Genomic DNA, 113,309 nt, shown 5'->3' on the forward strand with positions numbered 1-113,309 from the left:
AGTGCGGTACTTGGTCAACTGAGCCTGGGCGTCCAGGAAGTCGCAGCCGTGGTGGGTGTCGAGTTGCACGGTGTCGAGGTGCGGGGTCGTGCCGTGCACGTAGTTGATCGTCTGCCCGTTTCCGGGGAATCCGGAGCAGCTGTAGGGGATGATGCGGATGGTGATGTGGTCCTCTTCGTTCAGGTCGAGCAGGTGGCTGAGCTGAGCTCGGGCGATGTTCGGGCCGCCGTACTGGATGTGCAGGGCGGCTTCGTGGAGCAGCGCGGTGTACGGCGGGGGGTTGTCGCGGTGCAGGGCCGTCTGGCGCTTGATGCGGTGCGAGAGGCGGTGCTCGATCTCGTGGGGGCGGAAGGTGGGGACCGCCTCGCGCAGCATGGCGCGGGTGTGGTCCGGGGTCTGGAGCAGCGCCGGGATATGGATGGCCAGGGCGACCCTCAACGCCGTGGCGTGGTACTCCAGTTCGGCGAGGTCGATGAGGTCGGGCGGCAAGTGGTCGCGGTACTCGTCCCACCACCCTCGTACGCGCCGTCCTGTCATGGCGGCCAGGGCTCCCACGTGTGAGTCGTCCGGGCAGGTGTAGGTGAGGGCGATGGCGTGCACGCGGTCGGCGCTCACGGGGTATCGGCCGGCCTCGATCATGCTGAGCCGTGCCTGTTGCAGGCCCAGCCGCTGGGCCGCCTCGGTCGAGGTCAGCCCGGCGTGTTCGCGGAGTTTGCGCAGCTCGGTGCCGAGCCGTCGCTGACGCAGGGTGGGGCTGTTGGTGGGCGGCACTGCCCTTCCTCTCGCGTTCACCAGGGCTCGGGCCCTGTCCCTCACATGGGTGATTCTGGGATGGATTATCACTTACAAGGTAGCAGGGCTATCACTTTCTGCTCTACGTTCATAGCGTCAGCCGCTCAACCGCCCTGGCCTGTAAGCCGGAAGCACGACGCGCTGCCCTGCTCGCGGCACTGCCACTGCATGGCCGGACGGATTGAGAGAACCAAGTCCCTTAACTTCAGGAGGCGTTCATGGTCACCGTATCCCCGCCACAGCCCGAAGCGTCCGAGTTCTGGTCGTACGCCCTCCATCTCCCCTGCGATCCCCGCGCCGCACGTATCGCTCGTCGTACCCTTCGTGCGGTCCTTGCCGAGCATGGCATGGTCGAACTCGTCGAATCCGCCGAGCTCGTGGCCTCCGAACTGGTCGCCAACGCCTACCGCCACTCCAAGGGGCCCGCTGCCCTGCGGATGCGTGCGCTCGGCGGAGGACGGCTGCGCGTGAGCGTGTGGGACACCAATCCGCACATCCCGCCGCCCTTCGACGACGGCCAGCGCTGCCGACCGTTTCGACCGATGGTGGCACCGGGTGAGGCCGACAGCGGGCGCGGGCTGTTCCTCGTCTGCCACTACGCGCAGGCATGGGGCGGCTGGCCTCTCGGCAACGACCTCTTCGGGCGGGGCGGGAAGTTGTTGTGGTGCGAACTTGATGGGGATGCCGCCTCGCGTCCTTCCAGCGCGGCCTGACGTGTTTCCGGGGCCGCTTCGGTGGATCTATGCATAGTGCACAGCCGTCTCGCCCCTACTGGGCAGGCACCGTAGCGAAGCTGTTCGGCTGGATCTCCCGCGCGGAAGAGAGCGGAGTGCCTGGCGTTCCTTGCCGAGGAGCCGCCTCCTACCGGGGATGATCACTGGAAAAGCCCTCCTCGGCGGGTCCGCCGAGTATCTGTATGCCGAAGCGACGCCGTTGACCAGTCAGGGGGCAGGGGGCAGGGGGCAGGGGGCAGGGGGCGGGAAGCGGGCGCCCACCCGCCCCGAATAGAGTGAACCGGTGAACGGCGACTGGTTCATACGCGGCCGGGACGGCCGCCTCAGCGTCTATCTGCCGACGGACGACGCCGTCCTGTGCCGGGCGGAACGCGCCTTGGGCGGCTCCTGGGAGCCGCCGCGCCGACTGGGCGGCGAGCAGAGACTGCGCCCCGGCCCCGCGGTGGGCCAGGGCGCCGACCGCTACACCCATCTGGCGGCATGGCGCCCCACCAAACCCGGCGAGGCGGGCCTGGTCCACTCCACGCACTTCCGCCCGCACCTCGCCGCCCTCGACTGGACCCCGATCGGCCACCCCGGCAAGACGGGCGACCGCACCGGCCCGCCCGCCGTCGCGGTCGACGCCCGGGGCCGCGCCCATGTCTTCGTCCGCAACCAGGCCGGCGGCGTGAGCATGCGGATGCAGAAGGAGAAGGGCGGCTGGGACCCCTGGCGGGACCTCAAGGGAGGTGATGTACAAGGGGAGTTGGCGGCCGTGACGGGACAGTCCGGCCTGGTGGAGCTGTACGCGGCCACCCCGGCCGGCATCCTGCACTGGCGCCAGGAGAAACCGGCCGCCGTGCCCACCCTGGAGGAGGCGATGGACGCCTCGGTCCGCCCGGACACCCTGTACGCCCTGCCGACGTCCGCCACCGACACGACGCTCTTCCACACGGACGACTCGGGAGACCTCTGCGCCTGGCGCCCCGGCACCAAGCCCACCACCGTCCTCCCCTCCGCCGGCCCCAGCCGGGTCTCCGCCGTCCGCTGTGAACTCGACGGCCACGACTGCACGTTGCTCGCCCAGCGCTCGGCGAGCGGACGGGTGGCCTTCGCGGCGTATCCGACGGAGCAGGAGTCGGCGGGCGCGTGGTGGACCGAGTCGGGACCCCAACTCCCCGCGGATGCCTTGGTGTCGCTGACGGTGGACGAGGAGGACCGGGTGATGGCGGCGACGTTGTCCCCGTCGACGGGGCGACTGCTCATCAGCCGACGCAAGGACGAGCCGGGGCTTGCGCTGGAGGCCTGGCGGGAGGTCTGAGGGACGGCAGGTGTCAAGGTCTGAGGGACGGCGGCTGTTTCAGCGCCGGTCCAGGCAATCTCAGCCCGACCAAACGCCGGGTGCCCCGCACACCAGTCGGCGTACAGGGCACCCGGCGTCCACAGCGGAGCGCCTACGCCGGGACGCTCGCCACGCCCGGAGCCAGGAACTTCTTGCCGTTCACGCGCTCGGAGACGCCCTCGCGGTCCAGGTACGGCGTGATGCCGCCCAGGTGGAAGGGCCAGCCGGCGCCCGTGATCAGGCAGAGGTCGATGTCCTGGGCCTCGGCGACGACGCCCTCGTCGAGCATCAGGCCGATCTCCTCGGCGACCGCGTCCAGCACCCGCGCCCGTACCTGCTCCTCGGTCAGGACGGTGTCGCCCTGCTTGAGCAACGCTGCGACCTCCGGGTCGAGCTCGGGCTTGCCGCTGTCGTAGACGTAGAAGCCGCGCTTGCCGGCGTCGACGACCGCCTTGAGGTTCGAGGAGACCTTGAAGCGGTCCGGGAAGGCCCGGTTGAGGGTCTCCGAGACGTGCAGGCCGATCGCGGGGCCGACCAGCTCCAGCAGGACCAGCGGGGACATCGGCAGGCCCAGCGGCTCGACCGCCTTCTCGGCGACCTCGACCGGCGTGCCCTCGTCGATGACGTTCTGGACCTCGCCCATGAAGCGGGTCAGGATGCGGTTCACGACGAACGCCGGGGCGTCCTTCACCAGCACCGCGGTCTTCTTCAGCTTCTTGGCGACGGCGAACGCCGTGGCCAGCGAGGCGTCGTCGGTCTGCTCGCCGCGGACGATCTCCAGGAGCGGCAGTACGGCCACCGGGTTGAAGAAGTGGAAGCCGACGACCCGCTCGGGGTTCTTCAGCTTCGACGCCATCTCCGACACCGACAGCGAGGACGTGTTCGTCGCCAGGATCGCGTGCGCCGGGGCGACCGCCTCGACCTCCGCGAACACCTGCTGCTTGACGCCGATCTCCTCGAACACGGCCTCGATGATGAAGTCCGCGTCGGAGAAGCCCTCGGCCTTGTCCAGGACACCCGAGACCAGCGCCTTCAGACGGTTGGCCTTGTCCTGGTTGATACGGCCCTTGCCGAGCAGCTTGTCGATCTCGGCCTGGACGTAGCCCACACCCTTGTCGACGCGCTCCTGGTCGATGTCCGTGAGGACGACCGGCACCTCGAGGCGGCGCAGGAACAGCAGGGCGAGCTGGCTGGCCATCAGACCGGCGCCGACCACACCCACCTTGGTCACCGGACGCGCAAGGTTCTTGTCCGGGGCACCGGCCGGGCGCTTGCCCCGCTTCTGCACCAGGTTGAACGCGTAGATACCGGCGCGCAGCTCGCCACCCATGATCAGGTCGGCGAGGGCCACGTCCTCGGCGTCGTAACCCTGCTGCAGGTCGCCGTTCTTCGCGGCGGCGATGATGTCCAGGGCGCGGTACGCGGCCGGAGCGGCCCCGTGCACCTTGCTGTCCGCGATGAAGCGGCCCTTGGCGACGGCCTGGTCCCAGGCCTCACCGCGGTCGATCACGGGACGCTCGACCTCGACGTCGCCCTTGAGTACCTGGGCGGTCCAGAGCAGCGACTGCTCCAGGAAGTCCGCGCCCTCGAAGATGGCGTCGGCGATGCCCAGGTCGTAGACCTGCTGGCCCTTGAGCTGCTTGTTCTGGTTGAGGCTGTTCTCGATGATCACCGAGACGGCCTTGTCGGCGCCGATCAGGTTCGGCAGGATCGTGCAGCCGCCCCAGCCGGGCACGAGACCGAGGAAGACCTCGGGCAGCGAGAAGGCGGGGAGCGCCTTGGACACGGTCCGGTACCTGCAGTGCAGACCGACCTCGACGCCACCGCCCATGGCCGCGCCGTTGTAGTACGCGAAGGTCGGGACCGCGAGGGCCGACAGCCGCTTGAAGACCTCGTGGCCGCCCTTGCCGATGGCGAGCGCGTCGTCGTGGTTCTTCAGGAGCTCTACGCCCTTGAGGTCCGCGCCGACCGCGAAGATGAACGGCTTGCCGGTGATGCCGACGCCGACGATGTCGCCGGCCGCGGCCTCGGCCTCGACCTGGTCGATCGCGGTGTTCAGGTTCGCGAGCGACTGCGGGCCGAAGGTGGTGGGCTTGGTGTGGTCGAAGCCGTTGTCCAGCGTGATCAGGGCGAAGCGCCCCGCGCCGAACGGCAGGTCGAGGTGGCGTACGTGCGCCGACGTCACGACCTCGTCCGGGAACAGCTCGGCCGCGCCCTTCAGGAGTTCGGTGGTGCTCACTTGTTGCCTCCGGCGTCCTTGTGGTGCGGGTTCTCCCAGATGACCGTGGCGCCCATGCCGAAGCCGACGCACATGGTGGTGAGGCCGTAACGGACCTCCGGCTGCTCCTCGAACTGGCGGGCCAGCTGCGTCATGAGGCGGACGCCGGAGGAGGCCAGCGGGTGGCCGTACGCGATGGCGCCGCCGTACTGGTTGACGCGGGCGTCGTCGTCGGCGATGCCGTAGTGCTCCAGGAAGGCGAGCACCTGGACCGCGAAGGCCTCGTTGATCTCGAAGAGGTTGATGTCCTCGATCGACAGGCCCGCCTTGGCGAGCGCCTTCTCCGTCGCCGGGATCGGGCCGTAGCCCATGACCTCCGGCTCGACGCCCGCGAAGGCGTAGGAGACCAGGCGCATCTTCACCGGGAGGTTGTGCTCGCGGGCGAAGTCCTCGCTCGCGATGATCGACGCGGTGGCGCCGTCGTTCAGACCGGCCGCGTTACCGGCGGTGACCCGGCCGTGCACACGGAACGGCGTCTTCAGACCGGCCAGGTTCTCCAGCGTGGTCCCCGGGCGCATCGGCTCGTCGGCGGTGACCAGGCCCCAGCCGGTCTCGCCGACCTCCGAGTTGGTGTTGCGCACCGAGATCGGCACCAGGTCCTGCTGGATCTTGCCGTTGGCGTACGCCTTGGCGGCCTTCTCCTGCGAGCGCACCGCGTACTCGTCGGCGCGCTGCTTGGTGATCTGCGGGTAGCGGTCGTGCAGGTTCTCGGCGGTCATGCCCATGAACAGCGCGGACTCGTCGACCAGCTTCTCGCTGACGAACCGCGGGTTCGGGTCCACGCCCTCGCCCATGGGGTGGCGGCCCATGTGCTCGACACCGCCCGCGATGACGGCGTCGTAGGCACCGAAGGCGATGGAGCCGGCGGTGGTGGTGACGGCGGTCAGCGCACCGGCGCACATGCGGTCGATGGAGTAGCCCGGGACCGACTGGGGGAGACCGGCGAGGATGCCGGCCGTGCGGCCCAGCGTCAGGCCCTGGTCACCGATCTGTGTGGTCGCGGCGATGGCGACCTCGTCGATCTTCTTCGGGTCGAGACCGGGGTTGCGGCGCAGCAGCTCCCGGATCGCCTTCACGACGAGGTCGTCGGCACGGGTCTCGTGGTAGATGCCCTTCGGGCCCGCCTTGCCGAACGGGGTGCGGACGCCGTCGACGAAGACGACGTCCCTGACGGTACGAGGCACGATGGCTCTCCTCCAGGGTGCGGGATGGCACTACTGCTGCGATGCGCTGAGCGCGCGCTCAGGACCCATGCTACTTGTGGGTAACGTAGCTGCACAGTACCGGAGCCGGGAGCGGCGAAGGTCACATTGAGGACGGACACTCACCGAGGCGGCGCAGTGGACCCCCGAGGCGTCAGTACCGGCGTAGGCACAGGATGCGATCCCGGCCCGCCCCCCGCGATCACCCCGAACAACGTCCGAGCCACCTCGGCCCCGAACCCGTGCACGTCATGGCTCATCGCGGACAGCGTCGGATGCGTCAGCCGGCACAGCTGAGAGTCGTCCCACGCCAGCAGCGACACGTCCCTGGGCACGCTCAGCCCCATCTCCGCGGCCACCGACAGCCCGGCCACCGCCATGATGTCGTTGTCGTAGACGATCGCCGTCGGCCGGTCCGGCGGAGCGGCGGCCAGCAGTGACCTGGTCGCCCGGGCCCCCGCGTCCCCCGAGAAGTCGGTCGCGACCTGCCACGCCCCCGCCAGCCCCAGCGCCCGCGCCGCCGCGTCGAAGGCGGCCGTACGGATCGACGTGTGTCCCAGGGCCGCCGCACCGCCCACCCGGGCGATCCGCCGGTGCCCGAGGGCGGCCAGATACCGCACCGCCTCCGTCACGGCGGTGGTGTCGTCGGTCCACACGGACGTCAGCCCGCCCGTCAGCGACGGATGCGCCACCGCGACGACCGGCATCCCGAGCCGCTCCACGGGGGCCACCCGGGGGTCGTCCGCGCGGAAGTCGACCAGGATGGACCCGCCGATCTGCCGCCCCCGCCACCACGTCTCCTGCAGCCCGGCCTCCTCCTCGACGCTCCGTACGAGCCGCAGCAGCAGCGAGGAGGAGTGCTCGGTCAGGACGCTCTCCACGCCCGAGATGAACTCCATGTAGAACGGCTCGAGCCCGAGCAGCCGGGCCGGCCGGCAGATCGCCAGCCCCACGACGTCCACCCGGGACCCGGCCAGCGTCCGCGCGGTGAGGTTCGGCGCCCACCCGAGTTCCCGCGCCGCCTGGAAGATACGGTCCCTGGTCGCCTCCGACAGGCCCGGCTTGTGGTTGAAGGCGAGGGACACGGCACCCTTGGACACGCCGGCGAGCGCGGCGACGTCCTTGATGGTGACGCGAGAGGCGGGAGTTGCAGTCATCGGGTGGGCTCCACGCAGTACAGGGCCGTACGGGCACGCTCGGCGTCCGGAGTCTGCCAGCCGCGCACCCCGATGGTCACCTGCTCACCGGGCAGCAGCGTGACGAGCCCCCGGTCGGCCCGCGCGTCCGGATCCAGCCGGTCGGCCTGGAGCAGCAGATCCCGTACGAGGGTACGGGCCGTCACCGTGATCCCGCCCGGCACCAGCGCGACGTCGAACTCCGGCCGGGGATAAGGAACTTCACGGTCCTCCGCCGGGAAGTGCACCGCCCGCAGCCCGGCCCCCTCCACGTCCCCGACCAGGAACTCCTTCGGCCCGACGGGCGCCAGCTCCCTCGGCACCTCGACCAGCGCCACCGCCCGCCGCGCGGCCGCGAACCCCACGCTCGCCTCACCGGCCACCACCCCGTCGACCGACACCCGCCGCAGCCGAAGGACCCCCGTCCACTCCTCCGCGGCCTGGTTGACGGCGGCCAACACCAGCCCCGACGCCTGCACTTGAAGGGTCAGCAGCCGGTCCGCGTACAGCCTTCGCAGCTCGTGGTACAGCGGCTTCTCCCGCCCGTCCCCGTCGATCGCCGCCCAGGAGGTCACCGGCCAGCAGTCGTTGAGCTGCCATACGACCGTCCCGGCACACACCGGCCAGTGCGACCGCCAGTACTCGATCCCGGCGGCGACCGCCCGCGCCTGATTGACCTGCATGAGGTAGTGCCAGCGGTCGAAGTCCCCGTCGGGGAAGGCGAAATGCCGCTCCAGCCCCCGCCGCAGCTTCCCGTTCCCGTCGTCCGCCTTCTGGTGGTGCAGCATGCCGGGGGAGTCCGGCGCGAGCTGCTCACCCGGCAGCGCCCGCCGCAGCGTGGCGTACGCGGGCGGCGCCTGCCACCCGAACTCGGCCACGAATCGGGGCACATTCGCGCGGTACCCGGCGTAGTCCTCCCGGTTCCACACCTCCCACGAGTGATGCGTCCCGTGTGCGGGGTCGTTGGGATGCCGGTCCCACGACCCCGACCACGGACTCCCCGCCGTATACGGCCGCGTCGGGTCCAACTCGGCCACCACCCGCGGCAGTATGCCCAGGTAGTACCCCTCGCCCCAGGAATCCCCGGCCAGCCGCCGTTCCCAGCCCCAGTCCCGGAACCCCCACAGGTTCTCGTTGTTGCCGTTCCACAGCACGAGCGAGGGATGCGGCATCAGCCGTACGACGTTCTCCCGCGCCTCGGCCTCCACCTCGCCCCGCAGCGGCTGCTCCTCCGGATAGGCCGCGCACGCGAACGGGAAGTCCTGCCAGACCAGTAGCCCCAACTCGTCGCAGGCGTCGTAGAAGTCTGCGCTCTCATAGATCCCGCCGCCCCAGATCCGTACGAGGTCCACCCCCGCGTCGGCCGCCTGCCGCAGCCGCTCGCGGTACCGCTCCCGGGGCACCCGGGACGGGAACACATCGTCCGGGATCCAGTTGACGCCCCGCGCGAACAGCCGCTCGCCGTTGACGACGAGGGTGAAGCCAGTGCCGTGCGCGTCGGGGCGGCGGTCCAGCTCCACGGCCCGGAAGCCGATCCGCCGACGCCACACATCCAGCACGTCCTCGCCGTGCAGCAACGTCAACTCGACGTCGTACAACGGCTGTTCCCCGTACCCGCGCGGCCACCACAACCGCACGTCGGGCACTTCCAGCCGTACGACCCCGCTCGTTCCGTCGATCTCCGCACGCGCCCGCACCCCGCCGACGGTCGCCTCGACGGCGAGCGGCGCCTCGACCCGGCTGCGCTCGACGTCGACGGCCAACTCGACGACACCCAGCCCCTGTCCGACGGTCACCAGCGGACGCACCCGCGCGATCCGCGCCGTCGACCAGTGCTCCAGCCGCACCGGCCGCCAGATCCCGGCCGTCACCAGGGTCGGTCCCCAGTCCCAGCCGAAGGAGCAGGCCATCTTGCGGATGTACTGGAACGGTTCGGCGTAGGCGGCGGGCCGCTCGCCCACCTTGCCGCGCACGGCCTCGGCCTCGGCGTACGCGGACACGAACCGGACCGTGAGCCGCCCCTGAAGGCCTGTCACGTCGAAGCGATAGGAGCGGTGCATGTTCCGTGTCCGGCCCAGGAGTTGACCGTCCAGCAGGATCTCGGCGGCGGAGTCGAGCCCGTCGAAGACGAGGTCGGTCTGCTCGTGCGCGGACGCCGCCCGCAGGTCGGTCTCGTACGTCCACTCCCGCCGCCCCACCCAGGCCACCTCGGCCTCGTTCCGCCCGAGAAAGGGATCCGGGATGACCCCGGCCGCCAGCAGATCGGTGTGCACACAGCCCGGCACCGCGGCCGGGAGCGCCTCTCCTTCGTGCCGCAGGATCCATCCGTCGCTGAGCGGTGAGGCCTCCAGCATGCGCACTCCCTAAGCCGGTCGATCCCAGTGCTGCGAATTATTTCGGCATCGTTGGCGGAATAGGGACTTTACCGGTTAAGAAAGCGCTGTCAGAGTTCCGAACCAGCCAACCCGCTCGTCCCAGGGCCTGTCCGGCGGGCCAGGTCGGAGGAAATCGGCGGCGCCTCATCGGCGACCGACGACAACGCGGCAGATGTGCGTGCCAGACCCCGCGTCTCCGACAGGGCCCGCCGGGCAGGCCCTGAGTCCGTCCCATGAACGGAGCTGATGCACATGAACCGCCGTACAGTCCTGGCCATGGTCACCGGTGCCCTGCTGCTCTCGGCGTGCACCGGGACCGGAGGATCGTCCAAGGGAGCCGACGCCAAGGCGCCTGACGATCCGTCAAAGGTGACCGGAACCATCAAAGTCCTCACCGTGCGGACCGACCTCGTGCAGAACGGCACGATGAAGAAGTACGCCGCCGAGTTCAACAAGACCTACCCGAAGGTCAAGGTCGAGTTCGAGGCCCTCACCAACTACGAGGCCGAAGTCAAGATCCGTATGAACACGGAGAACTATGGCGACGTCCTGCTGATCCCCGCGGTGATCAAGAAGAACGACTACCCGAAGTTCTTCGCCTCGCTGGGCACCCAGGAGGAGCGCGGAAAGAAGTACCGCTTCACCGACTTCACCACGGTCGACGGCAAGGTCTACGGGCAGAGCCCGAACGGCGTGATGCCCGGCTTCGTCTACAACAAGCGGGTGTGGCGGGAGGCCGGGATCACCGACTGGCCCACCACCCCGGCCGAGTTCGTGACCGCCCTGAAGGCGATCAAGTCCAGGACCGACGCGACCCCTTACTACACCAACTTCGCCGCCCAGTGGCCGCTGACCTCGTGGACGTACGTCAACGGTTCGGTGCACTGCGACACCCGGGCGACCACCAAGCTCGCCGAGGGCGACCCGTGGGCCGAGGGTGCCGACCTGCGCGTCGGCGACCAGCTCCTCTACGACATGGTGCGCGAGGGCCTGGTCGAGAAGGACCCGACGACCACCAACTGGGAGGAGTCCAAGCCCCGGCTGGCGAAGGGCGAGCTCGCCACGCAGTGGCTCGGCACCTGGGCGATCGTCCAGTTCCAGGACGCCGCCAAACAGGCGGGGGTGAACCCCGACGACATCGGGTTCATGCCGTTCCCGACCGCCCAGGCGGACGGGAAGTTCTGCTCGACCGTCAGCCCCGACTACAACCAGGCCGTCAACGTCCACTCCCAGCACAAGGAGGCGGCCCGCGCCTGGATCGACTGGTTCACCGACAAGTCCACCTACGTCGAGGACAACCTGGCCATCTCCCCGCTCAAGGACGCCTCGCTGCCCGGCGTACTGAAGCCGTACGAGGACGCGGGCGTGAAGCTCATCGAGGTCGACGACGCCAAGGGCGCCGAGGTCAAGCTGATCGACGACCAGTCCGAGGTCGGCATCTACAAGCCCGAGTACCGCCAGGACCTGATCGACCTGGCCCGCGGCGCCACCGACGGCAGCCTGGACGGCTTCCTCGCCGGCCTGAGCAAGAAGTGGACCGAGGCACAGCAGACCGTGGGGTCCTGATGACGGACACCACCGAGAAGGCGGCGGCCTTCCGGGCCACCGCGGGGGCGGCACCCGCCGCCCCCGCACCGGCCCCACCCCGGGCCCGCGTCTTGCGGACCGTCACCCCCTGGCTCTTCCTGATCGCTCCGCTCGCCCTGCTGATCACCTTCACCTACGCGCCGATCGCCAACATGGTGGCGTACAGCTTCACCGACTGGGACGGCGTCAGCCCCGAACTGCACTACACGGGCGTGGTGAACTACGCGGAGATCTTCACCCGCGAGGATCTCTTCCAGGTGTTCTTCGTCAGCGGCTACTACCTCGCCGCCTCGGTCGTCCAGATCGTCGCCGCGCTCTACTTCGCGACGGTCCTCAGCTTCAACGTCCGCTTCCGGAACTTCTTCAAGGGCGTCCTGTTCTTCCCCTACCTGATCAACGGGGTCGCGATCGGCTTCGTCTTCCTCTACTTCTTCCAGGACGGCGGCACCCTCGACTCGCTGCTGAGCCTGTTAGGCCACCACACCGACCACGCCTGGCTGGGCACCTCCACCTCGGCGAACACCTCACTCGCCGGCGTCTCGGTCTGGCGTTACATGGGCCTGAACTTCGTCCTCTTCCTGGGCGCGATCCAGTCCATCCCCGGTGAGCTCTACGAGGCGGCGGAGCTGGACGGTGCCAACCGCTGGCACCAGTTCCGGCACATCATCGCGCCGAGCATCAAGCCGGTGATCAGCCTGACCGTGATCCTGTCCATCTCCGGATCGCTGTCGGTCTTCGAGATCCCGTACATCATGACCGGCGGGGCGACCGGCACCGAGACCTTCGTGATCCAGACGATCAAGCTGGCCTTCCAGTTCAACAAGACCGGCCTGGCCTCCGCGGCCGCCGTCGTCCTGCTCCTGATCATCCTGGCGGTGACCTGGCTCCAGCGGCGCCTCGTCCCCGACGACAAGGTGGACCTCGTATGAGCCGACGCATCGCCGCCCGCACCCTGGTCTACCTGTCCCTGATCACCGCGAGCGCGGTGGTCCTGCTCCCGCTGGGTGTCGTCTTCCTCACCTCCCTCAAGACCTCGAAGGAGATGGCGGACGACAGCGGAAAACTGACGCTCCCCGACAACCCGCTGAACTTCGACAACTACGTGACGGCCTTCCAGGACGGCCGCATGCTCTCGGCGTTCGGCAACACGGCCCTCATCCTGCTGTTCGCCATCGGCGGCACGGTCCTCATCGGCTCGATGACGGCGTACGCGATAGACCGGTTCAGCTTCCGCTTCAAGAAGCTCGTCGTGGCGCTCTTCCTGATCGCCGCCCTGGTCCCCGGCGTCACCACCCAGGTGGCGACCTTCCAGATCGTCAACAGCTTCGGCATGTTCGACAGCCTGTGGGCACCGATCGCGCTCTACATGGGCACGGACATCGTCTCGATCTACATTTTCCTGCAGTTCGTCCGCTCGATCCCGGTCTCCCTGGACGAATCGGCCCGCCTGGACGGCGCCAACGCCTTCACGATCTACCGCAAGATCATCTTCCCGCTCCTGAAACCGGCGATCGCGACGGTCGTCATCGTGAAGGGCATCACGACCTACAACGACTTCTACATCCCCTTCCTCTACATGCCGTCGGAAGATCTTGGCGTGATATCGACGTCCCTGTTCCGCTTCCGCGGCCCCTTCGCGGCCCACTGGGAAACGATCTCGGCAGGAGCGGTCCTGGTAATCCTGCCGACCTTGATCGTCTTCCTGTGCCTGCAGAGGTTCATCTACAACGGCTTCACGAAAGGTGCGACCAGATGAGGTGCCTCTAGGGGCGCGGGGCCGTATCAGTGTGCGGCTCCGCCGCGTGGGCGCGAGCAACCACGACGAGCCCGCAGCCGCCGTACGGCAGAACCCCCTACGGCGGCTAAGCGGACAATGCAGCCACCAGTACAGGAGTCACCTGCTCCACCTGCCACGGCCGAGCCCCATAACCAGCCAGCGCACCACCAACCGACTCGGCATCGACAACCTTCGGCGGCTCCCAGCAAACCCGCCGAACCGTATCCGGCGTGATCAGGTTCTCCTGCGGCATGTTCAACTGCTCGGCCAGCGCGGACACAGCCGCCCGCGCCGCGGACAACCGAGCCGCAGCGGCAGGATCCTTGTCGGCCCAAGCCCGCGGCGGCGGCGGACCGGTGATCGGCTGCCCCGGCGCCGGCAACTGCGCCTCCGCAAGCGCCTTGGCCCGGTCGACGGCGGCCTGCCACTGCTCCAACTGCCGCCGCCCCATCCGATGCCCGTACCCGTTCAACGCCGCGAGGGCATGCGCGTTGGCCGGCAACGAGAGCGCGGCCTCCACAATGGCCGCGTCACTCAGCACCTTGCCCGGCGACACATCCCGCCGCTGGGCGATCCGGTCCCGCGCCTGCCACAGCTCCCGCACGACGGCCAGCTGCCGACGCCGCCGCACCTTGTGCATGCCGGACGTACGCCGCCAGGGATCCTTACGCGGCTCGGCGGGCGGCGCCGCCGCGATCGCGTCGAACTCCTGCTGGGCCCACTCCAGCTTGCCCTGCCGGTCCAGCTCCTTCTCCAGCGCGTCACGCAGGTCGATCAGGAGCTCCACATCGAGCGCCGCGTACCGCAGCCACGGCTCGGGCAGCGGCCGGGTCGACCAGTCGACGGCGGAGTGTCCCTTCTCCAGGACGAAGCCCAGGACGCTCTCGACCATCGCGCCCAGGCCGACCCGCGGGAACCCGGCGAGCCGCCCGGCCAGCTCGGTGTCGAACAGGCGGGTGGGGATCATGCCTATTTCCCGCAGGCAGGGAAGATCCTGGGTGGCGGCGTGCAGCACCCACTCCACACCGGAGAGTGCCTCGCCGAGTCCCGACAGATCGGGACAGGCCACGGGGTCGATCAACGCGCTGCCCGCGCCCTCGCGGCGCAGCTGCACCAGATAGGCGCGCTGGCCGTAGCGATAGCCGGACGCGCGTTCGGCGTCGACGGCGACCGGGCCGGAGCCCGCGGCGAAGGCGGCGATGGCCTCGGCGAGCGCGGTCTCGTCCGCGATCACCGGCGGAATGCCCTCGCGTGGTTCGAGCAAAGGGATCGGCGCCTCCGTAACAGAAGATCCGCCGTCGTCCGGAGGGGCGCCTCCGGTGGTTCGCAGTGAACTGTCTGCTGCGGTTTCTTGGGCGTCGGTCACCTGTCAAGGGTATCTGTGTATGGACAGCACCCGTCGACGGAACGTTCCGTCGACGGGCGTCTGGGGGTCGTAAACCAGTCAGGTCGGTGAATGGTCCGGTTCACGACGGGTGGGAGGGGGGACGCGGGGGATCAGCGGCCGATCCGGTTCACGTCCGTGAATGATCTGGCTCTCGGTAGAGCTCGGTGAGCTCAGTGGATGATGCCGGTCCGGAGGGCGACGGCGACCATGCCGGCGCGGTCGCCCGTGCCGAGCTTGCGGGCGATGCGGGCGAGGTGGCTCTTGACGGTCAGTGCGGACAGGCCCATCGAGACGCCGATGGCCTTGTTCGACTGGCCCTCCGCCACCAGTCGCAGCACCTCGACCTCACGGCCGGACAGTTCGCGGTAGCCGCCCGGGTGGCTCGGAGCACCCGGGGGGCGGCGGTGCATACGGGCGGCGGCCGCGCCGATGGGAGCGGCACCCGGCCGGGTGGGGAGCCCGACGTTCGTACGGGTGCCGGTGACGACGTAGCCCTTCACGCCGCCTGCGAGCGCGTTGCGGACCGCGCCGATGTCGTCGGCGGCGGAGAGGGCGAGGCCGTTGGGCCAGCCCGCGGCGCGCGTCTCGGACAGGAGGGTGAGGCCGGAGCCGTCGGGGAGGTGGACGTCGGCGACACAGATGTCGCGGGGGTTGCCGATGCGGGGACGAGCCTCCGCGACGGACGAGGCCTCGATCACGTCGCGCACGCCGAGCGCCCACAGGTGGCGGGTGACGGTGGAACGGACGCGAGGATCGGCCACGACCACCATGGCGGTCGGCTTGTTCGGGCGGTAGGCGACCAGGCTTGCGGGCTGCTCGAGGAGAACGGACACCAGGCCTCCTGGGTGGGGGACGGGGCCGGCTTGTGGGGATGAAGCCGGGGGGAACCGTGCTTTCAAGGTCACAGTCGTCTTCGGCACCAAACCCGTCCGCCTTTAGAGAATGATCACGATCTGGTGAGTAACAATCCGTGCAATTCGGACACGCGATCGATCATCCGAAGATCGAACGGTTTCGGTCTGCTTCGATACGCGTCCGAAAGTGGCCGTATCGACAAAGTGACGGGCAGGAAGGGCAGGGGGAGCGGGGGAGGGGGCCAGGAGAGGGAGAGGTCAGCGTGGCTGCGGGCCGCGCCGCTGTGGCAGCGTCACCACGGACGCGTCACCGGGACCGGCCGGCGGCAGGCCCGCGACCTGGGCGAGCAGATCACACCAGGCGCCCAAGTGGGCGGCCGTGTCCGGGACGCCGCCCAGGCCCTCGCGGGGTGTCCAGGACGCGCGGATCTCGATCTGCGAGGCCGCCGGGCGCTCGGACAGCCCGCCGAAGTAGTGGGAGCTCGCGCGTGTGACGGTGCCGCTCGGCTCGCCGTACGTCAGTCCGCGCGCCTGCAGCGCGCCGGTCAGCCACGACCAGCACACCTCGGGCAGCAGCGGGTCGGCGGCCATCTCCGCCTCCAGCTCCGCGCGCACCAGCGTCACCAGCCGGAAGGTGCCCCGCCAGGCGTCGTGCCCGTCCGGTTCGTGCAGCAGCACCAGCCGGCCGTCGGCCAGGTCCTGGTCGCCGTCGACGACCGCGGCCTCCAGCGCGTACGCGAAGGGGGCGAGCCGCTGCGGTGCCCGCGTCGGCTCCACCTCGATCTGCGGCCTCAGCCGCGCGGCCCGCAGCGCTTCGACGGCGGTCCGGAAGGGCAGCGGAGCCGTCGTGCCCGCATGGTGCTCCCCCTCCTTCGCGTCATCCGTTCCGCCAGCGCCGTCCGACAGTTGTCCCTGAGCCGCAGCCATGCCGGAAGATTAAGGGGAACCGGGGCCCGGTGCTGGGCTAGACACCCGGACAACCGGCGCGGCCTGCGGGCGGTTGGGCCGCAGGTGCCCGACAGTGACCCCAACACCGGGCGCCTGGCACCTTGGACGCCGTGCGAGACTTGCCACCGTGAGTGCCAACCAGACGCAGCCGACGCCGCCGACAGCCACCTACGACTCCGCGTTCCTCAAGGCGTGCAGGCGCGAACCCGTGCCGCACACCCCGGTGTGGTTCATGCGGCAGGCCGGGCGCTCCCTGCCGGAGTACCGCAAGGTGCGCGAGGGCATCCCGATGCTCGAGTCCTGCATGCGCCCCGAGCTGGTCACCGAGATCACGCTGCAGCCGGTCCGCCGGCACAACGTGGACGCGGCGATCTACTTCAGCGACATCGTCGTCCCGCTCAAGGCCATCGGCATCGACCTCGACATCAAGCCCGGCGTCGGCCCGGTCGTCGAGCGCCCGATCCGCACCCGCGCCGACCTGGCCCAGCTGCGCGACCTCACACCCGAGGACGTCTCCTACGTCACCGAGGCCATCGGCCTGCTCACCCGCGAGCTCGGCTCCACCCCGCTCATCGGCTTCGCCGGCGCGCCTTTCACCCTCGCGAGCTATCTCGTCGAGGGCGGTCCGTCGCGCACGTACGAGAACGCCAAGGCGATGATGTACGGCGACCCGGAACTCTGGGCCGACCTGCTGGACCGCCTCGCCGAGATCACGGGCGCCTTCCTCAAAATCCAGATCGAGGCCGGTGCCTCCGCGGTCCAGCTCTTCGACTCCTGGGTCGGCGCCCTCGCCCCGGCCGACTACCGCCGCTCGGTGATGCCGGCCTCGGTGAAGGTCTTCGAGGCCGTCGCGGGGTACGGCGTCCCGCGCATCCACTTCGGCGTCGGCACCGGTGAGCTCCTGGGCCTGATGGGCGAGGCCGGCGCGGACGTCGTCGGCGTCGACTGGCGCGTCCCGCTCGACGAGGCCGCCCGCCGCGTCGGCCCCGGCAAGGCGCTGCAGGGCAACCTCGACCCGACGATCCTGTTCGCCACCACCGAAGCGGTCGAGGCCAAGACCCGCGAGGTCCTCGACGCGGCGACGGGCATCGAGGGCCACGTCTTCAACCTCGGCCACGGTGTCCTTCCGTCCACCGACCCGGACGCGCTGACCCGCCTGGTGGAGTACGTCCACACCCAGACCGCCCGCTGACGGTCCAGCACCCCAATAGCTCGACTACAAGCCGTCTTGGCGCTGCCGGTCGCGGCGCCGGCCGTCGTGGTCGGCGCGACCTCGCGGCACGCTGACGCCGCGCCCTGCGGCGCCGCTCCGGCGTCCGGTCCCCTGTCACCAACCGGGTCGCGCCCTCCTTCCGAACAGCAGGTTGCGCGGCTCCGGGGGCGGCGGGGTGTTGGCGCGCAGCGGCCAGGCGATCGCCATGCCGGCCAGGAAGCCGACGACGTGCGCCGCGTACGCCACGGTGCCCGCGTCGGCGACGCCCCCGCCGGACGAGTACGCCGCCTGCAGCACGAACCAGAAGCTCAGCACCAGCCAGGCCGGCAGCCGCAGCGGCAGGAAGATCAGGAACGGGACGAGAACCCACACCCTGGCCTTCGGATACAGCACCAGATAGGCGCCCAGCACCCCGGCGATCGCCCCGGACGCGCCGATCAGGGGATCGGCCGACTCGTCGTTGAGGAGAGCGTAGCCGTACGAGGCCGCGTAGCCGCAGACGAGGTAGAAGAGCAGGTACCGCACATGGCCCATGCGGTCCTCGATGTTGTTGCCGAAGATCAGCAGGAACAGCATGTTGCCCAGCAGGTGCAGCCAGCCGCCGTGCAGGAACATCGCGGTGAAGACGGACAGCGGCGGGGACTTGTCGTAGTCCGGCGGGCCGATCACACAGCCCGGGCCCTGCGGGCCGACGGCGACCTCGCCGGTCGGGACCGAGCGGGGCAGCTGACCGTGGATCAACTCCTGCGGCACCGCCGCGTACTGGTCCAGGAACGCCTGCAGATGGCACAGCTGCGCCAGGCTGCTCTCCCCGGCCACGGAACCGGCCAGACCGGGCGTGAACAGGAACACGAGGACGTTCGCGGCGATCAGGGCGTACGTCACCACGGGGGTGCGGCGCGCCGGGTTCACGTCATGGACGGGGATGACCACAAGGAATGTGTGCCCCCGACGCGCTCCGTGAATCGGTGAACACGGGTGTCCGCCCCTGCGTATGTCTTCTCAACCGCCCGTGGCACAGGGAAGGCGGGCCGCGGGGTCAACGTGAGGAACAGGCGATGAACGACCGAGTTACTCCTCCGATTCACGCTCTGCCCGACGGCGAGGCGGAGATCTCCCTGGTGGTGCGGCTGCCGTGGGAAGACGTGGCCCGGCTGGGTCAGGAGGCGGGGCGGCTTGCTTCGCAGATGCAGCGGCCGGTGACGTTCGATGAGGTCGTCAGTCAGCGGTTGCGGTCGGCGCGGCCGGCTGCGGCGCATGCGAAGCCGGCGGGCGAGCAGCCGGTTGCCTCCGGTGGTAGTGCGTCGGTGTCGTCGTTGCCGGCGAGGCCGCCGGCGGAGCAGGCGCGGCAGGCGATCGAGAGGATCAACGGGTCGGCGTAGGAGCACCGTAGGGGTGCGGGTGCATTGTCGGCTGCGGGTTCGTTGGGGCTGGTCGCGCCCACGCGGCGGTAGCCGCACATTGACACAGCCCCGCGTCCCTGAGGGCGTTGCCCGCGGCCCCGCTCAAGAAGGACTCTCGTTTACCGTTTTTGTTGCCTTGCGGGCCGCTACCAGTACCGGGTCCCAGACGGGTGAGAAAGGTGGCGCGTAACCCAGGTCCAGGGACGTAATCTGCTCCACCGTCATCCCGGCCGTCAATGCCACCGCTGCGATGTCCACTCGCTTGGCCGCCCCCTCCCGGCCCACGATCTGGACGCCCAAGAGGCGGCCGGTGCGGCGTTCCGCCAGGATCTTGACCGTCATCTTCGAGGCGTCGGGGTAGTAGCCCGCGCGGCTTGTGGACTCGATCGTGGTCGTCACGTACTGGAGGCCCGCCCTGCGGGCGTCCTTCTCGCGCAGACCTGTGCGGGCGATCTCCAGGTAGCAGACCTTGCTGACCGCCGTGCCGACCACGCCGGGGAACGTGGCGTAGCCGCCGCCCGCGTTGGTGCCGATGATCTGGCCGTGTTTGTTGGCGTGGGTGCCGAGGGCGATGTGGCGTTCCCGGCCGGAGACCAGGTCGAGGACCTCGACGCAGTCGCCGCCCGCCCAGATGTTGTCATGGCCGCGCACCCGCATCGCCAGGTCGGTGAGCAGGCCGCCGTGGTCGCCGAGGGGGAGGCCCGCCGCGGCGGCGAGGGTCGTCTCGGGGCGGACGCCGATGCCCAGGACGACCACGTCCGCCGGGTACTCGGCGGCCTCCGTGGCCACCGCGCGGACCCGGCCGTCGTCCCCGGTGAGGATCTTCGTCACCTCGGCGTCGTCGACCATCGTGATGCCCATGGCCTCCATGGCCTCGTGCACCAGGCGGCCCATGTCCGGGTCGAGCGTGGACATGGGCTCCTTGCCGCGGTTGACGACCGTCACCTCGTAGCCGCGGTTGATGAGCGCCTCCGCCATCTCGACGCCGATGTAGCCCGCGCCGACGACCACCGCGCGCCGCCCACGCGTGCGTGCCAGAGTGTCGAGGAGGGCCTGGCCGTCGTCGAGGGTCTGCACGCCATGGACTCCGGGGGCGTCGGCACCCGGCATGTCGGGGCGGATCGGGCGGGCGCCGGTGGCGATCACGAGTTTGTCGTACGACGTCCAGGACTCGGCGCCCGAATCGACGTCACGCGCGCGTACCCGCCCGCCGGCCACGTCGATCTCCGTGACCTCCGTGCGCATGCGCAGGTCGATGTCCCGCTCGCGGTGCTCCTCCGGTGTGCGGGCGATCAGCTGGTCGCGGTCGGGGACGTCACCGCCCACCCAGTACGGGATGCCGCACGCCGAGTAGGAGGTGAAGTGGCCGCGTTCGAACGCCACGATCTCCAGCTCGTCGGCGCTCTTCAGCCGCCTGGCCTGCGACGCCGCGGACATGCCCGCGGCGTCGCCGCCGATGACGACCAGCCGCTCTCTCGAACCCCTCGCACTGCTCATGCTCATGCGAACACGCTATGCGAGCGCGGCATTTCAGGGCGGGCCTCCCAGCCCTCCGGCCAGCTCTCCCGTCAGCCCTTTGATCAGTTCTCGCCGTTCTCGTCCGTGCGCTTCGGCTCCGGTGCCGGGCGCGCCGTCGGCAGCGGGCCCAGCGCCGTCATCGCGGACGCGGTCGCCGGGCGGCGCGGCAGCCGGTGCCGGAGGACCTTCAGCCACACCAGCACGATCAGGGCCGCCGCCGCGGCGAACGGCAGCACCGCGCCCAGGGCCACCGCCAGCCAGCGCAGCATCGTCAGGAACGCGCCCCAGCCGCCCGCGACCGCGTCCACGAACCCGGGGTCGTCGTCCTCGGCGGGCTCCTGCACCGGCGTTTCGGTGAGGGAAAGGGTGATGGTGGCCAGGGTGGTGCGGTCCTTCAGGGACGCCTGGCGGGCGAGCAGCGCCTCCAGTTCGGTCTGGCGGGCGCTCAGCTCGCCCTCCAGTGTCACCACGTCGCTGAGCTTGGTCGCCTGGTCCATCAGTTCGCGGACCCGGGCCACGCTGGCCCGCTGCGACTTGATGCGGCTCTCCACGTCGACGACCTGGTCGGTGACGTCCTGGGCCTTCGCGGTGCGTTCGAGCAGCTTGCCCGCGCCCTCCAGGTCGGCGAGGACCTCGGCGTACTTGTCGACGGGCACACGCAGGACCACCCTGGTCTCCTCGCCGCCCTCCTCGACCCGGGTGGTGGTCTCGTTGCCGACGTAGCCGCCCGCGTTCTCGGTGGTGGTGCGGGCCTCGTCGAGGGCCTTCGGTACGTCCTTGACCTGCACGGTCAGTGTGGCGGTGCGGATGATGTGGCTCGCGGTGAGCTTGGGCGCCGTGGTCGCCTTGTCGGCGCCGCCGCCCGGGGCGCCCTCCTTCGTGCCGCTGTTCGAGTCGGCGTCGGCCAGTGAGGCGGCGTCCTCCGCGCGGCTGCCGCCCGAGTCGTCGCCTGCGCCGCTGCAGCCGGTGAGGGCGAGGGCCGCGGCCAGCACGATGCCGGCCAGGGCCTGAACGGGTCGTACGGAACGTCGTGCGCGCATGTGGGAGTCCCCCCGAGGGTCGTCGTGTCGACTGACGCTCCTTCGACGCCCGGGCGGGCCCGGACGTTGGCGGGAAACGGTTCCGATGCGGTCACGGTCGGGACTCGGTGCGGGCACGCGGCGGCCGGGCGGGACCGGGGCCTTCCGCCGGGCAGCCCCAGGGCCGAACGGCCCTGTCGGGAGTGTCAGTGGGGTTTGAGAGAGTGGGATCATGCGCGAAGCGGACACACACACGGGACCTGGTCATGCCGTCGTCATCGGGGGTGGGATCGCCGGACTGGCGGCCGCCCACCGGCTCCTGGACCGCGGCAGACAGGTGACCGTGCTGGAGGCGTCGGACCGGCTCGGCGGCAAGCTGCTGCCCGGCGAGATCGCGGGCGCCCGCGTCGACTTCGGCGCCGAGTCGATGCTCGCCCGCCGCCCCGAGGCCGTCGCCCTGGCCCGCGAGGTCGGCCTGGCCGACCTACTCCAGCCGCCCGCCACCGCCACGGCGTCGATCTGGACCCGCGGCGCCCTGCGCCCCATGCCCAAGGGCCACGTCATGGGCGTCCCCGGTACCGCCGCCGCCCTGGCCGGCGTGCTGTCCGACGAGGGCCTCGCCCGCATCGAGCGCGACGCCGACCTGCCCCGCACGGAGGTCGGCGACGACGTGGCGGTCGGGGAGTACGTGGCGGCACGGCTCGGCCGCGAGGTCGTCGACCGCCTGGTCGAACCCCTGCTGGGCGGCGTGTACGCGGGCGACGCGTACCGCATCTCGATGCGCTCGGCGGTCCCGCAGCTCTACCAGGCCGCCAGGACCCACGACTCCCTCACGGAGGCGGTCCGCGAGATCCAGGCGAAGATGGCCGCCGACCAGCAGACCGGCCCGGTGTTCATGGGCATCGAGGGCGGAGTGGGCCAACTCCCGCTCGCCGTCGCGGAGTCGGTCCGTGCACGGGGCGGTGAGATCCTGACCGGGACGCCGGTGACGGAGCTGCGCAGGGTCGGTGGAGGCGTAGTGCCGGAGTCGGAAGACGCCGACGGGCCGCGTGCCTTCGGCCCCGAGGGTGCCGCATGGCGCGTCGTCGCGGGCGACCGGGTGCTGTACGCGGACGCGGTCGTCGTCGCGCTCCCCGCCCCGGCCGCCGCCGCCCTCCTGCGCGCCGAGGCCCCCGAAGCCGCCATCGAGCTCGACGCCGTCGAGTACGCCTCGATGGCCCTGGTCACCCTCGCCTACCGCCGCGCCGACACGGACCTCCCGGCGGGCAGCGGCTTCCTCGTGCCGCCGGTCGACGGGCGCACCATCAAGGCGTCGACGTTCGCCTCCCAGAAGTGGGGCTGGATCGCCGACGAGAACCCGGACGTCGTCGTGCTGCGCACGTCCGTCGGGCGGTACGGCGAGACCGAGATCCTCCGGCGCGAGGACACCGAGCTCGTGGACGTCTCCCGGCACGACCTGAAGGCGGCGACCGGCCTCGACGCCACGCCCCTCGAAACCCGCGTCACCCGCTGGACCGACGGCCTGCCCCAGTACCCCGTCGGCCACCACACGCGCGTGGCCCGCATCCGCGAGCACATCGGCAAGCTTCCGGGCCTCGCGGTGTGCGGCGCGCAGTACGACGGCGTGGGCGTCCCCGCGTGCATCGCAGGCGCCTACGCGGCGGTGGACGAGATCGACGGTGACCTGGAGACAAGAGGTGCAGCGCGAAGCGCTTCGGTTGAGGGTGGTGGTGGGCGACGGGCGGGCGTGCAGGAGCTCACCGCCAACCCGGTGCAGAGTCTGCACGGCGGAGCAGGAGAATAGGGACCATGAGTGACGACGCCCCCACCACCGAGCCCGGCAGGATCCCGAACAAGGGCAAGCTGGCCAAGGACCTCAACGAGGTCATCCGCTACACCCTCTGGTCCGTCTTCAAGCTGAAGGACGTCCTCCCCGAGGACCGCGCCGGTTACGCCGACGAGGTCCAGGACCTCTTCGACCAGCTCGCCGCCAAGGACGTCACCGTCCGCGGCACCTACGACGTGTCCGGCCTGCGTGCGGACGCCGACCTCATGATCTGGTGGCACGCCGAGACCAGCGACCAGCTGCAGGAGGCGTACAACCTCTTCCGCCGCACCAAGCTGGGCCGCGCCCTCACGCCGGTCTGGTCGAACATGGCGCTGCACCGCCCCGCCGAGTTCAACCGCTCGCACATCCCGGCGTTCCTCGCCGACGAGACGCCCCGCAACTATGTGAGCGTCTACCCCTTCGTGCGCTCCTACGACTGGTACCTCCTGCCCGACGAGGACCGCCGCCGCATGCTCGCCGATCACGGCAAGATGGCCCGCGGCTTCCCCGACGTACGCGCCAACACGGTCGCCTCGTTCTCGCTGGGCGACTACGAGTGGCTCCTCGCCTTCGAGGCCGACGAGCTCTACCGCATCGTCGACCTCATGCGCCACCTGCGCGCTTCCGAGGCCAGGATGCACGTCCGCGAGGAGGTCCCGTTCTTCACGGGCCGCCGCAAGTCGGTCACCGAACTGGTCGCCGGGTTGGCGTAGCGCCCCGATAGGGGCGCGGGGCTGTGTCAATGTGCGGCTACCGCCGCGTGGGCGCGACCAGCCGCAAACAACCCGCAGACGGCGTCACTGATCAGCCTGCGGGTTCGGCTCCGGATGCGGCGCACAGGCAGCGCGCCGCACCGGAAGCCGCCCCTCCAACAGATACGCGTCGAGATAACCGTTGACGCAGGCATTAGGCCCACCCGCGATCCCGTGCGTACCGGAGTCCCGTTCAGTCACCAGCACCGAGCCGGACAACCGCCGCTGCAACTCCACCGCCCCGTCATACGGCGTAGCCGCATCCCGCTCGGCGGCAAGGATCAACGTAGGCGGCAACTCACCAGCCCCAGTCCGCACATCAAGCACCTGCTGACGCGGCGCGAGCCAATACGCACAGGGCAGGTTCGTCCACACGTTGTCCCACGTCTCGAACGGCGCCACCCGCGCGAGCCGCGTGTTGTCCCGGTCCCACACCTTCCAGTCCGTCGGCCAGGACGCGTCGTTGCACTCGACGGCCGTGTAGACGGCGCTGGAGTTCTCCGCCTCGGCCGCCGCCTCCGTCACCGGCGCGGCCAGCCCGACCAGTGGCTTCGGGTCGCCCTTCAGATACGCCGACAGCGCCTCGGCGCGCGAGGGCCAGTAGTCGTCGTAGTACCCGGCCTGCAGAAACGTCCCCTGCAACTGCGCCGGCCCGACCTTCCCGCCGGCCGGCTCGGCGGACAGTTGCGCCGCCGCCTTCTCGTAGCTGCGCCGCACCTTCTCCGCCGTGTCGCCGAGGCCGTACACGTCGTCGTGCCGGGCGATCCAGTCCCGGAAGTCCGCCCAGCGGCCCTCGAACGCGGCGGACTGGGTGAGGTTGTTGCGGTACCAGATCTGCTCGGGGTCCGGGTTCACCGCCGAGTCGAACACCATCCGCCGTACGTGTGAGGGGAAGAGCGTCGCGTACAGCGCCCCGAAGTAGGTGCCGTACGAGGCGCCCATGAACGTCAGCTTCCTCTCGCCCAGTGCGGCCCGCAGGACGTCCAGGTCGCGGGCGTTGTTGAGGGAGTGGTAGTGCCGCAGCGCGCTGCCCGACCGTTTGGCGCAGCCCCGCGCGTACGCCTTCGCCTGGGCGATGCGCTCCTGCTTGTACGACTCCGAGGGGTGCGTCGGTGCCTGCGAGGGCCCCTTGAAGAAACGTTTGGGTTCCTGGCAGGACAGCGGCGCCGAGCGGCCCACCCCGCGCGGGGCATAGCCGACGAGGTCGTATGCCGCCGCGAGCCGCTTCCACTTGGGCATCAGGCCGATGAGCGGGAAGTACATGCCGGAGGCGCCCGGACCGCCGGGGTTGAAGACCAGGGCGCCCTGCCGGGGCACCCGGTGCTTGCTGTTGTTCGGGTCCTTGTGGGTGGCGCGGACGCGGCTGACGGTGAGCTTGATCTGCTTGCCGTTGGGATGTGCGTAGTCAAGGGGGACGGTGACCGTGCCGCACTGGAGGCTGCCCGGAGTGTCCTGCTCCTTGGAGCACCTGCCGAAGTCGATGCCCGCCGCCTCGGCGCGCGCGGTGGCCACCGCGGTGCCGTGCCGCTCGGCCACGCCCGGGGCGGCCCCGGCGCTGTCCGCCGGGGCGGCGGAGAGGGTGGTCAGGAGCAACGACCCGGCGGCCGAGTAGAGGGCGGGAGCTTTCATCGCGTATCCCTTCGGTGCACAGATGCAACAAAAGGGATGTTTCGTCTGCTTGTTGGGGAAGGCAAGCACCGGCCCGCCGGTGTCGCCCCCGATGCTCCCTTTGCGGCCCCGCCGGACCGGCACTAGGGGGTGTTTCGAAAGTCCTGTGCGGTGCCCGCGGTGTCCGGTGCGTGCTCTCGGCGTGCCGGGTACAAGCCCTCGTACTGGACGTACTTGGGCTTTTGGCCGGTGCGGCGAGTGGGGGCACCTCCCACGCCCTTAAGGCAGTGGGGGAGCGTGCCGGGCGCCGTGGGTGCTGTGCGGGACTTTCGAAACACCCCCTAGCCGCGCCGGTGCAGCTCCCGGTGCTCGAACGCCGCGCGCAGGTCGGGCTCGCCGATCGCGCGGACGCCGCGTACGGCGACGGAGGTGAGGTACGTACGGTCGTCACCGCCGCACGTGTGCCGAGCCAGCGCGCCCAGCAGGCGCTGCCCGGCCGGGGAGGCCCAGCGCGAGTACGGGTGCACCTCGATCCGGGCGATGGCCAGGCAGCTCAGGGTGAGCACGAAGGGGAGCGTGAACCAGAGGGCGACCAGGTGCCGCGGCAGGTCCGACGGAGTGGGCGCCAGCAGGGCGGTCGCGCCCAGGCCGAGGACGGCGCCCGCGGCGAACCGCACCTGCCGGATCGCGGCCGCGACGCCGGTGCGGGCCCCCTCGGGCACGGCGAGCCCGGCGTTCACCAGCCGGTCGGCGATGCCGCCCACCGCGTCCCCGGCGGCCGCCGCGTCCCGCACCGGCTCGATTCGGGACTGGCCCTCCGGGCCGATGGCCCCGATGACCGACCGCTCCATGTCGTCCCGGCCGCGCGGGTCGACGACGGTCGCCCAGCCGGTGTGCGCGAGCAGCAGCCGATGCTGCCGCGCCATGGAGACGAGGGTCAGATCAGCGACCCGCCGGGGGCCGCCGGACAGGAACGCCGCCTCGTACAACGTCAGATCGTGTCCCCGGCCCACGTCGCGCGCGTCGACGGCGGCCGCGCGTACGGCGGCCAGGCACAGCCGCGTACACGCCGTGCCGGCGGCGACCCAGGCCAGCAGCAGGAGAAGGACCCAGAACATGCCGCGTTTCTATGCCAAAGGCTCTGCCCGGCGCCATGCCTCGCTCACAATCGGCACGGAGCGTTGCCTGTATGTGACGTTCCGTTTGGGTGTCAGGACACCTCGGGCTGGGCCGGAGGCGGCAGCGAGTAGGTCGGGGACGGTGTGGGCGTCATCGGGGCCGCCGGGGCCGGGTCGGTGGTGGGGCCGGGCGGGGCCGGGGGTGTGGTGATCGGGGGAGTGCTGTCCTCGACCATGTCCTGGACCATCGCGTCGTAGTCGACGTAGCCGGTGGCCTCCAGGACCTTGATGTGGTCCAGCACGGTGGTGTTGGCGTCCTCGGCGAGTTCCCGCACGAGCGAGTTGCGGGTATTGGCCCGGACCTGGGCGACGACCGAGAACACCTTGCCGTGCGCCAGCCGCAGGATGTTCGCGAACTGCCGGTCGTACTCCACGCTCTGGGCCGAGTCGAGGGTGTCCAGCCATCCCCGCTGTTGCTCGGTGGGCTCGTTGGGCAGCTCGAGGCTGAGCTTGGCCGCGACGTCCCGGACCCGCTCGTCCAGGAAGGCGTGCCCCTCGATGAGGTGCTCGCCCGCCGTGCGTACGGCCGGGGTCGTGCCCTTCTGCTGCGCCTGCTGCCCGGCGGGCAGTTCCCACAGCCCGGCCAGCCGGACCTTGGTGAGGAAGTCGCGGTCGAGGGCGGACAGCGGCCCGTACTCGGTCGACACGGTCTGGGCGTTGAGCACGTCCAGACCGGTTCCGGAGCGGTCGGCGTACGACCAGATCGGGAAGACCATCGCCAGCAGCGTCGCCGTCAGGCCCGTGATGATGAGCCCGGTGCCGCTGAAGATGCCTCGGCCGTTGATGGGGGGTCGCGGTCGCATGGTGCCTCCTGTTGCGGCACCGCACGTTAGTGCGCTTCGGGGTCGGGCTGACATATTACCGCCGGGTCTACGCCAACTGTCGTACGGGGACGAATGGTTGGAACGTGGGCGGTTACGGGCGAAGAGGGGAGGGGTGATGAGTGACGCAGGGTGACAAAAGGGGGCGTATAGCGCGCTGTCGCTGCCCTCCACCGCACGGGTGTTAACCCCGGCACACTCGGGCGTGGACGGGGTGGGGACGTTTGCTTAGTGAGGGCGCGGGTGGTGGCGTAGGCGGGGTGCGTTCACCGGCGCAGCAGTACCCGGCGTGTGGCCCGGGCCAGCCGCACACCCGCCCGCTGCGAGCGCGGCGCGGGCCCCGACCGCTCCAGCCACCACTCCCGCAACTCCCGCCGGGCGTCCGCGTCTTCGGGCCGCCCGCCGGCCAGCAGATACTCGGCGAAGTCCAGCGCGTCGCGTCGATAACCGCCGGTCATCGGGTTCCGCTGGGCGTACGCCAGGAAGGCGGCCCGATACCCCTGCCCAAGAATCCCCGGCAACTCGGGCGCGACCTTGGCCACGACATCCGCCCGCTTCCCGGCAAGCGCCCGCGCCTGCACGCCAAGCCGCACCCGATCGAACCCCTCGGGCACGGGCGTCCCGGCGACGAGGGCGGACAGGAGGGCGGCTTGGGAGAGGGCCAGGCGCTGGCGGGCGGGGCCGGTGGACGAGGTGGAGGCGGTGGGCTCGGGGGTGCTGCGTGAGGGGGCGGCCGATGTGGGGGTGGTGGTCGTGGGGGTGGTGGCCGTGGGGGTGCTGGGTGTGGGGTTGCCGGGTGTGGGGGCGACCGGCTCGGGATCGCTGGGCGCGGGAGCGGTGGCCGTGGCGTTGCTGGGTGTGGGGGTGGTGGCCCCGGGGGCGACGGGCGCGGGAGCGGTGGCTGTGGGGTTGCCGGGCGTGGGGGCGACCGGCTCGGGATCGCTGGGCGCGGGAGCGGTGGCCGTGGCGTTGCCTGGAGTGGGTTCAGTGGACGGGAGGTTGCTGCGCGTGGCCCCGGCGGGCGTGGGGGTGACGGGCTTGGGGTTGCTGGGTGTGGGTGCGGTGGCCGTGGGGGTGACGGGCGCGGGAGCGGTGTGCGTGGAATCGCCGGGCGCGTCGTCGCGGGATGTGGGGTCACCAGGTGCGTGGTCGGGGGAGAGCGGGGCGCTGGGCCTGGGGCCCTGCGACTCGTCGGTGGTGGTCGTCTGCCAGGCCGCGCGGGTCGGAGCCTGTGGGCCCATTTCCGTCGCGTCCCGCATCGCGTCCTGCTCCACCTCGCCCTGAGCGGCGTCCCTTTCCGCGGAGTCCGGTGCTGCGTCCGTCTCCGTGGAGCCCCGTGCTGCGTCCCGCTCCGGCACGTCCTGCATCGAGGAGCCTCCAGCCGCACTCCGCCCCGCAACGCCCTGAGCCGCCCCCTTCTCCAGCGCCTCCCGGATCGCCCCCAACTCCCGCACCAGCTCCCCCTGTTCCGGAAAGTTCTCGTCGCGCTCCAGGAGGACCCCCGGCGGTGACACCCGGGACGCGAGGTCGGCCAGGATGGTGAGGACAGGCTCGGGGACCGGGTGGGCGTGGCTGTCGTGCCAGACGCCGGCTCGTTCGAAGCCGCCCGCGACGTGGACGTAGGCGATGGCCTCCAGCGGGAGTTCGGCGAGTGCCTTGGCCGGGTCCTCGGCGCGGTTGACGTGGTTGGTGTGCAGGTTCGCCACGTCGATGAGGAGCCGTACGCCGGTCCGGTCGGCCAGCTCGTACAGGAACTGGCCCTCGGTCATCTCCTCGCCCGGCCAGGAGATGAGCGCGGCGATGTTCTCCACGGCGAGCGGTACCGGCAGCGTGTCCTGGGCGATGCGTACGTTCTCGCACAGCACGTCGAGGGCGTCCCGGGTGCGCGGCACGGGCAGCAGATGCCCCGCCTCCAGCAGCGGGGACGCGGTCAGCGGACCGCCCGCCCGGACGAACGCGATGTGCTCGGTGACCAGCGGCGCCCCCAGCGCCGTCACCCGCTCGGCGAGCGCGGCCAGCCGCCCGGCGTCGGGCCGCTCCGCGCCCCCGAGGCCCAGTGACACGCCGTGCGGAATCACCGTGACGCCGCGCTCGCGCAGCCGTACCAGGGATTCGGGGAGGTGTCCGGGGCAGACGTTCTCGGCGACGGTCTCGACCCAGTCGATGCCCGGCATCCGCTCCACGGCGTCCGCGATCTCCGGCCGCCACCCGATCCCCGTGCCCAGTCGCTCCATCGTCGTCCCCTCCCCGGCCATTCCGTGCCCGATGTGACGGGGGTATGGCCCCGGCGCCCCGGTCCGAACCGCGCCGAGGACACCTTCAGAGCAACATTTGAGGTTGGGACCCGCGTCCTGGGCAGCCCGGCCGGCGTCAGGAGATACGCGCGGAACGCCGGGACCGTTCAGTACTCCAGCTCGGGGCGCAGGCGCAGCGGCCCGCCCACCGTGTGGAGGTACCGCAGCACCTGGGCGTAGGAGTCGAAGAGCCCGGTCTCGTGGTACGCGATGCCGTGCCGGGCGCAGAACGAGCGCACGATCTCCTGGGCATGGCGCAGGCCGGGCCGCGGCATGGACGGGAACAGGTGGTGCTCGATCTGGTAGTTCAGCCCGCCGAGCGCGAAGTCGGTGAACCGGCCGCCGCGGATGTTGCGCGACGTCAGTACCTGCCGACGCAGGAAGTCGATCTTGTCGTCCTTGGCGAACATGGCCATGCCCTTGTGGTTCGGAGCGAACGAGCAGCCCATGTACAGCCCGAAGAGCCCCTGGTGCACGGCGAGGAAGACCACGGCCTGGAGGGGGGTCAGGACCAGGAACAGGGCGGCGACATAGCCGACGAGATGCGCGGTCAGCAGTCCCGCCCCGGCCAGCCTGGCCGCCCGTGAGCCCGCGGTGCCGTCGCGCTCGAGTTGCGCCCGTACGCCGGCCACGTGCAGGGCGAGTCCCTCCAGGAGCAGCATCGGGAAGAACAGCCACGCCTGGTGGCGGGCCAGCCATGCGTACGCTCCGCTGCGGACGCGGGCCTGGTCCTCCGTGAACGCGATCGCGCCGTCGGCGATGTCGGGGTCACGGTCGACGTGGTTGGGGTGGGAGTGGTGCCGGTTGTGCTTGTTGATCCACCAGCCGTAGCTGAGGCCGATCAGCAGGTCGGCGTGCACCCGGCCGAGGAGGTTGTTGACCCGCTTGGAGGCGGCGATCTGCTGGTGTCCGGCATCGTGCCCGATGAACCCGATCTGGGTGAACATCACCGCCAGGAAGGCCGCGGTCAGCAGCTGCCACCATGACTCCCCGATCAGGGCGAACGCGGTCCAGCCGCCGGCCAGCAGCAGGAGGTTCGCCCCGACCTTGACGGAGTAGTAGCCCGGGCGCCGCTTCAGCAGCCCGCTCTCCTTCACCTCGCGGGACAGCGCGGCGTAGTCGCTGCCCCGGCGGGTGGGCGAGGGTTCGGTCATGCCGACGTGGCCCACCGGGCCGGTGCTCAGGGCGCTGATGTCAGTTGTCAAAGGGGATGTCTCCTCCGAGACGGCGAGTAGTGCGGGAAACACGCGCTCACGTGATCCCGGGCTGCTGGTCGCCAGCCGTCGAAGAAAACCCCCCGATACGACGAAGCGCCCGCTGTCAGAACTCCGCGGGCGCTCACACGTTCGCAAACTTCAACTACAACCACTTGCCTCAACGTCCGAAGCGCCGGCAAGGTTCCCAGCCGGCCGAGGCACTTTTCAATGCCAGGTGAGCGGCCTACGCGCGGGCTGCGACAAGGCACTGACCCGCTCGTATCCCTCGACCGCGACCGTCAGTCCGGGCGCGATCTCCGTGAACCCGGCGTCCCGGACCAACGGCAGCCCGCTCGTGATCAGCTCGCTCCAGCGGGCCGGGTCCGCGGCACGCACGGCCAGCGGGAACCCCGCGTCTCGCCAGGCGGCCCGCTCCTCGTCCGACAGCTCCCACCAGGCCAGCTGCGCACCGTGCCCGGCCTGCGCCATCGCCTTTCCGGCCGACATGTCGAGGTCGGGGTTCAGCCAGAGCACCGGTGCGGAGAGATCGGCCTCCACCGGCGGCTCCGGGTCCTCGAGGTCCGTGCCGGACACCTGGAGCCGGGCCAGATCCTTGGGCCAGCCGTCCAACGGAACGGGCGGAAACACCCGCACCTCCGCCGCCTTCCCCGTCACGGTGATCCCCGGCAACGCCTCGGCCCGCCGCCACTCGGCCCCCCGAGCCCGCCGCACGACCTTCCGAATCCGCGCGTCCTGCCAGTCCCGAATCGCCTGCGCCCACTCCCCGTCCTCGACGGACCGCACATCACTCAACATCACCAGCACAGCACGGGCAGCGGTTTCGAGGGCGTCGGTACGGGCGGGAGGAGCGCCCCGCTCGATACGCACGACGAGGGGCAGCACAAACTGCGGGGCGACGTCGCGGGCGGTGGGCTCGTCGCGGAAGGGGCTGTCACTGACAGACGGATCAATACTCACGCCCTCCAGTCTGCCAACCCCAGGGGCGCGGGGCGGTATCGATATGCGGCTCCGCCGCGTGGGCGCGACCAGCCACATACGAGCTGCGCTCGCGCTGCGAGAGGATGACCCCCCATGCAACGCGATCTTCGTCTGGACAACGTGGGCCGCCGCTACGGCCTACGCGGCCCCTGGGTCCTACGCGGCGTCAGCCTGTCGTTACCCCCCGCCACACTCACCCGCGTCGAAGGCGCGAACGGCACCGGCAATTCCACCCTCCTCCGCCTGCTCGCCGGCATAGACGCCCCCACCGAGGGCCGCATCACCGGCCGCCCCCGCACCGCATACGTCCCCGAACGCTTCCCCTCGGCCCCTCCCCTTCACCGCCGCCGGCTACCTCACCCGCCTCGGCACGGTGCACGGCCTGTCCCGCACGTCGGCCGAGCGCGCCGCGGGCGACCGGCTGGAGCGGTTCGGGGCGGCCACGTACGCCCGTACCCCCACGGCCCAGCTGTCGAAGGGCAGCAGCCAGAAGGCCGCCGTAGCGCAGGCGCTGCTCGCCGAGCCGGAGCTGCTCGTCCTGGACGAGGCGTGGACGGGACTGGACACCGGCGCCCGGGAGGAACTGCAGCGGGCTGTCGCCGAGCGCACCGCGTCCGGCGCCGCCGTCGTCTTCGTCGACCACGACCCGCGCCGCCTGGCGGGGGCACCCGACGCGACGTACTCCGTGCACGGCGGCAGCCTCAACCGCCTTACCGAGCAAGAGACTTCATCTCAACTCCGGGGCGGCGACACGCATCCTGTACGTGGTTCGATCCCGGGAGGCCCCCGCGGCCGGAGGCCGCTGATGGACACTGCCCTTACGACCTGGCCAGGTGGGCACGGCCAGAGGCGAACGGGGAGGCCCCGAACCATCACTCCGGTGGAGCGGGGGCCCCGCACGCTTGCGAGCCGACCATCACACGATCGAGCTAACTCGACCTCGTTGGCGAGCGCCGACCACCAGACCCGGGTATCACGTCTGCCGGCCGGCGCCGCCGGACTGCTCGCGGCGCTGGCCTGCGCCCTGCTGGGCACGGCCGTCGGCGCGCTCACCAGCTGGCCGCTGCTGCGCACGACCGGCCGCGCGGTCCCGGCGATACTGCTCGCGGCGCTGCTGTCGGTGGTGGTGACCGGCTCCCCGGCGCACGCGGCGGTCACCGGCCTGGTCTCCGGCTCGCGGTCGGGCGAGGTCCCGGTCCCTCTGCTGCCCCTGGCGGCGGCCGCCCTGCTCACGGCGGCGGCGACCGCCGTGGCCTGCGCGTTCACCTCGCGCAGATCACCCTGAGCAGGCGGTGCGCTCCGCCTCCTGCCACTTGCAGACGGGGCAGAGTGTGATCCCCTTGTACGACTCCGGGTACTCGGTAGGCTCCCGGCACAACACACTCCCCCACTCTCGACTGCGCTCGATCGGGGGCACCCCCATCGCGTACGGCGGCCCATCGGCCTTGGGCGGCTTCGTCGCGTCGCTGGTCGTGCAGTAGTCGTTGCCGCTCATACGTCCAGCGTAGGACGGTCACCGCCGGTCGCCCGCGGCCTCGGCGGCCCCGATCAGCTCGGACACCTTCACGAACCGGTAGCCCCGCTTGCGCAGCTCGGGCACGATCGTCCGCACTGCCCGCTCGGTCGTCGGTGCGGCGCTGCGTGTGCAGTGCATGACGACGACCGAGCCCGGCCGTACGCCCTCCAGCACCTGCCGGGCCACCGCGTCCGCGTCCGTCGCGAACGCGTCCCCGCTCACCACGTCCCACTGCACCGCGGTGACACCGGCGGGCGTGAGCGTCTTGAGGGCCCGCCGGTCGTGGCAGCCGCCGGGGAAGCGGAAGTACGGCATCGCGTCCGGCACGCCGGCCTTGCGGAAGGCGGTGTACGCCTGTTCCACGTCCGCCCGCATCCGGCTCTCGTCGACGGTCGGCAGCCCGTAGCAGTCGTCGGTGAAGGCGTAGTGGCTGTAGGAGTGGTTGCCGACCTCGAACAGCGGGTCCCGGCCGATGACGCGAGCCTGGACGGGGTACTCCTCGGCCCATCGCCCCGTCATGAACACGGTCGCCGGCACCTTCAGGGCCCGCAGGGCGGCAATGAGCCCCGGATTGTCGAACCGCTCCCCGCGTGCCGCCCGCGGCCCCTGACCGGCGGTCATGTCGGCGTCGAAGGTGAGCGCGACGGTCTTGCCACGAGTCCGGGGGCCGTGTTCGAAGACCGGGGTCACGCCCGCGGGGCCGGGGGCGAGGGTGGGCGGCCGGGGCGGGGCGGTGGCGGAGGCGGGCCGGGAGGAGGCCCGTGGCGCCTCGGGGGCCGTCGTGCCGCAGGCGGTGAGCGCGGCGCCCAGGGCGCAGACGGCGGTGGCGCGGCGGGCAAGAGGGATCATCGGATGAACGTATCGGCAGAAATAGCGCGAATCCCCCTGTGGGAGCGGATTCGCGCGCGTCTGCTCAGGAAGTCACCCGGTCAGCACCAGTCGAGGTGCAAGGCGCGCTTCGAACGGCGTCAAAAACCCGTCACCGCAAGGTAGGCAGGAACCTCCCGGATTCATCCGGGAGAGAGCTTCAAGCGTGGAGCATCTTGACCTGCGCCTGCGCCTGCGGCGAGGGGTGGACGCCGGACGGTGCGTCCACCCCATGGTTCAGCCCCGGCGCCAGGGCCCCGTCACCGCGAACGTCGTCCCGGGCGTGTAGCAGTTGACGTACATCGTCCGGCCGTCGGGGGAGAAGGTGACGCCGGCGAACTCGCCCCACTCGGGCTCTTCCGGTGTCCCGATGTTCTGGCGGTTGCGGGCCATGGCGTAGACCTCGCCCTTGCGGGTGACGCCGTACACGTGCTGGGCGCCGTTGCCGTCCTCGCAGACCATCAGGCCGCCGCTGGGGGCGAGACAGATGTTGTCCGGGGATTCGCCGGGGAGCTGGACGTCGGTGTCCGGGCCGAAGACGATCACCAGTGTGAGGCGGCGCGCCGACGGGTCGTAGCGCCAGATCTGGCCGTAGTGGTCGGCGGCGGAGCCTTCGGCGCTGCGCGCGTACGACGACACGAAGTACACGGATGTGCCGCCCCAGTAGCAGCCCTCGAGCTTCTGCGCGTGCGTTATGCCCTTGGGGCCGAAGTCCTGGAAGCGGATGGGTGTCCGGGCGGCCAGCGGGTCCGGTACGTCGGCCCACTCGACGCCGTCGAAGGTGGCGCCCGGCTCCTGGATCGAGGAGAGGTCGGGGACGCCGGGCACGCGCATCGCCTGGAGGCGGCCGCCCGCGCGCAGAGAACCCGGGCCGCCGAGCGGTTTGCCCGGCAGGAAGCGGTAGAAGAGGCCGAAGGGCCTCTCGAAGGCGTCCTCGGTCTCGTAGACGATGCCGCGCCGCGGGTCGACGGCGATCGCCTCGTGCTGGAAGCGGCCCATCGCGGTCAGCGGGACGGCGCCGGAGCGGTGCGGGTCGGCCGGGTCGACCTCGAAGATGAAGCCGTGGTCCTTGGTGTAGCCGTTGGTGCCGGCCTTGTCCTCGGTCTCCTCGCAGGTCAGCCAGGTGCCCCAAGGCGTGGGCCCGCCCGCGCAGTTGACGGCCGTACCGGCGATGGCGACCCGCTCCGACAGCACCCTGTTGCGGGAGTCCAGCGTCAGGGCCGTACAACCGCCCTTGCCTGCCGGGTCGTAGGTGAGGCCCTCGACCGTCGGGACGGGGACCTTCCCGGTGACGCGGTTCTCGTGGTTGCGGACCAGGTGCACAACGCGAGCACTGCCGTGTCTGCCGGCGAAGGCAGCCATGCCGTCGTGGTTGGAGGGGACCTTGCCCTCGCCGGAGCGGAGCGGGTCGCCCTCGCGGGAGAGGACGGTGTAGCGGAAGCCTTCCGGCAGGTCGAGCAGTCCCTTCGGGTCGGGGACCACAGGGCCGTATCCGGTGTGGACCAGGTGCTGCGCGGCGGCGGTGCCCGCGAAGAGTTCGGTCAGGTTTCCGGCGAACGCGATCGAGGCGCCCAACGCGCCTGAGCGGGCGAACATCTGACGGCGTGTTGAATCCGTTGAAGACAAGAGGGGGCAACCTTCCTGCTGGCGGACAGGACTGTGACGCCGCTGTGTCTATCACCTGGCACGGGCTGGGGGAACCACGCGCGTAGAACGTGTCACCGCTCGGTGGACTGCTCGGCGGACTGCTCGATCGACGGATGGTCCGGGTGCTCCTGCGCGCCCCTCTCCAGGAAACGCAGCAGCTCCACGGGGATGGGCAGCACCAGCGTGGAGTTCTTCTCGGCCGCCACCGCCATCACCGTCTGCAGCAGCCGCAGCTGAAGCGCGGAGGGCGTCTCGGCCATCTGGCGAGCGGCGTCCGCCAGCTTCTTGGAGGCCTGGAACTCCGCGTCGGCGTTGATGATCCGGGCCCGTCGTTCGCGGTCCGCCTCGGCCTGCCGGGCCATGGAGCGCTTCATCGTCTCGGGCAGGGACACGTCCTTGATCTCGACGCGGTCGATCTGCACGCCCCAGCCGATCGCCGGGCTGTCGATCATCAGCTCCAGGCCCTGGTTGAGCTTCTCCCGGTTGGACAGGAGGTCGTCCAGGTCGCTCTTGCCGATGATCGAGCGCAGGGACGTCTGCGCCATCTGCGAGACGGCGAACTTGTAGTCCTCGACATTGATGAGGGCGGCAGCCGCGTCGACGACCTTGAAGTAGACGACCGCGTCCACGCGCACGGTCACGTTGTCCCGGGTGATGCCCTCCTGGGCCGGCACCGGCATCGTGACGATCTGCATGTTGATTTTGTGCATCCGGTCCACGGCCGGGACGATCATCGTGAAGCCGGGTGACCGTACGTGTCCCGCCAGCCGTCCGAACCGCAGGACCACTCCGCGCTCGTACTGCTTGACGACCCGCGCCGCCGCGGCGACGTAGACGACACCCACCGAACCGGCCGCCACGGCCGCTGTCAGGAGCTCCTCGAGCATGCCGACCTCCTCAGTCAGAGGCCCCGTGTGTCCGCTCCTGCAACGATATGCCCGGTGTCTGGTCCGGGGCCATGGGCGGCCCCGGACCAGGGGTTCACGCGCCGGTCAGGACGCTGTCACCCGCACCGGTTCGGTGCCGACCGCGGTGGGGGTACCTCCCGCTTCGAGCGAAGTCGAGAAGTGGGGCAGGCGCTCGGCCCAGTTCTCCAGGGCCGTACGGCAGGCGTGGTCCAGGTGGTGCAGCCCGGACAGGTCCAGCTCGACCGGGCGGTCCTGGGGCAGCGCCTCCAGGCTGTCGAGGATCTTCGGCAGCCTGAGGAAGGTCGCGTTGCCCGACAGGTACGCCTGGACGGGACCCGCGCCCTTGTCTATGACCTCCAGCTTGAGGTGCGAGGCCTCCCAGGCGGTCTTGGCCACGGCCAGCGCGAGCCCGATGAGCACGCCCTCGAACATGCTGACCGAGACGATCGACACGGCCGTGACCACCAGGATCAGCGCTTCGCCCCGATGCTCGCGCCACAGGCCCACGATCTCCCGTACGGGGATCAGCTTGGCCCCGGAGTACACCAGGATGCCCGCCAGAGCCGGAATCGGGATGTACGCGAGGACCGACGGCAGCAGCGCCGCGAACAGCAGCAGCCATACGCCGTGCAGCACGCGGGACGCCTTCGTCCGCGCGCCCGCCTGGACGTTCGCCGCGCTGCGCACGATCACCGCGGTCATCGGCAGCGCGCCCAGCGCACCGCACACCGCGTTGCCCGCGCCCTGCGCCATCAGCTCCTTGTCGTACTCGGTACGCGGACCGTCGTGCAGCCGGTCCACGGCCGCCGCGCTGAACAGCGACTCGGCGGACGCGATCAGCGTGAACGCCACGATGGTGCCGAGCACACCGACGCTCGCCAGCTCGCCGAAGGTGTCCAGGGAAGGCGGCTGGATGGCGCCCAGCAGGCCCTTGACCTCGACGGTGGCGACGGGCAGGTCGAACGCGACCGCCGCGAGGGTGGCGAGGCCGACCGCGGCCAGCGGCCCGGGTACCGTACGCACCTGGCGCGGCATCCGCTTCCACACCACCAGCACGGCGATGGTGCCGGCGCCGAGCAGCACCGCGGCCAGGGCGGCCGGGTCACCGGCCGCGTCGGCGAGTGCCCCGGGCAGCCCGGCGATCTTCCCCAGCCCGGAGGCCGGGGCCTTGGCGTCGGCCATGGCGTAGAGCTGTCCGGCGATCAGCACCAGGCCGATTCCGGCCAGCATGCCCTCGACGACGGAGACCGAGATGGCCCGGAACCAGCGCCCCAGCTTCAGGGCGCCCATGAGGATCTGGAGCACGCCCGAGGCGAGCACGAGCACACCGAGGACGGGCAGCCCGAACTCGTGGACGGCCTCGAAGACCAGCACGGTCAGACCGGCCGCCGGCCCGGAGACCTGAAGGCTGCTGCCCCGCATGAGTCCGGTGACGATGCCGCCCACGATGCCGGTGACGAGTCCGAGCTCGGCCGGCACACCGGAGGCGACGGCCACGCCCACGCACAGGGGCAGCGCGACCAGGAAGACGACCAGGGAAGCGGCGAAGTCCTGCCGCAGGTGAGGGTATGTGGTCATCGCGCTGCTCACAGGGCCTCGAACGTGTCGGTGTCCGCGCTGTGGGCGCGCACCGAGCCGGTGTGGACCTCGTAGTACCAGGCGTGCAAGGTGAGTTGACGCTCCTTCAGCTTCTTCTCGATGAACGGGTACGAGCGCAGCCGCAGCAGCTGCGTCAGGGCGTGGGCCTGGACCCCCTGGGTGACGGCGGGGTCCTCGGCCGCCCCGGCCGGGCGCGGCGTCGCGTGCGCGAGCCAGTCCCGCACGGCCGGCACGGCGGTCAGGTCGTCGCCACGCACCAGCGCGCCGACGGCACCGCAGTGCGAGTGTCCGCAGACCACGATGTCGCGGACGCCCAGCACCTCCACGGCGTACTCGATGGTGGCCGCCTCGCTGGTGGGGGTCTGGGAGGCGTACGGCGGGACGATGTTGCCCGCGGTGCGCAGCTCGAAGAGCTCGCCGGGGCGGGCGCCCGTGATCAGGGCCGGTACGACCCGGGAGTCGGAGCACGTGATGAACAGGACTTGCGGAGACTGGCCTTCGGCCAGCTTGGCGAACTCCTCAGGGCGCTGTCCGAACGTACGGGCGTTGTCGATGAGGGGCTGCATATGGTGACTCCTCCTGGCGCGCCGCGATGGCGCGTCGGACTGGCAAGACAGAGTGGGGGACTGCTCTGCTCAGAACGGCGCTCTGCTCCCCACAGGGCGCCGGTGCCGCTCTCTCAGCAGCGAAAGACCTGAAGTGCCGCCGGAGAATGGGCTGTCGAGGGTCTCGACCTGTGCTGGCGCGAGGCTCTGTGCGCGTCCGGTGCGTGCGCGGCCGCGGGGTCCTGCGTCAGCAGAGGACGCAGCGGGACCTCGGGGCCGGAATCGGCGGCGCGATGGCGGTCGCGGGTTCGCAGGGGACCGGTCGGGTCCCCGTCACTGGACAGTTCGCAGTGGCGGGAGGTGAGGGTTTCGTCGCGCAGACCCTTCCCGGAGAGCTTGATTCCGGGCTGGGCTTTGGCCTCTACCTGACTGGCCGTGTGCGCGTGTGCGAAGGACGCGGTCGGAGCGAAGAACTGGAGGGCGAGCAGGGCGGCGGCGAGGATCGAAACCACGGTCCGTACCGTCGTACCTCGAAACATGCGCCCCCCTCCAGGCAGTTCGCACCCCTAGTGCGTACCAACGGTTGGTCAACGGCTGGTCAAGAAACACGTTAACCCTGCGAAGTTGTTTGCAGGGTTAACTTAACGTTTCCGGCTGAAGAGAGCCTGAAAAGCGCAGGTGTGTTGGCTTGAACTGGGCCTTGACCTGAGGGAATTGGTCAGGCTAGGAGGCGTCGACGAGACCCTTCGCGTCCCGGGCCAGGGCGGTGAGGCGGGAGATCGCGCGGAAGTACTTCTTGCGGTAACCGCCCTTCAGCATCTCCTCGCTGAACAGCTGGTCGAACGGCAGGCCCGCGGCCAGCACCGGGACCTCACGGTCGTAGAGCCGGTCGGCGAGCACGACGAGGCGCAGGGCCGTCGACTGGTCCGGGACCGGCTGGACGTCGGTGAGGCACACCGCCCTGATCCCGTCGGTCAGGGCGCCGTACCGGCTGGGGTGGACGCGGGCCAGGTGCTCCAGCAGGTGCGGGAAGTCGTCGAGCGCGGCGCCCGGGGTGGCGTACGCCGTCTTGGTCACCTGCTCCTCGGAGAACGGCGCCGGCGCCTCGGGCAGCCCGCGGTGGCGGTAGTCCTCGCCGTCGATGCGCAGGGCGCGGAAGTGCGCCGACAGGCCCTGGATCTCGCGCAGGAAATCGGCCGCCGCGAACCGGCCCTCGCCGAGCTTGCCCGGCAGCGTGTTGGAGGTGGCGGCGAGCGCGACGCCCGCGTCGACCAGCTTGCCGAGCAGGGTGGAGACGAGGACGGTGTCGCCGGGGTCGTCGAGTTCGAACTCGTCGATGCAGAGGAGACGGTGACCGGACAGGGTCGCGACCGTCTTCTGGAAGCCGAGGGCACCGACCAGGTTGGTCAGCTCGACGAACGTCCCGAACGCCTTGAGTGACGGCTCCGCCGGGGTGGCGTGCCACAGGGAGGCGAGGAGGTGGGTCTTGCCGACGCCGTAACCGCCGTCGAGGTAGACACCGCGGGGGCCGGCGGGGGTCTTCGGCGCCCTGGCCTTCCCGAAGCCGAAGAAGCCGCGCTTGGGGGTACCGATGGCGTGCGCCCCGCCGAGCCCGCCCGCGAAGCCATCGAGGACGCGGACCGCCTCGGTCTGGCTGGGCTGGTTGGGGTCCGGCAGGTACGTGCTGAAGCGGACCGAGTCGAACCGGGGCGGCGGCACCATCTCGGCGACCAGCCGGTCCGCGGGGACGTGCGGCTCACGGGTGCACAGGGACAGCGGCGTGGCTTCGGCTATCGGGCTGAGCCCCGAGGCGGCGGCGGAGGAGGACGACACGGTTCACCATGCTAGTCGCCGTGCCAGACTGCACGGCATGCGACGCCTGTTCCCTGTGACCGACGAGACAGTGACCCGGGGCCGGGGGGAGGGTTCTGGTGGCGGTGGGACCTCTGGGGCTGACGGGGCCGACATCGGCCTCGTCGACCGTGAGTGGAGCCTCGGCGAGCTCGCCGTTGCCTATGCCTATCCGGACCTCGGCTCCGAGCCGGAGACCGGCGGACGCCGGGCCTGGGTGCGGGCCAACATGGTGTCCACGCTCGACGGCGCCGCCCAGCACGACGGCCGTTCACAGCCCATCTCCTGCGCCGCCGACATGCGGATCTTCGGCACCCTGCGCGGGCTGGCGGACGTCGTGCTCGTCGGTGCCGAAACGGTACGCCAGGAGGGTTACCGCCCCGCACGCGCGCGTGCGGAGTTCGCGGCGGCGCGGGCAGCGGCCGGACAGGGGCCGGCGCCGACGATCGCGGTGGTCAGTGCCGGCCTGGACCTGGACTACACGCTCCCGCTGTTCACCTCGCCCCTGGTGCCCACGCTGATCCTGACCGGCGCCGCGGCGGCCCCGGACCGGATCGCCGCGGCCGAGAAGGCGGGTGCGCGGGTGGTGACCGCCGGTGACGGCGTCGGCGTCGACCCCGCCCGTGCGGTACGGGCCCTCGCCGATCTCGGTCACACCCGGGTGCTGACCGAGGGCGGCCCGCGGCTGCTCGGCCAGCTGGTGGCCGCGGGCGTGCTCGACGAGCTGTGTCTGACCGTGTCCCCGATGCTCACCGCGGGTGACGCCCAGCGCATCGCGGGCGGGCCTTCGGTGGCGGTTCCGCGGCGCTTCGCACTGGTGTCCCTGCTGGAGGAGGACGGGTTCCTGTTCAGCCGGTACCGGCGGGCCTGAAATCGCCCAACGGGTGTCCAGTCGGTACCGTCAGTCCGGAAATGGGTCTGATCCGTACCGCAGGTCCGGTAAGCAGCGGAATCTACCGTTCCGTTTAGCTTCCGCCGGGCACACTAAAACTCGCAGTCCCCGTGCGGGCACGGGGCAGGATGGTTTCCGGAGAAGGGGCGCCCGGTGTTCACAAGCGTTTTGATGATCGAGAAGGCCCTGACGTCCGCCGACGTGGAGTTCGTCACCACCTTGCACGGGGACGAGCGGGTCTCGTTCCACGTGCTGCTTCAGCCGCGCGGCGACCAGGCGGACCGGCTGCTGCGCGCCATCGACGACGTCGCGCTCGGCGAACTGGACGAGGCCGCGCGGGAGCGGGAGCGGCCGGAGGGTGAGGATGCGCGGGGGGTGGGGGAGCAGGCGCTCGATGTTTCGTTGCGGGCGTTGCGGGCGTCCGGGAACGATGCGGAGGGGCGGTTGATCGAGGATCACCCCTTGGATGCGCTGAGGACCCTGGTGGACGAGGTCCAGGCCGACGAGGTGATCGTGCTGACCGATCCGCATTATGTGGAGGAGTTCTTCCATCGGGACTGGGCGTCTCGGGCGCGGCACAAGGTGGGCGTACCTGTGCTGAAGCTGTTCTCGCACAGTAAGGCGTGAGGGGCTCGTTCTCGGGTGCGGGTGTGTGGGGGCTGGTCCGCCGCTGAGGTCGGTACAGTCCCCGGCGCTCCTGAAATAGGGTGGGGCGCTGAACGTTCGCCGTAGTAGTGACGCACAGGGAGACACGCGCATGGCACCCGGCCTTCCCACCGCCATGGACCGACCGCACTTCATCGGCATCGGCGGCGCCGGAATGTCGGGTATCGCGAAGATTCTCGCGCAGCGCGGGGCCAAGGTGGCGGGCAGTGACGCCAAGGAGTCGGCCACCGCCGAGGCGCTGCGTGCGCTGGGGGCGACCGTGCACATCGGGCACGCCGCGGAGCACCTCGCCGACGACGCGAGCTGTGTGGTCGTCTCGTCGGCGATCCGGCAGGACAACCCCGAGCTGGCCCGCGCCGCCGAGCTGGGCATCCCGGTGGTGCACCGCTCCGACGCCCTCGCCGCGCTGATGGGTGGCCTGCGTCCGATCGCGGTCGCGGGTACGCACGGCAAGACGACCACGACGTCGATGCTGGCGGTGTCGCTGACGGAGCTGGGCCTGCGGCCGTCGTACGCGATCGGCGGCGATCTGGACGCCCCTGGCTCGAACGCCCTGCACGGCGACGGCGAGATCTTCGTCGCCGAGGCGGACGAGTCGGACCGCAGCTTCCACAAGTACGCCCCCGAGGTCGCCATCGTCCTCAACGTCGAGCTCGACCACCACGCCAACTACGCGTCGATGGACGAGATCTACGAATCCTTCGAGACGTTCGCCGGCAAGATCGTCCCCGGCGGCACGCTGGTGATCACGGCGGACCACGAGGGCGCCCGGGAACTGACCCGGCGGCTCGCGGGCGCGGTGAAGACGGTGACGTACGGGGAGTCGGAGGACGCCGACGTACGCGTCCTGTCCGTGCGGGCCCAGGGGCTGAAGAGCGAGGTCAGGGTCCTGCTGGACGGCGTGGAGCTCACCTTTACGGTCTCGGTCCCCGGCCGCCACTACGCGCACAACGCGGTGGCCGCCCTCGCCGCCGGCGTGGCGCTGGGCGTCCCGGCGGCGGAGCTGGCGCCGGCGCTGGCGGCGTACACGGGCGTGAAGCGCCGCCTCCAGCTGAAGGGCGAGGCGGCGGGCGTGCAGGTCATCGACTCGTACGCCCATCACCCCACGGAGATGACGGCGGACCTGGAGGCGATGCGGGCGGCTGCGGGCGACGCGCGGATCCTGGTCGTCTTCCAGCCCCACCTGTTCTCCCGCACGCAGGAACTGGGCAAGGAGATGGGGCAGTCCCTGGCCCTGGCGGACGCGTCGGTGGTCCTGGACATCTATCCGGCCCGTGAGGACCCGATCCCCGGCATCACCAGCGACCTGATCATCGAGGCGGGCCGCGCCGCGGGTGCCGAGGTGACGCCGGTCCACGACAAGGCCGAGGTGCCGTCGCTGGTCGCGGGAATGACGAAGCCGGGTGATCTCGTTCTCACCATGGGCGCGGGCGATGTCACCGACCTCGGCCCGCTCATCCTGGACCGCCTGCCGAAGTGAGGGGCTGACGCTCATGTCGTACGACGTCGAAAAGCCGGACGAGCAGTGGCGCACGGAGCTGACGCCGGCCGAGTACGCGGTCCTGCGCCAGGCTGCCACGGAGCCGGCCTTCACCGGTGAGTACACCAACACCAAGGCGAAGGGCGTCTACTCCTGCCGCGCGTGCGGCGCCGAACTCTTCACTTCCACCACGAAGTTCGAGTCCCACTGCGGCTGGCCGAGCTTCTACGATGCACGCAACTCGGATGCGGTGGAACTGGTGTCCGATCATTCACACGGGATGGTGCGGACGGAGGTGCGGTGTGCGCGGTGTGGGTCGCATCTGGGTCACGTGTTTGAGGGTGAGGGGTACCCGACGCCCACCGATCAGCGGTACTGCATCAACTCGATCTCGCTGCGGCTGACGCCGGACGAGGAGTGACCGGAGGCCGCTTTTTGTAGTGCCTATGAGTAGCAGTGATGCCCCGCGCGGAGGTTCCGCGCGGGGCATCGGTGGTGTGGTCGCCCACTCTCTCTCGGATCAGTTGGCGTCGGATCCGCGTACATCGGTGTCTTTGACGAGGTACGGCGCCAACGTCGCGGCCACAACAGAGGACCGTAGATAGGAGGCCACTCGGTGGAAGTCGAAGGGGGCGATGCTGTCCGTGAGATCGAGATCGACTCCCGGGAAGCGCCGCTTGAAGGGGCGAGGGACGGCGACGATGTCCCCGTGATCGGACAGGTTGACCCACCGGCGCACCCCCGTGGGCCGTTCGCCGGTGTCGGCCAGCGGAGCCGGTGACAGGCGGTCGAAGACTCCGTGGCGGAGTGCGAGGGGGGAGCCGAGTGTCAGGAACAGGTCGACTTCGAGTTCCGGGTGGGCGTGGAGGGCCTCGTAGGCCACGACGCTTCCCAGGGAGTGGGCGAGGACCACGCGGGCGCCCGTCGAGGAGATAACGCCTGCGACCTCCTCTCGCGCCGCAACGCGGGCAGCGTCGTCCGGCCCGCCGAGATAGCGCGCCACGTCACGGAAGAAGGTGGCGATGAACGCGCGGGTGAGGCGGCCGTCGAGGCTCAGACGCTCGGAGATCGCGGAGACGAGTTGCCGGAGCGGAACGGTCAGCCGTCCCTGAGCCGTTGCCGCTGGCGGAAGTCTCATGCCCAGGGACTCGTCCAGCGACTCCGCCCAGTGAGTGATGTCCTCGGCCAGGTGGGGATGCTCGCGCTCCAGCTGCTCGAAGTCCTCGGCACCTTGCGCGACGGGCCTGCCGAGGTGGAGATGGTGGGCGTAGTAGGCGTATGTGACAGGGACCTGCTCGGCGGCCGTGCCCAGTCCGGCGGCGAGGTCCTTGGCCCAGACGGCTGAGCGAGCGGTGACGATCTCGGCCGGTGAGAGGGCGGACCGGTAGTGGCCCACGCCGTGTACGGCCACAAAGGCGGTCATCGGATGCTTGTTCCTTGGTCGGGAGTCGGAATCGGGCGTGCCTGGAGCCGGTCGTGCGGTGTCATGTGGATGATGTCCGGGCCCACCCCGATGTACAGGGCGCCGTCGGGGGCAACGGCGATGGCGCACACGGTGTCCGGGAACCAGAAGACGTCGGCCTGGCTACCGCTTTTCAGGTCCCACAACCGCAGCGACCGGTCGAGTCCGCCGGTGTAGAGGTGCGGGTGTCCGTCGATCAGGACCGGGAGTGCGGCGAAGACGGCACGAGTGTGGCCGGTCAGCGTGAACGTCCGGGTGGCGTCGAGTGCGGTGACACGAACCTCGCCGCGGTCGTCACCGCTGACGACGTGCGGCTGCCCGTCGAGGTCGACGACGGCGACGGTGTGGACGGCGACAGGATGCTCGGTGACGAGCTGCGGCAGGGGCGGGCCCAGCACGCGTGCGGACCGGACGTGACCGGAACGGTATCCGGCGACGGCGTGGGTGGCGGAGGCCGCCAGGCATGTCGCGGCCATGGGAACAGGGACTGTCCTCCCTCCCCATTCGTGGATGGTCCTGGCCTCGGTCGGTGCGAGCAGGACGCGCTCCGGTTCTCCTCTCCACGCCGGGTCCGTCATGTCGACGTCGGGCCAGCGCGACATCCGGTCCAGATGATCGGCGGTGGCTATCGCCACCTCACCTCGGGCGGAGGCATAGACGATGTGCCGGGCCCCCTCGATGGTGATGGTGACGATTGCGGTGGCACCAGGGCCTTCGCCCAGGTCGCGCCGTTCCAGATGCTTCTCGGTCGTGTTCGTGTCCCACAAAGCGACCCCGTCGTGTGCGCACGAGGCGACGATCCGCGGATGTTCGCCGGCCGTCAGGACCGCGATGCCGGTGGCTTGGTCCGGCAACGGGAAGTCCGTGTGGTGCAGCAGGGTGATCCGCTGCCCGACCGCACCGTCCGCGGTCCACAGAGCCATGCTTCCGTCCTCGCTGCAGGAGACCAGTCGTCCGTCGGGAAGCACCGTCAGATCATTGATGGCGTGGGTGTGCCCGGGGTGGCGTTGAGGCACCTCGCCCCCGGCCGCGTCCGAGACGCGGACGGTACCGCCGTTGCTCGCCGTGAGGATTCGAGTCCGGTGCGGTTCGGACACGACCGCGACTCGGGTGATCGCAGTGGTGTGGCTGACGACCTGACGTGCACTGCCGCTGCCGTCCAGCGGATGCAGCTGCGCGACACCGTCCTCGCCCGCGCTGAGGAGGTACACGGATCCGTCCAGCGACGCGGCGGTGAGATCGGAGACGGTGTCGGCATGAGGACGATCCTCGTTGAGGAGTTCGAGGTACTCGTCACTGCCGATCCACACGATTCCGTCCCGATCACCCGCGACCGGCTCGGGACCGTGTCCCAGATCGAGATAGCGGTAGCACGACAGCCGCTCCCAGTTGGTGTGCGGCAGCTCGACCTCCTCGCCGTGGACGGTCAGGACCTTGACCCAGTTGTCGTAGCAGGCCACGACGCAGTCGCCGATGCCGTCGACGGAGACGCGGGACAGGTGCCACACATGGCCGTTGATGGCGGACAGGTGCGTGGTGGCGAGCGGGGCTCCGGTGGCGAGTTCCCAGTAGTGGATCACCTGGTCCTCGCCCGCGCTGGCCACTGCGGGGACCCCGTTGTAGCGCACGCCCACCATGGACCAGATCGGACCCGTATGGGCCGGGGCGGTCCACAGGAGACGTCCCGTGGCCAGGTCCCATCCCCGTAGCTCGCCGCTGTCGCAGCCAGTCACGGCGAGTTGGCGGCCGTCGGCTTTCCCGGCCACTACGCCTCCTACCGGAGCACCGTGGTTCCCGAGTTCGAGCGTCGTCGTCGCGGAGTCCAGGTCCCACAGCCGAGCCGTTCCGTCCTGACCAGCTGTCAAGGCGTGGGGACGGCCGTACATCTCAAGGGTTGTCAGGTCCCAGATCCTGCCGCGGTGCCCGGTCAGTGTCGTCAGGAGGTTGGTGTGCAGCGACCGGCCGGCGGTCCAGGCGATGTGACGGCCGGTGTCCTGCGTGAGGTCTGCCGCGAGCTGCCATTTCTGATGCCGGGCCGCGTCAACAGCCAGGATGTCGCGCCGCTGTCCGGGCGGACCGTCGTGGTGGACTCCGTACGAGGTCAGATAGACCGTTCCGTGAGGGCCGTGTTCACCGTGGTAGAGCTCCTGGGCCAGGGGGGCCGGGTCCGCGTGAACGAGGTATTCGCTGTCCTGGAGGAGTTCGTCGAGCCTGCCGGCAAGGACGCTGTGACGCGCCGCGTGCCGCAGCAGATACGGCTCGGCGGTCGCCCACCGGCGGCGGCCGGAGCCGCTTGTGCGCACCGTCGCGAGCAGGCGATCCCAGACCGTGGTCGCGTCCAGGACAGGACGTTCGCGGAGCCGGTCGGCCAGCCCTTGATGGAAGAGCCGGTAGAGCGGAGCGCCTTCACGATCGACGTTGCGGCGTATGTAGAAACGCGCGGCCCGAAGCAGATCGGCGGTGGGTGCCCGGTCCTCCCCGACCGGCCCCGGATCGGGGTTCGCGACCTGGGCGAGAAGGTCCTCCGGCATTCCCGCGCCCTCCGCCCAGGCCAGCGCGGCCAGCAGCTCGTGCAGGCCCGGTCGGGGGTCAAGACGGAGATGGAGGTCGAGGACCGCGTCGAGCGTACGGGGCACCTCACTGCCCAGGCGCTCGGCCTGCTCGGTCGTCGCCGGCGGTGGCATCTGTTCCTGGAGGAGTCTCAGATAGAGCCCGGCGACAAGGAACTCGCCCCACTCGCGTGACCCGTTCAACAAGGTGTCGGCCAGCGCGCCGCCCAGGCTCTCGGATGCCGCGAGTGAGCACCACGGCGATACGCCGGGGAGCAGCGGCCGCAGTACCCGCAGAACGAACTGGGTCAGGTCCTTGCGCAGTCGCAGGGGCGACACCTTGTCCAGGTCGATCAGTCCGTCGCAGGCACGGGCCGCATCGATGAGCGGCCGTGGTGCCGCTTCCGGACGCGTCGCGACGAGCATCCTGCACAGCGGTCCCCCGTCCGACCGCCGAATGGATGCCAAGGGCAGCAGCACGGCGCTGACCAGATCGGCCGGGTGCTCGGCCTCGTCCACCGCGTCCATGACGAGACAGGGCGGAACGGGCTTGGCCCGCAGTGCCGTGACCAACCGGTCCGTTGTCCACGTCGTCGCGTCGCCGGGAGAACTGAGCTCCCACTGAGTGGCGAGCGAGGTGAGGATCTCCGGGACACCGTGCCGTCGCGCGTGCACGATCGCGAGTTCGTCGGTGGTCTCGTGAATGTCGCCGCCCGACGGCCGCCACAACTGCTCGGTGGTCTCGTGCAGCGCCGGATGCGCGGCGCACACGAAGGTGCCGATCAGAGCGGATTTGCCGACCCCCGGTACGCCGGTGACCACACGTAACGAGGGTCCACGGCCATCCAACCAGCCTGCCAGCTCACGGAGTTCGTCACTCCGTCCGGTGAAGGACGGAGCGCCGAGGTTGCCGAAGGCGCTGTCGGCACCATGCGCCCGGATCACGAAGTGGCGGGCGTCGGCCACTTCGTCGAGGAGGGTGAACACAGCAGGATCCACGCCGGTGAGCCTGCGCGCGCCGGCCGGTTCGTACTGGGGGTTGGCGAAGAACCTCAGATGCGACAGGTCTGCACCGAGCGCGGCCAATGGCTGCTCGACGGATTGTGGATTCACGGATGTGCTCCGCGATTCCACATGGAGGGCCACCTCACGGCAGAACCGGGCGATCGGGATGTACGGCACCGATGGGTCGAGCTTCAGGTTCCCGGAGGCGAAGCCGCGAAGCACCTCGTCGACGGCGGTGCTCAGGCGGCCGTCATAGGCCTCCTCCTTCGACTGGCAGGCGGCGAGCACCCAGACACGGCGGCGCTCCGGCCGGACCAGCGACCGCAGATGCTCGGTCACCACGGCGCCGGCATGGCACAGATCGAGGATCAGCAGAACGGCCGGATCCCCGCTGCCCTCCGTGTCCTGGTTCTCCGCCATGTTGACCCAACGGGCCAGCTCCTCGGTGAGGCGACCGTCCCCGCCCACCGCCTGGATGCCGTGACCGTTGCGGGTCGGGGCTCCGTGTGCGAGGAGATGGATGACGGTGAAGTCGGCCTCGCTGCTCACGGCCTGCGTCAGGGCGCCGCCCAGCGCGGCCGCGGTGGACGCGGGGTCACGATCGGGCTCCAAGAGGACATAGGCGTACTCCTTCTCCAGCGCCGTGCGCACCCGTTGCGCGCACGGCGCCGCGAAGGTCAGTTGCTGCCACGGTGGGGGTGAGTCGTCAGCGGGGTCCGCGGCAGGTCCTTCGACGCCCACCACCAACGCCTGACGCCGCATGACGCGTCCCCCGTCCCCGTGAACTCCCATGAACTTTCGATGCATTGTGCCAGTCGACGGCCGGTGCCGAGCCGGGCTCCAGCAACGCCGGATCATGTCGGCGAGCGGAGACAGAGCATCACGCAGACCCGCTGAACGGCCTGCCGTTGAGCCGCCCGAGGGGCCGGCCTCCGGGAAGTCCGCTTGGGGCGGTTCGGCCGTCACCTGAAGCTTTGTAATACGCGTGGCGTCATACGCTACCGATATGGCGCAGGTACGGATCAGCATCAGTCTGGAGAAGGCACAGGCCGAGCGGATCAGGCAGCATGCGGAGCGGGCAGGTATGGACGTCTCGGCGTACCTGGTGCACGCGGCGACGCGGCAGGTGGTCGACAGCGATGCCATAGAGGAGCAGTTCGCGGGGGTGGACGCGCTGATCGCGCGGGCGGAAGAAGAGGCTGGTGCGATCGTTCACGTCGTCCCGGTGTGAGCGTGGCGGAGGTGAACTCCTGTGGCTTCCGGGGGGTGACGAGTCACGGCACGCAACTCAGATGCAGTGGAACTTCTGGAAGACCGTTCCCATGGGATGGTGCGGACAGAGGTTCGTTGTGCGAGGTGCGGCTCCCACCTCGGACACTTTTTCGAGGGGGGGAGTTGCGGTACGCCGACGGATCAGCGGTACCGCATCAACTCGATCTCTTTGCGGTTGACGCCCGACAAGGAATGGCATGGCAGTCAGTTGTTCTGTTCGGGTGACATTGAGGGCTTGACCTGGATTCGAGTCTGCGGCGGGAGTCGCGGGCGAAGGCTGCTCGCACTGTACCCGGCGTACAGCCCGACTCGTCTGCCGCTACCTGCGGCTTTGCCTCGGAGAGGGCCTCTGATCTGGGACGGAGGCCCTTTCCGATCTTTCACGGGCTTGCCGCGTTAGGCGGCGAAAAGTCCCTCGGAAGTCTCTCGGACAGCGCTGAAAGTCCCTGAAAAGTCCCTGGAGCGGAGGGGCGGATGACGCCTCTGAGCTGGGGGTCGATGGGACATCACGCTGTCGCTCTACCCCGCAGTTGACCGAAGCGAGCGTCACGGCCTTGCCGCCTACTGGCGGTTTGCTCGTCTATGCCACCGGCTGGACCGCCGGCGGTGCGCAGGGCCGGCGCGGCATCGTCTCGGGCTCGGCGCAGTCTGCTGCCCCGGACAGCGGCGGGTGGTCCGACTCGGCTCATGTGAGCGGCGTCTGGAAAGGTTCAGAGATTCGGGCTGCGGTGAGGATGGTTGCGCCTCTACCGTGGGTCAGTCGAAATGAGACCGGGAACGTGTAGTCGAGGAGACGCCTTGGATCCGGTATCGGTGGGAGTGTTGGCGGCGCTGGCAGGCGGGGCCGGGGGCGAGCTGGGGCGGCAGGCATGGGCGACGCTGAGTGAGTTGGTGCGGAGACCGTTCGGCAGGCAGGCGGGAGCCCCGGCACCCGGGGAGGCCGAGTTGGTGGCGCTGGGCGAGGCGCCAGCCGAACCGGCACGGGCAGAAGCGTTGAGTGGTGCCCTCGCCGCGCGGGCGGCCGTTGACCCGGAGTTCGCTGCCGCGCTGGACTCGTGGCGTGGCCGGATTCCAGCGTTGGCTGAGGGCTCGGTGACCAACACAGTCAGTGGCGGTACCCAGTATGGTCCGGTGGTCCAGGGTCGGGACTTCTCCGGCATCACCTTCAACAGTCCTGCAGTTCCCCCCGTGCGGGAGAGTTGAAGGCTTCGGTCGACCCTTGCGACGTCCCGGGCGGCCCCGGTTCGGATGCCGTCGACGCAGGGGGTTGCGTCCCATCATCTGTATGACTCGGATCACCCGTGCGGTATTGAGCGGTAGCTCGGGACGTCCGCGCGTCCGCTGGGGGAGTGCTGCGTGAACTGGCGGTTTTCCTGATGTACGCATCCAGGTGGGCCCGGTATCGTTGAGGACACTGTCAGTGATGTTGTGGATACTGGAGGCAGTCGTGGCCCGCGCATGGGAAGCCGATCCGTCTGCGTTATTCGTCAAGCGCCTCGGTAAGTCGGCGGCGGAGCTGGGCAACTCCAAGGACGACGACGAGTGCCCGGACATCTGGCAGCTGAGCAACGGTGACGTTGCCGTGATCGGCCGCGATCTCACCGCGCACTACCGGTCGCGCCTGCCGAGCGAGGTGAACCTGGGGCCGGACGAGCGGTTGGTCGTCATCCCGGGCAACATGCTGAGTGCGGCGAAGGTGGACATTCCCGATGCTTGATCTCCTCGCTCCTGGGCTCCCGGACGAGCTAGGTGAGCGGCTCACACGCCAGGACTACAAGCGGGACTTCCGGGAGCGGCGCGCCGCGATCCGCGATGGGGAGTCCTGGAAACTGGAGCGGTTGCAGCACTTCGAAGAGACGAACGACGACAGTCGGGAGGCGCTGCGTCAGGGGGACTGGCCAGCAGTGTTGCGGCTGTTCGAGGCCGACCGTGACGCCTTGGTTCGAAGGGCCAGGGATGAAGTGTCGCGGGGGGCGGTCTTTCATCGTATTCGTGTGGTTGAGGAGCCGCTGACGCCGTATGTGCAGTGGGAGCTGCACTGGCTACGACTGAGCGCGGAATGCGGGCATTCCGTTCGCGTCCTGCCTGCTTCCGCGGTCGCCGCCGCGGAGGGCGATGCGCTGCTGCCGGAGTTGAACCTTCTGGACAGTCGGGTTCTCTACCATGTGCTGTACACCGCTGCCGGTCAACCGGACGGGGCGATTCGCTTCACCGATCCCAGCACCGTGAGGAACTGGGCGGAGTATCTGCAGGAACTGTACGCGGCTGCGGAGGATGTCCAGGCGTACTTCGGCCGTGCCGTGGCCGACCTGCCTCCGCCGCCCGCGGCCTGACAGGGCGCATCGATCGACGTGCCTACAGAGGGCAACAGGCGACCCGGAGACTCGCAGAACGACCTCTCCGGGTCGTCTCGCGATGTCGTACAGGCCGGGAGCGTCACTGGTGACATCCACTTCCACCACGCCGCCGCCTCGGGGCCATCGGGGCCCGTCCCACGCCAGCTCCCAGCCGACGTGAACACCTTCGTCAACCGCTCCGACGAACTGGGACAGCTGAACGCGGTGCTTGCCGACCGAAACGGCGGGCGCGTCGTCGTCTCCGTTCACGTGGTGGCCGGCACGGCGGGCGCGGGCAAAACCTCGCTGGTCCTGCACTGGGCGCACCAGGTCAAGGACCAGTTCCCCGACGGCCAGCTCTTCGTCAACCTCCGCGGGTACGATCCCGGAGAACCAGTCACAGCCGCGCAGGCACTTCAGCGCTTCCTGCGGGCCCTGGGCGTGGCCCCGGCCGAGGTTCCCCAGGACGTCGACGACGCAGCAGCGATGTACCGCTCACTGATCGCCGACCGCCGGGTCCTGATCCTCCTGGACAATGCGGCCACGGTCAGCCAGGTCCGGCCGCTGCTCCCCGGCGGAGGAGACAGCCTCGTTGTGGTGACCAGCCGCAGCCGCCTGGCGGGTCTCTCAGTGCGGGACGGCGCCCAAAGGATCACCCTTGGCACGCTTCCGGAGCCGGAGGCAGTCGCTCTGCTGCGCGCGGTCACGAGGGGCTATCGACCCGAGGACGACGGCGACAAACTTGCAGAACTGGCACGCCTGTGCGCCCGTCTGCCGCTTGCCCTGCGGATCGCCGCCGAACGGGCCGCCAGCCACCCGCACATGCGACTCGACGATCTCATCAGCGATCTGCGTGACGAGTCCGCCCTCTGGGACGCCCTCAGCACCGGCATCGATGACGAGGCCGAAGCCATCCGTTCGGTCTTCACCTGGTCCTACCGCGCTCTACCCACGCACTCGGCCCGCCTCTTCCGCCTCCTTGGCCTGCACCCTGGAGCGGCGTTCAGCCTCCCCGCTGCCGCCGCCCTCGGCGAAGCCACACCCAGCCGAACACGCCAGCTACTTGACGATCTGGTCGGGGCCCACCTGCTGGAGCAGACCGCCCCGGACCGGTTCCAGTTCCATGACCTCCTACGCGCGTACGCCACCGACCTTGCGCAGGCGGAGGAGTCGTCCGACCAGAGGCAAGCTGCGCGACGACGCGTCCTGAGCTGGTACCTCCACACCGCCGACGCCGCCCAGACGTGGCTCTATCCGTCAGAGGACCACCTGCCACTGCCTGGGCCCTTGCCGGACGTCACGCCCCTCGTCTTCACCGACTACAACGCCGCCGTCGACTGGTCCGAACGGGAACAGGGCAACTTCCTCCCCGCCGTGCGCGACGCCGCCCGAAACGGAATGGACGAGACGGCTTGGCAGTTGGCCACCATCCTGTGGTTCGCACGTCCCGCCTCCTCGTCGGAGCGGGACTGGCTGGAACTGGGCCGAATCGGATTGGAAGCAGCGACAAGACGAGAGGACCAGAGAGCGCAGACACGGCTGCTCATCAACACGGGCATCGCGCACAGGGCTCTGAACAATTTCTCCGAGGGCCTGGACGCTCTGGAGCGAGCCGTCACATTGGCTCGCAGCTCGCAGAGCCGGTTCGACGAGGCCCAGGCCCTCAACCTCATGGGCCTGATCCATCTACGACAGCGCGAACTCGACTTGGCGGACGCGCATTTCGGGCAGGCCATGTCCGTCTTCCGAGACCTGGGAAATGGTCAACGAGCCGCCACCGCACTGTCCAACATCGCCAGCACTCGCCTGAGCGCCGGCCGCCTGCCCGAGGCCGCCTCGGTCATCGACGAGGCGCTTGCCGCGCACCGGGCCCTGGCCAATCGTGGCGGTGAAGGCAACCTCCTTCGGATCGCAGCCGCCCTGCGACTCGAAGAGGGCGACACGGACGCCGCCCGGCGATCCATCGACGAGGCGCTCGACATCGCGCTCGCCCTCCGCGACCACACCCGGGAAGGCTTCTGGCTCCTCACCCTCGGCGACATCCAGCGCACCGCCGCCCAGCACGGCGACGCCCTGACGTCCTACCAGCGCTCCGTCATGCTCCACCGACGCCTTGGCGACCGCAGCCGCGAAGCCCTGGCCTGGCGCGGCACGGGCCAGACGTATGCCGCGATGGACCGCCACGACGAGGCCACCACCTTCCACCGCCAGGCCGCGGCCGTTCACCGCGACCTGGGGGACATGTGGCAGCTCGCCCTGGAACTCGACCACCTGGCCTCAGCCGTTCACCCGGAGGACCCCGAGACTGCCCGTGGCCACTGGATCGAGGCATTGACCCACCTGACCCCCTATACCGACCCCCGGGCCACGTCCATCCGCTCTCGCATAGAAGCGTTGCTGACCCGAGCTGCCGGTTGACGCCGTCGCTGATGTGGCCAACGACGCCACCAAGCTCGACGGAGATCCAGCCCGTTCGAGGAACGCCGGGCCCAAGTATCTCACGCTCCAGAGCTATCGGAACGGCCCTCCCGCCATCAACCAAACAGCTCCGACATCACCCAATCAAGTTCACTCAAGCCGAAAGAGCGGCTGCAACCTTTTTCGCAACGGTCGGATCGCTGAGATAGCCCACGATACCGTGGGGATTATCCTGCGGATTTTCTACGTAGGGATGGTTCTCGATTGGAGCCGGGAAGTTGTCGCCCCCGAGGTTCGGGTATAGCGCGATCGGATCCCGTCTATCAGCAGCGTTGAACCATTCTTGGATGCAGCTGGGCTTCCCCAGGGGAGGAGATAGTCTTCTCTTAATGGCCTGGATTCCAAGCGGGCTACCCAAAGTAACCATCAGCGGTACAGTCGGTGGTGCCTGGTGATCGGTAAGGACACAATAGGAAACCACGGTACCCAAGGAATGGGAGACCACCACTGCGGGTTCCGTCCCTAGCTCAGCAGAAACGATGTCATTGACGCCCTTCCGTACGTGTGGCAAAAGGAGGTAGGCGTGCACATCGGCCGTAAACCGGCGAATGAATTCTTCGGCGAGGAGGGGAACTCGATCGCTAAGGAGACGTGCGGCTGCCCGCACCCATTCCCAGTTCTCGGGCCCCCTAGTCAATGCTGGCACCTCCAATGCCTCAGTTATCTCCTCATCTGTGATGCCGGCTCTTTCAGCCAGCTCAAGGAGTATTTCCGCAGGGAAGGGGGGAGGGCCCTCGGCGGCTCCGTACGTTGGAATTCCCATGGGAGGACCTGCCGCGGTCTCCTTGTCGAGAAACTCGGCGTAGAACGGCGCCTTTACGTCAAGTGAGTTCGGTAGTGGTGTTCCTGCCCTGGTGCAGCCCATCGTGAGGGCTTTCAGCCACTCATCTCGAAGGATTTCGCTACTCTTGGCGCCCTGGGAGCGGCCGTGCACGAAAATCAGTCGCATGGCAATTGCCCTTCGCCGAGGTGATCCCCGATCAACAATCTCTCTTGATGAGCTCATCCAGCACTTTTTGCGACGGGTCAAGAAGTGTGGTCCAGAAGGAGGGTGCTAGGTTTTGCTCAACAAACTTCGCTAGCGCCTTGCCATACTGAGTCCGCTCTAGCAAGTACCAACCGCGAATGGTCCATGGGTATCCTGGTATAATATGCGGTCCAGAAGGCGTATTTCCGAGGGCGATCAAGGCTACGTCGAAGGGAACTGGCAGCCCTTTTTCTCGCAGTTGATCGTAAATTTTACGCACCATCCTGACCTGTCCGACCCTTTGGTATGAGTGCGCCGCAAGAACTGTTAGCACTGGATTAAGAGTTTGCCACAAGGCGGCTTGGACCCACGGATCGTCAGAAAGAAGGGATCCCCACCGGGCGCGGGCTGTGGCCCAGGCGAGCACGCCTATTTCGCTCTCTTCTTCCATGTATGCCATGTGTTCGACGCCATGCTCGCCAACCCGCATCTGAGTGGTGTAGCCGGGCAAGAAGGCGGCTGCGGACCACATGGTCTGGTTCCGCCACGGTCGGTCGAGCTGGAGAATTGCGGGACCCGGCTTCTTGTGGGTATGCCTCATCAACAGACTTCCATCGACAATTTCGTATGGAGAATGTTGAGACTTTTGCCTCTGTATTTTAATGATTCTGGCGCCCTCGACGGATATCCCGGTGGCTGATCCTGCAAGCTTACGGAGCGCTGCTTCGGCTCCGTCTCGATTGGCTTCAAATTCGTCCAGCAGGTCAGGCTCCTCCGAGCCTGGGCCCATTGGGCCAACGCGTCCGCTTGGCGCAGTAGGCGGTCTGCCAGGATCGCCCTTTCGGGCGTCACTAGCGGTAAGTGCCGGGCCCTCACCTCCGGAATGACCAGATGGTGCGGTTGGAGATGAGGGGCCGTCAGTTCCGGGGCCTGACTTGGGTGATGACGGCTGCGATCCCGGCGGCTGAACCCATGCCATTACATTCGGCCTCCAGTGAGAGCAGGCGTCGGCATGGGGTTGCTGGACGAGCCCATACATGCCAGCCGCCCAGGGGACCTCTATCCGCAGGTGATCGCGAAGCTTATGCGAGATCACGGCGTGGGGTGTCACTCCACCGGGGGTGGGCTCGATCGCATCGCTGGCGCCACCATTTAGCGCGTTGAGTAGATACTTTGTGTACAGCCCGTAGCCGCCCTTCCTCTGTTCTCCCGGGGCGCTCGGCATCCCATGCGCTTTCCCGCCCGGCCGAGTAGCGAGAAAGGTGTCCACTTCGGCTTCAGTGAACTCGGTCTTCCCAGGGTCCGTAACAGGCGGAAAGACGGAGAAGCCTCTGATGAAGTAGTGGCTCGGATCACGGCAAGCGTCGCCGAAGAACGCCACATGCGGGATCCATAGTTGGACTGCGTCCTCCCGGCATTTCGTCAGATTTATTGCTTCACCGAGCGTGGCGGCTTTACTGAGTAGCCAGCAGGCCTGGCCCGTACCGTTGTTAACACCGTGGCCAGCGAAATAGATGAACAGTCGATCGAAGTTGCGGGCGTCCTGAGCTCTCTCGTAGATGTCGTACACGAGGGAGCGCACATCGTGTAGGAGCACGGGCTTGACATCGTCAGTCAGGAGGTGGACTTCGTCAAAGCGCGGACTGGCCCAAGCGTGGAACTTCTGAGCTCCCACCCGGGCATCCGGAATGAACGCGTAACCAGAGGCCTTGAGTACCTTCGCGACGCCGATCGCTATCGCAACCGAATGTCCCATGGCCGTTCCCCTCTGCTGTGCCCTTCTTCTACCGCAGCACGCCTCAGCGCACTGTGCAATTCGTGCGACCATCACCCCTGGTTACGCTTACACTTCTGGATCGTCTTCGAGGACGAAGCCGGACAGTCGATGACGCCGCCGTGTGCGAAAAGCTGGGGACGCAGGGGCTGCACTCCGGTGGTCCGCGTCCGTGGCCGGGGTTCGGGCCGGGTGTCCATGGCCGGGCTGACCTGCTACAAGTCGGGGAAGCGGTCCCGGATGTTCTACTCGGTGCGTGAGTACCGGGGCCGCAAGGGCGAGCCGAAAGGCATCGGCTGGCGCGACCTGCGCGACCTGCTGGTCAGGGCGCACATCCAGCTCGGCGGCCCGATCGTGGTGGTCTGGGACAACCTGTGTATGCACCTGGTCGAACCGATGCGCGAGTTCATCGCCGACCACGCGGACTGACTCACCGTCTTCCAGCTTCCGAGTTACTCGCCGGACTTGAACCCGCAGGAAGGCATCTGGTCGCTGGTCAAGCGCGACATCGGCAACCCCGCCGCGGCCGACCTCGGCCAGATCACCCGGGCCGTCAAGCGCAGGCTCAAGCAGATCCAGTACCGCCCGGACCTGGTCGACGGCTGCCTGGCCGGCACCGGCCTCATCACGGACGACTGACCGACATCACGAATTCAAGTTCAGTATCTGCTCACGCCACTCGGGCGAGGTGAGGACCGGGGCGACCGCCGTGCGAAGTCCCTTGGCGGTGGCCGTCTCCTTGACCAGGGCGACGGTGGCCCCGGCCTGCTGGAGCTGGAAGGCGTTGTGCTCCTGCTCGTTGCCCGCCGACGTCGCCAAAGGGATCAGGACGGATGGTTTGCGGAGGGCAGTGAGTTCGGCGATCGTGCCCGCGCCGTCTGCGGGAGATGACGACGTCGGTGAGCGCGAGGACATCGGGGAGTTCCGGGCTGATGAAGTCGGTGACCAGGAAGCCTCTTCCGGAGGCCCTCCCCGAGCGCTGGGTCGTGATCACCATGTGCGGCGGCACGGTCCTCACTCCGGGCGTGGAAACGGTGCTCAGCCACGAGCACAAGCAGATTGAACGACAGCCGTACGAGGAGGGATCGATGGGCTGCCAGCCCTCCATCGGCACTCGCTCACCGCTCGCGCGCATCCCTCCAGTAGTCATGGAGCATCTCGGTCGGCCACGAGGGCTGTGTGACAGGGCCGCGCGGGAGCATCTCCTTGAACACGGCCACGAAGTCGATGATCGGTGTGCCGTCGACGGCGTCGAGGTCGGTCACGTGGAGGTCGCGCCCGTCCACTCCGAGCAGGCGGGGGAACGACGTCGCGATCCGGGCGGGGCGACGGTGGTTGCGGTGTACGAACGTTCCGGTCGCCGGCCACTCCGGGGTGTTGCGAGGGCTGCGGGCATGCAGCGCGACGTCGCTGGGTGAGCCCTCGGAGAAGTACCAGGTGACCTGGAGATGCGAGAACTCCTCGATCCCCTGCAACGTGTCGAGGGGGTAGTCCGGGCGCAGCCGGATGATGGATTCCACGCCGCCCTGGAAGTCGTCGCCGACCTTCAGATGGCCCCCGACAACCGTGGCGACGATCGGCACCTCGATGGACTGTGCGGTCACAACTGCCCCTTCTTCCCCTCCAGATGGGATGCCCGGTCCGTGTCCGCACCGCACACCCCCATCGTCATGACGCGGTCAGGCTACTCGCCTCAGCACGGCCTTGGCTCGTTCGTCGATCTCCGCCGCCGCGCTGATCCCACGGTTGCGATACGGGGAGAGAACCCGGCGCATGTTGATCACCGCCTCGCGGGCTCGACCGGAATGAACGCCGTTCATGGCGTCCAGGGCTTGGGCCCAAGTGCCGCACGCGGCCTCGACATTGCCCTGACTCGCCTGCGCAGCGCCCAGATACCCCAAGGTCACGACGTGAGTGCGACCGAAGGCGTCGGTCTTCCTCGTGTGGACGCTGCGCCAGAACTCGTCCTGAGCCCCCTGGAGGTCGCCGAGAGCCCAGAGAGTACGAGCCGTTTCGTGCGCCAGGCTGGCCTCGGAGAAGAACCAGACGCGGGCGGGCTCGTCATCCCCGGGCTTTGCCGCCGCGAGGTCGTCCTCAGCCCGGAGGAGGGCTGTACGCGCTTCTTGCCGCCGTCCGGCCGTGGCCAGGCTCCGCGCCCGCACGACGCCTAGCAAGGCTCGTTCGCGGGGAGTCGCCAGGGTGTACCGCTTGTGTTCGACCGAGGCCGCCGCGATGTCCACGGCTTCCTTGGGGTGGCCGAGATCTGTCGCCTGGTGGGCCATGGCACGCAGGACGTGGCCGGCCAGTGGTGCGTCCTCGGCCTCGGCCGCCAGCTTCACCGCGAGGGTGAAGTACCGCCGGGCGGCCTCGTGGTGCGACGCGTCGAAGCTCATCCAGCCGGCGACGTACACCAGCTCGGCAGCGGCGGCGAAGAGGCGGCAGCGCGTCTCGTCACTGGCGAAGACACCACCGACGTACGTCGCGACGTCGTCGTAGATGTACTGGTAGAGGGCTGTCCGGCCGTCCACTCCGCCTTGGCGCTGGTCGCGCTTCGAGAAGAACTCGGTCATCTCCTTCAGCGCGTTGATCTCGGCAGTCCCGATTCTCCGGGTCGTCGAAGCGGGGCGCGATCGGGCACGCTCGGGGGCCTCGTCCCACCACGTCTGTCCAGGCAGGGCGAGTCCGGTCACCGAGTAGGCAGTGCCGGCCAGCACTCGGCGTCGCTCCAGGTCCACGTTGCTTCTCCCCAGATCCACCAACGCGCTCACCGTATCGACGTGCCATTCGGATGCCATGGCCGCACCCGATTTCGGCGGGGTGAGGCCGATCTCGGCGGGAGTGATGGGGCGTTGGAGCCGACGGGACAACGTCTCGCTCAGGATAAGGGGCGCCCGCCCGGAGGGCTCCGTTCCCGCGATCCACATCGCGATGTGCGAGCGGCTGGTGCCGAGCAGCTCGTCGGCGCCGACCTCGGCCGCAACCCGTACGAGGGCAGCGGCGACCTTCGGCTGCGACCAGCCGGTTTCCGCGATCGCAGCGGCCAGTTTCTCGTTCCGCTCGCGCCTCATCGTGCGCCCCTGTCCACAAGATGATCTTTGACGGGTTTGACGGCATCGCCGACCGGTGGGGGATACCAACCCGCCGTGATTCACGGTTCGCTCAAGGTCAACGAAACCACTAACTGGCCTTCCCCCGGGAGGAATTCGGTGAACGCAATCCAGACATACGGCTCTGGAGACCGGATGCCGCCGGGTGGGCAGGCCAGTCTCCGAGCCGACCCAGGCCAGACAAGGAGGTCCGAGAACGGCGGTCGACGCGCACCTCCGCAGCTTCGACGCCTCCACCGAGACCTGCCGCCGAGTCCTTGACGGACTCCGGCGGACACTGTGAGGAGGCCGAGATGATGCCCATCTGGAGCCTGGAGTCCGTCATCGAGTCCCCCGAGTACCGGGTGAGCCTCACCATGGTCTCGGACGACAGGGCACCCGGGGCGGCACGGACCTTCACGCGGGAGACGCTGTCGGCCTGGGGACTTGAAGAGTTGATGGACCGCACGGTCCTGATCGTCAGCGAACTCACCACGAACGCCGAGCGCCACGGCGGTACGCCAGGCGGCACCGAGCGCCCCTCGGACGCGAACGGCCAGATGGTGGCCGAGCACATCACGCTGACCCTCACCGCCCAGAGCGGAACCGTGGGCATCGAGATGGAGGACAACTCCCCCTTGCCGCCGATCCCTCGCGCCAGTGGGCCGGACTCGCTGGACGGACGCGGTCTGCTGCTCGTCACGGCCGAGGCCGACGCATGGACGGCTTGTCTCAACGAGGACGGCAGCGGCAAGCGGGTTCTCGCGGTCGTGAAACGCCGAGAGTCCGTCCCGTGCGGCCCGACCCGCACCGCACACCCCTTTCAGCCCTACTCGTTCGCCATGGAGGCGTTCGCCATGCCTGCTCAACACGTGCCCGTTGCCGCGCCCTTACCTCCGAGGAAGAAGATGGAAGACGTTGTGACGCAGCATGTGCTGCTCCTCGACCTGGACGGTGTCCTGGTCGATACGCGCCCCGTCATGCAGGAGGCGTGGCGTGCTGTCCAGCAGAGTCACGGCATCGACCTGCCGTTCGAGATGTACGAGCAGCATCTGGGCCGTCCCTTCAACGACATCATGGAGCGGCTCGAGCTGGCCGACGCCGATCGGATCCACGAGACGTACACGGCGGCCTCGCAGGCCGCCTCCCCTCTGGCCCGACCGTTCGAAGGCGTAGAAGAGGTGCTCCATGCCTTCGCTGCCGCCGACTGGCGCCTCGGCGTCGTGACGTCCAAGCCTTTGGACAGAGCCGCTCCACTCCTCGCCCAACTCGGCTGTCCCTTCGCCACGGTCCGTGCACCCGGCGGTCCGGGGAGGGGCAAGCCGGCCCCGGACCCGCTGCTGCTCGCCCTCGTTGACCTCGCGGCCGATCCGGCGTCCGCAACCTACGTGGGCGACATGGAAGTCGACCGTGAGGCCGCTCGCCGAGCCGGTGTCTCCTACGTACACGCCGCCTGGGGTTATGGCGCCCCCGGCACTCCGGAGCCCCGGATCGCGCAGTCGCCGGTGGACCTCCTTCGACTGCTCGACGTGAGCAAGAAGAGCGCGCCCCTCATCGAGGGGAGCCTGCTGTGACCGACCCTGGCCAAGTCGCCGAGGCGCTGATGGCCGCGCTGGAAGCCGAGTACGGTGATGCGCTCGTGACAGTCGGCGGCGTGAGCTGGCTGTCGGTCCACCACGTACCGATTCGCCGCCTGGTCACCCGCCTGGTGAGGCAGCTCTTGGAACTGGACGAGGTGCCGACCACCACGGTGTTCGGCGCAGCCGAGGATCTGGTGGTGGCCGGCGGCAGTACGTCTCTCGGCTACGTCGCGTACGAAGTGTCCGAGGCAGGTCTTTCCTTTCTCCTCGGGCACGGCGAGCCCGGCCAACTCACCCCGGACGGTGGCGAGCTCGCGGTGCCGGTCCAGCCTCGCTTGGAGGTCACCACCGCACCCGTGTGCGCCGTCTCCTGGTCATCCCGCCATGCGGAGACTTTGCTTCCGGTTCTCTCCGACCTTGCCTGCCAAGGGGTGAGGAGCACCGTCGTGGACATGGCCTCCGAAGTGGATCAACGTTTCCCGGATACGTCGGAACCGGGAATCACCGTGCTCCGCCTGCCAGAAGAAGCCCTTGGCCGACACAGCGACGTACCTGCCCAGAGCGCTTTCCGGACCGAAAACGAGCGCACGGTACGAGCGGGACAGCACGAGATCGGCATCGGCCGACTGGCGTGGCTCGCCGCCCGAGTGCTTGTGCGCAGCGCCGGCTGCACCCAACCGTCCTGGTCGGCAACGCTGTACGTCGAGCAGTGGCTCGACGCCGTTCTCCTCGAATCCCACAGTCGGGTCCTGTTGTGCAGCAACGACTCCAGTCCGCTCGGCGTCCTCGCCGTTCGCGCCGCCGAACGTGCTGCCGCGGACACCGTCTACGTCCAGCACGGCGCGTGGATCGAGGGGCAGACCTCCTCGCACGCCCAGCGCTGCCGCCATGTCGCGGTCATGGGGGCGCGTGATGTGCGCGTGGCTCAGGCGGGGACTCGGCGCGTTGACGTTCGTACGTACGTCGTCGGCCAGCCGCGGTTCGACGGGCTCACCCAGGTTGACCGCCTCGGCCAGCGGGCCTACCTGCAGAGGATGTTGAAGGAGCAGACGGGTTCAGCGCCGACAAGGGTCGTCGTGTGGGCGTGCCAGCCGTTCAACGAGCAGCGGCTTCTTGGGCAAGCAGAGGTTCTGGCCGAGGGGCTACGGAACGCGCGGGGCGGCTGGGGCCTTGTGGTGGCGCCACACCCCGCCCAGAACGCAGAGACGCTGTCGCCTCTGCTCGACGTGATGAACGGTGTCCCGGTCGCCTTGATCGGCGCGGAGGTCGGAGCCCGCGGATGCCTGGCCGGCGGGGATGCCCTGATCAGCGCGTCATCGACGTGCGGGATCGAGGCTCTGCTCCTCGAAGTGCCCGTACTGGAACTGGCGCTTCCTGCCACGCGCACGTTGGGACTCGCCGACCACGGGGCCGCTTGGCGTTGCGAGTCCAGCCGGGATATCGCCAGGTTCCTGACGCGTATCGACGAGTCTCCGCAGACCGTACGCGTACCGACGGCGGCCAGGGAGTCGATCTGCCACTGGGACGGCCGCAGCGCCGACGCCGTCGCGGACATCGTCACCCAGGCGCTGTCCGGCAGCACAACTCCCCACCACTCAGCGCAAGGGACCGACAGGCGATGACAAACACGTTCACCGGCGACAGCGTCGCCGAACTCTTCATCGGCGCGGTGATGTTGGCCAAGAGCGGGGACAAGGTCAGCCCGCGCGGAATGGCCACCCGCGAGGTCTTCGACGTCAACATGACGCTGACCCAGCCCAGGGCCCGTCTGCTGTACGCGCCGCCCGCCCGGATCCTGAATCCCGCCTTCGCGGTGGCCGAGACCGTCTGGCATCTCGCCGGGACCGACGCCCCGTGGATCTACGGATACAACGAGCGGCTGCGGCAGTACGCCGACGATGGGATCCTGCAGGGTGCCTACGGGCCGCGGATGCGGAACTGGGGCGGGAAGGTGGATCAGCTCCACCGCGTGGTCGAGATTCTCAAGGACGACCCCGACTCCCGCCGCGCCCTGATCCAGCTGTACGACCCGGCCCGCGACACCGCCGGGCACAAGGACGTCCCCTGCACGCTCGGCTTCCGCTTCCACCTGCGCGCGGGCCGCCTGCACATGTCCACCACCATGCGCGGCCAGGACGTGTGGATCGGCCTGCCGTACGACCTGTTCTTCTTCACCACGCTGCACGAGCTGGTCGCCGGCTGGCTCGACGCGGAGCTGGGCGAGTACCACCACCACGTCAGCTCACTGCACATCTACGAGCGCGACCTCGACAGGGCCGACGGACTGACCGACGTCGTCGCGAGCCCGCTCGTGCCCGAACTCACCACGCCGTGGGAGAGCTTCGATGAACTCCTCGGCCGAGTCGAGGCACGTGCTGAGACCGGGCATCCGGGCTGGGACTCCATGGCCGAGACGATGTGCAGTTACCGGCTGTGGAAAGACGGGATGCGCGAAGAGGCGTGGCGCGTCGCCGACGCCATCGAAGGACCGCTCGGTGAGGCCCTGACCGCCTGGTACGGCGAACTGACCTGCCGCACCGGGACCTCGGCCGCACAGGCTGCCGCGGGAACGAGGTGACGACCGCGATGGACCACGTGCCCGCCGTCGTTCTCGGACTCTGCTCCTACACGCACGACTCCGCCGCCGCGCTCCTGGTGGACGGTGAACTGGTCGGCTTCGTCGAGGAGGAACGCCTCTCCCAGAAGAAGCACACCCACGAGTACCCCCACCACGCCGTCGAGTGGCTGCTGGGTGAGGCCGGCCTCACGCCCGCCGACGTCGACGCCGTCGCGTACAACTTCCAGCCCGTCCGATACCTCGCCGAGGCCCCCACGGCCCTGCGCCTCGCGCTCTCGGGCACAACCCGTGACCGGGCTCTGCCACGGGCCGCCGGATTCGCCAAGGTCGCGCTGCGCACCCGGCGCCGGGTCCAGTCCCTCGGCCGACGGTTCCCCGGCGCGCAAGTCTCGCCCGTACTGCATCACCGCGCTCATCAGCTGACCGCCTTCGCCGCCTCGGGGTGGGACGAGTCCGCCGTGCTGGTCGTCGACAGCCTCGGCGAGCGGCAGACCACGACGATCGCCCATGGCCACCATGCCGGCCGTCCCGCCACCCGTACGCTGGAGGCGATCCACGACCCGGCCTCGCTGGGCTACGTATACGGGGCGGTCACCGAGCACCTGGGCTGGCGCCGGGGCGACGAAGAAGGCACCGTGATGGCGCTCGCCGCCCTCGGCGACCCCACCCGGTTCCGGCACCTCTTCGCCCGCGCGGTCCGCACCACCGCCACGGGCTTCGCCCTGGACCCGGCTTACTTCCCGCCTCGCGTTCTCACCTCCGGCTACCCGCGGACCTCCCGCCGCTTCGTCGTGGAGACCTGCCCGCCCCGGCGCCCGGACGAGCCGATCCAGGAGGTCCACCAGGACCTGGCCGCAGCGCTACAGGAGCGCACCGAACAGGTGATGCTCCACATGGCGCGGCGCGCCCGCCTGCTCACCGGCTCGCGGCGCTTGTGCCTGGGCGGCGGCGTGGCCACGAACTGCGTCAGCGTCGGGCGGATCATCGAGGCGGGCATCTTCGACGAGGTCTTTGTGCCGCCCGCTCCGGGCGACGCGGGCACCGCGCTCGGTGCCGCGGTCGCCGTGCACACCGACAGCGGGAACGGCCGGCCGCTGTGCGGGGTCGCCCGCGCCTGCTACCTCGGGCCGTCCTACCCAGAGCCGAACCTGGACCTCACCCCGTGGCCGGGACTCCAGCAGAAGACCCTGGACATCGAGGTCGCGGAGTTCCTCGCCGACCAACTCGCCCACGGCATGATCGTCGGCCTGTTCCAGGGACGGGTGGAGGCCGGCCCCCGCGCACTGGGGAACCGGTCGATCCTGGCCTCCCCTCTGGAGCCCGGCGTCGTCGAGCGTCTGAACGCGAGCGTGAAGTTCCGCGAGCCGTTCCGCCCGTTCGCCCCCATGGTCCTCGCCGACCGAGCACGGGAGTTCTTCACCCTCGGCCAGGACGCCCCGTACATGTCCATGGCCTCCGGAGTGACGAACAAGGCCCGCGAACACATCCCCGCCATCGTCCACGCCAACGGCACCTCCCGCCTCCAGACCATCAACCCGACCCAGAACCCCTTCGTGCACGACGTGCTGCGGGCATTCGCCCGCCGTACCGGCGTCCCCGTACTGATCAACACCTCGCTCAACGTCAAGGGCAAGCCCATCTGCGGCACCCCGGACATGGCCCTCGACTGCCTCGCGAACTCCGGGCTCGACGCCCTGCTGCTGGAAGGCCGGTGGATTACCAAATGAAGATTGGATACAGCTTCTGGGGCTTCCTCGGCAACGGCATCACGGACACACCCGACGGAGGCCGCAGCCACCGCCGCCCTCTGGTCGACGCTCTCCTCGCGCGCGGCCACGAGATCGTCTTCCTCCAAGCCAACCGGGACCTCCTCGAAGCAGGAGACGACCTCGGCGGTACGTACACCTTCGACGGCGGCATCCCCGACATCGACGTGCTGTTCCTCGAATGGCGCTGGCTCATCGACGGACGCAACAACACGCCCTGCGGCGCCGAGGGACACACCTGCGACCTTCACCGCCAGGCCGAACTTGTCAAGCGCTACACCCTGCTCCGCGGTACCCCCACCGTGATCTGGGACAAGGACTGCCAACTGCGCGAACACAACGTCCTTCGCCATGTCCCCGGCGTCGCGGTGTGCGAGGCAGCCCTCACCCCCACGCCCGGTGCCCACCGTCTGCTCTTCCCGGTCGACGACCGACTGCTGGACCAGGCCGACCCGAACGCACTCGCCAAGAGGCCCTGGGAGACAGCGCTCGCCTATGTCGGCAACCGGTACGACCGCGACGCACAGTTCGACCGCTATTTCTCTCCGGCCGCCGCATGCTTCGATCACCAGGTCGGCGGAAAGTGGACGGACACCAGCCGCTGGCCGCACATCACCTTCCTCGGCCGGATCCCCTTCGAAGAGGTGCACCGCCTCTACAGCGGAGCCCTGGCCACCGTCCTGCTGCTCCCCGAGCGATACGCCGCAGTCGGTCAGATGACACAGCGGATCTTCGAAGCCGTTCTCGCCGGGTGCCTTCCACTGGCCCCCGCCGATATTCAGCACGTTGAGCGGTTCGTTCCCGAGGAACTGGTGGTGCAGTCCGGCGGACAGGTGATCCGACGGATCACCGACCTCCAGAAGATCGCCGGCAGCAACCGGCACGCCGAACTGATCGCCGCCTGCCTCGGCCGGCTGGAACTCTTCCGGCTCAGCCGTCAGGTGGACGCGCTGGAGACCGTTCTCGCCACGGTCACGGGAGCTGCCGAAGAGCAGCGAGGGGCCGCCTGATGAAGCACCTGCCGCAGGCCGCCGAGCCCGGACCATCCGTACGTGTTCCGGCGGTCGGTCCGTCCGGACACCTGAGCACCCCTAGGGTGGAGCACCATGAAGAAGGTCGCCATCGTCGGCTGCGGAGGCAGCGGCAAGTCGCATGTGGCCCGTGCGCTGGGGGAGGCCCTGGACGCCCCGGTGACGCACCTGGACGCCGCGTTCTACGACGACGAGTGGAACGAACTGCCCATGGAGAAGTTCGCCGCGGTGCAGCGCGACCTGGTCGCGCAGGAGAAGTGGGTGATCGACGGCAACTACAACTCCACGCTCCAGATCCGGCTCCAAGCCTGCGACACCGTCGTCCTGATGGACGTCTCCACCCTCGCCGCACTGTGGGGGGTCTTCTCCCGACAGCTCCGGCACGGCGCCGGGCACAAGGGCAACGGGGTGCACAACCGCATCCACTGGGGCGTGATCAAGTACGTGGCGACGTACCGGCGCAAGATGCGTCCCCGCGTCATGGCCAAGATCGATCAGTTCGCGACCGGACACGCCGACGTGGTGCTGCTGACCAGCCGACGGCAGACGCGGCGCTGGTTGCGGAAGGCCGCCGCCCGGCAGCGCTGAGCCGCCCGCGCCTCCAGCGGGGGTGCGGCGCATGAACCTCAACCCGTTCCTCGATCCCGGGCGGCAGGAAGACCTGTACGGGCACGCCTCCCGGCTGGCCAGACGGTCCAACGCGTTGATACGGGCCAGGACCGTCGGCCGGCCGGTACCCGACACCATCGTCCAGTTGGCCCGGTCCCACAGTGCGCCGGGCTCGGAGCGTCTCCGCCTTGTGGCGGACATCGGTTGCGGTCGCGGCACCAGCAGCCGGGTCCTGGCCGAGCAACTTCATCCGGAACGCCTCGTCGGCATCGACGCGGCGCCCGCGTTGGTGGCCGATGCCCGCAAGCGGGTGGGCCGCGTTCCCGGTGTCCAGATCGGCTTCCTGAAAGGGGACTTCCACCGCATACCGATGCCGGACGGTTCCTGCGACCTGGCCGTCGCCGCCTTCTGCCTCTACCACTCGACGCGCCCCGAGCAGGCCATTGCGGAGATCGGCCGTGTCCTGGCTCCCGACGGCGTGGCCATCCTCGTCACCAAGGCGCTCGACAGCTACCACGAGATGGACGCCTTGGTGGCCGCCGCCGGACTCGACCCGCGCGCCGAGCAGCACGAGAGCCTCTACGTCTCCGCGCACGGTGGCAACCTCGCCGACCTGGCGAAGCCCTCCCTGAACGTGATCACGACCGAGCACGAGGAGCACCGCTTCACCTTCGACGGACACGAGCACGTGGCCGAATACGTCGCCACGAACCCGAAGTACGACCTCGCCCCCGGCCTGTACGGCAAGCCGGGCGCGCTGGCCGCCGCGCTCCACGAATTCCTCCCGGACCAGCCGATCACCACCAGCTCGGTCATCACGTACGTCGTGGCCCGGCCGCGGGGAGGCCGGACGTGAGAATCACCCACTTCACCAAGACCTACGCGACCTCCGAACAGGCTGTCGCAGCCGCCCGTCACCGCACCTGGCTGTCCGTCCACGCGCAGCCGCTCCGTCAGCCGGCCCTGACGGTCATCGGCCCGAAGAGCCTGACCTTCGAGTGGATCGAGGGCCGCCACGCAGAACCCGGCGACCTGCCGCGGCTGGCGGGGCTGCTGGGCGACGCTCACGGCACCGCCTGGGCCAGTGACCTGCGATCCGTCTCCCTGAACGAACCGCACACCTTCCGCGACGGCACTCCGTTCGGCGGCTACCTCGCGGTACGCGAAGTGGCACTGCGTAGGCGGCTGGAGCAAGGCCACCTGCCGGACAGGATCGCTCTGCACGCGATGCTGACGCTCCTGGAGAAGACCGTCGAGGGGCCCGCCGCCTTCTACAAGGACAGCAACCCGAGGAACTTCCTGTTCACCGAGGACGGCACGCTCTTCACCCTCGACACCGACGACCTCACACTCGCCCCGTTCGGGTACGACCTGGCCAAGCTGATCGCGACGCTGGTCATGACGTACGGACCGCTCGGGCCACCTGCCATCGACGAGGCCCTGAGCACGTACAACGAGGCCGCCGGCCGCCACGACTCCCGGCTCGGTACGACGGATCGCGAGCGCCTCGACGACTTCCTCGCCCTGCACTGCGTTCTGACCGCCCCGTACGCAGGGCGCAACGGTTACCGCTTCGGCTGGCCGGTTCCGCGCCCCCGACTCCAAGGTCCCGCATGATCACCACGGAACTCGTCTTCGTCCGCCATGGCGAAGCCCACTGCAACGCCAACGGCGTCGTCGGCGGCCCGGCCACCTGCACCGGGCTCACCAACCTCGGGTACCACCAGGTCGAGCAGGCAGCCGACCGGCTGGCTGACGAGCACCGCGACAGGCCCTTCACCGCCCTCTACTCCGGTCCTCGTCTCCGGCTGCGGCAGACCGGCGAGATCCTCAGCCAGGCCCTCGGCCTGCCGATGCGCACCGCGCCCGGTCTCGGCGGCCCCATCCACGGAGTGGCCGACGGCAAATCCTGGACCGAGGTGAAGACCGCCGCCGACGGCGGGCCGCAGGCCCACCCCGACCGGCCCTGGGCGGAAGGGTCCGACACCTGGAACGGCTACCTCCAGCGGGCCGGAGACTTCCTCCACGGTCTCATCGACCGGCACGAGGGCGATCGCCTCCTGTTCGCCGCACACGGCGAGACCGTGATCGTCGCGCACACCCTGCTCCTCGCGATCCCCCTGGGTTCGCCGGCGGGTTTCACCGTGTCCCACGGCTCCATCACCCGCTGGCAGCATCACCTCAACCGGCTCGACCAGCGGCGCTGGATACTGGACCGGCACAACGACACCGCCCACCTGGGTGCCCCAGCGATACGGGCGACGTCATGATCACGGCGTACGACGACCCGCGCATGGAACTCGCGCGGCAGACGGTCGGAGCCGTCCGCATCGTCGCGGACCCGGCGCTACCACCTCATCTGCTGCACCTTGTCGATGTCCGCGGGAACGCCTACTTCGCCAAGCAGCACGCCAACCGAAACCGCTATGTCCACGAGGCGCACGCCTACCTGACGTGGGGACGCCACCTTCAAGGCCACGCCCCTGAGCTGGTCGGCCGACAGGACTCCACACGCACTCTGCTGCTCACGGCGATACGCGGGCAGAGCGGCGACGACCTGCCGCCGGGTTCGGCTGAGGAAGAAGAGGCTCACCACAACGCCGGCCTCGTGCTGGGAGCCCTCCACCGGGCCACGGCAGGTCCCAAGACCGGCGGCATCGGCGTCGAACTGGCCGGTCGGCTCCGAGGCTGGGTCGACAGGGCCGACCGCGCGGACCTCCTTTCGACAGACGAAAGGAGGAGCCTGCTGCAGGTCGCGGACCTCCTGTCCCACGTCCAGGCGGAGAGCGCCGTGTGCCACCTCGACTACCAGCCCAGGAACTGGCTCATCGGGGACGGCTTCTGGATCTGCGACTTCGAGCACATGCGACGCGACGCCCGCATCCGGGACTTCGCCCGGCTCGAGTTCCGCCGCTGGCAGGCCGCCCCTCATCTCCGCAGCGCCTTCTTCGCCGCGTACGGGAGGGAGCTGAGCGACGCCGAGCAACACCTCCTGGAGTCCTTCGGCGCCATCGAAGCCGCCACCGCGCTGGTCCGGGGACACGAGCAGGACGACCTCGCCCTCAGCGCCCACGGCCGCACCGTGCTGGCGCGACTGAGCTGACCGACCCCACCGACCTCTGGAGAGTTACGTGTCAGAAAGCACCCCCGTCTCGACCACACCGACCCCCCGGCGGGCCGTGGTGACCGGCGCGGCCGGATTCATCGGCTCTCACCTCGCCCACGCCCTGCTCCAGGCAGGAACCACCGTGATCGGCGTCGACCGTCGCGACCCCGCCGCAGACCAGACGGCAGCGGCCAACCTCGCCGCGTCGCACGGTCTCGCGGGATACATGCACATCACCGCCGATCTGCTGACCTGCGCGATCGATCCGCTCCTCTTCGACGCGGACGTGATCTTCCACCTGGCGGGCATCCCCGGCGTGCGGCCTTCGTGGGGCCCGCACTTCAGCGACTACGTGGCCTCCAACATCCTCGCCACCCAGCGAGTGATGGACGCCGCCACCCGCATGCGCGTCCCCCGCGTGGTCGTGGCCTCCTCCTCCAGCGTCTATGGGCCCACCAGCGGCGGTCCCAGCGTCGAAAGCGACCATCCTCGGCCGGCCTCCCCGTACGCGGTCACCAAGCTCGCCGAGGAGCAGCTCTGCCTGGCGCACGCCGCCCGCGCCGACTGCCCCACGGACGTAGTCGCTCTGCGGTACTTCACCGTCTACGGGCCACGCCAGCGCCCCGACATGTTCACCCACCGCGTTCTCCGGGCTGCCATCACCGGAGAGCCGCTCCGCTTGTACGGCGACGGTCATCAGCGCCGGGACTTCACCTACATCGACGACGCGGTCGCAGCCACCATCGCGGCTGCCTTCGCGCCGACCGACACGGGCATCGTCAACGTCGGCGGAGGCTCCAACGCCTCCCTGCTCGAAGTGATCAACATCGCCAAGAGCCTCGTCGGGCGCGACATCCAGATCCACGTGGAGCACGCACGCAACGGCGACGTGCTGACCACCCGGGCCAACTCCGGCCGTGCTCACGACGTACTCGGCTGGCAACCCACGGTCGACCTTCACAACGGCATGCGCGCCCAGATGCAGGCATTGACCCAGCCCGCGTACCGCGCCGCGGCCTGACCATCTCGCGACCCGACAGGAGTTGCCGTGGAGAGCCCCGAAAGAATCCGGCGGGATGCCTTCTTCCGCCGCATCACCGCGCAATTCCCCGCCGACGGACAGCTCAGCTCGCTGATCATCACCCACCTGCTCCCCGAGCGCCCGGCGTTCCTCCACGCGATGGCCCGGACCACCACGGTCGCTGCTGTGCTGCCCAAGCCCAGGTCCATCTCCCAGCGGACCCTTACGAAGGTGCGCCGCGAGTACGCCGTGCACCCTCTGAGCCGAGACCTGTTCACGGACCCCACCAGCGCCCTGGAGTACCTGGAGGTCACCGCTCCCGGTCGTGACGTCGTACTGCTCGACATCGGGGGCTACTTCGCACCCAGCCTCGGCACTCTGGTCGAGAAGTTCTCCGGCCGGGTCGTCGGCGTCGTCGAGGACACCGAGAACGGCCACCAGCGATATGCGTCAATCGGCCAACTACCCTGCCCCGTCTTCTCGGTGGCCCGTTCCCCTCTGAAGGACTGCGAAGACCACCTGGTGGGGCGGTCCATCGTCTTCTCCACCGAGTCGCTGGTCCGCACCCGCGGCGACATCCTGGTCAGCCAGGGCGCCTGCGTGATCGGCTTCGGCAAGGTCGGCCGCGCCATCGCCCAGACCCTGCGCGCCAACGACGTACGCGTCACCGTCTACGACAGCGACCCCGTCAAGCGAGTGCAGGCACACTCCCAGGGGTTCCGTACGGCCACTTCCCGCACCGAGGCACTCCGCGACGCCGACCTCGTGCTGTGCGCCACCGGCAACCTGGCGCTGCGGCAGGGGCATTTCGAGGCGCTGCGCAACGGCGCCTATGTGGCCTCGGTGACGTCCTCCGAGGACGAACTCGAGCTGGACTCGCTCGACGGGCGCTACCGGCGGACACCCGCCGGGGAGCACCTGACGCGGTACGACGTGGCCGGACATCACTTCTTCGTTCTCGCCGACGGTGGGGCCGTCAACTTCGTCCATGGCGCGTCCGTCGGTACATACATCCACCTCGTGCAGGCCGAGATACTCGCGGCGACCGCCGCGCTCAGCCGCGGCAACTGTGAGCCCGGCCTGCGTGAAATGCCCTTATCCGCCCGCCAGACCATCGCGAAGGTCTGGCTCGACCACTTCGCCGAGTGATCACATACCCCGTCCCACATGCCCTTGGTCCGCCACCGACCGACAGGAGAACGCTGTGACCGCCACCGCAGGGCGTCGCCACATAGCGGTGATCCCTTGCCGCTGGGGCGCCTCACGATTTCCCGGAAAGCCCCTGGCCCTGCTCGGCGACATGCCACTGCTGTGGCACGTCCACCAGCGCTGTCAGGAGGCGAAGCGGATCGACGACGCCGTGGTCGCCACCGACGACGAGCGCATCGAAGCCGCCTGCCGTCGGCTCGGGATCCCCTGCGTGATGACCGGCGACCACCCCACCGGGACGGATCGTGTCGCCGAGTGCGCCCAGCGCGTCCAAGCCGACGCGTACATCAACGTCCAGGGCGACGAACCGTTCATCGCCCCCGCCGCGATCGACGCGGTGTCGGAAGCCCTGGTCCACCTCAGCGCCGAGACCCTGGCGGTCAACGCGTACGCGAAGCTGGACGACGCGGCATCGGTCATCGACCACAACGTCGTCAAAGTCGTGGTCGGCGAGAACGGGAACGCCCTCATGTTCTCCCGGCAGCCGATCCCGTATCCGCGGGGCCATCGTCCGAACTACCTGCGACAACTCGGCCTTTACGGCTTCACGCGCAGCGGACTCGACCTGTTCCGGCACCTGGAACAGGGACCAGTTGAGCGCGCCGAAGGCGTCGAGATGCTCCGGCTGGTCGAGCACGGGCACGGCGTACGGATGCTTCCCGTCGAGGACGAGGGCATCGCGGTGGACACGCCGGAGGACCTCGAAAGGGCGTGCGCAATGCTGCGATCTCAGTCCCAAGAGTCCTTGAACAGCCAACGTCGCCGCTCGAGAGATTCTAGTTCCGGTCGGTGACAAGCCGGCCGACCGAGCGTCACACCAGAGCCTCCGACCAGTACGTTCGAAGATGGCGAAGGCTCACAGAACGGCCGACGGGAGGCCGGGACGTGTCAGCGCGAGGGACGATGCCCGCGGACCCTATGAGCAGCCCGCCCGGCGGGCCACGCTCGGTTCTAGACCGAGGCTCCGTCCCCGACGAACACCCGGTCATGCGGTACTCAACCCGCGGATATCAGGCTGACCGCGCGTCGTCGCACGACACGCACACCGGCCGCCCGCCGGTCCTCAGCACCACCCCAGGCCCGCACCGGCGAGCCCAACAATCGCTGCCCACTTGACAAGACGGCCTACATATCAGGATCCGAGACCTCGTAGCAATGAAGATGGTCCCAGTCGACCCGTCCGGCGCGGACAGCCCTCTTTGGACGGGCCGATCACGCTGTCAGTCCCCGGTTCTACTGTCGTGGCATGGATGACAACCACCTGGCCGGAGTTCTGCACTCCGTCGCGATGAGGATGCGCGCGGATTTCCGCCAATCTCAGCTGTTTCAGCACCGCGGCGAGGCCGGAACGAACCGTGAGCTCCTGGTCCGGGACTTTCTGGCCAGCCAGCTTCCCGGCCATGTCGAGGCAGTCCACAGTGCCGAAATCATCACGGCGTCCGGCGAGGTGTCGCCCCAGTGCGACATCGTCATCACCGATCGCAGCACCCCACCACTGACCGACCTCCAGGGCTACCGGATCGTCCCCAACGAGTGCGTCTACGGTGTCGTAGAGGTGAAAACCACTCTGGACCGCGAGAAGCTCCTCGACGCCTGCGAGAAAGTCCGCAAGGCCAAGGAACTCGCGAAAACCGCCTACTACCCGACGCCCGGCTTCCAACGGACCCGTACGGCCTACGGCCGCACCTACCCCTACACACCGACCGTCGGCATGATCTTCGCGTTCGACAGCATCGACCTGGCTACACTCGGCGAGCACTTCATCGGCTGGTGCCAGGAGCACGAGCCGGAGCACCGGCCGGACAGCATCTGGGTCCTCGGCAAGGGCTACTACGTCTGGACCGACCCGGCCACCGGCTTCGTCAATCCGACTCCGGAGCCTGGATCAGGGATGATCGCCATGGAGCCCTGGCACGACGAGGATGTTCTGCTGCCCCTGGTCCTGCATCTCAACCAGCACTTCGCCACGGCATGGATGCCGCCGCTCCGGCTCTTCGACTACGCCGGGCAACACCCTTTGGGGGTCTCCAAGCACATCTGGACCGAACTGCCGACGCCCACGACGGAGTGACACCAGAGCACCTCGGAGCGATCACGCCATCGCAGTCACGTCGCCCCAGCGGCGCCATCTTCGACGGCCGCAGCGACGCTGTCGTGCACAGAACGCGGGAACCTCCGGTCAAACCGGCCCACGAGATGCAAGATCCCCTGGGCGCCCTCCGCAAGGGGCGTATGGGACCCTGCCCGATCCATGATTGCCAACCGCGCAACGCCCCGCCTGCCAGCCTGTCCGGCCTCTCTCGGCGACACGGGGATCACTAGTCTGGCCACCGCCGGCATCGCAGACGACGCCGTCCACGTGTTCCGCGATCTCGACCTGCCCGGCCTCAACCCCCTCGGCGACACCCTCGCCTCGATCGATCCGAAGCTGCCCAAGGTCAACCCGATCGGCGACGCGTTCGCCTCGGTGGGGTTCGAGAGGTCGGTCGCGGACCTTGTTGACTGGGCGACCCCAGCCGACAAGATCTCCTCGGCGTTGATGGACCTGTCTCTCGGCGACACGGGGATCACTAGTCTGGCCACCGCCGGCATCGCAGACGACGCCGTCCACGTGTTCCGCGATCTCGACCTGCCCGGCCTCAACCCCCTCGGCGACACCCTCGCCTCGGTCTGGAGCCATGTCTTCGACATGCCTGGGCTGGCGGGTCTGCTGCGAGGGCTCCCGGACGATCTGCTGAACCCGTTGCGTTCCGTCGCCCGGCGGATCGAGCGTCTTGGGGCGCCGATCGTCTGGGCGGCACACGCTGCTCTGAACGCCTACCTGGACGGCGACCACGATCCGATGCGCGAGTTTCTCCACAAGCACCTTCGTCTCCGCCCTCCGACGGAGGACCATGCCCAGGCCCTGGCCTTGGCCCTGCTCGTCCGGGAGTGGGAGAAGGAGGTCGACCTCCAAGACGCCGACGCGGTCCGTGCGGTTCTGCGGAAGTACGCCAGGGAGGGCAACGACCTGGACGGTGATCATCAGGTCATGGGCCGCATGATTGGCCACCTGCCGGAGGGGCTGGATCTGCTGTCTCCGGCCCCGGGGCCGGAGGCGCTGGCCATCGCAAGGGTCGTGCCTTGGCCGGAGCACTTTGACAACCGGGACGTCCGCTATGCGACCCGTCGGCTCAAGGAGACCGAGCAGACGGTGGCGCGGGTCTGGGCCGAGAATCCCGAACTCAACTGGCTTCAGGCACCCGAACTGGTCGGCCAGGATGTCGCCATGGGCACCCGGGTACGGCGCAAGCTCCTCAGGGCAGGCGACCAGATCATCGAGCGGGCTGCGGCTCAGCTCCGGAGGACGATTTGATGGCAAGAAGCGACAGGTCCGAGGAGCCGCTGCTGAGCCTGCGCTCGGCGGTGGTGTTCCTGATCGGCCTGCAGGCCGCTGCGGTGGCGGGATTCCTCGCTCACGCCGTTGGCAGCGGCCACGGCAGCCCCGGCGGCTCAGCAGCCATCCCGTGATCGAGAGGGACACAAAATTGCTGGTGATGCTCGCCGGGCGTCTGGCACTCTCCCTGCATGCTGCTGATGCTGACCGGATCGAGCTGCTCCGGGAAGTCCACCCTCGCATTCGCTGTCGCCGACCGGATCGATCACATCGCCGTCCATGACACCGACGAGAGCGGCGTTCCGCACAACCCACCTCCGCACTGGCGGAATCACAACACGGAGGAGTGGATTCGCCGCGCGCTCGACTACCAGGCTCACGGCATCGACCTCCTGTTGACAGGCCAGGCACCGCTCGGCGAGGTTCTGGCCGCCCCCTCGGCGTCTTTGCTGGACGGCATCGCGCTCTGCCTTGTCGATGTCGCCGACGAAGACCGGCGCCGTCGGCTCCGCTGGCGCGATCCAGGCCGCTGGTCCGAGTCCGCGGTCGACCGTTTCAACAACTGGGCGGCTTGGCACCGCGGTCACGCCCGCGACCCCCGGCATCGCCCGGACGCCATCACTGCCAACAGCGCGCCCATGATGGCGTGGCACCGCTGGACGTCCTGGACTGCCGAGGACCCCCGCTGGCAGATTCCTGTCATCAACACCACTGACCGTGGCCCTGAGAAGTCCGCCGACGAGCTGGAGCAGTGGATCAACCGGCAGCGCCAAGCTCTTCGGGCAGGCCGTCATCCCTTGTGTCGCGGCTGGGCGGAGTAACGCCCGCCCCTGAGATGAGAACGACTGTACGCGCGCTGTCGTCAACCTCGGTGGACAGAAACGCCTATTCAGCGACGTTCACGGCCCTTGGTTTGGGTGCGTCTACGTGCCCCATGGCTCGCTCGATCGTGATCTCGATGACCACCCGCTCGGGGTCCGGAGCAGGCGTCCGACCGTATCGGCTGCCATAGCGCGCTACGGCATCGCTGACGACATCCGGGTGCGTGCGGACTTCGGCCGTGCCCTCCAGGGTGGCCCAGCGCCCTCCGTCGACCTGGCAGACGGCTACGCGGGCCTGACCGGGTTGCGAGGCAAGGATGTTGGCGACTTTCTTGCTGGATTTGCGGGTGATAACCCGAGCGATACCAGCGACGGCGTCGACGGTGACCCCGACGGGCACAACGTGAGGGCTGCCATCGGGGCGCACCGTGGTCAGCGTGCACAAGTGGTACTCATGCCAGAACTCTACGTAGCCATCGCCTTGGTTGCGTATCTCGGTTGACATGGCTGGAAGCGTAATAGTGAGTGATGCCCGAACTGCCCCGAAGTGACCACGACCACACTCGCCCTCGCATGCGACGGCGGGAGTCGATTCGCCCGACTATTAAGTGCATGTCCCAGTTGCCTGTGGCGTAAAGGTCTCAGATTGATAACTTCGGCATATGCCAGAGTGGGGTGATTGAAGCGCACGCGTCAGATTTTGAAGTGCCAGTTCAAGAGCATGATCCACCGCCACTGTGGCTAATTTGCCACGATTTAGCACGCCTCTGGCGACGGCTTGCGAGTGTCGATTTCAGGCCATTCCTCCCTTCAGGCTTCACGTAATGTCCATGGGGTTCCTGAAGGCTCCGTCGGGGTCGCTCGGCCGCATTGCGGTTGCTTATTTGCGTGCGCGATCATGGCGTATCGGGGAGGTGCGGGCACATGTGTGTGCGGCCCACTTGCCGCTGCTCAGCAGTACACACCGAGATGCTGTCCTTCGATGCCGGTGATCGTTTTCGTCCTCGCTGTGCCGTCCGGGAACTGAAACGCTATTGGATCGGGCGCGGCTGTCGCCCGGCTCCCGTGAGAGCCGTCAACGGCCGGTACGAAGGGGATCTCTCATGTGGTCGGGAAGACGTGTCGGCGGCTCGGCAGAATCCGAAGGGCCTGAACAGGGCAAGGTGAGCCGCCGGTGGTTGGGACGGTGGCGTACCGCTGAGAAACGGACGGCCGAGAGGGACCTGCACCGCTGGCTACGGCGCGAACTTCAGGACCTCGGTATAAAGCCTCCGCTGGATGTGGAGGAGCTGTGCCGGGCGCTGGGCGAGAGGCGCGGGCGTCCGATCGTCCTTCGGCCGTTCCCCCTGGAGAAGCCCGGACCGTCGGGGCTGTGGGTCGATACGCCTCAGATGGACGTGATCCTCTACCAGCAGGAGACGACGCGCCTGCACCAAGAGCACATCATCCTGCACGAAGTGGGCCACATCCTCGTGTCCGAAGATGAGCAGGCCGACGAGGAGCAGGAGACCCCAGACGATTTCGTCGAGGGCTGGGCGACCCTGATTCCGGTGCTGGATCCCGATCTGGTCCGCCGAGTGGCCCGGCGCTGCTCGTACGACGACGGCGAGGAATGTGAGGTCGAGCTCGCGGCCACGATCATCCTGGAGTGGTCTTCGGTGCTCGACCGTGCCACCCCGCTGTCCGACGACCCTGCGCTTCGTCGGGTCCAGTCGGCCCTCGGTGACCGGCGAGGGTGGCTGTAACCCATGACCGAGCTGCTCCTTGTGGGCATCGCGGCTGCCGTGTTCTGGAAGCTGTACCAGTGGTCGCGCGCCCCCCATGACGCTCCTCTGCGTTCCGTCACGCTGTGTCTGCTGAGCGCCGCGCTCTCCTACCCCGTGGCCATGCCCGGCGGTGCCTCGGGCGTCGACACCGTGGCCGGGCACGGCACCGCGAAGCTGATTCAGAACGTGCTGCTCCTGCTGACGGTCTACTTCCTGATGTGCTTCTACCTGTACTCGGCGGACGGGCAGGCCGCCCGCCGCCGGGCCCGGCGGGAAGCCGTCGTCGTCGCGCTCGTAGCGGTATCGATCACTGTGGCCGCCGAGTCCGTTCCGAACGAGGTCTTCGCCGGCTCCTTCAGCACGGCGGACATGACGATCCCGCAGATCGCCTTCTTCTACGGCGGCGCCGGCCTGTACCTCATGTACGCCCTGGGCGTCGCCGGTCGGTGGACTCGCCGCTACGCCCGCATGTCACGGCGCCCGCACGCCACGGGCCTGTGGATGGCCGCGATCGGTCTCACCGCGATGGCCGTGGCCTGCGCCGTCCGCGCGGTGATCGTCGCCATCCGGTGGAGCGGCGGGACCGTACCGCAGCCGCTCATGACCGGTGTGGCGTTCCTGCTGGTGGTGTCCATCCTGCTCTTCGTCGCGGGCGTCACCTACCCCGGGGCCCGCGCCAGGATCACGTCCCTGACGCTCTGGCCCCGCCACCGACGTGATCACCGTCGACTCACCCCGCTGTGGCAGCTGCTCGCGGAGGCATACCCCGAGAACGTGCTGCGGCCCGCTTCTCCGACACTCCGAGACCGGTGGCGGGCGCGCAGCGTGCACCGGCGCTACCACCGACGGATAGTGGAATGTCGTGACGGACTGGTCGACATCAGCCCCTACCTCGGCTACACGGCCGAGGACACCGAAGTCCTCGACCTCGACCCTGCCGAACTGGCCGAGCGCCTGCGCCAGGCAGTAACCACGATCGGAAAGGGTGCCCTCTCGCCACGTCAGGCGGTCCCGCTGGCCATTCCCCAGGACGACGACCGGGAAGCGGATGTCCGTCAGCTGATCGCGGTGTCGGACGCACTGCGGCTGTCCGCGTAACCACCGAAGATCAAGGAGACGAAATGCTGATCACCGCTGGCCGAGTCCTGGTCGGCTCCGGGACGTACCTGGACGACGGCGCGGTCCTCATCGAGGGCGACTCGATCACCGCGGTGGGGCCACGCGCGCAGATCGCGGAGCGGGCCGGTTCGGACGTGATGCACCTCGCGTTCCCCGAGGGCACGGTCGTGCCTGGCCTCATCGACGCCCACGTCCATCTCGCTTTCGACGGTGGCGCGGACCCTGTGGCCACGCTCCACGAATCGAGCGACGAGTCCCTCCTTCAGGACATGCGCCGCCGTGCGGAGCAGCTTCTCCACAGTGGTGTGACGACCGTGCGCGACCTGGGAGACCGCAGCGGCCTCGCGCTCCGCCTGGATAAGGAGATCGCCGACGGCAGCGCGGCAGGCCCTCGGATCGTGTCCGCGAGCACGCCCGCGACCCCGCCCGGAGGCCACTGCCACTTCCTCGGTGGTGAGGTCTCCGGCGTGGAGGAGATCCGCGACCTCGTGCGGCGCAACATCACGGCCGGTGCCGGCGTGATCAAGGCGATGGTGACCGGTGGCGGTCTGACCAAGGATGGGCCCAAGAGCTGGCAGAGCCAGTTCACCCCGGAGGAACTCGCTGCCCTGGTAGACGAAGCCCACCAGGCCGACGTACCGGTGGCCGCCCACGCCCACGGTACGGAGGGCATCACCGCGGCCGTGGAAGCGGGCGTGGACACGATCGAGCACTGCACGTGGATGACCAGCGACGGCTTCGACCTCCGGCAGGACGTCCTGAAGCGGATCATCGACCAGGGCGTCGCCGTCTGCCCGGCCGTCAGCCCCCACTGGCAGATGCTCCCCCGGTTCTTCGGCGAGGAGCGGGCCGCGGCCATGTTCGACCTGGTGCGGCAGATGGCTGAGGCCGGCGCCCGGCTCATCGCCGGAACCGACGCCGGGGTCCAGCGGGCGGGGTTCGACGGCCTGGTGCCCGCCCTGTCGTTCTACGCGCACCTGGGCCTGCCGAACAGCAAGATCCTCGATATGGCGACCACCGACGCGGCTGGCGCGCTGGGTCTGGGCGAGACGACGGGGCGCATTGCTCCCGGGTTCCGGGCGGACCTGCTGGTGATCGGCGGAGACCCCCTTGAGGACCTCACCGCGTTGAAGGCGGTCCGGACGGTGGTGGCCGCAGGGCGGCGGCACGAGCCGCGCGAGACGACCGCACAGCAGTAGGGGCCAGCATGTCCGGGGCTCTTCAGAGTCCCGGACAGAGCGCTACTCGTTCGCCTCCGGTTCTCTCTGCTCCATCTCCGTGACCAGGTCGTTGACGAACTCCATGACGTTCGCCGGCAAACCCTGGGAGCCCGTCCCCCGCCCCCTGACCCGGCCCACGGCCCCCCTCCTCGACGCCGACAGCAGTCGGAGGCCCTCGTAGACCTGACGGGCCACGGCATCGTCCGGCTGGAAGTACATCGGGGACACACCGAAGAAGGCGGCCAGGCCCTCAAGAACGACTGGCGAAGCCGCTTCCGTGACGCCGGTCCGGAGATCCCGGACGCCCTCCCCGGTGATGACCTTCGACCCGGCATGAGCATTGACGGCGTCGGCGATCTCCGAGTCCGTCGGCGGCCCCTGCTGCCCGGGGTACGAGCGCTCCAGGACCAGAGTGATCTTCTCGCCCAGCGTGCCGGGTGGCCCCGAGGAGACCGGGACGGTGCCGCCATCCTCGGCGGATTGGCCGGCTTGTGTCTCCTGGGCCTTGGCGATCGAACGGTCCTCTGCCCGCCGCAGCTCCTCCTCGCTCACCCGGTACGCCGCCGCCAGGGCCGGGACGTACTTGTCCTTGAGTCGCCGCTCCCCGCGTTCGGCTCCCGCCACCGGACCGGCACTCTTGGTTCCGATCAGAGATGCCGTTTCGTACTGGTAGTAGCCGGCATCGCACCGCAGGTCCGTCAGATCAGGCAGCCCGGTACGCGGAAAGAGGCCGTCCAGCCCTCGGTTGAGAACGCGGGCCAGCGCGGGCAGCTTCTCCGCGTCGGGGACCGCGTCCCCGGATTCCCAGCCGGCGACCGTCGAGTCGGCCACGCCGAGGGCCGCAGCCACCTCGGCCTGCGAGATCTCGGCAGCTCGCCGCACCGTGCGCACACGATGTCGGTCGAAGTGACGAGCAGACATCTCAACCTCGCTTTTCGTCAAACCGAAGGAACGTCGGTGCGTTGACTTTTTCGTTGGGTCGGAATAGCTTCAGCCTAGCGAAAGACGGGGTGCTCCGCACCCCTACTCGATCTTCGCCTTCGGCCTCTCTGTGGCGCCTCCGGATAGGGCTGGATCTTGGCGCGACCTGCGCATATGTTCGTCGTCGCTCGCCGGGCAGCCCGCCTGGGGAGCGACGGCAAGAAGGAGGTACGTATACGAGACGGGCAGATCGACCGGGCCGGGTAAGCCCGGAAAACTGCACCGGCGCCCGGGAGCTACCAACTCCTGGACGCCGGGCCGGCACCCCGAAGGCGCCGATTCACATCTCGCGGGCGGCGGGGCTTTTGCACGAGAACCACCGCACCGCGCTCCTACGAACAACGGAGTATCGCATGCTCGCCACGCCGAGCGACATCCCGGCATGCCCGGACACGGCCCGCCAGCACCGGCTTGCAGCCCAGCTGGCCGACATGATCCCCGGGGCGGCCACCATCCGCGTCAGCCTCACCGACCCCGCGCAGACGTGGCCCCACCCGCACACCATCGCCAAGGACGCGTGCGGGGCAACGGTCGAGCTGAGCCGGACGACCGCCAGGGTCGCGGCACGCTGGATCATGCGGGTCTGGCCGGACGTGAACTGGACCCGCCCTCACACCTTCGACCTCACCATCGCGACCCTCTCCCGCAGCGATCTCGTCGGTCGAGGCCGCTGACATGGCACGGATCCGGACCATCAAGCCGGAGGCGTTCTTCTCCGAGTCGCTCGCCGAGGTGAGCGTCGAGGCGGAGCGGACGTTCTTCGGCCTCCTCACCCAGGCCGACGACCACGGCCGCCATCGCGACAACGCCGCGATCATCGCGGGGCTGCTCTGGCCCCTGCGGGCCGAGCACACGTCGGTTCACGTCGAGGACGACCTCCAGCAGCTCGCCAACGCTGGCCTGCTCTGCCGGTACACCGGTTGCGACGGCCGCCGCTACCTCCATGTCGTGACCTGGTTCGAGCACCAGAAGATCGACAAGCCCAGCCAGTCCCGACTGCCCTCCTGCCCGCAGCACCACGCGGCAGCCCGGTGCGGTCCTTGCAAGGGGACCTGCACTCGGCACCCCGAAGCGTCGCCCACCCCTACCCGAGGTGTCGCCGAGACTTCGCCGAACGCTCCCCGAACCCTCGATCGGCCCGCGCAGCCCGCTCCGACGCCTCCCATCCCCCGGAGCGGGGCCCCGGCCGCCCGGCAGGACCCCTTGGTCGGCCTCGCCGGCGCCCCTGATCGCAGTGATAAGAAAGCCGCGGGTCGGGAGGCATTCGCCGAGGGCTCCCCGAAGCCTCCCCGAAGCCTCGGAGAGGGCTCGGCGCCTGGATCAAGGATCTTGGATCCTGGATCTTCATTCCCTACGGGGCGCACAGCGCCCGCCACCACCGTCTCGGTCAACGACCTGATCGGCGAGTACGTCGCCGCGTGCGACGAGCGTCCGCCCAGCGACGTGATCGGACACCTCGGCCGCATCGCCAAGAAGCTCCTCGGCGAGGGCATCGCGTCGGAGCATGTCCGCGCCGGACTGCGGCGCTTCGCGGAGATCCAGGGCCACCCCAGCCGCCTGCCGAGCCTGGTCAACGACGCCATGAACGCACGGTCCGCTGGTTTGGCGCGGCCGGGAATCCGGCCTAACGTGCCCGCTCACCAGGCGTGGACCAATCCGGTCGACGCTGCCGCTGCCTATGCCGAGGAGCTGTGATGCGCACCCATACTCGCGACCCGCAGACCCTCGGCAGCGCAGGCACCCTGGACCGGATGGCCCGGATCCTTGCCGCCCGCAACATCGACCCGGCAGCCGTCGCCGCTCTGGTCGACGAGCCCGATTCCTTCTCCCCGCTGGACGCCCTGTTGGCCGCGATGCCCCCGCGCTACCAGGGTGCGGTCGCCGACCATCCGCAGGTCCTGGACTGGGTCCGGGACGTCGCCCAGCAGGCCGTCGCGCCCAGTCAGGGAGCCCGGCGGCAGGTCACCACCGGCCCGAGCCTGCTGATGGCCGGGGTGGTCGGCGCGGGCAAGACCCACCAGGCGTACGGGGCGGTCCGACAGCTGGTGCGGACCGGGGTGGGCGTGCGTTGGCGCGCGACCACGGCCGCCGACCTGTACGCCGACCTGCGCCCTCGCCCCGGGGTGGACAGCGAGCGGGAGCTGGCGGACGTCAGCCGGTGCCCGCTGCTGATCATCGACGACCTCGGCGCGGCCAAGGCGTCCGAGTGGGTCGAGGAAGTGACGTACCGGCTGATCAACCGCCGGTACAACCACATGCTCCCGACGCTGATCACCACCAACCTGGCGATCAAGGACCTCCGGGCCTATCTCGGCGACCGCGTCACCTCCCGACTCGCGCAGATGACCACCCGGGTCGAGTTCGAGCCGGTCGACCGCAGACGCCACCGCCCCGCCGCCTGACCCACCGCCGGCCGTACCGCCGGGCCGCGCCTCCGGCGCCCCGCCCCATGCACCTCCCGACCCAGCGCACCCCTCCGCCGACGCCCCTGCGCGCGGAGAGCGATCGGAGCAACCCGCATGACCACCACGACGATCAGCCCTGCCCGCCACCGGTCGCTCGGTGACCACACCTGGCAGGACCAGGCCGTCTGCCAGAGCACCGAGCACAACCCGGTGGACCCCGACATGTTCTTCCCCGAGCCCGACGAGACCGCCAAGATCGCCGCGGCGAAGTCGCTGTGCGGCCAGTGCCCGGTCCGCCGCACCTGCCTGGACGCCGCCCTGGAAGGCGGCGACACCCACGGCATACGGGGCGGGATGACCGAGGAGGAGCGCGAGCCGCTGCACGAGAACATCGCCAGCCGCCTCGACTACAGCCGGGTCAACGCCACAGTCGCCGGGCGCGACGTCCACCTCACGAAGGCCGAGCGCCGCGCGGTCGTCCGTGCCGCCTACCGCCACGGCCTCACCGAACAGCGCCTGGCCTGGCTCCTGAAGATCAGCGAGGAGCACGCCCAGAAGCTGTACCGCGAAACCCGCCGAGCCATCCGCAACCGACACCTGGAGCAGACCACGCAGGACACCCCACCCCCTGAGACCGACGGCAAGCAGCTGGGCCGCGACGACTTCGGGACGGCGGCGTGAGTATCGCGAGCGCGCCGAGCACGGCGCATGTCACCGGGTGGGACCGCGCGGTCGTCATCGCCCTCGGTGGTGCGGGATGCGCCCTGTCGTACGACGCCCTGCAGCAGATGGCCGTTGCCATCCACGTGCGGGGGCTGCTGACTTACCTCTTCCCCTTGGTGATCGACGGGTTCATCGCGTACGGCATCCGGGCCCTGCTGGTTCTGCGCGACGCACCGCTGCGCGCCCGGCTTTACGTCTGGACGCTCTTCGGCACGGCCACCGCCGCCAGCATCTGGGCCAACGCGTTGCACGCGGTCAGGCTCAATGAAGAGAACACCTCGGCCACCGGGCTGCGGCTCGGAGACACGGTGGTCGCGGTGCTGTCCACCATCGCCCCGCTGGCCCTGGCCGGAGCGGTGCACCTGTACATCCTCATCGCCCGGGGGCCGGTCAAGGCCAGCGACCGAAGTGACCGCGATGGCCTCGGTCAGGCCGGTCGCCCCGGTCAGCCCGAGCGTCTCCCGGTCACTCGGACTGACCGGGTCGGCCCCCAGCAGCCGCCGCCCGGTCAGGTCAGCGCCGGACAGTCGGCCACCGCCCTGACTGACCGGCCCCGCCCGTCCCTGGACAAGCGGACCCCGGATGCCCGGACACTGGCCGGGGGCAGCGCCCCGGCGGACAGCGGCAGCCCGGTCAGCAGCCAGCGTGACAGGGAGACCAAGGCTGCTGACCTGGGCGGACAGCCGGACACCACCCCGGCGGTCAGTGACCGACGGACCGTTACCGAGCCGGTCAACGGCCACCCGGACAACCTCCCGTCGGCGACTGACCGGCCGGTCACTCCGCCACCGGTCACTGACGACACTCCCCGGGCAACCGGTGGCCGGCGACCTGACCCGGACACCGAGGAGCTGCTGGAGATCGCCCGGTCGGCGGTCAGGGCCGAGGACAAGCTGACCCGCAAGGTGGTCGCCCAGGCGATCCGCGGTCAGCAGATCCCTCTCTCCAGCGACACGCTGACCGCCCTGATGGTCCAGCTGCGTCAGCAGCACGGCCAGTCGGTCACCACCCCCCGGAACTGACCGCACACCCCATGGGGCGGTGACCGAGCCGGACACCTCGGCCGGTCACCCGCCCCGGACAGCCCGCCCCACGACGTCCTCCCGTGAACCGGAGAGCACCGCCATGCGCACGAAGCCCGCGACACCCGCCGAGGTGGACACCTGGCTGACCGTCCTGCACCAGCGCGGCCACATCCACCGAGCCGAGTCCGGTCCCGACAACACCTGGACCGTGCAACGGTGCCGACACAGCCGCCCCTGGACTCTGCACCACCCGGTCCTGGCCATGGACTGGATCGAGGGCATCGTCCGCGACATCCGTCAGCAGGATGCGGAGGCGGGCCGGTGACCGCCAACGACCAGGCGGCCACCACGTCCGGACCGCAGCGTGACCCCAACTCGGCTCCAGGCGGAGCAAGTTGTCGCGTACGACGGTCCTACGGCCCGTCGTACGCACTTGCCCCCGCCCAGGGGAGCGGGGGAAGTCCGGCTGCTCCCCGAGCGAGGGCGCACGGGGACCAGCCGGACTCCCGGCACCAGGGGGCGCCGGTCGTGGGAGGAGAAGCAGATGACCGCGCCCCGCGCGCGCAGCAGAGCCCGAGCCAACCTGCGTTCCCCGACCGCAAGCCGCGCCGACGCACCCGCAACCCGAGCCAGCGCACCCACAAGACGACCACCCGCCTGTCCGACACCGAGAAAACCGAGATCACCGCCGCCGCCAAACAGCGCGCCGTCACCGTCGCCCGTTTCCTTGCCTCCGCCGGCCTCGCCGTCGCCCGCGGATCGACCACCGTGCACACCAACGAACAGCTCGACGCCGCCATTGACGAGCTGGCCAGCCTGCGCACCGCCATCTCCCGTGTCGGCAACAACATCAACCAGATCGCCTTCGTCTACAACGCCGGAGGACAGCCCCTCCCCGGTGAACTCGACCGCGCCCTGACGACCGTGAACCGCGTCCTGACCCGTGTGGACGACGCGGCCGACATCCTGGTGAAGAAGCGCCTCTGATGGTCCCCAAGATCCGACGCGGCTCGCGCACCCACGGCCTGCTCGTCTACCTGTACGGCCCCGGCAAGCGCGACGAGCACACAGATCCCCACCTCGTCGGCAGTTGGGACGGCTTCGCCCCCGACCCTGGCCGTGACACCAGCGCCGACCCCGACCCCAAGGTCACCCTCGCCCGGCTCGCTGCCGCCCTAGACCTGCGGGTCAAGCAGGCCGGCGACAAGGCGCCGGCCCAGCACGTCTGGCACTGCTCGGTCCGTACCGACCCGGGCGACCGGACCCTGACCGACGACGAGTGGAACACCGTCGCCCGCCGCCTGGTCCAGGCGGTCAACCTCACCCCCGAAGGCGATCCTGACGGCTGCCGCTGGGTCGCGGTGCGCCACGCTGACGACCACATCCACATCCTGGCCACCATGGTCCGAGGCGACCTGCGCCGCCCGAGGATGAACTACGACTTCAAGAAGGCCCAGGCCGAATGCCGCCGCATCGAACAGGAGATGGGCCTGCGTCGGCTCAAGCCCGGCGACGGCACCGGAGCCAAGACGCCCACCAGCGCCGAGCGCTTCAAAGCGGAGCGGGTCGGTCGACCCGAGACACCACGCGAAACGCTTCGCGAAGCCGTCCGCCAGGCCGTCGCCGGAGCCGCCAGCGAAGCCGAGTTCTTCACCCGCCTTCGCGAGGCCGGCCTGCGCGTCAAGCTCCGGCACGCCCCCTCCGGGGACGTCCTCGGTTACACGGTCGCGCTGCCCGGAGACCGCAACCGCGACCGCGAGCCGGTCTGGTTCGCGGGCTCGACCCTGGCCCCAGACCTTTCCTATCCGAAGATCCAGCGCCGCCTTGCCGACGGAACCCCCGACGCGGTCACGATGCGGGAAGCCGACGGCGGCCGGTCGGACTGGTCGCCGCCCGCACGGGGGCGACGCACCGCCACAGGGGTCGCCGAGCGCGCCGCGGTCCTCCTGGACAGCGACGACGACGAAGCCGCAGCCCAACTCGTCGGAGTCGGCGAACTCCTGGACGCCGTCGCCCAGACCTCCCCGGCCGCCACCCGCGCCGAACTTGGCGCCGCCGCTCGCTCCTTCGAACGCGCCACCCGCAGCCACGTCCGAGCCGAACGCGCCGACACCCGGGCGATCCGCTCGGCGGCCCGGGGCATCATCCAGGCCGGCGGCGCGCTCGGCCGAGGAGAAGACGGCGGAACCACCGCCATGCTCGTCTCCACCCTGGTCCTGGTGGCGTTGGCCGCCGCCCGTTGGCACTCCGCACGCGGTCACGCCCAGCAGGCCAAAGCCTCCCGGCAGGCCGCCGAGCACCTTCGCGCCGCCTACCGCCAGGCCGCCGCCGCACCCATGCAGGCCCTGCGCGACCAGGGGCGAGCCTTGCCCGAAGCCCAGCGCCGCACCTACGAGACCACCATCCGCGCGGCCCTGCCCGAGAACAGCACCCGCCCCGGCACGAACACGAAGAACGACGCCTTGGCCGCCACCCTGGCCCAGGCCGAGCAGGCAGGCCACGACCCCAAGGCCCTCCTGCAGGAGGCCATCGCCATGCGCGAACTCGACACGGCCGAGGACGTGAACGACGTCCTGGTCTGGCGACTGCGCCGCCTCGCCCAGCTCCCCGCCCACCCGGGCGAAGCCACTCGACGCCCGCAGGTCGGCACCGGTCGCGCCACACCTCCCGCCAACCCGGCCAGCGTCCGGACCGCGCCCCCGGCCTCGCCGAGGCCCGCCGCATCGGACCCGCACAGCCGCCCGCCGCGACGCTGACCAGCAGTCCGGCAGGCCCGCCATCGGCCTGCCGACTGCGCGAAACCCCTGGACAACCGATTCCACCGGCTGTTACGGATGAAGAGAAGGCCCTCGACCGGGAGATGACGCTCGTGCTCAGAACGACCGACAACCACGTAGAGCCGCCCCCCGTCCTGCCCGCCGCCCCCGCCGGAAGTGATCCGCTGCTGCAACTCCAGTACGAGACGCAGCCGCCCAGCGGACCCGGAACGACGCGATGCCTCAGCCACCCGCCGGAGCTGGCCCTGCGCGGCATCCCCGTGCTGTGCTCGGCCTGCCGGGCCCGGCGCGACTGGCTGCTCATGAACCACGGCCGCAATGTCTGGGTCCGCTGCCGCTGCGGCAACCAGTGGCTCGAGCCCGAGATCAGCCGCGCCGACTTCGACGCCATGATAGCCATCCCGGACGGGACGACGTACCCCAGCGTCGGACAGGGCCTGATCGCACTCGGCTTCGACGGCGCCTTCGCTGGCGCCTACCTGGAGTAACTGGTGCTCGCTGCCGGCCCGGCCACCCTGCTGGCGGCCGTCGGCCCTGATCGGGCGACACCGGCAGTCGAGCATCGGCCGTGCTCTCGGGGATGCGACCACGGCCGACCGACTGCGGATGGAGTATCGCGGCGGCTGGGCCCACAAGTACGAGGCCCAGCTGGCACACGTCGGTGCCCGTGCCCAACTTCAGGCCGAGAGACAGAGAAGAACGACTCGACGACGTCCGTGAAGCCTCCACCGATCTCGCGACCTGCCTCATTACCCACGAACACGTCCAACGTCCTTGTCAAGACCTCTTACACGGCGAGACTGAGGTGCCGTGCCCTGGTGAGCGCGACGTAGAGCGCGCGGTGGGCTTCGTTGGTGGGGTTGAGACCTCTCAGGAGCGCGGCCTCGTCGGTCTCCTCCAGCCTCACCCCGACCCGGTTCCACTCCCGCCCCTTCGCCTGGTGGCAGGTCATGCCGGGGACCAGCCCCTCACGGGCGACCTCGAGCCTCGTGCGCAGCTTGGCGAGGGCGGCCCGGGGTGTCCGTTTCTGGCCTTCCGACGGCACGACGGGCGTCATAGCGACCATTGTGGATGCCAAGTCGGTCCAGATTCCGCTGAGATTGCCCTGACCTGCCAGGCGCTCAAGGGCATTACGCAGATGCGGACGCAGCTGTGCGAGAGTGTCGCTCTCCATGATGCCCAGGCTGGTCCGGGCATCGACGAGGTCGATGCCCGGCCGGCCGAAGGTGCTCTGGGCGAGTTCGTTCAGGAGCAGGGTGCAGACGGCTTCCTGGAACTGGCCTGTCTTGGTCCTGACGGCCAGAGGAAGGATATGAGGGTCGGCATCCCACAAAAGTCTCCACTGCCGTGCGAGGACGACATCGACGTCGCGTGCCTCCCCTTCGGGAAGGACTACCCTCTCCTTGCCGCGCAGCTGGCGTGCCAACAATGTCTGAGCTGCGCTGCCACGCCAGCGGAACGAGGTCTGGAGTTCACTGCGCTGGAAGCCCAGTCGGCTCAGGAGGCGGGGGACGTTCTCTGGGCGTGCACCGCGAAAGCCGTAGAGAGCCTGCCACGGGTCTCCTACCAGGGTGATGACGAGGCCCGCGTCTGCCGCAAGGTGGATGACCCCTAGGTCCAAGTCGTTTGCGTCATAGACCTCGTCGACGAGCAGGGATCGGATCGTCGTGGCGAAGTAGGCCATCACGCAGGCGCGGATGCCCTCGATGCGAAGAGCAACCTGCAGTACTTCGCGTACGTTGTCGTGCGTACACCGCCCTGCACCAACGGCCGAGGCGAAGCAGGCCGGTTTCACGAAGCTTTCCCGTCTCGCTTGCCGTACGGAGTCGGTGACGATACGCGTGCCGTTCAGCGTGAGGACTGGCTTGTCAAGGGTGTAAGTGTTGGGCAGATGGGACCGCCATGTGTCCAGCACCTCGAGTTCCTGGTGGCCGCCGGGCCACTGGAGGATCCCGGAGCGCAGGAGGTGGGCGAGGAGATCGTTCAGGATCGTGTCGAGCGTGACGATGCGGTGAGGCCATGCCAGTGCCGAGGGGCCCCACTGCCGGGACACGCGGCTGCGTATCTCCTCGGTGGCCGAGCGGGTGAAACTGACCGCCACGACCGCCCGGTGATCGGTTGTACGTGCGTAGCGATGCAGGCCGAAACGCTGGTTCGACACGGTCGTCTTCCCCGAACCAGGAAAAGCCTCTACGTAGAGAAGGCGGTGCGGGCTCGCTGCGGCAAGAACCTGTTCGGGTGTGAGAATGCGGGTGCCGGGCCCATAGTTACTCATGGTCGCCCGTCGTCTGCTGTACGGCGGCCGTGGGCCAGGCGCCTGGTTTGCGACGCTGAAGTTGGAGACTTTCCCAGGGCAGATCCTCTGCCTCTGGTCCGTCGGGATCGGGTTCGTACGTCGTTTCGTCGGCCCACTCCGGGCTCTCCAACTCGTCCGGCCAGAAAAGGCCCTCGACGTCGGCAGTCGGGACGTCGTCTGTGTCCCGTTCGCTGGCCCTCATGAACCAGTCCGGTTCGTCGAGAGCCTCAAGAGGGTCGCTGCCGTCCGCCGCGGCGCCATCTGCTGCCGGATCGGACGGGTACAGGAAGTCGAAGAGCTGCCGCATGTGCTCGGGGACTGTTGGTGGGTCGGGCACTTCCTCAGAGTCCGCCTCGTTGGCCTCCGCAAGCAGAGAGGCGAAGGCCAGCGCGAACTCGCCCTTCTTGCTGGAGCCTCGGCCGGCCTTGTTCGCGGGCTCCTCCTTCGTGCCCTTCTTCGCGCTGCGAAACAGCTCGTACATGGTGCGGGCCGTCACGTTTTCCTCGTCCAGGCCGACCTCGCGCAGAGCTGCGGCGATCAAGCGCTCGTTGCCCTTGGTGATGGACGGTTCCAGGGTCGGGTGGCTGACGAAGGCGTCGACGACCGAGGGGTCGTGTTCGGAGAGCCATCCGGGTTTCTTGCGCTCCTCGCTCTCGAAGGGCAGGTCGCTGTCGACGAGGACCGCCAGCTTGGTGCATAGTTCGCTGCCTCGGGTCGCCAGGAGATGCGCCGGCCACTGTCCGACTTTCCATCCCATGTGCACGATGCTGAGTGCGTCGATGAAAGCGTGTTTGAGCGTGTCCCGACCGGCCCAGGTCCTGCCGAACTCCCGGAGGACAGCGGCGTCGGTGACACCCTCGACGAGGACGAGGCGATCCGCGAAGAGAGCGGCGGACCGGCTCGCATCCAGATGGAGCCGGGTCTTCCGCAGGGTGATGTCACGGTGCTCGGCCGGCACGACGTCGGCGACGGTGCGGCACACCCTTCCTTGCGCCGTCCGGCGCACGACGACGAGTTCCTCCGGGGCACAGGACGTGATGACGTCCGTCGCGTGGCTGGAGAGGATGACCTGCAGTTCCGGCCGTTGCTTGACCGTCCTGCGCAAGTACCGGACAAGGGCGTGCTGCAACTGCGGATGGAGGTGCGCCTCGGGCTCCTCGATGACGACCGTTGCGTGGAAGGGCTTCGTACCGAAGAAGGAATCCTCCTCCGACTCGGCGTCGGCCTGGGCCTGTTCGAGGTTCCGGACCGCCTGCTGGATCTCGTCCTCCACCGTGAGGGGCGGCCGATCAGCGACATCCGAGTGAGGCCGGGCAGCGTCCTGCGGAAGCTCGGTGGAGTCAGGTATCGCTGCCAGGGTCACAGCTATGTGCAACAGGTTCACGTATCCCAGGCCGGACACTTCGAGAGGCCGGGCGAAGGCGCGTCCTTCCATCACGGCGAGCATGAGCTCCAAGACGCGGGCGAGGTAGGTGTCGTCGATGACCTGGCCTCGTATGTACGGCCACTGGGGATTCACCCCAGCCGACAGATCTGTCAGGTAGCCGCGAATCCGCGCCTCGACAGCATCGATGATGTTTTCCTTGGCCAGCTCCTCCAGCAGTTGGGAGGCCCGCGCCCGGAGACCCACCAGGTTCCGGGTGCCGCTCTGGCGCTGCTGTTCGGCACGGAGCAGCTCCACCAGGATCCGTGTCTCTCGGCGGGCCAGCTCGTCCAGCGGATGGCGCCAGGCTGGCAGGTAGATGAGTTTGTACGGGTCCAAGTCCAGAGACCTGCCGTGCGCCGCCTCGATCTTCGTGGCGACACTGCCGAGCCTGCGGCTCAGCGTGACACCCCATTTCTGGGCGACTTCACCGAGCCGTTGATGGCCGACCCCGTGCAGCTGACGTCCGAGGCGGCCTTCCTCGGCGAGACTGTCGGCCAGCTTGTACGCCACATCGATGGTGCGGTTAGAGCCTTTGAGCGCGAGCGTGGCAGATCCGTACCTCGGTAGGACCGGGAAGCGGGAACTGGGATGAGCGAGGTAGAGCGCATCCGTGAGCGTCGTCTTTCCGGCGCCGTTGGCTCCGATCAGCACGCTGAAACGGCCGGGCAAGTGGCAGACCATCTCGCCCTCCGTGCTCGCCCGAAACCCGCTCACCGCGATACGACTCAGGTGCACCATGCCCCCCATGGACAAGAAGTACGTCAGTAGTCATCATCGCCCCCGACAGTGACAACTCCCGGCTCTTTGTGCTCACTTGCAGTCTGAATGTGGGCCCGGGCGAAACCGACCGTCAGGTGACCAGAACGACAAGAGTCGTAAGACGGGGGAGCCCGAGGGCGAGATCCTCTCGGGCTCCCCGACCTTCTGCGGTTGCGGTCAGACCTCGGCGAGGCGGTTGGAGAGGTCCAGGGCGACGGTGGCGACCGCGAGGGCGGCGCACAGGCCGGTCACCTCGTGGATGGTGGGGCGGACCAGGCGCGGCCAGTCGTCGGGGGCGGCGGGCCAGGAGGCGAGGAGGACCTCGGTGGTGGCCAGGCCGAAGTGGGCCGTGACGTCCCAGCCCGCGCGGGAGGCGGGCTCCCAGTGCAGGCGGATACGGCCGAGCGGGAGTTCAGGGGTGCCCGCCGGGAGCCAGGAGACGTCGAGCGGTCCCTCCGGGAGAGCGGAGACGCGCTGGACCAGTGCGCCGCGCACTCCCGGCGGCATGGGCCGCACGGCGAGGGCGTGCAGCGGGTGGGTGGTGGAAGGGAGGGGTCGCGGTGAGATCGGGGCCTCCTGGACGGGTCGGTACGGAGGGTCAGGCCCAGGCGAGGGCGTTGCGGACCGATGCCGGGAGGTAGCCCTCTTGGCCGTCCTCGGCGATGAACGCCATGCCGTCGCCCACGACGACGTCGGTGCCGAGGTAGTGCGCGAAGGGCCAGTCGGGGTTGACGGCCAGGCGGATCGGCAGGTCGGGGTCGAGGTTCTGAAGTTGGCGGAGCAGGTGGCCGACGGTCAGGCAGTGGGGCACGGGGAACCTCCGGAAGCGAGGTGGGCGGGTGAGACAGCGTGGTGATGGAGCGTCAGCGGGCTTCGAGGCCGGGCTGGTCGTGCAAGACGGGCTGCCGGGTGATTCAGCGGCTGGCGATGAGCGCTGTGAGGAACCCGGCCACGGCCTCGGAGGGGGTATCGAGGCCGAACTCCTGGATCCAGGGCTCGGCGTCGGCGGGGAGGACCCGGACCTGCCAGACGATGCCGCGCTTCCAGGCGGTGGTGTCCTCGGGGAGCCAGCCGACGTAGACGCGGCCGTCCGGGCTGGTGCAGTGCACGTTGGCCTCCGGGGTGTCGACTATCGCCCAGCCGAGCCCGCCGAGCAGTTCGAGTACCGGGCTCGCGCAGTGGTCGCTGGAGAGCCAGGCGCGTTCCTCCACGGCGGGGCGGACGACGGCTGGCAGGAGGGTGCTGGAAGCGTTCACGAGTGGGCGTCCCTTCGTTGACCTGCGGGTTTTCCCGAGGTCCGTACGTTGACATGCGGTGTGCCGAAGTACGTAGTCGTTTCCGGGAAGGTGAGGTCTGCCGTGGGCGAACTGGCCGTCGAGGAGGGCGGAGGCCGGCGGGCTGGGGAATGGATCGGCGCGGCCGGTTGTCGTAACCGGGTTGCGGCGCAGGGCCGTACAGAGCAGAAGGGGCAGGCCGTGGCGGAGTCGAGCAGACACTGGGACGGTGCCGGGCTGGAGCGCAAGGTCCGCGGCGCCGGACGGCCGTGGACAGTGGGCGACATAGCGATGGTGGCCGACGGGCAGTGGGCCGTGGGCATCCAGGCCGGGAGGCAGCGTGGCGGGGAAATCGTGGTGGAGCGTCGGATCGCGGACGGGCGGCGCGTCGAGCTGACGTGGGTGGAGCTGGCCCGCGCGATGGACTCCCGGTTCGGCGCGGCCCATCGCGACGAAGACTCCCGCTGACCGGTTACCGTCCGGGCCCGGTCGTGGCCACCGTGGGGCGGACAGCGGCCGACGGGGCGGGCTGGTCCGGTGGTTGGCCCAGCGCACGCGGCGTGTGCGCGGAGCGGGCGACAGCGGCCTGGGCCAGGCTGAGCGAAGGTGCCCGGTCCGCGGTCACGGCGGCTTCGCGGGCCTCGATCACGTGGCTGATCGCCTGCAGGGCTATGCGGCTCTCGGCCTGCGCGACGCGCAGGTCCACCGCCGAGCTGGTGATCCGCTCCAGGTCGTGGAAGGCCGGCACATGACCGGGCCGGGTGAGGGCGTGCAGACGGTCCTGGTGGACGGCGACCGCGTTGTTCGAGACGACGAGGTTCGATCGGATATGCATCGCCGAGCGGAGGAGAGGGTCCTCGACAGGGCGGCGGACCGCGAGGTTCTCCAGCACGTCGATGGGGGCGGCCCAGGCTTTCTCGATCATGGCTGTGGCCTGATCGAGTGCGGTGGCGTCGGGCATGGCGGAACTCCCGGTATTCGGAGGTGCTGCTTCGGTCAGAGGCGACGTCTCGGAGGGGCTGGGGGCGGGAGTCAGCGGCTGTGCCGTGGGGCCGACGGACTGGCCGGCGGCCTGGCCGCGGCTGCGTGTGCGAGGTTGCCCGACAGATTCTGTGCCGAAGTCGCGGTGCGACTGCGAGCGGCCACCACGCGGAGGTCGGCTGCTGTCTGTGGGGCGCGTGCGGCGCGGTGGACGGCTTGGGCGACAGCGGTGCGGCGCACGTCGAGTGGGGTCGGAGCACGAGAGATCTGAGGATCGGCGGCTTGGCCGACCGGGGCCAGCGTGACCAAGTGCTCCACCTTGCGGTTGATCTGGTGCCGCTCACGAATCGCCGGGGCTGAGTCCGACATGGCGGCTGCGGTCGCCGCGACCAGGTGGGTCGGGGTGCGGGCTGTGAAGACCGCTTCCGCGCGCGTGCCCCAACCCGGAGGACCGGCCCACAGCCTGGCGGTTTCGTCGTCCCAGTCAGAGAAGCGGTTGTCGATCAGAACGCCTGCTTGTCCGTCGGGGGCGATGATCTCGACAGTGCCGCGCTCGGCCGCCCCGTCGCGGGTCCAGCCGGCATTGGTCAGCGGCCGCACGGCAGCAGCCCAGTACAACGACGGGCTCGTCAAGAAGCGCGCGTTGCCTTCGCTGGCCTCGGCTTCGGCGTAGTCGCGGGCCAGAGCGCTGGTGAGCCCGGCGACGATCTCGGCCGGGGTGACGTGGTTGAAGGTTGCCGTCCAGCGGGGTGCGGAGACGGCGTCCTCGGCGGCGGTGATCTTCCACAGTTCGAAGTCGTCGCCGAACCAGCCGATCCGTATTCGCTGGTCGGGCGAGGTGACGAGGAGCTGGCAGGGGCCCTCGTCGAGATAGTGGTGCGGCCAGTGACTGACAGGGGCGAAGCCAGCGTCCCCGGTCCCGTTGGAGCCGGCCAGGTACATGGGGCTGACCAGTACCTCTTGATAGGGACGCTGGTCGGAGGGCTGGGTGTTCACGGTCGAGACTCCGAGGTGTAGGAGGGGAACGCGCCCGCGTGCGCGGAGGAACGAACGGCTGGACCGCACGGGGGCGCCGTGGCAACGGCGAGAAGCGGCTGACTCTCAGTACCACCCGGATCACCGGCCCCGCGAGGAGGCCGACTGAGCGGCCACGGCCACCGGCACCCGCGGTTGTGGCTGCGGGGCGTGGCTGAACAGGGAGCTGGGCGCGGCGGTGCTCCGCCGCAGGGCCGCTGAGGTACGGATGCCGTCCGACCCCGGCGGGATGCCCGTGAGGGTGCGCCTGGCCGCCGCGACCCGGACAGGGGCGGGACGTGGCGCGGCGACGGGGTTGCTCCAGTGCTCTACGGCTGCGTAGACCGGGCCCAGCGCCCGCCCGGCTGCGGTCAGGACGTACGGATCGCCGTGGCGCGGCCCGGTGCGGGTGACCAGGCCGTCGAGCTGAAGCCGGATCAGGCGCTGCCGGGTGAAGCTGTTGTCCAGTCCTGCCTGTTCGGCGATGTGGACGAACCGCATGGGCCTGCCCGCGTCGAGGGCCTGGATCACGGCGGTCGAGTGGCGGAGGTGCAGCCGGCGCACGGCGTCCTCGACGCGCTCGGCACCGGCCACCTTGCCGAGCGGCAGGTGCATGTGGGACCAGTCGGACAGCGCACGGTGTACCGGGGACAGTGCGTCGCCGAACCCACTGAGCTGGTACGGGGCACCGCGGCGATCACCGGCTCGGGTCACCAGCCCGTCATCGTGCATCTGGGCCAGCCGCTTGCCGACGAACTGCTCGGTGACGAAGGGGAGGCGGGCGGCGACATCACGCACACGCATGGGGCCGCCATGCTGGGCCAGGGTCTGTGCCGACCAAGTGGTCCACTTCGGCGCTATGAGGGACAGTGCGTCCTCGACGCGTTGGGCGTCGACGAAGCCGATCTGGGAGGTTGCGGGTTGTGCGGGGGCGGACATGGCGGTAACTCCGTTATGACGACGAGGGAATCGGGCGGCGGGGCGCGGATCAGTGAAGGTCGCGCTCGGCGCGGAGACGCTGGAGCACCGTGCCGAGGCGGCGGTTGCTGACGTGGATGCCGCGGGCGCGTAGGCCTTGGCGCAGGGCTTCGCGGTTGAGCCGGGGCAGACGGGCGGCGACCTGGCGGGCTACGGCTATGAGGTCCTCATCGCCCGGCGCGGGGCCGGTTCGCCGGGCGGTCGAAGGCCGGCGGGCGGCAGGCTGGTCCAGGAGGAGGCGGACGTCCAGCAGGTCCCAGACTGCCTCGGCTTCCGACTGCTCGCGGCGTTCGAGGTCCACGACTTCGGCCGCGTACCGCAGCACGAGGTCGTCGAGGGCGTGTTGGCCGGAGCGGCAGCGCTGCCAGGCCGCGTCGAGATTGCGGCGGGCGGCACGGGCATGGGCGTTCGTCGTGGATAGGCCGTCGAGCCGCCGCAGCACGATGGGCAGAACGGGATCTCCCGAACCGCCATGCGCGCTGTGGCGCTGGAGGTCCTCCAGCGGGCGGCCGTACCGGTGCTCGACCAGGTGGCGGGTGTAGTTCACGGTGGACATGGGGTCTTCCTCCTGGGGATTTCAGCGGGAGCGGGAGGGCTTGGCGGTCGGGCCGGCGCGGGAACGCGGGTCGCGGGGTGGATGGTCGTCGCTCAGCGCCAAGGGGGCTCGACGCAGAACTTCTCGGCGACCAGGTGCGCGCCGGGCCGCTTCGCCCTGTCGTGGGGGTTCATTCGGCAGCGTCCATCCCGGCGAGCAGGGAGCGCACCAGGGTGGGCAGGCTGTCGGGGCCCTCGCCGATTCGGACGTGATCGGTTGCCTCACTGAGGACGTACGCGGCGTCTTCGAGGAGGCCGCTGGAGATCTCCATGCAGGCGTCGGTGATCCGGGAGGCGGCGAGCAGGGACCGGGAGAGCACCTCGACGTAGTCGCCGGGGCTGAGGTCGGCAGCCTTGGCGGCTGTGCGGATGGCGGCCAACTCCAGTGCGCTGAACGCGAAGTCGAACTCGTCGTCCTGGTTCGTTGGCGAGGGCGCGGCGAAGGCCGGGTCCGGCGGCTCGGCGGGGATGCCGACGCGCGTGCAGATCTGGTCCACGGAGGCGGTCAGATCGGCGAGGGACTCGGTGAGCCAGCCGAGCGCGGAAGCGTAGGACGCCAGGGTGAACAGACCGGCGGGGGTGGAAGGCAGCGGCTCCTCGACGACGAACTCCTCGAGCCGGTCGTTCAGGTCGCGGACCACCCGCGGACCGGCGGACAGCGCGCCGAGGACGGGATGCAGGTAGGAGCGGCCGGCGGAGGTGGGGTACTCGGTCGTCAGGACCTCCGAGACGCTCCGCGCGGCGTCGGTGAGCAGCCCGGCCAGTTCGGCGCGGTCGAGGGACGCACGGTTGGTGGTCATCGCATGGAGGCCTTTCGGGAGGTGGCCGGGGCGGCGGGGCTGGCTGGCGCCGGAGCGGTGGCTGGGAGGGATGTGGTCGGGTCGGTCGCGTGGGGGGATCGGGACCGGGCCGCCTGGACTCGGGCCTCTGCCGCCGCGTCGGTGCCCTCCTGCCGGTTGAGGCCGATGCGGTTGGTGCGGAGCTGGGCCGTGCGGTAGACCGCGTAGTCCTCCCGGGCACCGGCCGCGACGAGGTAGATCTCGCGTTTGTGGGTCGAGGTGGGCGGGGCCGGGCGGAACTGGATGACCATCCGGTAGGAGACGGCCGGGTCGACGTAGACCTTGTGGAAGCCCGCGAGGCGGCCGGTCAGCGGCAGGCAGTCGTCGCTGCCGTGGACCAGGTTCTGCAGTTCCAGCAGCGCTAGGTCACGGACTTCGTCGGGGAGCTGGCGCAGGTCCGCGATGGCGTCCGGGTGGGCGGCGAAGGCGAAGCGGGCGCGGCTCACATCGGCCTCCGGGGGGTCGGGCGCTGACCCGTTCCTGCCGACGGCGCGTTGCCCGTGTCGAGGCCGGCTTTCGGGATCGCGGAGGCACCCGATGACCGGGTGAGGGCGGCGCGGGTCAGCCGGGCGGCGGCCTCACCGCGGTAGTCCGGAGGCTGCGGCAGCGGACTGCCGCGGTCTTCCAGCCAGTGGCGGGCGGCAGCCTCGTCGGCGAAGGCGCCCTCGCGCATCGTGTACGTGTGGGCGTCGGGGTTCCCCTCTTCGAGAAAGACACGAATCGGTGCCCGAGCGGCGCTGGAGTCACGGGTCAACGTCCAGGTCTCGGACGGGGCGAAGTCCGAGGTCCAGCTGTCGAGGACCTTGTAACGAGAGCCTGACTCCCGGATCTGCCGCTCGACCCAGAGGGTGAGATCGTCGGCGGGCTTCAGGAAGTCCCCCTTGGCCTGGGCGATCCGCTCGGGCGGGCAGCCATGCTCGATCAGCCAGTTCTGGGCGAACGCAAGGCTGGCGTGGTTCGCGGTCTCGAAGGTGAACGTGCGCTCGCGCAGGTCCCGCGTGATCTTGATGGCGACGAGCGCCGGATCACCGGGGACGCCCCAGGTCATCGACCTGTCGTGGGCGACGAGGTAGCTGTGTGTCCCCTCCGGGGTGGTGTGGTGCTCGGCCAGCACGGTCAGGTCTCCGGCCCAGATGCTGCTCTCTGCGAGTTCGGAGGCGGCGTCGGCAGGCTCGAAGTCGGCGAGCCGGAAGTCGGGTTCGGTGATCACTGGGTGGCTCCCGTCAGCTCGGGCGCCGGGGTGGCCAGCACGCGGTGGTTGGGCCGGGTCGGGCTCGTCGTGCATGCGGCGAAGGGGCCGTCGGGGGCACGGAGATGAACCAGGGCCTGGTCGAGGTGGTCGCGGTGCCACGTCGAGGGACCGGAAAGGCCGGCCTCGGCGTCGGTGAGCTGCTGCCACGCGAGCCAGAGCGCGTGCAGCCGGGCAACGGCCTCGGGGTGCTCGTGCCACTGGTCGCACCACGGTCGGGTGGTGCTGATCTCCCGTCCGTAGACGGGCAGGAACAGGTGGTTCACCCAGTCGCTGAGCGCGGCCAGCTCGACGGCGTACGCCTTGCCGCCCAGGGCGAGGATGAACACCGAGGCCGGGACGTTGGCCTTGTCGGCGCCGGCAGCGCCTGCGATGGAGGTGCCCGCGGTGGGTTGAGGGGTGGAGACGGGCTCGGAGCCGAGGCGGTCCAGGATGACGCCGTGTTGGCGTACCTCCGCCATGGTCTTGGCGAGGGTGCTGGCGAGATCGTCGAGGTCGCCGTCGGGAACGCGGAACGGCTCGGGCTCGGGGGTGGCCTTGCTGGGGTCGGACATGGCGGATCCAAGGGAGTGAGCGAGCAGGGCGGGGGCGAGGTGCGGCGCGCTCTTCTGGAGGTCACGGCGGTGCTCCCTTCGCAGGTCGGCATGGGTAGGAGGATGCGGAGATTCCGCGTTTTGGCGCGGCCGGGGAAACCGGGTAGTGGGGCGCTACGGCGTGGTGCAGCGGGGGCAGCCCGGGAAAGGCGGTGCCAGCAACTGCATGGCTCGGGTGGCCTGTTGGGGGACCACGCCGTTGCCGAGTGCGGTGAGCTGAGCCGGTCGGCCGAGTCCCGGAGTGGCGGTCACCCAGCCGGGGGCCAGGCCCTGCATCCACTCCACGAAGTCGGCGCGCAGGCGTCCGGCGGCGTCGGTGGGCGGCGGCGCGGGGCGGGTGAGGTTCTCCCATCGGGCGATGGCGGAGGCGTACGCTCCCCATCGCCTGGCGGTACTTCCGCTTCCGGGGCCGCCTCCGCCCACAGCGGCAGGACAACCGCCGACAGGGGCGGGCGCCAGCCCTTGCCCGGACGGCGGCCGGGGGTGCCGGTGTCGCTCGCCCTCAGGGTGGGCAGCAGCGACGCTGCCGCACTCGGCAGCGTCATGTCCCCGTTGCCGTGCCGCTGGTTCGGCGAGCCCTTGACTCCGTCCGACGCCTTCGGCGTGGGCAACAGCCACTCCACCTCGTCGGCCAGGTTCGGGCCGTGGCCGCCGCTCTTCCTCTTCGACGGGTGCTGGGAGCCGCCGTTCTTGCCGATGTTGCTCGTCGGGGTCTTGAGCAGGGTGCTCGGCGGGCCAGGCGGTGAGGAAGGTGCGCTCGCGACGATGGGGGGCTCCGACGTCGGAGGCACGAAGCACGAGCCACCTTGCGTCGTACCGGAGATCGGTGATTTCCCTGTTGAATCGGCGTGTTGAAGCCGATCGAGAGGGGTGTGCTCAGGGTGGAGTGGCGGGTGTGCTGGGTGCCGCCGGGGAGGGCCCGGAGCGGGATACCGAACGGGTTGCTGGCGGGGTGGGGGGACCTGACGGCACGTGAGGAGTCGGTCGGAGTCCGGGCGGGCGACCCGGTCTTCTTGTCGCCGGATTACCGGGTGGACCCGCTGCTGAGCCTGTACGTGCAGTCGCCGGGTTTTCGCCGCTATTCGGTCGAGACGAAGCGGAACTACGCGACGGATATCGCATTGCTGCTGACCTTTCTGTGGGGTCGTGGACGCTCGTGGACGAATGCGGCGGCGCGGGATCTGGAGGACTACGAGCATTGGCGTCTGCACGCGGTCGAGAATCCGGTCCGGATCGGCGGGTCGAAGTGGAACCGGGAGTTGTCCGCGTTCTCGGGGCTGTTCGCGTGGGCGGTCAAGGAGCGTTGGATCAGCCGGAGTCCGGTGGCGACCAGGCAGGTTCTGGGCCGGCGCGGTGAGGTGCTGACGGTCGCAGTGGCGAAGGCGAAGGACAGCAGGCCGTCGAACGTGCACTGGTTGACGCCGCGTACCTGGAGGCTGTGGATCAACGTGGGGTTGCGGGGCCACACCCGGCAGGGGGTGCCGGAGCGGGGCTGGGCGGGCCGGCTGGAGGACCGGAACGTGGCGTTCACGCGGCTGGTGACGTCGTCGGGGCTGCGGCGCCTGGAGGCGGGGGCGCTGCTGACGTTCGAGGTCCCCAGAATCCGTCTGTCAGGCGGGCGTTACTGCCATGGGAGGGTCGCTGCTGAGGTGACCCGGTCGAAGAAGTCGCGGACGTTCTACGTCTCGGCCGGCGCGGTCGGCGATGTCGAGAACTACATGGACTCGTCGCGGGCATGGGCGGTGCGGCAGGCGCAGAGGGCGGGTCGCTATGACCGGCTGCCCGGGAGGCGGCTGGTCGCCGAGGTCACGCGCGGGACGAAGCCGTTGGTGCGCTGGTGCGACCAGGACGGTGTCGTCGGTGAGCGGGAACTGGCTCGGCTGACCTGGCAGGAGCGGATGCTGCTGTTCACCGAGGGCCCGGAGGGGCCGGAGCCGCTGTGGTTGTGGCTGAACGAACAGGGACTGCCGTTCCAACCGCATTCGTGGGAAGGGGTGTTCCGCACGGCGAACCAGCGGTGCGAGCGCATCCTGACCCCGCCCGAGCACCTGGGCCGGGACCCGCACCAGGTCTTCGCCCCCTATACGACCGTTCACGCCGGCCGGCACAGCTTCGCACTGTTCATGCTGGTGGTGCTGAATGAGGTGATGGACCGGCGCTACGGGCTGACGCCGGCCGAGCGGCGGGACTTTAGGCTGCTCTACGGTGATCCGTGGTTCATGGTCCAGGGCCTCTTGGGCCATGCGTCGCGGGAGACCACGGTCGAGACGTATCTGGCTCCGGTGAGGCATCTGCAGTTGCAGTCGATGCTCGCCGATGCGGCGGCACCGCCCGACGCTCCGACGCCGGACCTGGACGGCCTGTTCGCGCGGGTGGCCCGCGATGCGGAGGGCATCCAGGACATCGATGCCTGCATGGCGCCCGCACAGGGTGCCGAGTGAGCGCCCGCGGACGCAAGGCTTCGCTGCCCCCGGCCGATCACAGTCGCCCCGAGTCACTGGCCTTCGACAGGCTGACGGTTCGTCACTACAACTCGGACGGCCGGGTCAAGGAGTACGACTTCTCTGCCCTGCCGGTGGCCGAGCCGCTGCAGCGCTCGCTCGCCGCGTTGTTCGCCGCCCGGTGCGCCAGCTCCTGGACCCGCCATGGCACCTCGAAGAGCGTTCACGCCCACGTGGCCGGCTTCGCGACGTTTCTTTCGCAGCAGGAACAGCCGCCGCGGGATCTGGACGAGATCTCCGCCGCGTTGGTGAAGCGCTGGTGGCTGAGCGTGCGGACGACCGCCGGCGGTCGGAAGCTGTTCAGTAGCGTGACGCTTCTGCTGCGGGGCGACGCCCGCCTGCAAACGGGCCCGGTGGTGGAGGAACTCGCCCGGCGCGTCGGCGATCTTCCCAGCACGCGGCAGTCCTTCAACGAGGCGGACTTCGAACAGGTCAAGCTGGTGGCCCGGCGGATGTTCCGGGCCGCGCTGCTGCGGATCGAGGACAACGCCCGGCACCTGGAACGCTGGCGAGGCGGGGAGTTCACCTCGGACAGCCGCGAGCGGGAGCTCGGGGAGGCCCTCGATGTCCTTGCCCGAACCGGCGCACTGCCCCACACCCGAGGGCCCGCCGGTCAGACGACGCTGGCCGGGAGATATCGCCGGGTGCTGGGCGGGGCGACTTCGGAGGTGACGTGGCAGCGGCTGTTCCTGTCCCGGCGGGAGGCGACCGCGCTGGGGGTGCTGTTGATGGCCGAGTACGGGTGGAACCTGTCGGTGATCGACCGGGCCGTCACGCCCCGCGCAACCGCCGATCCCGGGATGGACGGGCATCCGACCTACCGCATCCCGCTGGTGAAGTACCGCCGCGGCGCCGGACGCCACTACGAGACGGAGAACGTCACCGACAGCGGCGCCGGCTCCCCGGGGCGGTTGATCACCCAGGCCCTGCGGGCGACCCGTTTCGCCCGCGTCCTCGCCGACCGACTCGCCCCGGGCACCGACCATTTCGTGGCCTGGCGCACCCACCGCGCCGACAAGACGACCGGCGACATGGAGCGGCCGCTGCCTGTCGGTCCGATCCGGTTCGGCGTCAGCTACGACGACGCACGGGACTGGGGGAAGAAAGAGGGCATCGGCGGATCACCGTTCCAGCGGGGACGCCGGACGGTGTTGGCCGTTGAGCGCGGCGAGCGGGCCCAGCACTCGCAGGAGACCCACGACCGGACTTACGTGCTGCCCGACCAGCGGGTCCAGGCCGCGGCCGTTCCGGTCATCGCGGCCGGCGCCGCCTCCGCTGTCCGCAAGGCCCGTGAGGCGGTGAAGCTGGCCGCGATGCTGAGCGAGGTCCGCGACCCGGCCCACGCGGAGACCGCGACCGCGGACTGCTCGGACGCCGACGGCAGTCCCGTCCCGGCCCCGGGCGGAGGCTGCGGCGCTTCGTTCCTGTTGTGTCTGGCCTGCACGAACGCCCGCGTCCACGCCGACCACCATCCGCGGCTCGGCCACCTGCACCAGGCCCTCACCCAAATGCGGTCCGTGCTGCCCCCATCTGCATGGGAACGGGACTGGGGCGATACACACGCCCGTCTGGAAGACCTGAAGAACACGATCGGTGACGGCGGTTGGCGGCACGCGCTGGCCCGGATCACCGATGCCGACCGCGAGATCGTCGACCACCTGCTGACCGGGGAGCTCAACCCGTGACAACGGCCGCCCAGCCCGATCCCTTCCGCCTCCCGCTGCCGAACCCGGCCACGCCGGTCGTCCCCGCCCACCTGGTGGTGGCAGAGCACGCTCACCTCAACGCCAACTACGGCGCCCTCGTCTGGCCCATGGCCCCGCTGATCGCAGACCCCAGCCAGGGACGCAGGTCGATCTTCTGGGAGAACTGCCCGGCCGCCTTCCGCGAGGAGTTGCGGCTGGTGGCCTGGACTTTCATCAACGGCGAACTGCGGCGCACGTTCCTCAAGGAGCACGGCGTGCGGATGCGCTCGCGCCTGTCGGCCGGGGCGACGCCCGCCACGGTCGTCTACTGGATGCAGCTGGCCAGATGGCTGGACAAACGCGGCATTCGCACCCTGGCCGCCTGCGACCGCTCGGTGCTGCACGAGTACGGCGTGTTCGTACGCGACACCGCGACCGGTCGGCAGGTCGCGGTGAAGACCCTGACCGCGGTGACCCGCTTGTGGGCCTACGACGAGCTGAGCGCGCGGCCGACGGGGATGGCACGGCCGCCGTGGGACGAGTTCGGCGCGGACGACTACCTGCCCGCCGCCACCTCCTACGGCGGCGAGAACGAGAGGGAGCCCCTGGCCGAGGAGACGACGGGCCCGCTGCTGGTCTGGGCGATACGCGTGATCGAGGACCTCGCCGACGACATTCTCGCCGCCTGGGCGCAAGCGCGCCGACTTCGCGACACCGCGACCCGCACGCCGTCGACACCGGCGGGAAGTGCGGCACTCGACGCCTACCTCGACGCGATGACCGCAGTCGGCAAAGCCCTGCCCGCCGTCGTGCTCAAGGGCAAGAGCCGGCTCGCCTGCATCTACATCGCCGCCAGGACGGGCGCTTCCCTGAACCAGGTGACCGTGCGGAACCAACGACGGGGGCTGACACGGTCCGTCGCCGAGCGACCAGGGCCGTGTCCGCTGGACCTGCCGGTGACCGGAAAGATCGCCGGGGCGCCCTGGCGGGAGGTCCTCGACTTCCACGAGGCCCCCGTCCTGATGCGGCATCTGGGCACCGCCGCGTTCATCATCTGTGCGTACCTGACAGGAATGCGCCCCCAAGAGAACGGGGCGGAGTTGCATCTGATGCAGCACTCCGCGGGGTTCAAGTACGCGTGAATCTGCAGGTGACAGGCGTCTGTTCCGTCATCCTCTCGCACCGTGCACGCGATCTACCAGCGACTCTTGCGCATGGGTGATGTCATCCCAACAATGTTGCACCTAACGCAACGGAGGTTGGAGTGGCGAAAGCGGCCGATTTGGCGGGTGCGGCACACCTGATGCTCGTGGACGGGATCTCCTACCTGGACCCCGAACCCGTCGTCTTCGAGGCGATGTTGGAGGGGTGGACCAAGCAGCAGCGGGCCCGCTTCCTGAATTGGGACGGGACCATCAAGCCGCGGCTGTCGCTGGTCCGTCGGTTCGCCGAGTTCTCCAACCAGTACCCGTGGCAATGGCAGTCGGCGGAGTTCGAGGCGTTCATCGACCACCTGCGGACGAAGACGCCGACGTTCACGGTGGCGAGCGGCCGCAACTACCAGAACCACCTGCGGCTGTTCTGCGAGTACATTACTGATCCGCGCTACGACTGGATGTCCGTCTGCCAGCAGCGATTCGGTCAGGTGCCGGTCCAGATCCTGCACGAATGGAACACCGTCAGCCACGTCAGCGAGTACGAGGGCGATCCGAGCCGCCGGCAGCTGACCTACGACGAGATCCAGGCCCTGTTCGACGCCGCCGACGGACGGGTGGAGGAGATCCGAAAGCGCGGCCGCAAGGGCGCGTTGACCGCGATGCGCGACTCCGCCCTGCTCAAGACCTACTACGCCTACGGCATGCGTCGCCGGGAGAACATCGGCCTCGACCTCGCCGACCTGCGGAGAAACCCGAAGGCCCCGCAGTACAAGCGCCACGGGGCGGTGTTCGTACGCTGGGGCAAGTCCTCCAAGGGCAGCCCACCCAAGCGCCGCACCATCTTCACCGTCCCCGAAATGGACTGGATCGTCGACACCCTCGACCACTACCTGACCGATGTCCGGCCCCGGTTCAACGTGGGCAAGCACCCCGCGATCTGGGTCACCGAACGCTCCGGGCGCCTGTCACGCCGGTCGGCGAACGAAGCCTTCGAAGCCGCCAAACAGGCCGCTGACCTGCCCGAAGAACTCGAATTGCACTGCCTGAGACATTCCTATATCACACATTTGACCGAATTTGATTACCCAGAAAAGTTCATCCAAGACCAGGCCGGTCACAGCTATGCCAGCACGACGGCGCTTTACACCGGTGTCTCGGCCGAGTATCGAAACCGGCTGGTGCACAAGAAGTTGGGCCAGCGATACCCCGGCATCTGGGAGGACCCGAAGTGATCAAGAAGATGGGCTACCGCTGGAACCTGCGCAAGCTCATGGCCGACCGGGAGATGTTCCAGACCACCGACCTGGTGCCGCTGCTGGCCGAACGGGGCGTCAATCTCTCGCGTGAGCAGGTCTTCCGCCTGGTCACGCAGCCGCCGCAGCGGATGTCGATGGACACTCTCGCGGCTCTGTGCGACATCCTCGACTGCCAGCCCAACGACCTCATCGAGGTCCAGGTCGTCAACGAAGAGGTACGCAAAACCGCCGACGGCGAGACGCCCGGTCCGCTTCCGGCCGTGCGCCGGACCTCGATCCGGCGCCCGGAGGGCCTGTGACCGCATCCTCGCCGACCGCCCCGTCGACCGTCGCCCGGCTCGCCGCGCAGGCCGCCCGCATGGAGGCCGCGACGGCCGCCGCCATCGGCCAGCTCATCTCGGCGCTGCCGTCGCTCGACGCCCAAGAGGCCGAGGCCGCGCTGGTGGCCGCGGTGCCGATCCCCGTACGCGGGGCGGCGCGCTTCCTGGAGGAACTGGCTGGACACCTTGCCGCCCGCCCTGACGCGTTGACGTCGGGCAGTTCGCTCTGCCCGCCGGTTCTGCTGCGGCTCGCTGAAGTCCTGCACGACGCCGGACACCCCGTGGTCCGTCCCGGCTGTGCTCACTGCGGAAAGATCCGGGCTGACCTGCGACAGCTCCGCCCTGAAGGGCGGGTCTGCGGTTCATGCGACGCTCGAAGCCGCCGTCGCGAAACCTGCGCACGCTGCCACCGTGACGGCCAGCGCGTCGCCGCCCGGCGCCACGACGGGCCGATCTGCAACCGCTGTTACCGCACCGACCCCGCCACCTTCAAAGAGTGCGCCGACTGCGGCCAGCTCCGGCACCCGGTGGTGCGACGGGACGACGGGCGAGGACTGTGCATCAACTGTTGGAAACGCCCGACGCATACCTGCGTGATCTGCGGCAAGACCGCGGTCGCCGCCCGTATCGACGCCGACGGCGCGGTCTGCCATCTCTGCTACAACCGGCATCGTCGGCCACGACGCCTCTGCGGCCGGTGCGGGCAGCTCAAGCGCATCGCCTGCAACGCACGGGACGGGCAGCCGGACCTCTGCGACGGCTGCTACCAGGGCCCCGAGGCTGCCTGCTCGATCTGCAGCCGTGTCCGTCCCTGCGTCAGCCGTGACGAAGAGGGCCAGCCGATCTGCGCCACCTGCTACAAGCGGCACCGCACCGGCGAGACGTGCGCCCGCTGCGGTCGGACCAGGCCGAGCACCACCCGGTGGCCCATCGGGCCGGTCTGCCAGGTCTGCTACACCGCCGTGCTCCGGTCGCCGACCGAGTGCCCTCGCTGCGGCATCGTCCAGCCGCTGATCGCGCGGGACGACGACGGCGCCGAGGTCTGTGGACCGTGTGTCGGCTTCGCCGCCGACTACACCTGCAAGCAGTGTGGTCGGGTCGGCAACCCCCACACCCGCGGCCGATGCGCTCACTGCGTCCTCGCCGAGCGGGTCAACACCCTGCTGGCCGGGCCTGACGGCACGGTCGTCCCACAACTGGAGCCGCTCGCAGTCGCGTTGGCGGACGCTCCCTCACCGTTCCCCGCCATCCAGTGGATCAAGGAGAGCCCGAACACCAAGCTCCTCGCTCAACTGGCGGCCGAAGGTCGTGAGCTCACCCACGAGCTGCTGGACGAGCTCCCGCCCGACCGGAACCAGCGCTACATCCGCCAACTCCTCGTCCACACCGGCATCTTGGACGACCGGAACGAGGACATCGAACGCATCCCCGGCTGGCTGGAGCACGAGCTCGCGGACAAGCCGCCCGCGCACGCCAACCTCGCCCGCCCGTTCCTGCACTGGTTCCTGCTTCGGCGAGCACGCCAGCGGGCCGCCACTCGCCGCCATCCCGCCTCCGCCGACCGTGACCTGCGGCGCCGAGTGAGGGTCGCCCTGGACTTTCTGGCCTGGATGGACCAACGCGACTTGGGTCTCGCCGACCTCGCCCAAGAGCACATCGACGACTGGATCACTGGAGCCACCAGCCAACGTCGTTACCTGGTCCGATACTTCCTGAAATGGACCACAAGCCGTCGGCTCACACGTGAACTGACCGTCCCCTCCATCCCGAGGCAGGAGCCCCAGAACTTCCTCGACGAAGACGATCGATGGCCGCTCCTCCAGCGCTGCCTAATCGACGATGCCCTACCTGCGGACGTCCGGGCCGCCGGCGCGATCACTCTGCTGTTCGGCCCGTCCACCGAACGCCTTTGCCATCTGACGCCCGAGCACCTCAAGCTCGGTGACAAGCACGCCCACCTGGTCCTGGGCCGCCACTCGGTACTACTGCCTCCACGACTCGCTGAACTCCTGCGGCGCCTCGCCGAGCAGCCCCAGCTACGGCCGCAGCTCTCACGAGCCCACCCGGGCCCTCGATGGCTCTTCCCGGGCATGGTCCCGGGCAAGCCGATCTCGACGCACGGCATGACCCAGAAACTCAACCGGCACGGCATCCCGGTTCGCACCGCCCGCAACTCGGCGCTGGCCGCCCTCGCTGCTGATCTCCCCAGCCCGATCCTCGCCGACGTGACCGGGATGCACCGCCACACCGCACTCCGCTGGGTTACCTACGCCAAACGTGACTGGGCCGAGTACCTCGCTGCACGAGCCGAAGACGACGCCGAGAAGCGAGAAGGAAGGGAATGACGGAGCGCCGCCGGCCACCGTCAGTACGTGTTTTTGAACCCTGGTGCGGTGATCAGCATCTGGGCTCATGCTCTTGTAGAGGAGTTGCAGTGACTGCGTGCTGTGGGTGGATGCCGCGCAGGCATCCGAGTTGCGGGGACAGCCACGCCGCCGATGCGGATCTATGTGTCCTCGGTCATGAGCTCGTAGCCTGCTTCCTCGACCGCGGCGCGTACGTCCGCGGTTTCCAAATCCCTGTCGCCGGTCACCACAACCGTGCCGCTGTCGACGTCCACTGTTACGGCGGCAACGCCGACGATGCGCTCGAGCTCCTCGGTGACCGACTCCGCGCAGTGCCCGCAGGCCATGCCCGTGACGGTGTACGTGCTCTCGGTCACGACGCCGCCTCTTGCCGCTCGCCGCTGCCGTCCACGGGAACAGTGCGGGTTGTCATGTGTGCCTGACACATACGCCCTTCGGGGGTGAACTGGCCGAAGAAGTAGACCTCGGTGGCGAGGTCTTTGCCGCGCTGCGAGGAGTGCAGGGTGTAACGGGCGGCGAGCCGGCCCTCGTCGGCGATGGCCTCGTGCACCTCCATGCGGATGGTGGGCCGGTTCTTGCGGACCGGGCGAGTGTGCGCGATGAGCTTGTCGCGGTCCATCCGGTGTCCGTCGGCGATCTCGACGATGTCCGGGGTGTGATAGCGGTCGACGATCAGCGCCGCATCCTCGTCCGTCTGCAGCAAGTCCTCGGTGAAGCAGGTGAAGAAGTCGGCGATGAACTGCTTGGGGTCGGTGTTGCCGAGTGGGCGCATGTCACTCCCGTCGGTCGGATGCTCACACACGATCTTTTACACTCTGTAAGATTATGCAGGCTTCGATAAGTTTGGCAACATGTAAGAGATGACGTCTTCCCCCTCCCGAAACCGCCGTGCTGACGCCCGCCGCAGCAGGGCCGCCATCCTTGATGCCGCAACCCGGGTCCTCAACGCCGAACCCGACGCCAGCCTGGAGACGATCGCCAGCGCCGCGGGCGTGACCCGCCCGACCGTCTACGCCCACTTCCCTTCACGGGAGCACCTGCTGCTGGCCGTGGTCGAGCGGATCACTGAGGAGGCCGTCGCGGCCATGGATGCCGCCGACCTCGGCACCGGCCCCGCCGCGGACGCCCTGATGCGCGTGCTCGATGCCGGCGCACAGGTAACCGGGCGCTACCCCGTACTGCTGCAGGTGATCAGCGCGCACCCCGTCAGCTCGCAGGCCGACCACGACCGGCACACGCCCGTCGCCGACCGGATCAGACGGGTGATCCAACGCGGCCGGCAGACCGGAGAGTTCGACGACCGGCTCCCCGTCGACTGGCTGGTCGCGGCGACCATTAGGCTCGGCCATGCCGCGAGCGAGGAGCAGGACGCCGGCCGCCTGTCCGCCCCGGCCGCACAGGACGCCCTCCGCGTCAGCCTTCTCCGCATGCTCGGTGCCACCGCACAAGCAGATTTCTCACCTCGGCTTCGGTGAGCGCATCGGGCTTCCCCATCTCATGATTCCGGGTCGACCATGCGAGCGGCCTCGTCCGCAGCGCGGCGCGGGCCGCGGACGGTGATGGGCGCGAAGGAGCACTTGGCCGTGCTGGTCGAAGCCGGACCAGAGACGAGCACGGTGGCGCGGGCGCGGCGCACGGAGGCCGCTCAAGCCTCAGGAATAGTGCACAGTTGGAATAACCCCCTCCCGCCAGTAGTGCTCGGCATGCGGGCGGGCTGCTGCCCCGACCCCGAGCCCGGACCGGACGGCT

104 protein-coding genes and 5 pseudogenes (2 of these 109 only partly in view) are annotated in these 113,309 nt (G+C 69.4%); 59 read left to right on the forward strand and 50 right to left on the reverse strand.

Features of this window, described 5'->3' with window-relative positions:
- Positions 1-771: the 5' portion of a helix-turn-helix domain-containing protein gene (locus AQJ91_RS12505; RefSeq protein ID WP_067019772.1), read on the reverse strand. The gene continues 81 nt to the left of window position 1, outside the view; only the first 771 of its 852 coding nucleotides appear in the window; the start codon lies at positions 769-771; its stop codon lies beyond the left edge, outside the window.
- Positions 772-1,010: 239 nt separating this feature from the next.
- Here AQJ91_RS12505 and AQJ91_RS12510 point away from each other — a divergent pair, with 239 nt between their 5' ends.
- Positions 1,011-1,505, forward strand: coding sequence for an ATP-binding protein (locus AQJ91_RS12510; RefSeq protein WP_067019775.1), 495 nt, complete (start codon positions 1,011-1,013; stop codon positions 1,503-1,505).
- Positions 1,506-1,809: 304 nt separating this feature from the next.
- Entirely contained in the window at positions 1,810-2,826 is a 1,017-nt protein-coding gene (locus tag AQJ91_RS12515) for a PLL family lectin (protein WP_067019778.1), read from the forward strand.
- A 133-nt stretch (positions 2,827-2,959) separates the two neighbouring features.
- On the opposite strand, the gene AQJ91_RS12520 is transcribed toward AQJ91_RS12515, so the two are convergent.
- The 4 genes from AQJ91_RS12520 to AQJ91_RS12535 all read right to left on the reverse strand — a co-directional run bounded on the left by AQJ91_RS12520 (position 2,960) and on the right by AQJ91_RS12535 (position 9,856).
- Complete coding sequence (locus AQJ91_RS12520) at positions 2,960-5,086, reverse strand: 3-hydroxyacyl-CoA dehydrogenase NAD-binding domain-containing protein (RefSeq protein ID WP_067019781.1); 2,127 nt, start codon at positions 5,084-5,086, stop codon at positions 2,960-2,962.
- Positions 5,083-6,309, reverse strand: a complete 1,227-nt coding sequence (locus tag AQJ91_RS12525) for a thiolase family protein (RefSeq protein WP_067019783.1) — start codon at positions 6,307-6,309, stop codon at positions 5,083-5,085. Before AQJ91_RS12525 ends, AQJ91_RS12520 begins: the two co-directional genes overlap by 4 nt.
- A gap of 140 nt (positions 6,310-6,449) precedes the next feature.
- Positions 6,450-7,484: a LacI family DNA-binding transcriptional regulator gene (locus AQJ91_RS12530; RefSeq protein WP_067019786.1), complete on the reverse strand. Its 1,035-nt coding sequence runs from the start codon at positions 7,482-7,484 to the stop codon at positions 6,450-6,452.
- Positions 7,481-9,856, reverse strand: a complete 2,376-nt coding sequence (locus AQJ91_RS12535) for a glycoside hydrolase family 2 protein (protein WP_067019788.1) — start codon at positions 9,854-9,856, stop codon at positions 7,481-7,483. The genes AQJ91_RS12530 and AQJ91_RS12535 overlap by 4 nt, the downstream gene beginning before the upstream one ends.
- A 273-nt stretch (positions 9,857-10,129) precedes the next feature.
- Between AQJ91_RS12535 and AQJ91_RS12540 the strand changes: the two genes are divergently transcribed.
- From AQJ91_RS12540 to AQJ91_RS12550, 3 genes are read left to right on the forward strand one after another with little or no spacing between them, the layout of a single operon-like run.
- Positions 10,130-11,443 carry an ABC transporter substrate-binding protein gene (locus AQJ91_RS12540; protein ID WP_067020163.1) on the forward strand — a complete coding sequence of 438 codons (1,314 nt, stop codon included), beginning with the start codon at positions 10,130-10,132 and terminating at the stop codon, positions 11,441-11,443.
- Positions 11,443-12,393 (forward strand): carbohydrate ABC transporter permease, encoded by a 951-nt coding sequence (locus AQJ91_RS12545; RefSeq protein WP_067019791.1) that lies wholly within the window; start codon positions 11,443-11,445, stop codon positions 12,391-12,393. The genes AQJ91_RS12540 and AQJ91_RS12545 overlap by 1 nt, the downstream gene beginning before the upstream one ends.
- Positions 12,390-13,220, forward strand: a complete 831-nt coding sequence (locus tag AQJ91_RS12550) for a carbohydrate ABC transporter permease (protein WP_067019794.1) — start codon at positions 12,390-12,392, stop codon at positions 13,218-13,220. The genes AQJ91_RS12545 and AQJ91_RS12550 overlap by 4 nt, the downstream gene beginning before the upstream one ends.
- A gap of 106 nt (positions 13,221-13,326) precedes the next feature.
- Here the strand turns inward: AQJ91_RS12550 and AQJ91_RS12555 are convergent, their stop codons facing one another.
- From AQJ91_RS12555 to AQJ91_RS12565, 3 genes are all read right to left on the reverse strand, one after another.
- Positions 13,327-14,607 carry a ribonuclease D gene (locus tag AQJ91_RS12555; RefSeq protein WP_079084858.1) on the reverse strand — a complete coding sequence of 427 codons (1,281 nt, stop codon included), beginning with the start codon at positions 14,605-14,607 and terminating at the stop codon, positions 13,327-13,329.
- Between the two features lie 191 nt (positions 14,608-14,798).
- Positions 14,799-15,461 carry a response regulator transcription factor gene (locus AQJ91_RS12560; RefSeq protein ID WP_053751649.1) on the reverse strand — a complete coding sequence of 221 codons (663 nt, stop codon included), beginning with the start codon at positions 15,459-15,461 and terminating at the stop codon, positions 14,799-14,801.
- Positions 15,462-15,740: 279 nt separating this feature from the next.
- The gene (locus AQJ91_RS12565) at positions 15,741-16,409 is read right to left on the reverse strand and encodes a DUF3000 domain-containing protein (RefSeq protein WP_067019800.1); all 669 of its coding nucleotides are present in this window, start codon (positions 16,407-16,409) and stop codon (positions 15,741-15,743) included.
- Between the two features lie 148 nt (positions 16,410-16,557).
- Here AQJ91_RS12565 and hemE point away from each other — a divergent pair, with 148 nt between their 5' ends.
- Positions 16,558-17,622, forward strand: a complete 1,065-nt coding sequence (gene hemE, locus AQJ91_RS12570; protein ID WP_067019803.1) for a uroporphyrinogen decarboxylase — start codon at positions 16,558-16,560, stop codon at positions 17,620-17,622.
- Between the two features lie 135 nt (positions 17,623-17,757).
- On the opposite strand, the gene AQJ91_RS12575 is transcribed toward hemE, so the two are convergent.
- Positions 17,758-18,576 carry a rhomboid family intramembrane serine protease gene (locus tag AQJ91_RS12575; protein ID WP_067019806.1) on the reverse strand — a complete coding sequence of 273 codons (819 nt, stop codon included), beginning with the start codon at positions 18,574-18,576 and terminating at the stop codon, positions 17,758-17,760.
- Between the two features lie 125 nt (positions 18,577-18,701).
- Between AQJ91_RS12575 and AQJ91_RS12580 the strand changes: the two genes are divergently transcribed.
- Positions 18,702-19,025, forward strand: a complete 324-nt coding sequence (locus AQJ91_RS12580) for a hypothetical protein (protein WP_067019809.1) — start codon at positions 18,702-18,704, stop codon at positions 19,023-19,025.
- Between the two features lie 123 nt (positions 19,026-19,148).
- On the opposite strand, the gene AQJ91_RS12585 is transcribed toward AQJ91_RS12580, so the two are convergent.
- Together AQJ91_RS12585 and AQJ91_RS12590 are read right to left on the reverse strand one after the other, a co-directional pair.
- Positions 19,149-20,549: an FAD-dependent oxidoreductase gene (locus AQJ91_RS12585; RefSeq protein WP_067019812.1), complete on the reverse strand. Its 1,401-nt coding sequence runs from the start codon at positions 20,547-20,549 to the stop codon at positions 19,149-19,151.
- A gap of 77 nt (positions 20,550-20,626) precedes the next feature.
- Entirely contained in the window at positions 20,627-21,604 is a 978-nt protein-coding gene (locus tag AQJ91_RS12590) for a DUF4349 domain-containing protein (RefSeq protein ID WP_067019816.1), read from the reverse strand.
- A 211-nt stretch (positions 21,605-21,815) separates the two neighbouring features.
- On the opposite strand from AQJ91_RS12590, the gene hemG reads away from it, so the two are divergent.
- The gene (gene hemG, locus AQJ91_RS12595) at positions 21,816-23,387 is read left to right on the forward strand and encodes a protoporphyrinogen oxidase (protein WP_067019819.1); all 1,572 of its coding nucleotides are present in this window, start codon (positions 21,816-21,818) and stop codon (positions 23,385-23,387) included.
- Between the two features lie 5 nt (positions 23,388-23,392).
- Positions 23,393-24,124, forward strand: coding sequence for a hydrogen peroxide-dependent heme synthase (gene hemQ / locus AQJ91_RS12600; RefSeq protein WP_067019822.1), 732 nt, complete (start codon positions 23,393-23,395; stop codon positions 24,122-24,124).
- A gap of 84 nt (positions 24,125-24,208) precedes the next feature.
- Here the strand turns inward: hemQ and AQJ91_RS12605 are convergent, their stop codons facing one another.
- The 6 genes from AQJ91_RS12605 to AQJ91_RS12630 form a co-directional block, all read right to left on the reverse strand.
- Positions 24,209-25,792 (reverse strand): alpha/beta hydrolase, encoded by a 1,584-nt coding sequence (locus tag AQJ91_RS12605; RefSeq protein ID WP_067019825.1) that lies wholly within the window; start codon positions 25,790-25,792, stop codon positions 24,209-24,211.
- 320 nt (positions 25,793-26,112) lie between these two features.
- The gene (locus tag AQJ91_RS12610; protein ID WP_067019828.1) at positions 26,113-26,889 is read right to left on the reverse strand and encodes a TIGR04222 domain-containing membrane protein; all 777 of its coding nucleotides are present in this window, start codon (positions 26,887-26,889) and stop codon (positions 26,113-26,115) included.
- Between the two features lie 92 nt (positions 26,890-26,981).
- Positions 26,982-27,752, reverse strand: coding sequence for a DUF4142 domain-containing protein (locus AQJ91_RS12615; protein ID WP_067019831.1), 771 nt, complete (start codon positions 27,750-27,752; stop codon positions 26,982-26,984).
- 284 nt (positions 27,753-28,036) lie between these two features.
- Entirely contained in the window at positions 28,037-30,004 is a 1,968-nt protein-coding gene (locus AQJ91_RS58190) for an MbnB/TglH/ChrH family RiPP precursor modification enzyme (protein WP_067019834.1), read from the reverse strand.
- A gap of 167 nt (positions 30,005-30,171) precedes the next feature.
- A complete protein-coding gene (locus AQJ91_RS12625; protein ID WP_234382140.1) occupies positions 30,172-31,269 on the reverse strand; it encodes a fatty acid desaturase family protein in 1,098 nt (365 codons plus the stop codon).
- A gap of 216 nt (positions 31,270-31,485) precedes the next feature.
- On the reverse strand, positions 31,486-32,238 hold the full coding sequence (locus tag AQJ91_RS12630; protein WP_067019837.1) for a peptidyl-tRNA hydrolase: 753 nt from the start codon (positions 32,236-32,238) through the stop codon (positions 31,486-31,488).
- A gap of 114 nt (positions 32,239-32,352) precedes the next feature.
- Here AQJ91_RS12630 and AQJ91_RS55470 point away from each other — a divergent pair.
- Both AQJ91_RS55470 and AQJ91_RS55475 read left to right on the forward strand, forming a co-directional pair.
- A pseudogene (locus tag AQJ91_RS55470) lies at positions 32,353-32,974 on the forward strand (ABC transporter ATP-binding protein); the annotation flags it as partial.
- A gap of 231 nt (positions 32,975-33,205) precedes the next feature.
- Positions 33,206-33,544 (forward strand): annotated as a pseudogene (locus AQJ91_RS55475) (ABC transporter); the annotation flags it as partial.
- Here the strand turns inward: AQJ91_RS55475 and AQJ91_RS12645 are convergent.
- The 7 genes from AQJ91_RS12645 to zapE all read right to left on the reverse strand — a co-directional run bounded on the left by AQJ91_RS12645 (position 33,536) and on the right by zapE (position 41,174).
- A complete protein-coding gene (locus AQJ91_RS12645; RefSeq protein ID WP_067019840.1) occupies positions 33,536-33,754 on the reverse strand; it encodes a hypothetical protein in 219 nt (72 codons plus the stop codon). The pseudogene AQJ91_RS55475 and the gene AQJ91_RS12645 sit on opposite strands and share 9 nt — an antisense overlap.
- A gap of 18 nt (positions 33,755-33,772) precedes the next feature.
- Positions 33,773-34,624 carry a polysaccharide deacetylase family protein gene (locus tag AQJ91_RS12650; protein WP_067019843.1) on the reverse strand — a complete coding sequence of 284 codons (852 nt, stop codon included), beginning with the start codon at positions 34,622-34,624 and terminating at the stop codon, positions 33,773-33,775.
- A gap of 255 nt (positions 34,625-34,879) precedes the next feature.
- Entirely contained in the window at positions 34,880-36,238 is a 1,359-nt protein-coding gene (locus tag AQJ91_RS12655; RefSeq protein WP_067019846.1) for a PhoX family protein, read from the reverse strand.
- A 122-nt stretch (positions 36,239-36,360) separates the two neighbouring features.
- The gene (locus AQJ91_RS12660) at positions 36,361-37,176 is read right to left on the reverse strand and encodes a slipin family protein (RefSeq protein ID WP_067019849.1); all 816 of its coding nucleotides are present in this window, start codon (positions 37,174-37,176) and stop codon (positions 36,361-36,363) included.
- A 105-nt stretch (positions 37,177-37,281) separates the two neighbouring features.
- Positions 37,282-38,775 carry a SulP family inorganic anion transporter gene (locus AQJ91_RS12665; protein ID WP_067020169.1) on the reverse strand — a complete coding sequence of 498 codons (1,494 nt, stop codon included), beginning with the start codon at positions 38,773-38,775 and terminating at the stop codon, positions 37,282-37,284.
- Between the two features lie 8 nt (positions 38,776-38,783).
- Complete coding sequence (locus AQJ91_RS12670; RefSeq protein WP_067019852.1) at positions 38,784-39,362, reverse strand: carbonic anhydrase; 579 nt, start codon at positions 39,360-39,362, stop codon at positions 38,784-38,786.
- Positions 39,363-40,064: 702 nt separating this feature from the next.
- Positions 40,065-41,174 (reverse strand): cell division protein ZapE, encoded by a 1,110-nt coding sequence (zapE, locus tag AQJ91_RS12680; protein WP_067019858.1) that lies wholly within the window; start codon positions 41,172-41,174, stop codon positions 40,065-40,067.
- A 37-nt stretch (positions 41,175-41,211) separates the two neighbouring features.
- On the opposite strand from zapE, the gene AQJ91_RS12685 reads away from it, so the two are divergent.
- The 4 genes from AQJ91_RS12685 to msrB all read left to right on the forward strand — a co-directional run bounded on the left by AQJ91_RS12685 (position 41,212) and on the right by msrB (position 44,651).
- Complete coding sequence (locus AQJ91_RS12685) at positions 41,212-42,063, forward strand: pyrimidine reductase family protein (RefSeq protein ID WP_067019861.1); 852 nt, start codon at positions 41,212-41,214, stop codon at positions 42,061-42,063.
- A gap of 192 nt (positions 42,064-42,255) precedes the next feature.
- On the forward strand, positions 42,256-42,711 hold the full coding sequence (locus AQJ91_RS12690; protein ID WP_067020172.1) for an indole-3-glycerol phosphate synthase: 456 nt from the start codon (positions 42,256-42,258) through the stop codon (positions 42,709-42,711).
- A gap of 130 nt (positions 42,712-42,841) precedes the next feature.
- The gene (gene murC / locus AQJ91_RS12695; RefSeq protein ID WP_067019864.1) at positions 42,842-44,230 is read left to right on the forward strand and encodes a UDP-N-acetylmuramate--L-alanine ligase; all 1,389 of its coding nucleotides are present in this window, start codon (positions 42,842-42,844) and stop codon (positions 44,228-44,230) included.
- Between the two features lie 13 nt (positions 44,231-44,243).
- Positions 44,244-44,651: a peptide-methionine (R)-S-oxide reductase MsrB gene (gene msrB / locus AQJ91_RS12700; RefSeq protein WP_067019867.1), complete on the forward strand. Its 408-nt coding sequence runs from the start codon at positions 44,244-44,246 to the stop codon at positions 44,649-44,651.
- A 99-nt stretch (positions 44,652-44,750) separates the two neighbouring features.
- Here the strand turns inward: msrB and AQJ91_RS12705 are convergent, their stop codons facing one another.
- A complete protein-coding gene (locus tag AQJ91_RS12705) occupies positions 44,751-45,653 on the reverse strand; it encodes a hypothetical protein (RefSeq protein WP_079084859.1) in 903 nt (300 codons plus the stop codon).
- Positions 45,650-50,038 carry a WD40 repeat domain-containing protein gene (locus AQJ91_RS12710; RefSeq protein WP_159054539.1) on the reverse strand — a complete coding sequence of 1,463 codons (4,389 nt, stop codon included), beginning with the start codon at positions 50,036-50,038 and terminating at the stop codon, positions 45,650-45,652. The genes AQJ91_RS12705 and AQJ91_RS12710 overlap by 4 nt, the downstream gene beginning before the upstream one ends.
- Positions 50,039-50,252: 214 nt before the next feature.
- Between AQJ91_RS12710 and AQJ91_RS12715 the strand changes: the two genes are divergently transcribed.
- The 5 genes and pseudogenes from AQJ91_RS12715 (at position 50,253) to AQJ91_RS12735 (ending at position 55,272) form a co-directional block, all read left to right on the forward strand.
- Complete coding sequence (locus tag AQJ91_RS12715) at positions 50,253-50,477, forward strand: plasmid mobilization protein (protein WP_107122425.1); 225 nt, start codon at positions 50,253-50,255, stop codon at positions 50,475-50,477.
- Positions 50,478-50,528: 51 nt separating this feature from the next.
- Positions 50,529-50,708 (forward strand): annotated as a pseudogene (locus AQJ91_RS49220) (peptide-methionine (R)-S-oxide reductase); the annotation flags it as partial.
- Between the two features lie 1,257 nt (positions 50,709-51,965).
- Complete coding sequence (locus tag AQJ91_RS12725) at positions 51,966-52,235, forward strand: hypothetical protein (RefSeq protein ID WP_067020178.1); 270 nt, start codon at positions 51,966-51,968, stop codon at positions 52,233-52,235.
- Positions 52,228-52,851 (forward strand): DUF6879 family protein, encoded by a 624-nt coding sequence (locus AQJ91_RS12730; protein WP_067019876.1) that lies wholly within the window; start codon positions 52,228-52,230, stop codon positions 52,849-52,851. The genes AQJ91_RS12725 and AQJ91_RS12730 overlap by 8 nt, the downstream gene beginning before the upstream one ends.
- A 180-nt stretch (positions 52,852-53,031) precedes the next feature.
- Positions 53,032-55,272, forward strand: coding sequence for an ATP-binding protein (locus AQJ91_RS12735; protein WP_079084860.1), 2,241 nt, complete (start codon positions 53,032-53,034; stop codon positions 55,270-55,272).
- Positions 55,273-55,426: 154 nt separating this feature from the next.
- Here the strand turns inward: AQJ91_RS12735 and AQJ91_RS53510 are convergent, their stop codons facing one another.
- Together AQJ91_RS53510 and AQJ91_RS53515 are read right to left on the reverse strand one after the other, a co-directional pair.
- A complete protein-coding gene (locus AQJ91_RS53510; protein WP_159054540.1) occupies positions 55,427-56,281 on the reverse strand; it encodes an alpha/beta hydrolase in 855 nt (284 codons plus the stop codon).
- A 31-nt stretch (positions 56,282-56,312) separates the two neighbouring features.
- Complete coding sequence (locus tag AQJ91_RS53515) at positions 56,313-58,055, reverse strand: caspase family protein (RefSeq protein WP_159054541.1); 1,743 nt, start codon at positions 58,053-58,055, stop codon at positions 56,313-56,315.
- 96 nt (positions 58,056-58,151) lie between these two features.
- On the opposite strand from AQJ91_RS53515, the pseudogene AQJ91_RS58735 reads away from it, so the two are divergent.
- Positions 58,152-58,712, forward strand: a pseudogene (locus AQJ91_RS58735) (transposase); the annotation flags it as partial.
- A 6-nt stretch (positions 58,713-58,718) separates the two neighbouring features.
- Here AQJ91_RS58735 and AQJ91_RS55490 read toward each other — a convergent pair.
- The 3 genes from AQJ91_RS55490 to AQJ91_RS12755 all read right to left on the reverse strand — a co-directional run bounded on the left by AQJ91_RS55490 (position 58,719) and on the right by AQJ91_RS12755 (position 61,141).
- A complete protein-coding gene (locus AQJ91_RS55490) occupies positions 58,719-58,988 on the reverse strand; it encodes a glycosyltransferase (protein WP_067019879.1) in 270 nt (89 codons plus the stop codon).
- A gap of 203 nt (positions 58,989-59,191) precedes the next feature.
- Positions 59,192-59,677 (reverse strand): TrmO family methyltransferase domain-containing protein, encoded by a 486-nt coding sequence (locus AQJ91_RS12750; RefSeq protein ID WP_067019882.1) that lies wholly within the window; start codon positions 59,675-59,677, stop codon positions 59,192-59,194.
- Between the two features lie 75 nt (positions 59,678-59,752).
- The gene (locus tag AQJ91_RS12755) at positions 59,753-61,141 is read right to left on the reverse strand and encodes an NsdA family TPR-like regulatory protein (RefSeq protein WP_067019885.1); all 1,389 of its coding nucleotides are present in this window, start codon (positions 61,139-61,141) and stop codon (positions 59,753-59,755) included.
- 332 nt (positions 61,142-61,473) lie between these two features.
- On the opposite strand from AQJ91_RS12755, the gene AQJ91_RS55495 reads away from it, so the two are divergent.
- The 17 genes from AQJ91_RS55495 (at position 61,474) to AQJ91_RS12835 (ending at position 78,256) form a co-directional block, all read left to right on the forward strand.
- Complete coding sequence (locus tag AQJ91_RS55495; RefSeq protein ID WP_234382152.1) at positions 61,474-62,733, forward strand: HAD-IA family hydrolase; 1,260 nt, start codon at positions 61,474-61,476, stop codon at positions 62,731-62,733.
- The gene (locus AQJ91_RS12765; RefSeq protein WP_067019887.1) at positions 62,730-64,361 is read left to right on the forward strand and encodes a hypothetical protein; all 1,632 of its coding nucleotides are present in this window, start codon (positions 62,730-62,732) and stop codon (positions 64,359-64,361) included. Before AQJ91_RS55495 ends, AQJ91_RS12765 begins: the two co-directional genes overlap by 4 nt.
- Entirely contained in the window at positions 64,358-65,317 is a 960-nt protein-coding gene (locus AQJ91_RS12770; protein WP_067019890.1) for a thymidylate synthase, read from the forward strand. The genes AQJ91_RS12765 and AQJ91_RS12770 overlap by 4 nt, the downstream gene beginning before the upstream one ends.
- A gap of 8 nt (positions 65,318-65,325) precedes the next feature.
- Complete coding sequence (locus AQJ91_RS12775) at positions 65,326-67,044, forward strand: carbamoyltransferase family protein (protein ID WP_067020187.1); 1,719 nt, start codon at positions 65,326-65,328, stop codon at positions 67,042-67,044.
- Positions 67,041-68,093 carry a glycosyltransferase family protein gene (locus AQJ91_RS12780; RefSeq protein WP_199847916.1) on the forward strand — a complete coding sequence of 351 codons (1,053 nt, stop codon included), beginning with the start codon at positions 67,041-67,043 and terminating at the stop codon, positions 68,091-68,093. Before AQJ91_RS12775 ends, AQJ91_RS12780 begins: the two co-directional genes overlap by 4 nt.
- Before the next feature lie 96 nt (positions 68,094-68,189).
- Positions 68,190-68,702 (forward strand): P-loop NTPase family protein, encoded by a 513-nt coding sequence (locus AQJ91_RS12785; RefSeq protein WP_067019896.1) that lies wholly within the window; start codon positions 68,190-68,192, stop codon positions 68,700-68,702.
- Positions 68,703-68,733: 31 nt separating this feature from the next.
- Positions 68,734-69,579: a class I SAM-dependent methyltransferase gene (locus AQJ91_RS12790; protein WP_067019899.1), complete on the forward strand. Its 846-nt coding sequence runs from the start codon at positions 68,734-68,736 to the stop codon at positions 69,577-69,579.
- The gene (locus tag AQJ91_RS12795; RefSeq protein ID WP_067019902.1) at positions 69,576-70,340 is read left to right on the forward strand and encodes a phosphotransferase; all 765 of its coding nucleotides are present in this window, start codon (positions 69,576-69,578) and stop codon (positions 70,338-70,340) included. The genes AQJ91_RS12790 and AQJ91_RS12795 overlap by 4 nt, the downstream gene beginning before the upstream one ends.
- Complete coding sequence (locus AQJ91_RS12800) at positions 70,337-70,993, forward strand: histidine phosphatase family protein (protein ID WP_067019905.1); 657 nt, start codon at positions 70,337-70,339, stop codon at positions 70,991-70,993. Before AQJ91_RS12795 ends, AQJ91_RS12800 begins: the two co-directional genes overlap by 4 nt.
- On the forward strand, positions 70,990-71,826 hold the full coding sequence (locus AQJ91_RS12805; RefSeq protein ID WP_067019908.1) for a phosphotransferase: 837 nt from the start codon (positions 70,990-70,992) through the stop codon (positions 71,824-71,826). Before AQJ91_RS12800 ends, AQJ91_RS12805 begins: the two co-directional genes overlap by 4 nt.
- Before the next feature lie 28 nt (positions 71,827-71,854).
- Positions 71,855-72,850, forward strand: coding sequence for an NAD-dependent epimerase/dehydratase family protein (locus AQJ91_RS12810; RefSeq protein ID WP_234382159.1), 996 nt, complete (start codon positions 71,855-71,857; stop codon positions 72,848-72,850).
- 27 nt (positions 72,851-72,877) lie between these two features.
- A complete protein-coding gene (locus AQJ91_RS12815; protein ID WP_067019910.1) occupies positions 72,878-73,999 on the forward strand; it encodes an adenosylhomocysteinase in 1,122 nt (373 codons plus the stop codon).
- A gap of 55 nt (positions 74,000-74,054) precedes the next feature.
- The gene (locus AQJ91_RS12820) at positions 74,055-74,852 is read left to right on the forward strand and encodes a 3-deoxy-manno-octulosonate cytidylyltransferase (protein ID WP_107122419.1); all 798 of its coding nucleotides are present in this window, start codon (positions 74,055-74,057) and stop codon (positions 74,850-74,852) included.
- A 453-nt stretch (positions 74,853-75,305) separates the two neighbouring features.
- Positions 75,306-76,130, forward strand: coding sequence for a DUF6602 domain-containing protein (locus AQJ91_RS12825; protein ID WP_067019913.1), 825 nt, complete (start codon positions 75,306-75,308; stop codon positions 76,128-76,130).
- Positions 76,131-76,310: 180 nt separating this feature from the next.
- Positions 76,311-77,414 (forward strand): hypothetical protein, encoded by a 1,104-nt coding sequence (locus tag AQJ91_RS12830; protein WP_159054542.1) that lies wholly within the window; start codon positions 76,311-76,313, stop codon positions 77,412-77,414.
- Positions 77,414-77,569 carry a hypothetical protein gene (locus AQJ91_RS53520; protein ID WP_159054543.1) on the forward strand — a complete coding sequence of 52 codons (156 nt, stop codon included), beginning with the start codon at positions 77,414-77,416 and terminating at the stop codon, positions 77,567-77,569. The genes AQJ91_RS12830 and AQJ91_RS53520 overlap by 1 nt, the downstream gene beginning before the upstream one ends.
- Positions 77,570-77,626: 57 nt before the next feature.
- Positions 77,627-78,256, forward strand: a complete 630-nt coding sequence (locus AQJ91_RS12835; protein ID WP_067019919.1) for a hypothetical protein — start codon at positions 77,627-77,629, stop codon at positions 78,254-78,256.
- Between the two features lie 64 nt (positions 78,257-78,320).
- Here AQJ91_RS12835 and AQJ91_RS12840 read toward each other — a convergent pair whose 3' ends face one another.
- Positions 78,321-78,761 (reverse strand): pyridoxamine 5'-phosphate oxidase family protein, encoded by a 441-nt coding sequence (locus tag AQJ91_RS12840; RefSeq protein WP_067019922.1) that lies wholly within the window; start codon positions 78,759-78,761, stop codon positions 78,321-78,323.
- A gap of 673 nt (positions 78,762-79,434) precedes the next feature.
- On the opposite strand from AQJ91_RS12840, the gene AQJ91_RS12845 reads away from it, so the two are divergent.
- From AQJ91_RS12845 to AQJ91_RS12855, 3 genes are read left to right on the forward strand one after another with little or no spacing between them, the layout of a single operon-like run.
- Entirely contained in the window at positions 79,435-80,001 is a 567-nt protein-coding gene (locus tag AQJ91_RS12845) for a hypothetical protein (RefSeq protein WP_067020196.1), read from the forward strand.
- Between the two features lie 3 nt (positions 80,002-80,004).
- The gene (locus AQJ91_RS12850) at positions 80,005-81,120 is read left to right on the forward strand and encodes an MAB_1171c family putative transporter (protein WP_067019925.1); all 1,116 of its coding nucleotides are present in this window, start codon (positions 80,005-80,007) and stop codon (positions 81,118-81,120) included.
- A gap of 23 nt (positions 81,121-81,143) precedes the next feature.
- Positions 81,144-82,340 (forward strand): amidohydrolase family protein, encoded by a 1,197-nt coding sequence (locus AQJ91_RS12855; RefSeq protein WP_067019928.1) that lies wholly within the window; start codon positions 81,144-81,146, stop codon positions 82,338-82,340.
- Between the two features lie 42 nt (positions 82,341-82,382).
- Here AQJ91_RS12855 and AQJ91_RS12860 read toward each other — a convergent pair whose 3' ends face one another.
- Positions 82,383-83,252, reverse strand: coding sequence for a helix-turn-helix transcriptional regulator (locus tag AQJ91_RS12860; protein ID WP_234382161.1), 870 nt, complete (start codon positions 83,250-83,252; stop codon positions 82,383-82,385).
- A gap of 443 nt (positions 83,253-83,695) precedes the next feature.
- Here AQJ91_RS12860 and AQJ91_RS12865 point away from each other — a divergent pair, with 443 nt between their 5' ends.
- From AQJ91_RS12865 to AQJ91_RS12905, 9 genes are all read left to right on the forward strand, one after another.
- Positions 83,696-84,016 carry a transcriptional regulator gene (locus AQJ91_RS12865; protein WP_067019934.1) on the forward strand — a complete coding sequence of 107 codons (321 nt, stop codon included), beginning with the start codon at positions 83,696-83,698 and terminating at the stop codon, positions 84,014-84,016.
- Between the two features lies 1 nt (position 84,017).
- A complete protein-coding gene (locus AQJ91_RS12870) occupies positions 84,018-85,037 on the forward strand; it encodes a hypothetical protein (protein ID WP_067019937.1) in 1,020 nt (339 codons plus the stop codon).
- Positions 85,037-85,744 carry an ATP-binding protein gene (locus AQJ91_RS12875; RefSeq protein ID WP_067019940.1) on the forward strand — a complete coding sequence of 236 codons (708 nt, stop codon included), beginning with the start codon at positions 85,037-85,039 and terminating at the stop codon, positions 85,742-85,744. Before AQJ91_RS12870 ends, AQJ91_RS12875 begins: the two co-directional genes overlap by 1 nt.
- A 117-nt stretch (positions 85,745-85,861) precedes the next feature.
- Positions 85,862-86,428, forward strand: coding sequence for a WhiB family transcriptional regulator (locus AQJ91_RS12880; RefSeq protein WP_067019943.1), 567 nt, complete (start codon positions 85,862-85,864; stop codon positions 86,426-86,428).
- Positions 86,425-87,492: a DUF2637 domain-containing protein gene (locus AQJ91_RS12885; protein ID WP_067019946.1), complete on the forward strand. Its 1,068-nt coding sequence runs from the start codon at positions 86,425-86,427 to the stop codon at positions 87,490-87,492. Before AQJ91_RS12880 ends, AQJ91_RS12885 begins: the two co-directional genes overlap by 4 nt.
- 103 nt (positions 87,493-87,595) lie before the next feature.
- Complete coding sequence (locus AQJ91_RS12890) at positions 87,596-87,820, forward strand: hypothetical protein (RefSeq protein ID WP_067020199.1); 225 nt, start codon at positions 87,596-87,598, stop codon at positions 87,818-87,820.
- 203 nt (positions 87,821-88,023) lie between these two features.
- Positions 88,024-88,482, forward strand: coding sequence for a plasmid mobilization protein (locus AQJ91_RS12895; RefSeq protein WP_234382164.1), 459 nt, complete (start codon positions 88,024-88,026; stop codon positions 88,480-88,482).
- Entirely contained in the window at positions 88,482-90,251 is a 1,770-nt protein-coding gene (locus tag AQJ91_RS12900) for a relaxase/mobilization nuclease domain-containing protein (protein ID WP_067019952.1), read from the forward strand. The genes AQJ91_RS12895 and AQJ91_RS12900 overlap by 1 nt, the downstream gene beginning before the upstream one ends.
- A gap of 104 nt (positions 90,252-90,355) precedes the next feature.
- Positions 90,356-90,760: a hypothetical protein gene (locus AQJ91_RS12905; protein ID WP_067019955.1), complete on the forward strand. Its 405-nt coding sequence runs from the start codon at positions 90,356-90,358 to the stop codon at positions 90,758-90,760.
- A gap of 299 nt (positions 90,761-91,059) precedes the next feature.
- On the opposite strand, the gene AQJ91_RS12910 is transcribed toward AQJ91_RS12905, so the two are convergent.
- From AQJ91_RS12910 to AQJ91_RS12930, 5 genes are all read right to left on the reverse strand, one after another.
- The gene (locus tag AQJ91_RS12910) at positions 91,060-92,547 is read right to left on the reverse strand and encodes a UvrD-helicase domain-containing protein (RefSeq protein WP_079084861.1); all 1,488 of its coding nucleotides are present in this window, start codon (positions 92,545-92,547) and stop codon (positions 91,060-91,062) included.
- Positions 92,540-94,732, reverse strand: coding sequence for an ATP-dependent nuclease (locus tag AQJ91_RS12915; protein WP_159054544.1), 2,193 nt, complete (start codon positions 94,730-94,732; stop codon positions 92,540-92,542). The genes AQJ91_RS12910 and AQJ91_RS12915 overlap by 8 nt, the downstream gene beginning before the upstream one ends.
- Before the next feature lie 198 nt (positions 94,733-94,930).
- Entirely contained in the window at positions 94,931-95,260 is a 330-nt protein-coding gene (locus tag AQJ91_RS12920; protein ID WP_067019964.1) for an esterase, read from the reverse strand.
- 91 nt (positions 95,261-95,351) lie between these two features.
- Positions 95,352-95,564, reverse strand: coding sequence for a hypothetical protein (locus tag AQJ91_RS12925; RefSeq protein ID WP_067019967.1), 213 nt, complete (start codon positions 95,562-95,564; stop codon positions 95,352-95,354).
- Between the two features lie 103 nt (positions 95,565-95,667).
- Positions 95,668-96,009, reverse strand: a complete 342-nt coding sequence (locus tag AQJ91_RS12930) for an SPDY domain-containing protein (RefSeq protein ID WP_067019970.1) — start codon at positions 96,007-96,009, stop codon at positions 95,668-95,670.
- A 102-nt stretch (positions 96,010-96,111) separates the two neighbouring features.
- Between AQJ91_RS12930 and AQJ91_RS12935 the strand changes: the two genes are divergently transcribed.
- Positions 96,112-96,495, forward strand: coding sequence for a hypothetical protein (locus AQJ91_RS12935; RefSeq protein WP_234382167.1), 384 nt, complete (start codon positions 96,112-96,114; stop codon positions 96,493-96,495).
- 4 nt (positions 96,496-96,499) lie between these two features.
- Here AQJ91_RS12935 and AQJ91_RS12940 read toward each other — a convergent pair whose 3' ends face one another.
- The 10 genes and pseudogenes from AQJ91_RS12940 to AQJ91_RS58195 form a co-directional block, all read right to left on the reverse strand.
- The gene (locus AQJ91_RS12940; RefSeq protein ID WP_067019972.1) at positions 96,500-96,988 is read right to left on the reverse strand and encodes a hypothetical protein; all 489 of its coding nucleotides are present in this window, start codon (positions 96,986-96,988) and stop codon (positions 96,500-96,502) included.
- Positions 96,989-97,059: 71 nt separating this feature from the next.
- On the reverse strand, positions 97,060-97,950 hold the full coding sequence (locus tag AQJ91_RS12945) for an SPDY domain-containing protein (protein WP_199847917.1): 891 nt from the start codon (positions 97,948-97,950) through the stop codon (positions 97,060-97,062).
- Between the two features lie 174 nt (positions 97,951-98,124).
- Positions 98,125-98,961, reverse strand: a complete 837-nt coding sequence (locus AQJ91_RS12950) for a winged helix-turn-helix transcriptional regulator (protein ID WP_067019977.1) — start codon at positions 98,959-98,961, stop codon at positions 98,125-98,127.
- A 49-nt stretch (positions 98,962-99,010) separates the two neighbouring features.
- Positions 99,011-99,556 (reverse strand): hypothetical protein, encoded by a 546-nt coding sequence (locus AQJ91_RS12955; protein WP_067019980.1) that lies wholly within the window; start codon positions 99,554-99,556, stop codon positions 99,011-99,013.
- Positions 99,557-99,725: 169 nt separating this feature from the next.
- Entirely contained in the window at positions 99,726-100,394 is a 669-nt protein-coding gene (locus tag AQJ91_RS12960; RefSeq protein WP_067019983.1) for a hypothetical protein, read from the reverse strand.
- Complete coding sequence (locus tag AQJ91_RS12965; RefSeq protein WP_067019986.1) at positions 100,391-100,879, reverse strand: hypothetical protein; 489 nt, start codon at positions 100,877-100,879, stop codon at positions 100,391-100,393. The genes AQJ91_RS12960 and AQJ91_RS12965 overlap by 4 nt, the downstream gene beginning before the upstream one ends.
- Positions 100,876-101,643 (reverse strand): glycosyl hydrolase, encoded by a 768-nt coding sequence (locus AQJ91_RS12970; RefSeq protein WP_067019990.1) that lies wholly within the window; start codon positions 101,641-101,643, stop codon positions 100,876-100,878. Before AQJ91_RS12970 ends, AQJ91_RS12965 begins: the two co-directional genes overlap by 4 nt.
- Positions 101,640-102,236 (reverse strand): DUF4913 domain-containing protein, encoded by a 597-nt coding sequence (locus tag AQJ91_RS12975; protein WP_067019993.1) that lies wholly within the window; start codon positions 102,234-102,236, stop codon positions 101,640-101,642. Before AQJ91_RS12975 ends, AQJ91_RS12970 begins: the two co-directional genes overlap by 4 nt.
- 153 nt (positions 102,237-102,389) lie before the next feature.
- Entirely contained in the window at positions 102,390-102,698 is a 309-nt protein-coding gene (locus tag AQJ91_RS53525; RefSeq protein ID WP_067019996.1) for a hypothetical protein, read from the reverse strand.
- Between the two features lie 312 nt (positions 102,699-103,010).
- Positions 103,011-103,073: pseudogene (locus tag AQJ91_RS58195) on the reverse strand (hypothetical protein); the annotation flags it as partial.
- Positions 103,074-103,306: 233 nt separating this feature from the next.
- Between AQJ91_RS58195 and AQJ91_RS12990 the strand changes: the two are divergent.
- From AQJ91_RS12990 to AQJ91_RS13015, 6 genes are all read left to right on the forward strand, one after another.
- Complete coding sequence (locus AQJ91_RS12990; RefSeq protein WP_234382176.1) at positions 103,307-104,716, forward strand: site-specific integrase; 1,410 nt, start codon at positions 103,307-103,309, stop codon at positions 104,714-104,716.
- Positions 104,713-106,461: a hypothetical protein gene (locus AQJ91_RS12995; RefSeq protein ID WP_067019999.1), complete on the forward strand. Its 1,749-nt coding sequence runs from the start codon at positions 104,713-104,715 to the stop codon at positions 106,459-106,461. Before AQJ91_RS12990 ends, AQJ91_RS12995 begins: the two co-directional genes overlap by 4 nt.
- Complete coding sequence (locus tag AQJ91_RS13000) at positions 106,458-107,603, forward strand: hypothetical protein (RefSeq protein WP_067020002.1); 1,146 nt, start codon at positions 106,458-106,460, stop codon at positions 107,601-107,603. The genes AQJ91_RS12995 and AQJ91_RS13000 overlap by 4 nt, the downstream gene beginning before the upstream one ends.
- A 122-nt stretch (positions 107,604-107,725) precedes the next feature.
- The gene (locus AQJ91_RS13005; protein ID WP_067020005.1) at positions 107,726-108,850 is read left to right on the forward strand and encodes a tyrosine-type recombinase/integrase; all 1,125 of its coding nucleotides are present in this window, start codon (positions 107,726-107,728) and stop codon (positions 108,848-108,850) included.
- Entirely contained in the window at positions 108,847-109,173 is a 327-nt protein-coding gene (locus AQJ91_RS13010) for a helix-turn-helix domain-containing protein (RefSeq protein ID WP_067020011.1), read from the forward strand. The genes AQJ91_RS13005 and AQJ91_RS13010 overlap by 4 nt, the downstream gene beginning before the upstream one ends.
- Positions 109,170-111,539, forward strand: coding sequence for a hypothetical protein (locus tag AQJ91_RS13015; protein WP_079084863.1), 2,370 nt, complete (start codon positions 109,170-109,172; stop codon positions 111,537-111,539). The genes AQJ91_RS13010 and AQJ91_RS13015 overlap by 4 nt, the downstream gene beginning before the upstream one ends.
- A 161-nt stretch (positions 111,540-111,700) precedes the next feature.
- Here AQJ91_RS13015 and AQJ91_RS13020 read toward each other — a convergent pair whose 3' ends face one another.
- A complete protein-coding gene (locus AQJ91_RS13020) occupies positions 111,701-111,916 on the reverse strand; it encodes a heavy-metal-associated domain-containing protein (RefSeq protein WP_067020014.1) in 216 nt (71 codons plus the stop codon).
- The gene (locus AQJ91_RS13025) at positions 111,913-112,332 is read right to left on the reverse strand and encodes a nuclear transport factor 2 family protein (protein ID WP_067020016.1); all 420 of its coding nucleotides are present in this window, start codon (positions 112,330-112,332) and stop codon (positions 111,913-111,915) included. Before AQJ91_RS13025 ends, AQJ91_RS13020 begins: the two co-directional genes overlap by 4 nt.
- Positions 112,333-112,420: 88 nt before the next feature.
- Here AQJ91_RS13025 and AQJ91_RS13030 point away from each other — a divergent pair, with 88 nt between their 5' ends.
- Together AQJ91_RS13030 and AQJ91_RS55500 are read left to right on the forward strand one after the other, a co-directional pair.
- Positions 112,421-113,035: a TetR/AcrR family transcriptional regulator gene (locus AQJ91_RS13030; protein WP_067020019.1), complete on the forward strand. Its 615-nt coding sequence runs from the start codon at positions 112,421-112,423 to the stop codon at positions 113,033-113,035.
- A 108-nt stretch (positions 113,036-113,143) separates the two neighbouring features.
- On the forward strand, positions 113,144-113,309 hold the start of the coding sequence (locus AQJ91_RS55500; protein ID WP_159054545.1) for a hypothetical protein. The gene runs 1,043 nt beyond the window's last position; only the first 166 of its 1,209 coding nucleotides appear in the window; its start codon is at positions 113,144-113,146; the stop codon falls past the right edge of the window.

It is taken from the genome of Streptomyces dysideae, from assembly GCF_001514305.1.
GTDB lineage: Bacteria > Actinomycetota > Actinomycetes > Streptomycetales > Streptomycetaceae > Streptomyces > Streptomyces dysideae.

Excerpts from the sequence above, each read along its gene's own strand:
- AQJ91_RS12550 (WP_067019794.1), top strand. The coding sequence starts at position 12,390 with ATGAGCCGACGCATCGCCGCCCGCACCCTGGTCTACCTGTCCCTGATC.
- AQJ91_RS13025 (WP_067020016.1), bottom strand. The coding sequence starts at position 112,332 with ATGCGCCCACTCGGCAACACCGACCCCAAGCAGTTCATCGCCGACTTC.
- AQJ91_RS12780 (WP_199847916.1), top strand. The coding sequence starts at position 67,041 with ATGAAGATTGGATACAGCTTCTGGGGCTTCCTCGGCAACGGCATCACG.
- AQJ91_RS12755 (WP_067019885.1), bottom strand. The coding sequence starts at position 61,141 with ATGAGGCGCGAGCGGAACGAGAAACTGGCCGCTGCGATCGCGGAAACC.
- AQJ91_RS53520 (WP_159054543.1), top strand. The coding sequence starts at position 77,414 with ATGGCAAGAAGCGACAGGTCCGAGGAGCCGCTGCTGAGCCTGCGCTCG.
- AQJ91_RS12880 (WP_067019943.1), top strand. The coding sequence starts at position 85,862 with ATGACCACCACGACGATCAGCCCTGCCCGCCACCGGTCGCTCGGTGAC.
- AQJ91_RS12825 (WP_067019913.1), top strand. The coding sequence starts at position 75,306 with ATGGATGACAACCACCTGGCCGGAGTTCTGCACTCCGTCGCGATGAGG.
- AQJ91_RS12535 (WP_067019788.1), bottom strand. The coding sequence starts at position 9,856 with ATGCTGGAGGCCTCACCGCTCAGCGACGGATGGATCCTGCGGCACGAA.
- hemG (WP_067019819.1), top strand. The coding sequence starts at position 21,816 with ATGCGCGAAGCGGACACACACACGGGACCTGGTCATGCCGTCGTCATC.
- AQJ91_RS12665 (WP_067020169.1), bottom strand. The coding sequence starts at position 38,775 with ATGACCACATACCCTCACCTGCGGCAGGACTTCGCCGCTTCCCTGGTC.
- AQJ91_RS12905 (WP_067019955.1), top strand. The coding sequence starts at position 90,356 with ATGACGCTCGTGCTCAGAACGACCGACAACCACGTAGAGCCGCCCCCC.
- AQJ91_RS12590 (WP_067019816.1), bottom strand. The coding sequence starts at position 21,604 with ATGCGCGCACGACGTTCCGTACGACCCGTTCAGGCCCTGGCCGGCATC.
- AQJ91_RS55495 (WP_234382152.1), top strand. The coding sequence starts at position 61,474 with ATGATGCCCATCTGGAGCCTGGAGTCCGTCATCGAGTCCCCCGAGTAC.
- AQJ91_RS12650 (WP_067019843.1), bottom strand. The coding sequence starts at position 34,624 with ATGATCCCTCTTGCCCGCCGCGCCACCGCCGTCTGCGCCCTGGGCGCC.
- AQJ91_RS12870 (WP_067019937.1), top strand. The coding sequence starts at position 84,018 with ATGGCACGGATCCGGACCATCAAGCCGGAGGCGTTCTTCTCCGAGTCG.
- AQJ91_RS12960 (WP_067019983.1), bottom strand. The coding sequence starts at position 100,394 with ATGACCACCAACCGTGCGTCCCTCGACCGCGCCGAACTGGCCGGGCTG.
- AQJ91_RS12645 (WP_067019840.1), bottom strand. The coding sequence starts at position 33,754 with ATGAGCGGCAACGACTACTGCACGACCAGCGACGCGACGAAGCCGCCC.
- AQJ91_RS12545 (WP_067019791.1), top strand. The coding sequence starts at position 11,443 with ATGACGGACACCACCGAGAAGGCGGCGGCCTTCCGGGCCACCGCGGGG.
- AQJ91_RS12920 (WP_067019964.1), bottom strand. The coding sequence starts at position 95,260 with ATGCCGCCGGGAGTGCGCGGCGCACTGGTCCAGCGCGTCTCCGCTCTC.
- AQJ91_RS12865 (WP_067019934.1), top strand. The coding sequence starts at position 83,696 with ATGCTCGCCACGCCGAGCGACATCCCGGCATGCCCGGACACGGCCCGC.
- AQJ91_RS12790 (WP_067019899.1), top strand. The coding sequence starts at position 68,734 with ATGAACCTCAACCCGTTCCTCGATCCCGGGCGGCAGGAAGACCTGTAC.
- AQJ91_RS12605 (WP_067019825.1), bottom strand. The coding sequence starts at position 25,792 with ATGAAAGCTCCCGCCCTCTACTCGGCCGCCGGGTCGTTGCTCCTGACC.
- AQJ91_RS13030 (WP_067020019.1), top strand. The coding sequence starts at position 112,421 with ATGACGTCTTCCCCCTCCCGAAACCGCCGTGCTGACGCCCGCCGCAGC.
- AQJ91_RS12510 (WP_067019775.1), top strand. The coding sequence starts at position 1,011 with ATGGTCACCGTATCCCCGCCACAGCCCGAAGCGTCCGAGTTCTGGTCG.
- AQJ91_RS55490 (WP_067019879.1), bottom strand. The coding sequence starts at position 58,988 with ATGTCCTCGCGCTCACCGACGTCGTCATCTCCCGCAGACGGCGCGGGC.
- AQJ91_RS12955 (WP_067019980.1), bottom strand. The coding sequence starts at position 99,556 with ATGTCCACCGTGAACTACACCCGCCACCTGGTCGAGCACCGGTACGGC.
- AQJ91_RS12855 (WP_067019928.1), top strand. The coding sequence starts at position 81,144 with ATGCTGATCACCGCTGGCCGAGTCCTGGTCGGCTCCGGGACGTACCTG.
- AQJ91_RS12890 (WP_067020199.1), top strand. The coding sequence starts at position 87,596 with ATGCGCACGAAGCCCGCGACACCCGCCGAGGTGGACACCTGGCTGACC.
- AQJ91_RS12940 (WP_067019972.1), bottom strand. The coding sequence starts at position 96,988 with ATGCCCGACGCCACCGCACTCGATCAGGCCACAGCCATGATCGAGAAA.
- AQJ91_RS12705 (WP_079084859.1), bottom strand. The coding sequence starts at position 45,653 with ATGACCGCCTTTGTGGCCGTACACGGCGTGGGCCACTACCGGTCCGCC.
- AQJ91_RS12540 (WP_067020163.1), top strand. The coding sequence starts at position 10,130 with ATGAACCGCCGTACAGTCCTGGCCATGGTCACCGGTGCCCTGCTGCTC.
- AQJ91_RS12850 (WP_067019925.1), top strand. The coding sequence starts at position 80,005 with ATGACCGAGCTGCTCCTTGTGGGCATCGCGGCTGCCGTGTTCTGGAAG.
- AQJ91_RS12910 (WP_079084861.1), bottom strand. The coding sequence starts at position 92,547 with ATGAGTAACTATGGGCCCGGCACCCGCATTCTCACACCCGAACAGGTT.
- AQJ91_RS12685 (WP_067019861.1), top strand. The coding sequence starts at position 41,212 with ATGCGACGCCTGTTCCCTGTGACCGACGAGACAGTGACCCGGGGCCGG.
- AQJ91_RS12975 (WP_067019993.1), bottom strand. The coding sequence starts at position 102,236 with ATGTCCGACCCCAGCAAGGCCACCCCCGAGCCCGAGCCGTTCCGCGTT.
- AQJ91_RS12565 (WP_067019800.1), bottom strand. The coding sequence starts at position 16,409 with ATGGCTGCGGCTCAGGGACAACTGTCGGACGGCGCTGGCGGAACGGAT.
- AQJ91_RS53510 (WP_159054540.1), bottom strand. The coding sequence starts at position 56,281 with ATGCGACTGATTTTCGTGCACGGCCGCTCCCAGGGCGCCAAGAGTAGC.
- AQJ91_RS12840 (WP_067019922.1), bottom strand. The coding sequence starts at position 78,761 with ATGTCAACCGAGATACGCAACCAAGGCGATGGCTACGTAGAGTTCTGG.
- hemQ (WP_067019822.1), top strand. The coding sequence starts at position 23,393 with ATGAGTGACGACGCCCCCACCACCGAGCCCGGCAGGATCCCGAACAAG.
- AQJ91_RS12945 (WP_199847917.1), bottom strand. The coding sequence starts at position 97,950 with ATGTACCTGGCCGGCTCCAACGGGACCGGGGACGCTGGCTTCGCCCCT.
- AQJ91_RS12770 (WP_067019890.1), top strand. The coding sequence starts at position 64,358 with ATGACAAACACGTTCACCGGCGACAGCGTCGCCGAACTCTTCATCGGC.
- AQJ91_RS12530 (WP_067019786.1), bottom strand. The coding sequence starts at position 7,484 with ATGACTGCAACTCCCGCCTCTCGCGTCACCATCAAGGACGTCGCCGCG.
- AQJ91_RS12800 (WP_067019905.1), top strand. The coding sequence starts at position 70,337 with ATGATCACCACGGAACTCGTCTTCGTCCGCCATGGCGAAGCCCACTGC.
- AQJ91_RS12875 (WP_067019940.1), top strand. The coding sequence starts at position 85,037 with ATGCGCACCCATACTCGCGACCCGCAGACCCTCGGCAGCGCAGGCACC.
- AQJ91_RS12730 (WP_067019876.1), top strand. The coding sequence starts at position 52,228 with ATGCTTGATCTCCTCGCTCCTGGGCTCCCGGACGAGCTAGGTGAGCGG.
- AQJ91_RS12585 (WP_067019812.1), bottom strand. The coding sequence starts at position 20,549 with ATGAGCATGAGCAGTGCGAGGGGTTCGAGAGAGCGGCTGGTCGTCATC.
- AQJ91_RS12580 (WP_067019809.1), top strand. The coding sequence starts at position 18,702 with ATGAACGACCGAGTTACTCCTCCGATTCACGCTCTGCCCGACGGCGAG.
- AQJ91_RS53515 (WP_159054541.1), bottom strand. The coding sequence starts at position 58,055 with ATGGGACATTCGGTTGCGATAGCGATCGGCGTCGCGAAGGTACTCAAG.
- AQJ91_RS12615 (WP_067019831.1), bottom strand. The coding sequence starts at position 27,752 with ATGCGACCGCGACCCCCCATCAACGGCCGAGGCATCTTCAGCGGCACC.
- AQJ91_RS12715 (WP_107122425.1), top strand. The coding sequence starts at position 50,253 with ATGGCGCAGGTACGGATCAGCATCAGTCTGGAGAAGGCACAGGCCGAG.
- AQJ91_RS12710 (WP_159054539.1), bottom strand. The coding sequence starts at position 50,038 with ATGGGAGTTCACGGGGACGGGGGACGCGTCATGCGGCGTCAGGCGTTG.
- AQJ91_RS12830 (WP_159054542.1), top strand. The coding sequence starts at position 76,311 with ATGATTGCCAACCGCGCAACGCCCCGCCTGCCAGCCTGTCCGGCCTCT.
- AQJ91_RS12915 (WP_159054544.1), bottom strand. The coding sequence starts at position 94,732 with ATGGTGCACCTGAGTCGTATCGCGGTGAGCGGGTTTCGGGCGAGCACG.
- AQJ91_RS12835 (WP_067019919.1), top strand. The coding sequence starts at position 77,627 with ATGCTGCTGATGCTGACCGGATCGAGCTGCTCCGGGAAGTCCACCCTC.
- AQJ91_RS12690 (WP_067020172.1), top strand. The coding sequence starts at position 42,256 with ATGATCGAGAAGGCCCTGACGTCCGCCGACGTGGAGTTCGTCACCACC.
- AQJ91_RS58190 (WP_067019834.1), bottom strand. The coding sequence starts at position 30,004 with ATGGAGCGACTGGGCACGGGGATCGGGTGGCGGCCGGAGATCGCGGAC.
- murC (WP_067019864.1), top strand. The coding sequence starts at position 42,842 with ATGGCACCCGGCCTTCCCACCGCCATGGACCGACCGCACTTCATCGGC.
- msrB (WP_067019867.1), top strand. The coding sequence starts at position 44,244 with ATGTCGTACGACGTCGAAAAGCCGGACGAGCAGTGGCGCACGGAGCTG.
- AQJ91_RS12900 (WP_067019952.1), top strand. The coding sequence starts at position 88,482 with ATGGTCCCCAAGATCCGACGCGGCTCGCGCACCCACGGCCTGCTCGTC.
- AQJ91_RS12805 (WP_067019908.1), top strand. The coding sequence starts at position 70,990 with ATGATCACGGCGTACGACGACCCGCGCATGGAACTCGCGCGGCAGACG.
- AQJ91_RS12610 (WP_067019828.1), bottom strand. The coding sequence starts at position 26,889 with ATGTTCTGGGTCCTTCTCCTGCTGCTGGCCTGGGTCGCCGCCGGCACG.
- AQJ91_RS12655 (WP_067019846.1), bottom strand. The coding sequence starts at position 36,238 with ATGTTCGCCCGCTCAGGCGCGTTGGGCGCCTCGATCGCGTTCGCCGGA.
- AQJ91_RS12775 (WP_067020187.1), top strand. The coding sequence starts at position 65,326 with ATGGACCACGTGCCCGCCGTCGTTCTCGGACTCTGCTCCTACACGCAC.
- AQJ91_RS12785 (WP_067019896.1), top strand. The coding sequence starts at position 68,190 with ATGAAGAAGGTCGCCATCGTCGGCTGCGGAGGCAGCGGCAAGTCGCAT.
- AQJ91_RS12660 (WP_067019849.1), bottom strand. The coding sequence starts at position 37,176 with ATGCTCGAGGAGCTCCTGACAGCGGCCGTGGCGGCCGGTTCGGTGGGT.
- AQJ91_RS12670 (WP_067019852.1), bottom strand. The coding sequence starts at position 39,362 with ATGCAGCCCCTCATCGACAACGCCCGTACGTTCGGACAGCGCCCTGAG.
- AQJ91_RS12950 (WP_067019977.1), bottom strand. The coding sequence starts at position 98,961 with ATGTCCGCCCCCGCACAACCCGCAACCTCCCAGATCGGCTTCGTCGAC.